Here is a 115,343-nt window from a genome sequence, read left to right as displayed (position 1 = left end):
TGTGGCATCCAGTACCGGCACTTCAATCCTTCGCCTGGCAAGAGTCGTCAGTCCCTTCCAGATGTATTTTACGGAAGTGATCATGGTGATCCCTGCCCGGATCGGATAGGGAAGAAAGATCTTGTTTCCAAAATAGATCACTGTTTTGTTGACCAGCCTGTCCCAGTACTCCCGGTTCATCTGTCTGCCGGAATTCTTAAGATATACCTCCGGCACCTGCGTCCTTTCATAGGTAAATGCTTCCAGCACAGAAAGGATCTCCTCCCGGCTTCCCTGATAGCTGACCGTTACATCTGCAGTACGCTCCTGGATCTTTGCATTTATGACCTGTTCCTTTGCATCCAGATAATACTGCAGGATATCCGCCTGTTCAAAACTCATTCTGCTCTGCAGGATATGGATCCGCATCCTGCCTCTGATTTCATGCTTTATTATAAATCTCATAGCCTTACTTATTCGCCTGCAGCTTCCTCTGACACTTCTTCAGCCTTTGCTTCTGCAGAATACTCTTCATCATATTTAGCAGCTCTGTCTTCATTGATCTGCTGTGCTTCTGCGTAGATATCTTCTGCATTCTCCTGGATATTGGTTGCTGTTTTCATGACGCATTCTTTCGCTCTGAGTACTGCAGCTGTACAGTAGGTATAAACTTTCCTGGCATCCCTGCTGGAAAGAATTTTAATCCCCGCTGTTCCAAAGAGAACACCGGCTGCGAAAATACCGGTCTTTTTTCCATCAATTTTCTTAAGGTTTAATTTCATCTTTTGCACCGTACCTTTCTTTTTTTATAAAAAATTATTATAGCGTCTCCGTGCCAAAGATTCCATTCTTTTTTTGTTATTGAGAAACATAATCAATAAGCATGTTTTCTGTTATTTTTTCCGTGCAGCTACTGATCCTTCAGCGCCTCCTTCAGCGTATGCCATCCAAGAACTGCACATTTGACTCTGGCAGGCATATGAGCAATATCTTTCAGAGCCGATGCTTCTTCAAGCCGGTCGATCTCCTCATCAGAAGCTTCTCCCTTGATCATCTTTAAGAAAAGCTCTCCAAGCTGCAAAGCCTCCTCCTTTGTCTTTCCAATGATCATGCCAAGCATGATATCCGCAGATGCGCTGGAAATGGCACATCCGTCTCCGGTGAAGGCACCATCTGTGATCACTCCGTCCTCTACCTTCAGCTTCAGGAAGATATCATCTCCGCAGTTTGGATTTTTTCCTTCCAGAACAATATTGGCATCCGGCAGCTCATGCTTGAATTCCGGACGCATATTATGCTCTGTCAGTATCTCATTATAAAAATTTCTATTCTCCATAACCCATTCTCCTTCTGATGGATGCTACGCTTTGAATGAGCCTTTCCACTTCTTCCGGGGTATTATAAAACATGAAGCTGGCTCTTGTTGCCACATTATCCCCCAGATAGGCCAGCAGCGGCTGTGCACAGTGATGACCGGCTCTTACATCGATCCCGTCAGAGGAAAGGATCTCACTGACGTCATGCGGATGCACCCCCTCTATGGTAAAGGCTACGATACCGGTATGGTTTTCCGGTCTTTCCGACCCGAGAATCTTCACATGAGGAAGCTTTGCGATTCCTTCCATGGCCTGTCTGGTCAGCGCTTCTTCCTTTTCCATGATCTCAGGAAATCCAATACCCTGAATATATTCGATCGCTGCAGCAAGGCCTGCTGCCCCGGCTGCATTCACCGTACCAGCTTCAAATTTATGAGGCAGCTCCGCAAAGACCGCTCCCTCCCTTGTCACGGACTCGATCATCTCACCGCCGGTCAGGAAGGGCGGCATAGCATCTAACAGCTCCCGCTTTCCGTAAAGGACACCGATTCCCATGGGACCAAGCAGCTTATGCCCGGAAAAAGCCAGAAAATCAGCCTCAAGCTTCTGCACATCGATCGGCATATGGGGTGCGCTCTGTGCGGCATCCACGACAACGACCGCTCCCACCTCATGTGCCCTTTTGCAGATCTCCTCTATGGGATTCTGGCAGCCAAGGACATTGGATACCTGAGCCACAGCTACCAGCTTCGTTCCTTCGTGGATCCCCTTTGTCAGGGTTTCCTCTGTAAGGGTGCCATCCTGTTCACACTCAAGGAAATGGAGCTTTGCCCCTGTCATCCTGGCTGTCATCTGCCATGGCAGGAGATTGCTGTGATGCTCCATAATGGATACGGCGATCTCATCTCCCGGCTTCAGATTGGTAAGGCCATAGCTGTATGCCACAAGGTTCAGGCTCTCTGTTGTATTTCTGGTAAAAATGATCTCTTCTGTGTGGGCTGCGTTCAGGAAATCACGCACGGTTTTTCTCGCCTCTTCATAGCTTTCTGTCGCTGCAAGGCTTAAAGGATAGAACCCTCTCATGGGATTGGCATTCTCTGTTTCGTAGAAGGCTTTTTCCCGCTCGATCACGCAAGCCGGACGCTGGGCTGTTGCCGCATTATCAAGATAGGCTGTCTCATTCTGCATCAGCAGGGGAAAATCTTCTCTGTAATCACGCTTCATCTGCATTTTCCTCCCTTGCTGTCTCAGGCATAAGCTTTTCAAGCTGCTCCATCACAAGCTGCCTGGTTTCCTCATCCGGTATCTCAGGGCAGAGCTTTTCAAGCTTTGCTCTTGCCATCATATTTTCTGCTGTTTTCCTGCCTATGCCTCTTGCTGCAAAGTAAAACAGTGTCTCTTCATCCAGCTCTCCAATAGTTGCCCCATGGTTACCTTCCACATCCTCCTCTGCGCAGAGGATCAGCGGTATGGTCTTATTGACGATATCATCTGAAAGAAGCAGTACCTCCTCTACCTCACTGCCCTTTGCTCCGCAGGCACCCTTTTTGAAGTCAATGGTTCCACGGAAGAGCTTCTGTGCCTTGTCCTTCAGGGTTCCTTCTGCCGTAATATCACAGGTCGTCTTTTCCCCTCTGTGATCAGCGATCAGGTTAATATCCAGTTTCTGCTCTTTCTGCAGGAAATATCCGATCTTTGCTGTCAGATCTGCTTCCCTGCCAAGAAGTCCTGCATTCACTTCACTGTAGGTATTCCCTGTTCCAAGGAAAAGCTGAGTTACAGATACCCTGGCATTCTTTTCTGCCTTTGCCGTAACCTTATTGATCAGTGTCTGTCCTTCTGAGGGCATACATAGCTGGATCAGATGGATATGACTGTTTTCCTGAAGCTCCAGCTCCGTGTGGAATTTCAGCATTCCAGTTTCCTTTTCTTCCGGACTGCCAAGCTGCTCTACGACAGTGATCTCTTTTCCGGCTTCTGCTTTCACAGGAAGGCTGCCTTCCCCTGCTACCACCTTTACTTTTACAAGCTGATCTGTTTCTTCTATTTTGATAGCTGCTTCTTCCATCTTCTCCGGCACCGTAACAACAGCTTCATTCACATGAAGCCAGTGCCAGGTTTTGGAAGGAAGCTGATTGATCTTGATCTCTCTGTTCTGCTCCATTATTATCCTCCCTTATCCGATGCTGCCCTTCATTTCCAGGCGGATCAGATTGTTCATCTCCACTGCGTATTCCAGCGGGAGTTCCTTGGAAACATTGTCGGCAAATCCGCTGACGATACAGGCTCTTGCATCCTCTTCGCTCATGCCTCTGCTCATCAGATAAAATACTGCTTCGTCACTGATACTGCCAATCTTGGCCTCGTGTCCGATATTGGCATCCTTGGTCCTGATATCCATTGCCGGTATGGTATCCGATCTGGAAATGGAATCCAGCATCAGAGACTGGCAGGAAACTGCTGACTTGGCATTTTTTGCTTCCTTTGTCACCACTACGGAAGAACGGAAGGTACTGATCCCTCCATCCTTGGAAATGGATCTGGTATTCATATAGGAGCTGGTATCCGGTGCGCTGTGTACGACCTTGGCACCGGTATCCAGGTTCTGTCCCTTTCCGGCAAAGGTAATACCGGTAAATTCCATTTTGGCACCCTTTCCCTTCAGGATACTCATGGGATACAGATAGGATACGTGGGAACCGAAGGATCCGGAAACCCACTCGATGGTTCCTCCCTCTTCTACCAGTGCTCTCTTGGTATTCAGATTGTACATGTTCTTGGACCAGTTCTCAATCGTGGAGTAACGCAGTCTTGCATTCTTTCCTACGAACAGCTCCACACATCCTGCATGGAGATTGGCTACATTGTACTTCGGTGCAGAACAGCCTTCTATGAAATGCAGATCTGCTCCCTCATCCACAATGATCAGGGTATGCTCAAACTGTCCGGCTCCCGGTGCATTCAGTCTGAAATAGGACTGCAGCGGAATCTCTACGGATACACCCTTTGGTACATAAACAAAGGAACCGCCTGACCATACGGCGCCGTGAAGGGCTGCAAATTTGTGGTCATTTGGCTTGACCAGCTTCATAAAGTGCTTCCTCACCATATCGGCATATTCACCGTTCAGTGCACTTTCCATATCTGTATAAACAACACCCTGCGCTGCTACCTCTTCTCTTACATTATGATAGACCAGCTCAGAATCATACTGGGCACCGACACCTGCCAGGGACTTTCTCTCTGCCTCCGGGATACCGAGACGTTCAAAGGTATTCTTGATATCCTCCGGTACATCAGACCACTTGGCCTGCATTTTGGTATTCGGTCTGACATAGGTCACGATCTGATCCATGTTCAGTCCTTCTATGGACGGTCCCCAGTCTGGAACCGGCATCTGATTATAAATCTGCAGGGACTGCAGACGAAACAGCTCCATCCACGCCGGATCATGCTTTTCTTTGGACAGCTTTTCCACGATCTCAGATGTCAGACCGGCATTGATCCGGTAAGCATCCTTCTCTTCATCCCGGAAATCATAGATGCTTCTGTCTATATCCTCTACATGACTTTTTTCTTTCATAATGTTACCTCTTTGAATCCCTTTTCATTGATCTCATCTACCAGGGATGCATCTCCTGTCTTCACGATCTTTCCTTCTACCATCACATGGGTATCATCCACGGAAAGATACTCCAGGATCCTTGTGCTGTGGGTAATGATCAGAAGACCACCGTCACAGTTCTTCTGATATTCCTCGATTCCCCTTGAAACAGTGCGGACCGCATCCACATCAAGACCGGAATCGGTTTCATCCAGAATGGCAAGGGAAGGCTTCAGCATCAGAAGCTGCAGGATCTCTGCCTTTTTCTTTTCACCACCTGAAAATCCCACATTCAGGTCACGCTCTGCATAGGAAGGATCCATCTGCAGGATTTCCATGGTTCTTGCCAGCTCCTTCTTGAAATCCCAGAGGCGGATCCGCTTGCCGGTCTTCTGCTCCAGGGCGCTTCTGATAAAGGCGCTTAAGGTAACACCCGGTACCTCCAGCGGATTCTGGAAGGAAAGGAAGATACCATCCTTCGCTCTCTCATTCACTGCTTCCTCTGTTATATTCTTTCCCTGAAACCAGATCTCACCCTCTGTGACACTGTATCTCGGATTTCCCATCAGGGCGTAGCCAAGGGTCGACTTGCCGGTTCCGTTCGGCCCCATCAGTACATGAGTCTCCCCTTTATTGATCGTAAGATCCACACCGTGCAGGATCTCTTTATCTTCCACATTTACATGCAGATCCTTCACCGTAAGCAAATGCTTTTCTTCCATAATTACTCCTCCTTCTTGTCAGGAATGTCCTGACTGTTTTCCATATTCTGTGCACTGTCTGCCACATCCTTTAAGGAAATGGAATCCAGATAATTATTGATGACATCGGCAAGTCCCTGCCAGATTGGCAGCGTATAACACAGATCTGCCTGATCACAATGCCCCGCATCCTCCTTCAGACAGGCCACCGGTGCCAGACTTCCCTCTGTCATACGGAGTACCTCTCCTATACTGTACTCCTCCGGTTTCCTTGACAGGTGATAGCCGCCCTTATGACCACTTGCTGCCTCGATCAGATGTCCCTTGGACAGGACTGTCGCAATACTTTCCAGATATTTCTGTGAAATATTTTCCTTCTCGGATATTTCCTTCAGCGGTACATATTCTCCTTCCGGCTTTCCTGCCAGATAGACCATGATCCGCAGTGCATATCTTCCTTTTGAAGAAATTACCATTGTGCGGTGTTCCTCCTTTTTTCATCTATGGAGATAGTATTCCTATTCGCCTACCATGTCAATAGGTAAAGTGTAAAAAAAAGAATCCTGCAAGCAGGATTCTTCGGTCTTTAGGCAATCACTTCTTTGATCGCTGCAAGCAGCTCATCATAGGTTTCAAAGGCGGGATACTGCGGGTACTCCTGTTTGATCGCATCTGTTGTGCGGAACAGGAAGCCTGCCTTGCTGGCCTCGATCATGCCAAGATCATTGTGGCTGTCACCGCTTGCGATCGTATCATAGCCGATAGACTGCAGAGCCTTTACTGTCGTATATTTGGACTTTTCACAGCGCATCTTAAAGTCTGTGATCTCTCCATCCGGTGCCACTACCAGAGAATTACAGAAGATAGTCGGATAGCCGAGCTTCTTCATCAGCGGTCCTGCAAACTGGGAAAACGTATCACTGACAATGATCACCTGAGTCAGGCTGCGGAGCTGATCGAGAAATTCTTTTGCTCCCGGCAGAGGATCGATCTTCTCAATAGTCTCCTGAATCTCCTTCAGTCCAAGTCCATGTTCCTTTAAAATGCCGATCCTGTATTTCATCAGCTTATCATAATCAGGCTCATCTCTGGTTGTTCTCTTTAACTCCGGGATCCCTGTCTCCTCTGCAAAAGCGATCCAGATTTCCGGTACCAGTACACCCTCAAGATCCAAACATACGATTTCCATAATGCCTCCATTCTGCTGTTTTCGCAGCTTCATCTCTTTATCTCTCTGTCTCATTATAGCGAAAAAGTATCTCCACCGCTACCCTTTTTTCTTCAAACCTCTATATAATAAGGACAGATATCCTCATATGTGCCGTCCTTTAACAGAAAGCCTCCCGGAATGATTCCCAGCTGATGGAATCCAATTCTTTCATATAAATGTCTTGCATGGACATTGGAAGCCACAACAGCATTAAACTGCAGAATGCGGAAATCTTCTTCGTGAGCCTGTCTGATGCAGTCCCTGACCAGCTTCTCCCCGATGTGCAGTCCTCTTTTTTCTCTGCTTACCGCATAGCTGGCATTACAGATGTGTCCGCATCTTCCCACATTGTTGGGATGCAGGATATAGAGACCAAGTACTTCTCCTGCCTCACCCTCTGCTACGCCGCAGTATGTCTGCTGTGCGAAAAATTCTCTGCCGCTTTCTTCTGTCAGTACCTTTAACTGGGGAAATGCAATGCCATCCTCTACCACTTCATTCCAGATTTTCACCATGGCAGGAATATCCTTTTCCCAGTATTTTCTGATCTGTATTTCTTTCATTCTATACACTGCCTCTGTTTCATAAGTTTCTGTGTATATTCTGCCGGCAGCAGCCCTTATGCGTTCTGTAACCGGATCTGTTCTTCCTCCAGCATGGGATAGCGGATCAGTTCTGTGCCATCCAGCTTCTCCCTGTGCATGTCAACCGCCGTGATCTGCCGGTTCGTATAAGTCGTGTAGTAATAGATGCCCTTTGTTGCATTACAGCAGGAGGTATAAATGGTAATTTCGTATTTGCCATTCTCCAGTTCGCAGCATCCTCTCGTCTGCTCAACGCTTCCAAGGATATGGAAAAACTGTCCTACACTGTCTGCTTCCCCTTCTCCTGATCTGGCATGGAGCTTTGTAAATGCCACCCGTACAAAACGGGATGCTGATGAAAGATCTCCCGGAAGTCCAAGGGCTCCCATCCCTCTGCTGTAAGTTTCCAAGGAAAGCTGGTCAGAAAACAGATTCTCCGGCTGCCTGCTTGAGAGCTGCATATAATTGTTCAGCTGGAACATCTGCATGGGAAAGGGTGGATTGTTAGTCAGGACACCTGGCGCATTCTCATAGATCTTAAGTCCCTCAGTGCCTGACTCCACAGTAATGGCTTCCTTTTCATCTGCAATGATCCAGTGCAGTCTGCCATTTGGGAGCTGTTCCTTGAATCTGGTATCTGTAATCTGTATTTTTCCTAAGAGTTCTCTTGCCTCTTCTGCATTTTCACATTGTGAAAGAATATATGGAATCAGTTCAAAAACTGCCACATTCTCTTTTCCTTCCCTTACTTCTCCATAAACAGCATTCCCTACGAAATTGAGCCCGGCCATGCCAAGTCCCTTTTCGTTGACTGCATCATAATATAATGGATAATCCTCTTCCACATGAGCCATGCCTATGATTGCATAATGCTTTCTTTTCTCCGGAAGATACCGGAAAGAAAAAGGATAGTTCCTTGGTGTCACTGTTATTTCCTCACCGTAGGAAAATTCATAATCCAGTGTTCTTCCAAAATAAAAATCTTTTGTACGATAAGTTGCCGCCGTACACATAATTCCATCGCCTTTCTGTCAGAGAATAATAATATTCGCACACTTTACATCATTGGCCAGATCATATACCTTGCCGTTCTGCAGGCCAAGTACCTTGGGCCGCAGTACAGCGTAAGACAGATTCTCTACTACCCTTGCCATTTCGCCTGTACTCAGCATGACATCACTGCCAACCGGATACAGGATCACACTTTCCATAAAGCATTTCATTACTTTGATATCCAGTTCTTCCGTCATGGACATGATCATCTCAACTGCCGCCCTTGGAGAAAAGGGTTTCTTATAAGGGCGTTCTGTCACCAGTGCATCATAAATATCAGCTACTGAAATGATCCTGGAAAACAGGTGGATCTTCTCCCCGGTCACCTGCATGGGATATCCCTTTCCATTCATCTTTTCATGATGCTGCAGTACCCCGAGTTTGACCTCCTGCGAGATATCCTTCTTCGGCTCCAGGATATGATAGCCATAAGTGGAGTGCATTTTCATAATGGTAAACTCATCATCTGTCAGTTTACCCGCTTTATTCAGGATTTCATTCGGGATTTTGGATTTTCCAATATCATGCAGAAGTCCGGCGATACCGATCTGATAGACCTGATTATCATTCAGTCCATATTTTCTTGCTACGATCATGGCCATGGTAGCCACATCCACGCTGTGCTTAAAGGTATACTCATCACTGACCTGTAGGGCACCGATATCCACCGCCACTGCATCATTATCCTCAATAGCCTTCAGCAGATCATCTGTGATACTCCTGGACGCATTGGTAAAGTCTGCAGAATTCGTATCCTGATACAGGTATTGTACTCCCTGCGCCACACGTTTCCGCACACTTTCTGAAATTTTAACCCTGGCAGGATCCCTTACTTTAACCTTGTCATAAGTTTTCTGAAGTGCTGCCGGCAGAGACTGTTCTTCTTTTTCTACCTCCTGATCAGGATCTTCTTCCCCCTCACGGATGTAAATGCCGCCAACCCCCATTTTTCTCAGACCCTCAATATGAAAATCCTCAAGTGGTGTTCTCCTTGCGATCAGCACACGACCGGCTCTGTCAATGATCGCCTGATCCAGGATCATTCCCGGGTGTGCTGTTCTAAGCGGAATATATCTTCTCCGTACCAATTAGTTTTCTTCCCTTCTTTTACCCTTATCCTAAAAGCTGACGGATCTCCTCCTTATAAGGCGGGATTGTCTTCTTATCAGAACCTTCCTCACACAGCCATGGTGTTTCCAGGATCTTCGGTATTTCTTCAAATCTCGGATCGTGGACAAGCTTTTTCAGTACCTCTTCCCCAAGGTATCCTTTTCCGATATTAGCATGCCTGTCCTTATGTGTACCACAGGGATTCATGCTGTCATTGATATGAAATACTGCGATCTGTCCAAGTCCAAGCACCTCATCAAAGTGCTGGAATACTCCTTCATAATCATATGAAAGATCATATCCGGCATCATTCACGTGGCAGGTATCAAAGCATACCCTGAGCCGCTCTTTTTTATGAACCCCCTCATAAATCCTGGCAAGCTCCTCAAAGCTTCTGCCGATCTCACTGCCCTTGCCGGCCATGGTTTCCAGTGCGATGAAAACATCGTCCTCATTCTGATCCAGCACCTGATTTAATCCCTTAACGATCTGGGCTGTTCCGGCATCCACACCCGCATCCAGGCAGGAGCCGGGATGCAGCACCAGTATTTTACTTCTCATAGCTGCAGTCCTTATGATTTCCTTTTCCAGGAATTCTACAGCAAGTGTGAAGGTCTCCGGCTTCACAGTATTTGCCAGATTTATAATATACGGCGCATGCACAACGATTTCGTTAATGCCTGCCTGCGCCGCATATTCCCATCCTTTTTCGATATTCAGATCTTTGATTTCTTTTCGTCTTGTATTCTGTGGGGCTCCTGTATAGAGCATCAGGACATTGGCACCATAGCTTTCTGCTTCCTTCACAGAAGCAAGGAACATGTCCTTTCCCGCCATTCCCACATGGGATCCTAATTTGATCATGCCTACTCCTTTGTTGTCTTCTCTTCCACCTTTTCTTCTGCTTTCTCTTCCTTGATCTCCCAGTGGATCAAAAATGTCAGTGCCGCCCGGAGCGCTATGATGCCCGCTACTGTAGCAATCTCTTTAAAATCCCGGACTGTTACTGTTTTCAGGATCTCACTGCAGAGCTTGAACTCCAGTCCAACGGCAAGCCCCTGCGCAAGTGCAAGCTTCATATCCGGTCTGCGGCGGAGATAAAAATAAAAGCCCTTCAGTCCGGAGATGATAATTACGATCACACCGATAAATTCAAACACGAGGATTGCAACCTCTACAATGTGATGCATCAGATTTTCAAAGAATTCCAACACTGTCATCTGCTACTGTACCTTTCTTAGCTTTCTGTCATATTCCTGACATATCTGCACTTTGGGAATCCGGAACACCCATAAAACTGCATTCCTGCTTTGTCTCCCTTTTTTGCAGTTCGAAGTACCAGTTCCCTGCCACATCTGGGGCAGACCCCGGAAACAATATTCTCTGTTTCCTCTGCTTTCATGCTTTCCGCTTTACTGTCATTTGCTTCTGATATGTCTTCTGTCTGTTCTGCCAGTTTTTCATATTTCTCAGCATAATCCTTGCGCTGCTCTTTGTTTCTTCTCAGGATTTTTTCCGCAATCTCCTTCATTTCCTTTTTCGTAGATGGAAGCTCCCTGTTTTCACTGATCAGTTTCTTCATAGTTCCAATTAACTGGTCTGCCCGAATCACCTGATTCTTTACTTCTTTTGTGGCAAATCTGTCATTTACAATCGTTTTGGGATTTGCCAGTACCACCAGTGATTTATTCCAAAGATCAAAATTCTTTCTGATCCATGCTCCCATCAGGAAATTTCTATTCTCTGCCCTGCATTCCTTTAAAACAGCCATATGCCGTTCATTCTGGGTAATAGGTGAATAAATGCCCTCCCTGTGCTTCTTTCCACCATATTCCATAGTCCGGATAAAATTTCCTTTGGAATCGATTTCGATATTTCCAAAAAGATTCTTACATTCAATAATAAAGTTCAACTTTGCTGTTACAACAATGAAATCAATCTGTGCTCCAAGACCATCTCCGGTTTCCAGATAAATATCCTGAAGCACATACATATCCATATTACTGTTTTTCAGTTCAAACAGTATATTCTCTTCTCCCTGGATACCTGCCTTTGTAATTGCAATTTCCTTCTGGATCTGCTCAAGTGCAGTTCCTTCTGCTTTTTTCTGAAGCAATTCCAACTTTTCCAGATATGCCTGTGCATCACTGGTTCCTTTCAGAATCACCACTTCCGGTTTTGTGAAAATCCCCATAATTCCCCACCATCTCTTACGCTCTGCAAATATATAAATATTATACTTATCAACCGTCTGTTCGTCAATTTTCGAAGTATAAAGCTACACCAAAAAGCCGGCGCCAAAATATCACTGTTCCGGCCAGATATCTCCCTCATTCAGACCGTTTTCTGTCAGGAATTTGTCTTCTGCCATAACCTCTTTTGTCAGGCACTCTTCATTCTCCAGCACAACAAGGCATTTCATTTCTTCTCCTGGCATCCTTTCTTCACAGCCATATTCACCATCAAAAATCTGTCTGATCTTCCACATATTTATTCATTCTCAATCTGGATCTGACATACCTTCATGGCATTCAGCGCCTGTGTATGACTTTCCGGTGTAACACCTGCACAGCACTTTGCATCCACAATAATGGGAACCTCCGGGAAAAATGCCTTTATTACCATGGCATTGGAAATAACACAGATATCCGTACAGAGTCCAACCAGTGTTATGCTTTCTATCGGCTCCTGATCTGCCAGCTTCCGTAGTCTCTCCGGCAGTCTGTCACTGCCAAATGTCAGTTTATCAACAGGCTCTTCTGAAACCAGCTCTGCTATTTCCTTTCTGATCTGCCAGCCATTGGTTCCTTTAATACAATGCTTTACCGGCAGATTCTTTCCTTCCTGCGTTTCCAGATAATTTTCAAAATGAGTATCTCTGGTTGACAGAACCATACCATCAAAATTTCTGATCTTATCTGCTACAAAAGGAACGATCGCCTCTGCTTCCTTTGTTCCCAGTGCTCCGTCAATAAAATCATTCTGCATATCCACTACAACTAATACCTTCATCTAAGTTTCCTCCGCTTCAAGACAATACTTTCCTCTATAGAATTTAATAAATGGCGGGGGAATACTCCTCCGCCATTATACTTCTGTCCGGCAATTACGCAGCCTGCCTGTAATCTATTACAGCAATCTCCTGCATTAACTTTTTTGCCATGTTTACAATATACTCCAGTTTTTCCGCTACTTCATCTGTATAATATTTTTCACCACACTGATCACATTCCAGACAAGGAACATTTTTTACCACGATAATGCAGTTCTTGTAATTCACAACATGCGTAGTAGTGCTGTTTATTGTTGAACTGTTCTTACAATACATACACATAATCATCATCCCTTTCTCCTCGTCTTTAAATCTGCTTCAAACTTCTTCGTATCCGGATAATATGCAGTAATAATATATATATTTATAGTATCACATCCAGCCACAATATGCAAAATCCTGTTCCCCATTGTATAGCCAAAAATCAGACAGCTTGGGTTAGGAAAGTCATCCGGATACTCTTCTATGATTTCTCCTGTCAATATACCGTTTTTTACATCATTTCTGCTAATATCTCTTTCCTGCATCCTTTCCAGACAATGCTGCGTCCATATAAGTTTTGACCCGCTGCAAAGTTTCTGATACTCTTCTAAATTCAATATAATCCCCTTTCCCTATTAATTACTATTTCCCCTATTATTTCTGCTCATTCCTGCTTCTTTTTACACATTCCACATAATTCTCCCCCACCTGTTCCCGCAGGTAATTCGGCGAAAGCATTGCTGCAAAGTACAGTGTTTCCAACGCCTCCTCCTGTTTGGCGGTAGGACTGGAAGGCACGACCACCCGCGTCTGCCACACCAGCATGCAGCCTGTATATTCCACCATAAAAAGAAGCGGCTCCATGTTTTTGTCCATTTTTTTATTGATCGAAATCTTATCCTCTCCAGCTATCTGTGCCAGCTTTTCGATGTGGGAGGGTGTCGGCTCCTCCACGCTGCCATCCGGCAGGATCACACATTCGCAGGGATTCTCATCCATTCTGTGGGCATTGATATAGTCCATTATCTGCATCAGCCAATTCCTCCCAGTGCAATGCCAAGAACCAGTACAAGAATACAAACCGGAATATAAATGTATTTACAGATCGGATAAAATACTTTCGTATATTTCCTTTCTCTTCCCCTGTTAACCTGCTCCTCCACGTAACTCTTTCCTAGAACCCAGAAGAACATGATCCCGGCAAGTCCTGCTCCCAGAGGACAGATATAAATGGACAGCACATCCATCCAGTCTGATACGATTCCCTGGATGACCAGGGAAATGATCACACTGATGCCGCCAACCAGCGCACAGGCTGGCACTCTTCCGAGCTTAAGCTTCTCCTGTACTGTGGCGATCGGTGCCTCATACAGATTGATCAGGGATGACATTCCTGCAAAGAATACCGCTACGAAAAATACGATCATGATCACGCTTCCCCCTGCCATGGTATGGATCAGATTGGGAAGATAAATAAACAGAAGACCCGGACCTCCCTGATCCAGCTGTGCCCCTGTCATGGCCATTGCCGGAATGATCACAAGAGCTGCCAGAAGAGCCGCCAGCGTGTCGAAAAACGCTACTCTTCCTGCAGATGCCGGGATATCCTCCTGATCTGGCAGATACGAACCATAGATCAGGGTTCCATTTCCTGCTACTGACAGGGAAAAGAATGCCTGTCCAAGGGCAAATATCCATGTTGCAGGATCCTTTAAGGCTGCCGGATCGATACGGAAAATATACTGATACCCTTCCCTTGCCCCAGGCTGAAAGGCTACATAAACTGCCAGGATCACAAACAGTATAAAGAATGCCGGCATCATTACCTTATTAGCTTTTTCTATTCCGTGCCCCACACCGAGCATCAGGATCACCATACAAAGAATCAGCGCTATGATCTGCCATCCATCATTTCCAAATGCCGATGCCATCTCTCCAAAGGCTGCTGCATATTCCTCTGCACTATCCATGGAAAAACCGGTAAGTGCCTCTGCTGTATACTTCAGAATCCATCCCATGACTACTGTATAGCCGATCGCCATGGCAAGAGAGCCAAGCACGGGGATCATTCCCAGTATTTCTCCTATCTTCCTTTTTCCCTTTTTCTCACAGGCAATACCAAAAGCATCTACCGGACCCGATCTTGCCGCACGTCCGAAACTCATTTCTCCTGTCACACCGGTAAATCCAATAAGGATTACAAAAACAACATATGGGATCAGAAAGGAGCCTCCTCCATAAAGTGATACCCTTGTTGGAAACATCCATATATTTCCCATTCCCACTGCCGAACCAATACAGGCTGCAACAAACCCAAAGCTGCTTTTAAATGAACCTCTTTTTTCTGACATAGCTTATCCTATCTCCCTTATATTACCTTAGTTACATCAATCCACTCTTTACTGCTGGAAAACCTTTCCAGCTCCTCCATATTCAGTTCAATGGCACTGTTACTGCTTCCGCAGGCAGGAAATACCGTAGGAAAGCGCTTCAATGATTCATCCAGATATGTGCTAACACCCTCATTTACTGCAAAGGGACATACTCCTCCAACAGCATGGCCGATCAGCGGTACTACCTCATCCATTGTCAGCATTTTTGCCTTCTTCCCAAATTTAGCTTTATACTTTGCATTGTCGATCTTAACATCTCCTGCCATGACAATAAGAACAGGCTCCTCCCCTACCATAAATGATAAGGTTTTGGCAATTCTGCATGGTTCACAGCCAAGTGCCTGTGCCGCCAGCTCTACCGTCGCACTGGATACCGGAAATTCCAGTATTCTGTCTCCCATTCCATATTGTTTAAAATATTCCCTCACTCTGTCAATTGACATATCATGATCCTTTCTGCCGCAGTATTCTGCCTGTATTTCTTCTGTCTTTTCCCGCATACACTATATCAGAATATTTTACCCCTTTTTTCAATCTAAAAAAAGGGGTAAATGAAAAAACATTTATCATTTCATTTTACTGTGAACATTCCTTCTTACAAAGAAGAAACAGGCAGCCTGCATGATGATAGTCGCCAGCCAGGAAACCGGATAGGAGATAAACAGTACTGCCAAAGAGCGGTGTGCCGGAAAGATCAGATAGATCCAGATAATCCTGGTTCCTACTGTTCCGATAACAGACAGCAGCATTGGCACTGCAGACCGTCCCATTCCACGCAGTGCTCCCGGGATCAGATCCATGATCCCACACAAAAAATACGTGACCGTAGTATAAAGAAGAATTTCCATGCCACAGGCAATTACTGCCTCGTCAGAGGTATAAATATGTAACAGCTCCGGTCCGAAAAGATAGGCACCTCCGCCCATCAGAAGCCCAATCACCACCGTCAGGATCAGGCAGTCCCGAAGCACCAGATCCATCCTCTTTTTCTTCCCTGCGCCATAATTCTGGCTGGTAAAGCTCATACATGCCTGTGAAACAGAGTTTATCGACGTGTACAGAAATCCGAAAATATTGTTGGCTGCAGTATAGCCCGCCATCGCCGTAGAACCGAAGGAATTCACGGAAGACTGCAGCAGCACATTAGAAAAAGTGATCACTGTACTCTGTATTCCTGCCGGGATCCCCACCTGAAAGATCTGCAGAAGATAAGCCGGGCGGATCCGAAGCTTTTTAAGAGAAAGCTGATAACTGCTTTCTGTCCGGATGAGACAGGATAATACCATTACACAGGAAATACACTGGGAGATCACCGTTGCGACTGCTACTCCCGCCACTCCCATGGAAAAGACAATGACCAGGAGCAGGTTCAGAGCCGCATTGGCTGTTCCTGAAATAACCAGAAACAGCAGCGGCCTCTTCGTATCACCTACTGCCCTTAAGATTGCAGCCCCATAATTATAAAGCATGAAAAAGGGCATTCCCATGAAATAGATCTTCATATAAAGAGCTGCCTGACTGATCACATCATCCGGTGTATCCATCAGCTCCAGTGCACCTCTCGAAAAAAACAGTCCTGCAAGAACCATGACACATCCGCTGATCAGGGCAAACAGCATCGCTGTGTGTACTGTTTCTGACATTTCCTTCTGCTTCCCTGCTGCATAATATCTGGCGGCCAGCACATTGGCTCCCAGCGAAACACCGATAAAAAGGTTGATGAACAGATTGATCAGGGCAGTAGTGGATCCCACTGCCGCCAGTGCCTGACTGCCGGTGAAGCGTCCAACCACTACAATATCCACTGCATTAAACAAAAGCTGCAGGATCCCTGACAGCATCAGCGGCAGGGAAAACGAAATCAGCTTATCCATGATCGTTCCGTTGCACATATCAATTTCGTATTTATTTGCCTGCACTTCTTTTGTCATTCCTGTTGCCTCTTCAGTCATGTTTTCTTTCAAAATACTCTCTTGCAAACTCCATGTCCTGTACCAGTTCAAGAGTACCTATATACCGGCCATTCCTGTCTCTGACTGCCATATATTTCACCAGCATGATCCTGCCGTTTTTATTCATCCACACCGGCACCTCATCCAGCGTACCCGCCCGAAACTCTTCAATGATCCGGCGTACCTGCTGCTCCACTTTCGGTGGATGACAGGAAAATACTTCCCGCCCCAGCGCCATGGCAGGACGCTTAAATACCTTATGTCCTTCATTAAAAAACCTGTTTTTATTTTCCACATCTACAAAGGTAATTTCCATCGGGATCGTGTTCAGCATGGCTTCCAGTTCTTCTACTTCCAGATGCCCGCCTGCCATCACGATCTCCCCGTCATCGGATTCTCTCTGACACGCTGTTCTCTCCTGCAGGATCTTCTCTGCCCTCTCCCAGCTCTTTGGTTCAACCGACAGACAGACATCATAATCCTTCGCATCCTGATAGATTCCGATCCACTCTTCTTCTGTAAAATGAACTGCACAGTTAGGAAACAGAATATTGGCTTCCTTGTAGATCATTTCCTCTGCCCGTGTCATGGCACGCTCCATACGCTGTTTCCACGCTTCATCCTGTCCCTTTGCTTTCGCAAGGCCGGATAATTCATCCCGGATCTCGTCATCTGTCGTCCACATCACATCAGACGGACCTGATATTCCATATTTTACTTTCAACAGAGGATATAAAAGATCCCCCTTCTTGGCATAATGGATCGCAAGCTCCCGGATTTCTGATAAAAGTTCCCTGCTGACTGCATTTTCTCCTGTATTTCTACTGCCATTTACTGCTGTTCCAGTGCCTGCTGCCTCTGTCACTTTCCGGTCAAGCTGCTCTCTGATTCTGGCAATAACCTTCTCAAGCGCTTCATTTTCCTGTGTCAGCGTAAAGAGCGGATGCCCCGTTGTCTCCACCAGTTTCCTGGTTTTCTCTGCTCTTTCTTCCCGAAGAGATGTCACATCCACCGGCTGTCTCGCATTCGCAATTTTCTCCTCCAGCGTGGCGCCGTGAAACAGGGCTGAATGAATATCGCAGAGCTTCTGCACCTCTGTAATCGACATCCCCTCTTTGATCATCTGCTGCTCTGCTTCCATGATCTCTACAGCATCTACGTCTTTAAATTCTCTCATAAAATCCGCACGGACACTGTCAAGGATCTCTCCCTCAGATAACCTGCGCAGATATGACTTAAGCTGTTCCATTCTTTTTCCAGATTCTACCATCTCAAAAACCTCCTGTTTCTGATTATTCTGCCATGGTTTGGGTGGAGTATACACGCATCCATAAAATTGTCACAATTATCAGTATCATACAAACCGGTCAGAAACATAAGCATCAAAAAAGCAACCGCCCTCACCACAAGTAGGTTGCTTTTTTGATAAACTTATTAACAGGTGAACCGTTTATACGATAACACTCTATTTTGTAGCTCTATCTTAACACTCCGGCTCTGAATCGTCAATCCGATTTTCAAACGATTTCTCTATTTCTTTTCCTGAAAAAATTCAATTTCTTCCTGAAGGGGTCCTCTGCAGAATGCGATCCTTGCCGGGAATGGCGGCTCTGATGCGATCACGATATCCTTGGGTTCTATAAACACTTCATAGCCCGCTTCCCTGACTACTCTCACGCAAGACTCCACATCCTCCGTTTCCAGTGCGAAATGCCGGATAACGCCCTGTTCCTTAGGATCCTCTCCATTGTTAAAAATCTCGATCAGGCCTTCTCCTGTATCCAGCATGGTGCCTGTCTCCCAGCTTCTTGCCACAGTAAGGCCAAGTACATCCTTATAAAAATGTATGGTTTCCTTATATTCCTCTTCATTTCTGCACTTGAATGCCACATGATGAATTCCACTGATCAAGCTCATTTTTCTTTTCCTCCTCTGCACAGTCCATTACCACATTCTTCTGGTCCGTCTGCGTCTTTTCCTTCCTCTCAGTTGTTTTTTACTGGCCATCTGCTGTGCCGGCAGCTCCACCCGTTTCTGCGGATCCTCTTCTTTTTCCAGTCTTTTCTGGATTTCTCCCTTTCGGTATTCTGCCAGCGTTTCCGCTACAGCATTATAGTCTCTTTCCATCAGAAGCTCACTGATCTGCTGCCTCAGCATCTCTTCATCTATCTTCTCCGGAATCCGTTCCAGAATCTTTTCTGTCACAAAAGACTTGCTTTTCTCCTTATACTTCGGCATGGCATTCCATTCCTGTAACTGGGCCAGCTCCGGCCGCCAGAGAATTTCCAGTTTCCGTTTCCACTTCATCTTCGGGTTCGCCGCAGCTTTTCGGAGAATATAAAAATCAAAGCAGTTCTCTATTACCTCGACGGTAATGATCCCCCAGTAATCCGGAACATGCTCTTCAATATGAAGCGCATGGCTGGATCCCACAACTACTATATTATAATCGTAATAGCTGTCATAATCCTTTACCTGCCTGGCAAGTCTTGCGTAAGTATCAGCATCACTCTTGATTTCGATCCCATACAGGTACTCCGGTGTCACCATAACAATATCTGCTCTGGATTTCCCCATGGTTTTTTCTTCCAGAATCCGGATCCTTCCATAGGTTTCCTCCAGGAATTCGAACAGGGGCTCCCTGATATCCCTGTCATACAATTTTTCCATATTCAGATTTTCTCCGTATGTCTGCAAAGAGGAAAGCCTGTGCAGCCCCAGAATTCCCCATATCTTCCGTTCCGTTTTTTCATGATCTGTCCACATACCGGGCAGATTTTAATTCCTTCCCCGTTCAAGACAACTCCTTCATTTCCAGTCATTCTGGCACCAGTTCCAGCTCTTTCCCTCATTGCATATGGTTTTCCGGCATTTCGCAGTACCTTTCCCAGTTCTTCATAGATCTGCTGGTTCATCCGGCAGTCATTCAGTGCACGATGTGCCCCTTCTGTTGAAAATCCGTAATATTCTGCCAGATCTCCCAGTCTGTAATGAGAAAGTCCCGGAATACAGATCCGTGAAAGCTTCAGGGTATCCACATAATCGTTAGCCAACATCTGTCCAAAGAATCTTTCACAGTCTCTGTAAAGAAATTTCATATCAAAGCCATTGATGTTATGACCGACCAGTACATCATCCCCAGCAAAATCAAGAAATTCCTGTAAGACCTCTGCAAAGTCCGGTGATCCGGCCACCATATCATCTGTGATATGATTGACGCTGCTTGCTGCATAGGGAATCGGTCGCCCCGGATTCACCAGAGATGAAAACTCTTCGTCCACGCTGCCATTTCTGACCCGGATAGCAGATATTTCAATCACTTCATCATAATTGCAGGAAATCCCCGTGGTCTCCAGATCGTACAGCACATAATCCGGTACATATTTGTTCAGAAGTCTTCCCTTTGTATTTCCAAGCATCTCTGATCTGCCTTTCTTCCTATTGTGGGTTCTTCACCTGATCGCCCACAAACCAGTACTCGCACATATCACAGCCATCTGCCAGTGTCTTATCCCGGATCAGCCTGGCATGACGCAGCTTTGCTGTACAGTAATCAAGATCGCAGCATACTGGAAGCACCTCCATAAAGCCATGCTCCCTTGCATAAGTTTCCATAGGACATCTGGTAAAGTAATAATAAAACCCGTCTTTGTGCTTTGTTTCATCGAAATGGAAATCCCAGGATTTTTCTGCATACTCCGGATGTGCCTTCTGCCAGGCATCCGCAGCGTGAAGCATGTTGCTCATCTTTTCCACATCCTCTTTGCGGTTCATGTCATTTCCGCCCTTTATGATCTTCACAAGGGGACGATCCATCATTTCCTGGGTTACCTTCTTGAAATCCTCCACTTTGATCTCTCCGTCAGCCGCTTTCCAGATTGCCATGAATACATAGCCCATATAGGTATTGCCGGCCATGGGATTGTCAGATCCGATATCATCAGATTCCTCCAGCATTTTTCTGTAGACCGCATTGGACTCCCGGATCCACTTTCTGGTCTTTTCCTTTCCGTACTTACGGTACATTGGCTTTTTCACCAGCCATGTCAGTAAACGAAAATAGCCTCCCTTATACTTCATCATGATTCTTTGTCCTCTCTTATGAAATATTGAAATGTTTCTCCAGAATATCCGCAGCTTCCAGCTCTTCCAGAAGGAGATCGTATTCCTTTTCAAAAGCTCTTATCTACTCCTCTGACTTTCAATGCAGGTTCCTGATCAGATCACAGCTTCTTTAAGTCTGCTGCCTCGATCAGCTTCTGTTTTTCTGACCGGGAAAGCCTCTTGATATGCCACTCCCGGCTCATTGCTTCTTCTTTTGTGTCAAAAGCTTCATAATACACCAGCTCTACCGGCAGCCGTGCTTTCGTATATTTGGCTCCCTTTCCACTGTTATGCATTTCTATTCTCTTTTCCAGGTCATTTGTCCAGCCTGTATAGAAGGTTTTATCACTGCATTTTACAATATATGTATAGTTCATTTTCCCTTATTTCGTGCCAATGGTACCCTTTTGGATACTTGTTGGCCTACTCCCCTTGCAGTATAATCCGTTTGTATAATTATACATAAGTATACTACGCAAAAAGGAGAAAACCAATATGACACACTGTGTTCTGTTAAAATTCAAACCCGGAACTGATCTTGATGCTGTGGAAGCCAGTGTCCGTGAAACCTACGAAAAGCTGGATCAGCTGCTGCCTTTTCTCACAGACCCGGTCGTTTTCAGGAATTGTGTGAACCGGGATTCCAATGCCGATCTCATGGCAGTTGTCCAGCTTGACAGCAGTGAACATCTTTTGATCATAATTAATAATGAGGGAGAAAAACCAATGAAAAAACAATAATCAGATATGTGCTATGCCTTAAATCTTATTTTTCTTGTCTTAAATTCTGATTTTGATTTTTATTTTAAACAAGGAAAAATCCTTATTTTTCGGGTTTTTTACCCCTATCGGTCATTTTTCTTGTTTAAAATCTTGTGTAATTTTTATTTGTCTTGTATAGTTTTATCTACTAAAACCCAAGAAGACTTCTGCTGATTTTTAGAAGTAGTAGTTATAATTCCCTTTTTTCGCATAGACGAGAGTAAATTTCTCACTTTATCCTCTTTTTGCTTATCTTCCATAATTTCTGGAAGCTTATCCCATAATAATGTTCGAATATCCTTTTTCTTTGCACTTCCATATTGCTCTAAATATTTAACTATCAAATCCTTATAATATTGATCGTCAAAAGCTTTGTTCTTCACATATTGGTCTTTTTCTCCAATTGTTTCTGATATTGTCGCAGATAAAAATATATTAGGAACTTTTCCTTCTATTACTTTTAACTTTCTTAAGTATTTCACTGCAGATTTGTCAATTCTAATGCCCTTTTGAACACAATCAATTAAAAATACAGTTTCTAAATCAAAATCTGGATTTTTGAACAATATTTGTGAATAATTTTCATCAAGAATTCGTCCATATATACACACTTTTACTTGCTGTCTATTTGACAAATCATAATCTGGTAATGGGAAATATCTCTCTTTCTGTATTCTAAATACTCTTCTTATTCCTGTTGACTGAGAATCAATCATATTTAATTTAACCATTGTTTCTGCTAATAGCTGATTACGATAAAATGGAGGATTATATCCTGGGTTTAATACTGGTTCTATTTTCCCCGGCAAAAAGGATCCAGGATTTGTCAAAATAATTCTGTCTTCAAATTCATTCAAGTATATTCTACCACCATAAGTATACTCTGAATGTGCAATACAGTTGTTTAATAATTCTCTTAGCAACCACATATCATATTGCTTTGTCTCTGTTGGAAACAATGTAAGCTGATTCGGCATATAGCGATAGGTAAGATTTCTTATTTTTCCAAACAATCGTTCACTCAATGTAATATATGGAATCTTAAATATTTCATAATCACTAACATCATTCTTTGAATCATATACTCTCCATGCTGCCTCTGGAACTGTTTTAAACAAATAATCATAATCTTCGTTGCCCAATAAAAGCATCGCTGCATTAGTAATCTTTCCATCAATAACCAATTTTAGTTTTGTTAAAAATTGTTCATCCGACATATGATCAACTTCTTCACTAATATATGGTTTATTCATTTTTTTCTTATAATTATCTCTCGCGAGATTAATGGCGTTTTTATCAAGATGCTTAATTTCCGCTCCGGGAACTATTTGCTTAGACCAATCCTTCTTTTCCTGTCCTCTTATTCGATCTATTTCATTAACAGACAATGCTCCTAATGATTCTCCATTTCGACCATAAAAATGATCATACCACCCTGTAGGTGTTGCCGTTGTTGCTGCTGGTATTTGAAAAAGGATTACTCTTTTCTTTTCACCATCTACCATCGGATACGCTTCATATATTTCTATAAACGATATTCCACCTGTTGTCCCCATTGAAATTTCTTGTTTGAGTGCATCAAGACCTTTATTATTTCTATAATCTGATCCAACAATTACCCTATCTTTATTTCTAACACCAAAAACTAACCAGCCATGTTGCAACCCTTTAAGGTTGGATTCATTACTAATCGCAGAAAAATATTGACCAATTTTATTCTTATCATAATCTTTTCCCGCTTCTTTAAATTCAACCACTTCAGATTCCCAGCTAGATATTAATTTATCAAGAACTGAGCAAAGTTCAGAATTATTCGGTTTATTTTCTGATAATAAATCCACAGTATTACTCCCTTCTATCATATTAGTTTAAAATATCACTCAAAGTTCCACAGATAGTCCTGCACTGGAAACCACTCCATTTTTTCTTCATAGGGAACATAAAGCGGATGTTTTGGATGACCATATGTTGTCGTTCCTCTAGTAAACCAAGATTCAGTATGTATGGAGTCTACAATTTTCTGGCATTCATCCACCAGATACCCACATTTTTCAATATTGGATCCACATGCCGCATAAACAGAATGAATCCTATACTGTTGCTCTATCCATTTGATCACTTCGATATTTTTCTTTGCTATGGCTTCATCAATCGTAAGCGGCAATTCATAGGGTTTCGGTGTTCTCACCGGATAAAGATTTATCATGATCCAGCCTTCCATATTCTCTCTTTCAGCAATCTTTCTTATTCGTTTTATTGTAGGATCTGGCTTATCCGGTATCGCTGTACTAGGATTCAGACCAATTACAAGTAAATTGTAACTGCCAGGTTCTCCCAAAGCATAACGTACTTTGTCATCTCCTATATAAAGCCATCCTTCCGGTGTATTCGGATTATTCTCAATCATGTGCTCTCCCCTCTTTCGTTTTTCTCAATCAATGATTTATCCAAAAATCGCTCTCTATTTACTTTCCGCAACTTATTAACGACTTACGAGAAGATAATACCACAAAATCAACCGATGCCGACAGTAGGATGACCATTCGCCGTATTGCCTATGGCTTAACAGATTTCATATCATTAACTACAAACATGCCTATAGGCTTGTATTTGAGTATATTGAAACCTTTTATAATACCATTAGGATTCACAGCCACCGCGACTATATGTCTCCTAACGACTTCGAAAAAATGTATGAGAGGGTCTGTTCTCTGTCCGCAGCTTAGTGGCAGAACTTCTCATTTTATTTTGTGCTAAATCTTGACACAGGACCAGATGATTCTATTTTCTCAATTGTAATTGTTCCATCTTCTATTTCATCAAACACTCTGCCTCTGTCTCTGCTCAATTCAGGTCTATCAATTTTTGCATGAAACTAACCTATTTTTCATAGACTAACTGGTCCATAAACCCAGCAAATTCTCATTGCACCAGCGAGTAAGAACACTACTCAAGAAAAACCAGCTAACACACCTTCTGAAACTCCAGTTATAACAGTTTCAGATCGCTCCTTGGAATTTTCTAATTATTTCTTAAATTTATATTTTCCTTTTCCATGACCAGATACTGGTTCAATAATATCTGCCTGTACCAAATTGGAAAGAAGTTTTGAAGCACCTGAACCTTTCAGTTCAAGAATTTCCATAACTGCACTTCTTCCAAACACCTCATCAAAACCAAACTTTTCAAAGAGTCTATGGATATGAACCGTCGTTTTTGCTGAGAAGTCGCTGCCTTTTTCGGAAAGTACACTTTCAATATCCACTTTTGTATCCCCAATGTCCACTTTTTCTTCGTTCAAAAGTCCACTTATATGAAGATTTCGATTATGAAGCTCATTTTTCTCGTTCAAAAGCAGATTTCTGAGAAATGCTTCCAGATACTCTGTTGTTTCGTAAATACCCTTTTGCAGGTTCGTATAGTTTGCACGGACAAGTGCATTTCTGAAATACCACACATTTTCCGCAAAAATATCATTGGTTGTAGAAAACCCAAGTGTCCTCAAATATTTAATGAAGAACACTGCCGTTGTTCTCGTATTACCTTCTCCGAAGATATGGATTTGCCATAACCTTGAAACAAATACCGCAAGATGATGGATAATCTCGTCCATTGAAAGTCCTTTATAACTAAAATCTTTCTCCTGCGAAAAATCATATTCAAGTGTGACTCTCAGTTCAGAAGCACTACCGTACATAACAGTTGCCCCATCAAGCACCCATTCTTTCTTTGTAATGTTGTAATCTCTAATCTTTCCGGCATGTTTATAAATCCCCTGAAAGAGTTTGCGGTGGATAGAGATATACTCATTCGGTGAAAATGAGAACGCTGTTTCAGAAAGAATTTCTGCAATACGAAAAGAAACCTTATCTGCTTCTTCGGTACGTTCATCATCAGACAAATGCACTGGTCTTTCTTCATAGTAGCTGTCAATAAGACTTTGTGCTTCTTTCATCGTGATTTTGCCTTCAATGTTCTGAATGGCGGTATCAATCAAATATTTAGATGGTTTGAGTCCGTCCACTGCCTGAAGTCCGATTGCCGTACTCCAAGCATACCCCTTATGAGCTTTATCCGGTTCAGACTCCCTCAAATATTCCTTAAACGGGTCTTTTTCCATATCCACTACCTCGCTTCATAGTCTTATAAATGGCACTTTTATTATATATAATGATCTTTTCATGGATAATCTTCTTTAAATTCATCTTCATGTTTTTTGAAGAAATTATAAAAATATCGCACATTATCCAAATCACTCCATTTTGCAACATCATAACTATAGTTTCTAACACATAAGAATCATCATATTGTCATCCAGGCTCACCTCCTTTAGATTCCACCCATTTCTGAATAATAACTTTTAAGATCTTCCTGTAATTGATCTCGTATTCTCTCCCAGTCTGAATCTTCCATCTGGCTATACAACACATGATTCATGGAAACAACATTCAGATCCTTTGAGTAATACAAAAATCTCTTTCGTTCAAACTTTTCAAAAGGATTTGTCAGCATATTCCTACAGGTGTAGATGATGTTGCGAATGATACTATTGCGGAATTGGATTTAAACAATCCAATATTACATCTTGGAAATGTAAAAAGAAAAAATATAAGATTCGATATATCTTGCCGTCAAAAAATGAATATGGTGAAAAACTAGAAACCATAAAAAAAATATTGTTCTTGAAAAAGTATAGTCCCTTTCTTTTATATAATATAGTATGTGAATGCTTAACGTCTTCTGCGTTCAATTCCATTCTTTCTATAATACTCTGCTTTATCGGCATACATGCGCTTCTCTGTTTCCTGCAATAATATATCCAGCTCTGTTGTTGCTTCATCCTGCCATATCATACCCACTGCCATATTCACAGTATTCTCTTCCATCAATTTCTTTAAAAGTCTGATGCGCTCTTCTAACACATCCTGCTCAATCTGCGAACAGAGTGCAAGCAATTCGTCTCCCCCTATGCGGAACACACCATAATCGCCAAATGCTTTACTCAGACAGTCGCGTGCCCTCAGAATCAGCTGGTCTCCCGCCTTATGCCCCATGGTGTCATTGACGTGCTTTAATCCGGTAATGTCACAATAGACCACTCCCATACTCTTCTTGTGGTCAATCTGTGAAATATATCTGTTCATGGCAAATCTGTTGCCAAATCCGGTAAGCGCATCCTTATAACTCATATCTTCCAGCTCTCTCATCAGATTCCTTCTTCTGATACATGACACGAGGAAGTGTCCCATAATCTGAAGCATATTAGATGTATATTTCAAAGATAAAGGCGGTGGGTTATCCACTCCATAAAAAGCAATAACTTTACCATCATCATATAACGGTACAACTACAAGGGTATGAATATCCTGTCTCTTGAGATTCTCATATTGTAAAGGATCGCTTTCCCTGATTTCTTCCAGATCGTGAAATACGATATGCTTTCCTTTCTGAAATCTGCGATACCAGTTTGCACAGATCTCAGGCGGAAGGTTCTGCAGATTATCCTTCTCCGGTTTTACTCCCTCTGCAACCCATTCATAGGTGTTATTGTCTCCGCCCTTCTCATTTTTCTCAAATATATAAGTTCTCTCACCATTCAGTGATTTGCCAAGGTACTCCAGAATCGCATAGATAGATTCATCCGGGGTTGCTGCCATGAGCGCAATTCGCAGTCCTTCGTTTACCAGCGCCTCCATACTGTTATATTTCTGGAGTGCTTTATCCTGTATGCGTTCTTCACTGATATCTATCCCGATTTCAAGCCGGTACTTTCTATGCTCCTGTGGATCTTCAACCAATGTATCCTTCAGAATTAGATATTTATCTATAACCGAATTATAATGACGCCATTCTTCAAAGAATCCTTCGCAGATTTTATCATTATTACACATGCCACATGGAATCGATGACTTCTGCAATATTTCATAACATTTTCTGCCTTTTATTTCATCCAGGGATTTTAACCCATAAGCTTCCAATGTCTTGCGATTCATATATATCATCTCATATGTCTCTATATCCGTAACATATACATACTCATTCATATTCTCGAAAAAATGCCAGATATTGTTAATTTCTTTCATCTTTCATCCTCACATTTCCTCTAGTTCGGTTAATTGTATCTATACATATAGATATTATAGCATATAACTATTATTTTTCTACAGTCTCATTTCAAATTGTTGATTTCTATTATATACAAGCCTGCTGTCTTTTACTTCCAGCTGCGCTGCCTGTATGCATACTCTGCCGTCCTCTGCATTGGCAATATACGACTTATCCAGTCGATGTTCATTGGAAAAATTCGGATGCGTAAAGTAGAATATACCCCTGTCTTTCCCAGTGTGTATAGTCCTGTGTTTCATAGACTCCCAGTCCATTCCATTCATCTGTGATCATCCATTTCTTACCGCCCAGTTCAAATACATTAGGCCCTTCATGACTATTATAGTTAATTTCTTTTCCACACACATCCCAATGATAGAGGTCATTACTGATGGCACTGTATGTATAGGAATCATGATTCTCATGTAGCGATTTCCAGAAATTCTGTAATCCCATCAAAAAATATAAGTGTTTTCCTGGGCACGAATTTTTTTGACGGGTCAATCAGTGAAATGTTTTTAATAATGTCGGCGGCCTCATAACCATCGGCAATAATGCTCTTTTTATATAAGCTCCTTATCCAAAAGGAAATCAACCACATTGATATTCAAAATGCCGTTATCATCATACCAACGCTTTCCTATATCTTTCCTTACAACAATTTTAGGGAAAAAATCTCCTGTAAGCGTAAATGGTCTAAGTTCTACTTCTGCTTTTTCATCAGTAGGCATTGCATACGCCGACTGGATATAGGTTCGTTTTCCACCTGAATTTACGACAAAATCTATTTCCCTTGGAGTACGAATTGAATTGCCTTTTTCACTGAGTGTCCTTGCATAAACAACACCAACATCAACGGAAAACTGCCTGATATTCAACTCATTATATATGATGTTCTCCATTATATGAGTCATTTCCTGCTGACGAAAACCTATTCTTGCATTTCTAAGTCCAATATCTTCGCAGTAATATTTACTTGGCGAATCAAAATAGGATTTTCCTTTTACATCATATCGCTTACTTTCTGAAAAAAGGAACGCATCTTCCAAATGTCCGATATATACCCGAATTGTATTAGCAGACACACCGCCCCCTTGTTTCGACTTCAGAGTGTTTGCAATTTTGGTCGGATTTGTTAATAAGCCAACTGATGAGCAAAGCAAATCTAAAATCTGTTCCAGAATATCTTGCCTTTCAATTCTCTTACGTTCAACAATGTCTTTAATATACACTTCCGTGAAAAGTGATTTCAGATAATTCATCTTAGCCGTATCATTAGGTCTTGACAAAATAAACGGCATACCACCATAAAATGCGTATTCATCAAATGCTTCATTTTTATCCCCACCAACAGCAGAGTAATATTCCGCAAAACTAAGTGGGTGTACTCTTATTTCATCGCTTCGTCCTCTAAATTCAGTAAGAATGTCACTGGAAAGCATTTTTGAATTGCTTCCGGTTACATAAACATCTAAATTCGGTAAACCTCTCAAATCATTAAGAGCATCGTAAAAGGTAATTTTCTTACCGTCTGGATTATATGGATTAGCCACCTCATCAGACATTTGAATTTCATCAACGAAAAGATAATATTCTTCCTTGCTCTTTTCCACTTTCTCTCTTACATATGATGAAAGAATAAGCGGATTACGATATTTAATATCTTTCGCAAGGTCAAGTTCAACTGTAATAATCTGTTCTTCTTTTACACCGTTTTCAATCAAGTAATCTCGGTATATATTTTTAAGAAGATAGGATTTACCACAGCTTCTGATACCGGTAATTACTTTCACTAAGCCGTCAAAACGATATGAAATCAACTGCGCAAGGTAACTATCACGCTTAATTTCCATAAATCCCACTCCATTCCATTGAAAATTATAGCCTAAAAGGGCTAAAATATTCAGTGAAAATATTTTTATCTTTGTCCCAATAACTCAAAAAGGTGCTGCATACCTGCAAACACCTCTTTAGTCATACGATATATCAATACCATGATCTGCAAGTGCCTGGTGAAGATCCTCTTCGATTCGTTCTTTGAACTGTTCATAATCCATAGTTTTGCTTTCCTTTGATAGCCGTTTGAAATACTTGTAGAAATTATAATACGGAGCTTGGACGTATCAGCTCAAGTCTGAACCAGATTGCCAAGCGGATAAACAGCATCGGAAACATTTATAAGGAGCACAATCTTTCCGTCATCATTTCGGGTGCCCGGCGTGGCAGAAAATACAAAGAATGGCAGTCCGACCAGAACGGTTCTGCATGGAAAACGCAGATCAGAAAGGACATCAATTTCTGTATCAAGCCGGCTTCCACTTACGAAGAATTTCTGCTTCTGATGAGAGACAAAGGGTATGAAATCAAAGGGGAAACTTTTGAAGAAGGAGCTGCCAAATACATCTCATTCCGCCCTCTGGATAAAGAGCGTTTTGTGCGTGGCAGTGCAAGGTCTTTGGGTAAAGAATACACAAAGGAGCGTATCGGGGAACGCATTGAAAGGAAACGGGAGAGAAAGGCAGTGATTCCGAAAAAAGACTACTCTGCCCGCAGGCTCATTGACACCTCTGACGAGAAATTTCAGAACAGTCCGGAACTGCAAAGGTGGGCTGCCATCGAGAATTTAAAAATCGCCGCACAGAGCTATAATGAAGTCGGCTCCCTTGCAGAACTGGAATACAAAATTGCGGCGAAAACCGAAGCCGGAAAGTCTGCAAAACAGAGCGTGGTGGAACTGGAACACCGCATCAAAGACCTTGCGGAAATCATCAAATATACACAGCAGTACAAAGCCAACCGCTCCTACCATATCGGCTACAAAAAAGCCAAGAATCCTGACGCATATTTCCGCAGATACGAAAGCCAAATCATTCTTTATGGCGGTGCCAGACGTATGCTTGAACAGGCGGGCATAAACTTAAAGGGCTTGAATGTCGATAAGCTGAAAGCAGAGTATCAGGAGCTGATGAAGCAGAAAAGCGAGCTGACTTCCACCTATAAGGATTGTGAAAAGGAAGTGCGTGAGCTGAAACGGAAACAGGAAAATCTCAATCAGTATCTCGGACGGACACAGCCCGATCCGGCACAGGAACAACAAACGAAAAAAGATACTCCGAACCTGTAAATGGGTAAAAAAATAGAGATGTCGAAACACCCCTATTTTCCTAAACCTCTTGCAAAATCCGCAAGTCTGGTTTATAATCAGCTCAGAAACCGAAGGATTTTGGTGTGTCCAACGGTTGCACAATCGGAAACAAATAATCAGTTTAAAAATCAAACGGAAAGGCTATCCCCTATTGGCGTAGAGGATAGCCTTTCCGTTTATTTGCGGTTACGTTTATTGTCTATGTATGTCAAGGCTGCAAATACAACCAGTAAAAGTGTAAGCACTTCTAAAGTATCCATACCGACCTCCTTTCTGTTTCCAGAAAGGACAACCGCAAGACTATCCCTACTGCTCTAATCTGACTGAAAAACATTACAACATGTGGAGTCGAATTTTGCTAGTACCGACTCCCATTCATTCTGCCGCTTCCAAAGAAATTTCTGCAAATTCCTCATCGGTCATGCTCTGGAGCTTACCTAACACCTGCTCTCCAAGCTCCTCCATGTCGCTGTCCTTTATGTGTGGCATTACCTGTCTGATCTGCCCAATCATATCCGTCCTGTGTCTCAAACACACACATGAAATTGATTTCTTCTACTGTGAATTTACTCATCTTCTTACATCTCCCTCTGTGATTTTTTTTCGGTTTCCTTTTCCGGTGAAGTACGCTCCGTCTTATCTCTCTGCTCTATGACCGCCCTTTTCTCCGCCAGCTTCTCCTTTATAGAAATTCTGCCTTTGGTCTGCTCCTGTTCCTTTTTCTCCGCTCCGTTATTTAGAACATTATCAATCATGTTGTAATTCTGTTCGGTAAGTTCCTCCACCTTTGCAAGCGGCTTGTATTCTTCCAGTTTGTCAAGCAGCTCCTTTGCCCTTCTCGCAGTCTGAACCGCTTCGCTGTTATCAATCTCCACACCCTGCCCGAAAATGTCCGTAATTCTCTCTCTGACACCTTCAGAAACGACAGCATTGAGAAAGTCATTCAGATACCCGGTATTTCCGTTTCTGATGTCCTCAGTGATGTTGGCAACCTGTGCTTCCCTGTCCTCAACCGTATCCTGATACTGATAGGTGTCATAATCATAGGAAAACTGGTCTATCTCCGTAGCAAGGATAGCCGCCTGCCACTTCTCCAGTGAACCACGCACCTCAATGTCCGGTAACTTGTCAATCAGCTCCGCTATGACCTCGATTGCTTTCGGATGGTTCGTTCATGAGCCATTGCCACCAGTGACGGTATACTTTATTCAATTTTATCTGCTCCTTTCTGATTTTGGTAAAAAAATAGCGGCAAAACTATAATAGCCTTACCGCCTGTGATATTACTGTATTCGTGACTAATCTCTCAAATACCACGAAAATCCAGTTTCTTCATCCGTATATTTAGAGTCTGTTGCTGCCCACTCCTCTAACGACTTATCGCCAAACCATACCTATGAACCGCTATCTTCTGATGCAGTTTTTTCTCCTTCCCTATTAACGAATTTGTTATTTTAAGTGTTTCATATATATCCTGCACATTGGCATTCTGCCTTGTACCTGCTGGAACAAATTCCTGTACTACCTGTTTCTGTGGGTAAAATTGTCTGGTCTTTCTCTTGTTGTACTTATTCGTTTATACATTGTTCTGATAAAATTTTAGTCCCATTCCATTTACGCTCATTTGTTAAGCCCCCATATATTTTCAAAAATAGCTATACTTTGCCCTAAGAATTCTATGCGACTGATTTAACAATCCTACTACCTTCTTTTGTATATTTAATGCCATTAACGGTAAAATCTTTAGATGCATCAATACCAAAATAACTTAAAACTTTTTCAACATTTTCATTCCATCGAGCAATTCCTGATGAATCTGTTCCCACATGATTCATTTGACCACTTGCATTTCTAAGAAGTGTTGCTAAAGCCCCAGCCATGTCAGAAGCTTCCTGACTTTCTTTCTGATTATCCCAATTTGTTACTCCGGATACTTCGACACCTTTCTCTCGAACAGTCAATGTAAATCCACCCAAAACCTTTATACTCGCACCTAACGCAATATCAATAGAATTATTTTCTCTATTAATTTGTGTACGTCCTGCAAGTTTTATTGGTTGCTTGACTATAGAAGCTATATCATCCACAGGATCCAGCTGCGATGCGTATTTCAACGCCTTCTCTTTATCAATATACATATTGTTTTCGTCACCAACAAGAATATTTGTAATTTCCTCTAAATTATCAATGAACTTCTTATAAAAAGCTTTTTCCTGTTCAATATATTCTCTGGCATTCTCTTCACGCTCACTTATTGGCGTTAAGGGATTCTCCAAATCCTGCAAGATCTCCTTTGCTGCCTGCAGTGCAGATGCCACAGAATTGCCAAATACATTTTGATAATCCTCTACTCCATTTTCTCGATTTATCACCTGACGCACCAAAAGTTGAGAAATGTAATTCATCTTACCGCCTTCAAGATATCCTGTTTCTTTTGCTGCATTCATCCATGCATTCTTTACAATTTGTGGCGCAACTGGAGCTGCTTTATCAAATACTTCTGCATGCGCTGCAAATATGCTATCTGCATCCATGTCACTGCTCAAAAATTCTTCCCAGAAATCTTTAGAGCCGCTAAAAATCAAATTTGCATCTTTTTCAAATCTGCCGATAAAATCCTGTACTTTCTTCGCATCATTAGGATTTGTATATTTTATTTCCCAACTATCTATAATCTTACCATTTTGACATCTGGTACTGACAATTCCATTTTCTCCAAAGGCAGTAATCGTCCAAACCTTTTCTTTATTTTCATCCTCTTCTACAGAAGCACACTCTGTACCTGTATCTGTTTGTGAAACACCCACTGTTGTAGTGCCGGTCAACTGTACTTCCTCAAATCTACTCAAAGCCTTATTCTCCATTTCCTGAGCCTCTTTTGCTGTGCGAAGTACTGTCTGATCATCGGTTTTTAGATTCTTTGTCCAATTCTTTTCGTGTTTCGCACCATCTTCTGTCGGAATTCCCTCTTCTATCTGGCTTTCTGCATCAGTCTCAGATGTACCACTTAAACCATTTGCAGCTGCACTAAGTGCTGCCGCTGAAGCCGCAGTTGCTCTCATACCTGAATCAGCCTCTAAAGCTGCTTTCTGAGCGGCTTCATCTTGTATTTCTTTCAGCTGTCTTAGGCGTTCCTTAAATGCGTCGATATATTCATCTACACCTTCAAGCATTTTATCCCATTCTTCATCTGTCATTTCACGCCAGTCTTTTTCTTCTTTGAGTTCCTGTGCTGACAGCTGATTGTCATCACGAAATTTCTGAACTGCTTCACTAAATAAATCTCTGCTGCTTACCTTTGTGTTCCACTTTTCTAAATATGATAAAAGCTTTCCACATTCCACTGATTGCGAATATGTCTCTGTCATACCTGAAAATGTCTGTTTTGCATTGTCAATAATTGCAAACCAGTCCTGTTTTTTATCCCAGAAAGCCTGTTCATCATAAATGCCAGAGCAAACTCCATCATATTCTGACTGCGATGCATATGCCTTCATCTTCGAATAGGAAGCTATACCATGTTTTTCAATCATACCCACATCTTCCATATAAGACATCAGAGCAAACATTTCTAACTCTGTCGCATTATTTGGATCTACATCATTAACACGAACCTCATAATCACCCACTTTAATTATTGGTTCAGCTGGTGTGGAAGAATCAGCATATTTTGCTAACAATCCTGTATTCCCTGCTGTTGTAACACCAATTGTTTTTCCATTGTTAGACGATGTAGTCTCTTGTGTTGCAGAACCCATTGTTGTAAACTTTGAAGCTGAATCGTTTGAACTGTTCTTACGATAGCCAGCATGATAAAAATCGGTACTGTATCCTACTGCTCCTATACTCATTTTTACTCCTTTCCGCAGTTGCTCTGTCAGTCACAACCGCACCGCTCTCCAGAAAGGTCCGAGCGGAATAATAAAAGGCACTGTACCTCAAATTCAATCCTTTGAAATACAATGCCATCCTTGCACACATTATATCGGCATATTTATCAAAATGCTTTATATATAACAAATTATAACCCAAATCTATCTTATTTTTTTGACATTTTAACAAACCAATACTCATTATCTCCTTTGTTGTCGATCATCGGTTCACATAATTTAATATAAGCACCAGAATTATCATATGTACAGGATAAAATGTATAACAAAGATACTGGAACGGTTTGCTGTGATGTCCTTGTCTTCCACGATATAACCAGATTGGCAGCAATGCAAAAAGAGCTAATCCCTGCTGGCATATTTCAAATTGTATTCCACCTAATTGTACCGGATACATCAGACCGCCTAACATTTCCACATTAATCCAATAAAGCGCAGTGATTTGTCCCAACAGACACCACCATTTTCTTCCACGGAACAAATAGAACACAAAGACTGTCAAAATGCCTGCGCCATAGTAATCTACCATGCTTAATGTTCCAAGTAAGGCTCCCACGACAACAACAAGAACAACCGTGATTACATATAAAAAGACGTTCTGTTTTTTGTGCACGGTTTCCATCAAATGAATTCCTAGAAGTGCCAGCAAAAATGTCCATATGACATTCTGATGAAATGGATAAAACCACGTACCACCATACATCAGGTCAAATGGAATCTCAGAGATTAGGGCAAACGCCAGCAAACGAAGCATATACTTTTTAAAACTATGTGTGTGAAAATATCCTTCTACCGTCATAAACGCAAAGATAGGAAATGCTACACGACCTGCACAAGTCAGCCACTCCTGTGCCGGAAGTAAGGTTGCCCAAAGGTGATCCATTAGCATAAGTGTCATCGCCAGAATATGTAACGTAGCCACACTAAGATCAAACTTCTTGTTAGTTACTGCATTTTGTTTGTTCATTGACGTTTTCTCCTTTGTTGTTATAAAAAAACGGAAACCTTGCTGAACAAGATTTCCGCTATGTATGAGAGCGACAGACGGGACTCGAACCAGCGACTTCCTCCTTGGCAAGGAGGTGCTCTACCAACTGAGCCACTGTCGCATTTATTATGTTGTGTCCTCTCCGTGACGACAAAAATTATTATATATATCCCAACATTGTAACGTTTTGACTGAGACACCCAATAATTCAGCAAAATCTTTTGGTTTGTAATTAGTGATATTAGATGTGTTCATAACAATGCCTTCCATGAGTGTATTTTAACACATTTAATCACTATTAACAATGATTTTGATTACTTAAAGTTTTGTCATTGCCAAGTTTTCGGGTACTTCCATCTTGATGAGATTACGTACCTTCGTCCTCGGTTTCTTCCACTGTTTCCATATACACATACGTATTCTGTGATAGAGCCATCCATTGATGTCATCTATGTTGCTCTTCATACTTGCAATTCTGTAGTAGTTAAGCCATCCTCTTGCATACACCTTGATTTTCTCTAGGCTTGGTTTGATTGACTGACATCGCTTACGGGAAGATAACTCCTTCAGTCTCGTCTTGAACTTCTTATCTAATCTGAACGGACTCTTCCGACAGGCCTGATATCACAGGCAAGAACATAGTGTTTTATTTCACTGCTTTTCCTAATTTTACACCCCAAAACTCATCCTACACTGTAGTTAATCCCTCTAGGTGACAGACCAGAAAATGTGAATCGGTGACAAGCATCCATCCCCGCTGACAAAATCAGTATTTTCAACCTAAAATCCTTATAAATTCTTTTAATCACAAATATACCCCCTTTCATTAGACTATTATTTTGCTAATGAAAGAGGTTACTTCATTTTTAATAATCAATATAGGACTCTAATTTTTTCAAATCTTTATAGTCATTACTTCGCCAAAGGTCCCGGAATAGTAGATACTCCTCTGTGATTTCCATAAAAATCCACATTAAAGATAATATCCGATTCGTCTCTTTCCTCAAAACGCTGTTCCGGCTCAAAAGCTTTACCCAAAATGTCACTTGTTATAATACCATTAGAATAATCTCCGAGTATTTCGTAGATATTTGTTTCCAGCTCATAGAATCCATCTTTTTCCACAAGCTCTACTGTAACTTCCGTATCGGCATCTACAAACTTATCTGTTTCTTTTTTCCATGCTTTAGCACCCATAAGGTATGCATTACCATTTGCCCAGATTGGCAGATGATCAAAATGCGGCACCGCCAGCTTATCCATATCCGGTTTCTCTACATCCATATCAAATCTAGCAATCCATTCATCATATGTCGGGTATTCATCCCACACATGATTGCCTACAACCTGATAATACGGAGATTCCTTTGATTCATTATTATCAACCGGATAATACTGTACAAATATATTGTTATAGAATCTATTATCACCATGAAGAATGGTCATCATCCCAGCAACTTCTGTCCTATGTCTGATGTGATATGGTGTGTAACGACGCTGACTTCTTCCATCCACTTCCCAATCTGTTCCGGCTCCAACCACTGTGGTGGAACCAAGAATAAGATTATGTACAACCGCCACACCTTCTGTTGCAAGACGGAGACCATATCTGGACAACAAAATATTATTATCAATCAAAGTCGGTCCATGACCTACTTCGATAAAGATATCCTGGCTTTCCATACCGCCTTCTAACTTAATAGAACCTTCCGGAACATCATTATCATGTAACAGATTTTGTGTAATTCGAGCTCCCTGCGCTTCCCAGTCAAGCCAAATACCCATGGTGTTATGATGAATATGATTTCTTCTGATCAACACATCAATTGCCGCATGAAGTTTAATCCCTGAGATTTCCGCACCCCCCAGCTCCATCATATTGTTAATATGATGAATATGATTATCTTCGATAGTTGAGAAAACACAGCCCATTCTTCCTACAATTCCGGTCTGCTGACAATCATGAATATTGCATCTTCTTACAGTATGAGAGCCAATCTCTTCCTTCAGCCAACCATGATACTGTCCGCGGCACACAGCATCTCTCTCCATCTGTGTAGGACTTTTTATATGCTTTCTTGTAAAATAATGGTCATTCTCATCATCGTAATATTTTCCAAGAGAAATACCGCAACATTTACTGTTTGTAATTTCACAGTCTTCGATTATCCAGCCATATGACCAGTGTGGGCTTATCATACCATCCTGGAACGCTGCCGGAGGTGCCCATGTAGTAGCTGCCTTTTCTACAAAGAAGCCACTTAAGGTAATGAAATTAACATGCTCTTTCTTTGGCATAAAACATTCTCTTCGCACATTAATCTCTACCTTTTCTTTTCGCGGATCTTTTCCTCTAAAATTAGCGTATATAACGGTTTCATCACCTTCCACATAGGCATACCATTTATAAACGCTCCACTCTTGTTCCCACGACGGCTTATATACTTCCGCTTTTTCACAAGCTTCTATAGAATCCACTTCGTACATTGCCTTGTCATTCAGATAAACACAGCCTGTATGTTTTTCATCCTTGGCAAAATACCAGTCCCCATAAACCGGTGTTGTATATGGGTTATAATCATTAAACACGCCATTATTGATTCTGGTCACCCACACATTACCTTTATAAAGTTTCCAAGCGTCAACTTCTTCCGCACCGGAAATAATTGCTTTTAAGGGTTCCACCGACCTATAAACAATAGGCGCTTCTTTTGTTCCACTGTTTACGGGATTTACATACTCTCTGTAAATACCCGGTTTTACTAAGACTTCATCTCCTGCAACCGCAATCTTTGCCGCTTCATTAATTCTTTTAAAAGGCCTAAATTCGGAACCGTCTCCATCACACCTTGCAGATGCATCTACGTAAATTTTCATCTTCTACCCCCATAGTATTCTGATTATCCCTTGCAATAGCACTAATTAATCGCATCAGATTATCATATTTTACATTTTGTATATTTCAAAATCTATCCACATCTTCCAATAAACAAAAGCAAAATGTGCCAAAGTACTTTTAATCTGTTCATAATCTTATGACCAACCTTTCCAAACCATCGGTTCATATCCCACTGTGGCCTGCTTACCATTTCTGACAATCGGCGTCTTAATTACCTGCTGATTTGCAAGAAGTTTTTCTTCGCGTTCATCCTCTGAAATATATTTTACCAGTGCCAGCGCATCTTTGTCTTTACACTCTTCATTAATCATCGCACCTATACCACCAACTGCCTGACATACGCTACGGAACTCACCTTTACTGATTTCCTTTTCATTCACGTCTATAAGTTGTTGGGTTCTTTACATAGATTAAATATCAATTTATAAATCAAACTCGTCTTCTATCTTTTCCTGTTCGTCTATAATATTCATCCTTATCTGCATACATCAACTTATCAGCCATTGCCTTAATTTCTTCAAAATTAAGTTCTATATGTTCTGAACAAACAACTACTCCCTTAGACACACTAATTTCAGAAATAAGATTTCCCTGGAAGTTTTCAGTTAAATAATCAAATGTCTTAACTGCATCCTGTGCTTCTTCTCTCGTTCCTCTCAGTAATGCAACAAACTCATCGCCACCTACACGATACGTCCTTCCAAGACCTGAGAATGCTTTATCCATACACTTCGAAGCGCCAATAATTAACTCATCCCCTGCTTCATGACCAATATTATCATTAGCTTCTTTTAAACCGTTCAAATCCATCATAATAAGAACGTATTCTATTAAGTTATTATTTTTCTTGATTATTTCACAGTCAACTTCAAACCCTCGTCTATTATATAAGCCTGTAAGCTCGTCCTTTATAGATGCTTCATATCTTCTGTTGTATGCATCCTTTGCCTTCTTCTCTCTCATACTAATAATAACAAATGAAGTTGCCATTATTAATACGCTTGCAATAAAGATTAAAACAATTGGAAGTATAATTTTATTTACATCCAATTTAACAGGATTATTATCTCTTATTACTATATACCAATCAAATTCTTCGAGATACTTGGTCATATAACAGCCATTCTCCGATAACTGATAATAAAAATCATCATCTGATATATTGCCAAAATATGAATTATCCAAGTAGCCTGTTTCTATAGAACTTACATCCGTATCAACCTGTATAAGTCCATCATGATTAACTAAATATACTTTGATATTGTATTCTTCCTCGAACCTGGCAAGTATGTCTACAAGGTCATTCATATCAGCTCCGACACCACATGCTCCCAAAATGTCTCCATTCGTGTCAATAATACCGTAATTAATAAACACCGAAAGACTACAGTTATTATCTTCATCAGTATCAACATTAACTGTATATCTTTTCCCTGAATCCAAGTAATCCTTATACCATATATCATGGCTGTCATTTTCAACATCAAGATACTTACTTATTCCATTATATGTATAATATGCTCTTGTTTTATCCGAAACAACAAATATCATTTTATAATCAAATTCATTACCAATGGATACCAGACGATTAGTTATATCGTCTTTGACACTCTCCGCCTCTTCTCTGGTTTTCCCCTCTATGTAGGTTCTAATATCAATATCACTGCTAATCGTCTGAGAAACAGTAATTGGCTTAATAAATTCATTCTCAATCTTTGCTGAAACCATCTGCGCAATTGTTCTGCTCTGTATTTCAGAGTTTTCCTTAGTTACCTGCTGAATCTCATTCACACATGCTATGATGGAAACACTCATGCTAAGTAGTATTATGATAAACATAATAACAGCATCAAATCTGCTGTCATTAATCATATTCGTATATTCATCCCCATTATGAGACCATTCATACATATATGCAGCAAACATTACGAATAAACCTATTCCCAGTCCTAAATTGGTTATAGAAAATCCATAAATAAAGGACTGTACAACTGTTGCAATTATTGGAATAAACGAAAACAGCATCATTGAAATGAAGCTTCGTTTTTTCAAATACTTTCTATACTTAATCGCCATACCTACTCCTATAAATATGACGACAAGTGATATTAGTGTATATACATACCAGAAATTATTCCTGTGATAATAATTTGCCTCATCGAAATAATACATCCATGGATAAAACAAATTAACCACAACAATGAAAATATTAATGCACGAAAAGATATTGGCAATTTTAACACTATTGCCACTTACTTCAGCACCTTTTTCAACCAAAACAGAACTAACATACCTAACATCGGGGATATAGAAAATAACATAATTATCAACAGGCACAACTCGTGTATTTCGACTCTTCCAGGGCTCTCTTTCATATTGCCGGAACTTCTCCGGATACTCTCCCTAGGAAAGGATTTTTTCTTCGATCCGGTCAAACTGTCCGGCTGCATTCTCAGGCGAAAGAAGATCAAATGCTATATACTCAAAGATACCGCGAAGATAGTTCTCAGCCTGCTCCGTAAAGGTAACATCATATTTCATACATTATAATCCCTTCGGATATCCGCAAAAACCTGAGCTGCAGATTTGATACGCCCTGCCTGCATATCCGCATATCCTTTCTCAAGTTCCATGTCCAAAGTCTCTGCGTTCATTCTCGAAATATCAACAGGTCTCGCAGTTGGAATCTTTACCTCAAACGGAAGCCCCCTATTTAGAATGATCTGCTTATAAAACATATTGATAGCATTAGATGCCGGGATCCCCAAAGTAGCCAGAATTCCCTCAGCCTGTTCTTTAACATCAGGCTCTATTCTTGCATAAAGATTTGCTGATTTAGCTGCCATATCATCACGCCCCTTTCTTTTACCCATATTATAAGTCAATGTATGGACAAAGGCAATACATTTTTCAAATCAGTGCCCTGATCTGCTTCAAAAGAATCTCTCTTACAGACTGATCCTTCACATCTTGCAACAAACCAAGCGCTTCGTCCGCAAATCCATCATTATTATCTGCAAAACCCAGCAGATAATTCGGCGTAGTCTGAAGTACTTTGGCTATCTCTGCCAGACCGCTGGCTCTCATCCCCTTCTTATCATTCTCGTAGTAGGAGATTATAGACTTCTCTACATATAATGCTTCTGCCAGTTCCTCCTGGGTCATTCCAAGTCTGATCCTCTGTGCTCTGATCCTCTGTCCTAATGTTTCTTCCTTAATAAATATGTTCATCTTCTCCTTCTTTCCGGGCGAACCGGAAAAAAGAGATGTACTGTTGTGTCCGTTACAATAAACAAAACGCACGAAAAGACTCCGTTTTACCGGTTATCTTTTCATGCGTCCGCGGTGAGTCATGCCCCCATATCATGAAGCCCTCATTTAGTTGTCATTATGCGTGTCATGCACGCTTGATTTCGTCCTTATTACTAAAGCTTATAAGTAGCACTTTCCGAGAGCATCCGTTCTCTCGACAATCTGCCCCTCTGTAAAATTCTTGAGGGTCAATACTCTGGTACATTTGTGGGTATGGCATTTTATCATGATGCCGTTCATAGCCGGAGCCGTCCTGTCTCCGGTCAGTGCATAGGAGATCCGCATGGACTTCCTGCACTTCTTGCAATAAAAATCAATCGCCTGCAATTGGCTCTTCACCTCCGATTCATTGTTTTGATCTGAAGTCTGAAAAGGAAAGGGAAAGTCACCTTTACAGATTACTGCGAAACGTTGATTAGTCGATCCGCAAAGCGAGCTGACTATAATACCCCGAGGTCCGGGCAGCTCACTAAAAGCCTCTTTATTCAGTTTTTCTTCCGGCGCAGAAAGAAGATAGTTCATATCCTCCTACGCGTGTAAACAATCATAGGCATGTTCATTACTTCCATCCCAAACAAGCAGCGAACCAAGTTCCGACCGCCGAAGGTTAGCGTGGTCCGCAAGCCCCTTCCCCAAAAGTTACTTGTGTATGGGGTATCATTCTGCCGGCCGGCCAGTACGTGTACCCCTTACGAGTATCTAGCATAAAACAAGTCTAATTTGATTTCAGTAGAAACATGTTTCTATTTTCTGATTATATTAGATTTTTCTATTGATTTTATTCGCCCTATGAAGTATATTAGATTCACAGACGTGTGGGCTGTATCCCGCACTTAGAAAGAGGTCACTTATGGACAATATCGGAAACATATTTGCAGCATATCGGAAAAACTTGAAATACTCGCAACAGGATATCTGCGATAAGCTTACCGGAATGGGAATCCCTACCAAACCTGCAGCATACAGCACCTGGGAGACCGGTAACAGCATTCCGAACGCAGTACAGTTTCTTGCGATGTGCAAGATCCTCGGGATCACGGATATCTTCAATCAGTTTATAGGAGGATATAATCCGGACGATCCAATGGCTGAGCTAAATGAGGAAGGCAGGACGATGGCTCTTAATTACATTGACCTGCTGAAGGGCTCCGAAAAATATCAGGCAGCTCCTGTCCGTATCCTGCAACCTGTCAGGGTACTCAATCTGTATGATATGCCTGTATCCGCAGGAACCGGTCAGTTTCTTGACAACGACAGCTATGAAGAAGTTGAAGTCGGACCTGAAGTTCCAGAGACAGCTGATTTTGGAGTGCGCATCAGCGGAGACAGCATGATGCCGAGATACCTGGATAAACAGATCGTGTGGATCCAGAAGACAGATGAACTGAATGATGGAGAGATCGGGATCTTTTTCTACAACGGAAACGCCTACTGTAAGAAGCTTCTATGCAATAAAAAAGGAACGTACCTCATTTCACTGAATGACAAGTACGATCCTATTGAGATTGCCGAAGGAGAAACATTTAAAACTTTTGGCCGGGTTGTGAGTTAGAGTCCGGATTATTGTACATGTTGATTGCTACAATATAATCACTCCCCGTATCAGGTCAACCAAAAAGGAGGGATTATATGGCAGTCAAAAATGATCTTAAGAAGCTGCGCAAGGAACAGCGCTTAAAGCAGGCTGATCTTGCAATAGCTGTCGGTATGTGTGAAAAAAGCATCAGCAACATCGAGCTCGAAAAGAATCCGGCAAGCCTTGAAACAGCTCTTCGACTTGCAGCATATTTTAAAGTCTCTGTGGAAGATATCTTCCATCTGGAGGAAGAACATACCACGAGGAAGTGTGATGATAATACGCCATGAAACAGTTGTCTTTATTCCCGGAAGAAAATACCGATCCAAGATCACCGGAATCAATTGGCTGGAATCTGTGGCACGGATGCACGAAGGCCAGTACAGGGTGCCTGCACTGCTATATGTATCGAAGGGATGAATCCATCGGAAAGGATCCTTCCATCGTACAAAAGACAGAGAACTTCGATCTTCCGGTTAAGATCTTAAGATCCGGCAAATATAAAGGCAGATATAAAGTTCCCTTCGGCTCACACATCTGGACATGCTTTTCATCCGATTTCTTTCATGCCGATGCAGATGAATGGAGAGAAGACGCCTGGGATATGATGCATGAACGCTCCGACTGTTCCTTCTTCATGATCACCAAGAGACCGGAACGGATCGTAGACCATCTTCCAAATAGCTGGGGTAAAGGCTGGGAGCATGTTACAATAGCCGTTACCTGTGAGAACCAGGCGATGGCTGATAAAAGGCTCCCGATATATTTATCTCTCCCTCTCTTCCACCACTCCGTGATGATCGAACCGATGCTGACCGCCGTGGATCTGCAGCCATATATCGATGGATACCGCTCATCTGATGGAACCCCTGTCATCAAGCACGTATCCGTCGGCGGTGAATCCGGGCCCGGAGCCAGGATCTGTGATTATTCCTGGGTAGAGGCCATTCATGCACAGTGCATCAAAAACGGGATAAGCTTCAACTACCATCAGACCGGAGCAAAGTTAATAAAAGACGGAAAACTATACGACATACCCAGAAAACTGCAGCACACTCAGGCACATAAAGCAGGGCTTGATACATAGCCCAAAGAAAGGAGGCCCGTCATGAGTACAACAGCATATCAGATCATCGCCGTAGACTTTGACGGAACCCTCTGCTACAGCAACTGGCCTGAGCTCGGCGAACCAAACAGACCACTGATCGAATACCTGATCGATCAGAAAAAATCCGGCAACAAGCTCATCCTCTGGACATGCCGCGCCGGTGAAGCCCTGGAAAAAGCAGTCTCCTGGTGCCGTGAGCATCAGTTGGAATTTGATGCCATAAATGACAATCTCCCGGAGATTATCGAAATGTACGGCAACAATTCCCGGAAGATCACCTGCGATTATTATATTGATGATAAGGCTGTACTACCAGAGATGCTTTAAACTATTTACTATATCAACAACTGATAATTATTTAGGGATCTACGTTTCAATTGGCAAAAGCATAAACAATGTTTTCTAATAGCAATTGCATTCTTTTCCATTCTTCCAACTTGAACTCTGTTTTCCCAGCCTCAATTGATCTTTTCAAATCAATAAGCCGACTTTTTACAGTATCTTTTTCAGAGATTACGCCTTGATACAAATACTTACTAGGCCTATTGTCCTGTTTGATTTGCTTTCTCGCCTCCCATTCAATCGGGAGGTATTCGCCATCATCACTAATAACGGAATCGGGCAAATATAATTCAATTGAGCAAGCTTTATGATTAATGTCATCCTCTAGTATCTTACCGTTTGGCGCAAGTGTTGGATATTTTTTGAATTCATCAATTGGAGGATAACACATTATTCTAAAGTTATCTGGCCAGACTTTTACTTTGTTCATTAATTCTAAACTACTGCTATATCCCGCAGCATCATTATCGAATAAAGCTATGAATTTATTCTTGATTCTAGAATAATAAAATGTTTCCATGCACTTAGAGATCTCCGAAACACCGCTATTGCTTCTTTCACTTTTGATCCTCCATTCGATGTTCTTAACGAATGATATGCCAAGCATCCATCGTCTATTTCATGGCACTGACCACAATGCAAACAATTTATTATCTCTAATCCGTTTTTAAACGAAATACAACCAAAGCGGCAATTGGTTTCGCGAACACGACATTCTAAGCAATATGCAGCTTTATGAAATACCTGTTTGAATTTTTTTATTTCTGTTGGTATCTGTTTTGCCAGCTTTGCATCAAACGATACTCTGTAACCATTATCCAATTCTTCAAAATAATAGTTAAACGGAATATCACCTAATGTTTTGATCCATTGCCTCCAATCCGTCTTAGGTTTCGTAACTGTAATTACACATTTCCCATCAATAATCTCATCCTTATAATGTTGTTCATGGTTTCCATCAGCATACGAACCATAGCATTATCCAGCTTTGATAAATCCATAAGCGTAGTTGGAAGCTCCAGTATCTTTACACGGATGTCATTATCCCTGTAACGCTGCAATTCTTTTAATGTCTCATGGTTATTTCTACCAAGTCTGTCTACGTCAGTAATAATTAACTCGTCACCCGCTCTTAATACATCCTCTTTCAATACCTGATATCTTGGACGATTAAAATTTTTTCCTGTCTGCTGGTCAGTGAATATCTTTTCCAGCTCCAGATTGTTCTGCTCACAGTATGCTGTAATCTCCTTAATACCTCTGTCTAAATGCTGTTCTCTTGTACTTGTTCTGTGATAACCATATCTCTTCATGATTAACGCTCCTTTCCTTAGTCTTGAAATGTGTACTTTTTGAAACTACAAAAAAAGGACTGCTAAACAGTCCCGAAATGTATGGACATCCTTTTACGGAACGTCCCAGTATTTATGTATGCTTTTTGAAACCATCTCCTTAAAAATGGATATAAAAAAAGAAGGTGTATTTCAACCTTCCATTAAATCAATAATATTATTTTATATAACCCCGAGTAATCGGGATGGGATTGAGCTACAAAGAAACTGTTCCAACAAGAAACCACAAAATGCAATTACTGTAATGTACTTATTCATCATAGACATCCCTCCTCGAATACTAGCCAACGTTAATTGTCCCCATTCTGCGATTGGCATTTCACGAGTTTCCCCGTTCCAGGGCAGGACATAATTATAATACTACAATTTCAAATATGATTCAATAAAATTCATATATGATGCTACTGTATAAAAAAATCTTTTATCTTTTCTTCCTACCAAAGCATTCAGTGCCCTTCCTGTACCTTCTCCATATTTTTCCAATAAAATCAACATCATCCACATATTTATTTTCGTTGGACTAACATGAAGGACATGATATTTGTATATTTTATTAATCTGCCCCAATCTAAACAGAGCAACTTCGCAATTACTATCAAACTGTACATTTTTAGGATATGTATTTAAAATACGAACTTTTTCTTTATCAACTCCCTTAGCAACCTCAGTATTAGTCATAATGAAATAAACATTATGAAATTTTGCACCTGTAAAATCTGCACCTTTCAAATTACAATTCATAAAAATAACATTCTCAAAACTCGCACCTATAAAAGTTGAATTTTTTAAATTACAATTACAAAAGTCAATTCCCTTAAATAAAGCATTTTTATAATTACAATTCGTAATATTTGATGACTGAAACTTGATATTATGAAATTTTGCATCTTTATATATCAGTTTGTGTATGTTTGTTTGATAGCAATACTTATTACTAAATCCTGAATATTTCTTACTTGAATTTTGTAAATCAAATCTAACTAACTTTCCCCTTTTTGCCTTTTCTATTCTTTTTTGCTTTTGCTTATATTTTCGTCGTTGCTTGCCTCTTCCCATATCAGACACCTCCACACATAACACTTTGAAATACAACTCATATATACAATAAAACCCCATCAGACAGATTTCTCTATCCAATGGGGCTTCTATGTCATATCGTCTGATTCCACATCATTATATTGTTTTCTTACATCAAACTCTGCATCGTTTGGCGTAAAATTGGCGTATTTTTGTAATTTTACGAATTTCCACCAATAAGGTACATCTCGTTTTTAGTACAGCTTTGCACCTGCTGGAATGTGGTTATCGACCATAAGAAGATGAAGTTCTTCATCCTCTGAATCCTTAAGATTGTTTACTGCTGAAAGTAACATACCACAAGATTCAATTCCCATCATCTTTCTAGGTGGAAGATTTGTGATGGCAATAAGTGTCTTTCCAACAAGCTCTTCTGGCTCATAATAAGCGTGGATTCCGCTTAAAATAGTGCGGTCTGTGCCTGTTCCGTCATCTAAAGTAAACTGTAATAATTTCTTTGACTTAGGAACTGCTACACACTCTTTTACCTTAACAGCTCTGAAATCTGACTTGCTGAATGTATCGAAGTCTACTTCTTCCTCAAATAAAGGTTCAATCTTTACATTAGAGAAATCAATCTTTTCCGGCTCAGCTTTTACCTCTTCTGAAGGCTTAGAACTTACGCCATTTTCAGCCTTTACGCCACCGATGCTCTTCATTGTCGGGAACAACAATACATCGCGGATCGCCTGACTGTCTGTAAGCAGCATTACCAGCCGGTCAATACCATAGCCAATACCACCTGTCGGAGGCATACCGATGCTCAGTGCATTCAGGAAGTCCTCATCGGTATGGTTTGCTTCCTCATCACCGGCTTCAAATGCAGCATCCTGAGCAGCGAAACGCTCTCTCTGGTCGATAGGATCGTTCAGCTCGGAATACGCATTACACATTTCCCATGTATTAATAAATAACTCGAAACGTTCTACCTTATTCGGGTCATCCGGTCTCTTCTTGGTCAGAGGAGAAATAGCAAGCGGATGGTCAGTCACAAAGGTAGGCTGGATCAGATTCTTTTCACAGTATTCTTCGAAGAACAGGTTTACGATATCGCCCTTGGTATGACGATCCTCAAATTCAATGTGGTGCTCTCTGGCAAGTGCCTTGGCCTCTTCGTCTGTTGCTACCGCATCAAAGTCAACACCTGCATATTTCTTAATGCAGTCTGTCATGGTGATACGTTCAAACGGCTTGCCGAAATCCAGCTCAATACCATTATATTCAAACTTTGTTGTCCCAAGGACTGCCTCAGCCAGATAACGGAACATGGACTCGGTAAGCTCCATCATTCCTTCGTAATCTGTATATGCCTGATACAATTCCATTAATGTAAATTCCGGATTGTGTCTGGTATCAACACCCTCGTTACGGAAAACACGGCCGATTTCATATACTCTCTCAAGACCGCCAACGATCAGTCTCTTCAGATATAATTCCAGTGAGATACGAAGTTTTACATCCTCATCCAGTGCATTGTAATGGGTATCAAACGGTCTTGCAGCCGCACCACCGGCATTGGATACCAGCATCGGAGTTTCCACTTCCATGAAGTTTCTGCCATCCAGAAATTTACGGATCTCCTTGATGATCCTGGAGCGCTTGATGAATACCTCCTTACTGTCGGCATTCATGATCAGATCCACATATCTCTGACGATAACGGGTGTCGGTATCAGTCAGACCGTGGAACTTCTCCGGCAGGATCTGCAGGCTCTTGCTGAGCATGGTCATTTCCACAGCATGAATGGAGATCTCGCCGGTCTTCGTACGGAAAACATATCCCTTAATACCATAAATATCACCAATGTCAGATTTCTTGAAATCTGCATAGGATTCTTCGCCGATGGCATCCTTTGCCACATAAACCTGGATTGTTCCCTTCAGATCCTGGATATTGCAGAAAGAGGCCTTACCCATAACACGCTTGAACATCATACGTCCCGCAATGGATACCATGATGGGCTCTGCATCCATGATGGCTCTTCTCTCATTATAATCTGCATTCAGGACTTCCCTGGCCTGTGCTTCATCCATGCCCTCTACGCTGGGAGTCACATGGCCTGCCAGAAGCTTTTCCTCATGCGCTGTATATAATTCCTTCGCTTCATCAGTATGATGCGTCTGGTCAAATTTGGTGATCTTAAACGGATCCTTGCCTGCCTCCTGCAAAGCTGCAAGCTTCTCTCTACGAACCTTCAGAAGCTGATTTACGTCCTGCTCCTGCTGTGGTTGATTATTCTGCTGTGTAGCCACAATAACTTCCTCCTTAGTTGGAACGCTGGATCTCAAGTACCTTGTACTTCAGGATACCTGCCTGCGTTTCTACCTCTACAATATCTCCGGTCTTTCTGCCAAGCAGTGCCTTGCCGACAGGAGACTCATTGGAGATCTTACCCTTTAAGCTGTTTGCCTCTGTGGAACCAACGATCTTGTAATCCAGCTCCTCATTATATTCCATATCCAGAATCTTAACACGGCAGCCGATGCTGATCTTGTCGAGGTCAACCTCATCTTCAACAACGACTTCTGCGTTCTTTAAGATTTTTTCCAGTTCTTCGATTCTTGCTTCAATATCTCTCTGCTCATCCTTTGCAGCATCATATTCAGCATTTTCAGAAAGGTCACCCTGCTCTCTTGCTTCCTTGATCTTCTGCGCTACTTCTTTTCTCTTAATGACCTTCAGATCATGGAGCTCGTCTTCATATTTGCGAAGTCCTTCATAAGTAAGTATGTTCTTCTTCTCTTCCATTCCTATTCGCCCTTCCATCCATACAGAAAGCCTGCCCCCGGCAGCTCATCCTGCATACTTTGTTATAAAAATAAAGACAAAACGTCTTAATCAACTTTCGTATTATAACCACTTTTCACCGTAGTGTCAAGAAAATTCAGCATTTGCGCATCATTTGAAAGCTTCAGATAAAAGCTCCCCGCCTCCGGTTCCTCCGCCTGTCCTGAGAGGATCCCATACTCCCCATAAAAGTAATCTGCCAGTTCATCCACCATCCCAGTTCCCATCCCCGGAATGATTGCTTCTTCTGCCACGGACCGGCGCTTAATAAAGGTGATCCGGTTAATGCGTTTCAGATAGGGCTGCAGCAGAAAGAGTACCTTTTCTCTCATCAGAAACCCGTATTCCCCCGGCAGCTCCAGACTGAAATAGGGAGCTGTCCTTCCCTTCAGCTTCTGAAAAAGCCACGCGGCATACAGTTCGTCAGACACACTCTGCTCTCTGTTAAAAATCCTGCACAGATTGTCCGAAAAAAGGATTTCCACACTTTCATCCGTCAGCTCCAAGGCCCGTTCCATCGCTTCCAGCAGCTGTTGCTCCCGTTTCTTTCTTTTCCTTTTCTTTTTGAATTCTTCTTCCAGACCGTCTGGAAGAGTGCTGAAAAAAATATGGATCTCACCACCCGGATAAGGCAGTGTCCTGTCACAGTGATAAACAGGAAGGCTTTTCCGCTCTGAAATCGTTTCTTTGCCTGTTGTTACATAATAAACTGTTCTGCTTTCCTTTTCCATAAGAAAGCATATGTGCCTGTCTGGTTCTTTATGCATTTCCCTGGCAGGAATCTTTTCATCTGTCCCTGTCAAAAACCCGGATTACCTCTTCCTGCAGCTCCTGATAGTCCTCAATCTCATTAACCCTTCTGCGCAGCATGGAAGAATCCGGGTAGCCTGCCGTATACCAGGCGATATGCTTCCGCATCTCCCTGACTGCCGTATACTCTCCCTTCACAGAAAGTGCCAGCTCCATATGTCTCAGGATCATATCGCAGACCTCTTTTCCAGATGGTCTGTCAGGCATTTCTCCTGTTTTCAGGTATTCTTCGATCTCTCCAAAGATCCACGGGTTTCCTCTGGCACCACGGCCGATCATGATACCGTCACATCCGGTTTCTTCTACAAGCCTTTTTGCGGAAGGTCCATCCACTACATCCCCGTTTCCGATCACAGGGATAGACACTGCCTCCTTCACCTGACGGATGATATCCCAGTCTGCACTGCCGGAATAATACTGCTCCCTTGTCCTGCCATGAACCGCAATTGCCGCCACACCGCAGTCCTCTGCAATCCTCGCCATCTCCACAGCATTCACATGTGCTTCATCAAAGCCCTTTCTGATCTTCACCGTTACCGGCTTCTGCACTGCCTTTACCAGGGAAGAAAGGATCTCTGCTGCCAGAACCGGATTTTTCATCAGTGCTGACCCTTCCCCGTTGTTCACGACCTTTGGAACCGGACAGCCCATGTTGAAATCCAGAATGGCAAATGGTCTGTCTTCGATCCTCCTCGCCATCTCACTGATGATCTTCGGATCAGATCCAAAAAGCTGTAGGGATGCCGGTCTTTCCTTTTCGTGGATCTTCAGAAGATCCTCTGTATTTTTATTATGATAATAAATGGCCTTGGCACTGACCATTTCCATGCAGACAAGTCCTGCTCCCTTTTCCCGGCACAGTAAACGAAAAGGCAGGTCTGTCACACCTGCCATCGGAGCGAGTATCAAAGGATTTTCGAGAGTTACCTGTCCGATCTTCAGCCCGCTGAGTTCCATCTTATGATTTCCTTCCTGTATTTTTTTCGTAAATGATACGAAGTCCTTCCAGTGTCAGATTTCTGTCATAGATCTGGATCATGTCAGTTGCATCCGCAATGATCCTTCCAAGGCCACCGGTTGCCACAACCTTCAGATTTTCATAGCCTGTTTCCTTCATCACCTGTCTGATGATATATTCTGTCTGGCCGATCTGTCCATAAACAAGACCAGCCTGCATACTGGTGATCGTTTCCTTTGCCAGAATGGAATCCGGCTTTTTGATCTCGATCTCCGGAAGCTTAGCAGTATCCTCCCACAGTGCCTTGGCTGAGATCCTGATGCCGGGTGCTGTAATACCAACCCCGAAGCATCCATCCTCTGTTACAAGATCGTATGTGGTTGCCGTACCAAAATCAAGAACCAGCACCGGTCCCCCATACAGCTCATAGGCTGCTACCACATCCACGATACGGTCAGGTCCGATCTCTCTTGGATTATCAGAGGTGATCCTGATTCCTGTCTTCACACCAGGTCCCACAATGACAGGTGTTGTCCCGATATATCTGACAAGTGCACCTGTCAGGGAATGCATCACGCCCGGCACCACGCTGGCAATGATCGTTCCTTCGATATCCTTCTTTTCAATATGATTCAGACGGAGCAGCTCCCGAAGGCTGATGCCATACTCATCTGAGGTTCTTGGCTGTTTGCTCATCATCCTGAATGTTGTCACAAGCTCTTTCTTATCATACACACCAAAGGTGATATTAGTATTCCCTACATCAACTACTAACAGCATTTTTTATTCCTCCGTAAACAGCTCTCCCATATCCTCATGCAGGATAAACACCCGGTAATACAGGCTTAAGGATTCAAAAAGCTCTGTCCTCTTCCTCCGGATCTCACCCACCAGAAGTCCGCTGGCGATCTCATCATACAGAAAATCCTCATCGCTGTACTCTGTCCGCATGGATACGCTTCCATCCTCCTCAAATTCTATGGTAAAAATGCCGCCCACCTCTTCCGTGAACAGTACGCAGATAATGTGCAGCTCATTCTTGATGGATTCCGGAATCCCGTTAAATTTTTCATTGAAATAATATTTCTTATCGTATGCATTGGCGCCACAGAGCACCATTCTTCCTTCTTCAGACATAGCCATAAATCCCTCTGACTGATACTTCTCCTGCGTAGACATTTTCCACGCTGCCATCTTCCTTCTCTACGATCAGCTCTCCCTTTTCATTGATACCATGGGCAATGCCCTCATACTCTCCTCTAGGATCCAGCACCCTGACTGTCACTTCCTTATTCACAAGAAGGGTATTGTAGGCCCCTATCAGTCCCGTCATATCATCTGTCCTGCAGAAAATTTCATAATTTTCATCAAAATGCTCCATGGACTTCTGCACCAGAAGCGCCCGGTTCACCTTCTGTCCCTTTTCCAGATACAGGGAACTTGCTGTAGCACTGATCTCCTCCGGGAAAGAGGTCTGATTCACATTGATTCCCACACCGCTGACCATATACTGGACATAATCTGCTTCCATCGTCAGCTCTGTCAGAATCCCCACGACCTTCTTTTTATTCACTACAATATCATTGGGCCACTTGATCCTGACAGGCAGCTTTGAAACCTCTTCGATCGCCTGTGCAACGCTCAGTGCCATCACAAGCGTTACCATAGATACACAGTCAGCTGAATAGGAGGGTCTGAGCAGCAGCGTCATGAAAATATTGGCACCTGCCGGAGATTCCCAGCTTCTGCCTCTTCTTCCCCTGCCGGCCACCTGCTTGTCAGCCACGATCAGAAGTCCCTCAGGTGCACCCTCCTCAGCCCGCCTTTTCGCCTCCAGATTAGTGGAATCAATAACGTCAAAATAAAGCAGTTCCTTTCCCGCCATTCTGGTTTTGACCCTGCTTTGTAATTCTGCAAGAGACAACACATCAGGGGTACCGTTTAAGCGATACCCCTTATTCTGTCCTGCTTCTATTTCATATCCCTCTTCCTTAAGCTGGTTCATGATCTTCCATACTGCAGTTCTGGAAATACCAAGTGTCTCACAGATCTGCTGTCCGGAAACATAATCCCCGCTGTTGCGAAGAAGCTGTAATACCTCTGTTTTTCTTGAGGATGTCATCTGTTTTCCCTGTCCTTACAGTGTTGCTGCCATAACAGCCTTGATCGTATGCATGCGGTTCTCCGCCTCATCAAATACCACTGACTGTCCTGACTCAAATACTTCGTCTGTTACTTCCATTTCGGTAATGCCGAACTTCTCTCCCATTTCCTTACCGATCTTCGTCTTCAGATCATGGAATGCCGGGAGACAGTGCATGAAGATTGCCTGGCTTCCTGCATTCTCCATCACCCCTTTATTAACCTGATAAGGAGTAAGCTCCCTGATCCTCTCTGTCCAGACAGCATCAGGCTCACCCATGGATACCCATACATCCGTATAAATAACATCAGCGCCCTTTGTGCCTGCTTCCACATCCTCTGTCAGGGTAATGGAACCGCTGCTCTCCTTTGCCAGTGCTTCACAGGTCTTTACAAGCTCTGCATCCGGAAAATATTTCTTCGTGGTACATGCAGTGAAATGCATGCCAAGCTTTGCGCAGACAACCATCAGGGAATTTCCCATATTGTAACGGGCATCTCCCATATAGGTCAGCTTCACGCCTTTGATCCTGCCAAGCTTCTCACAGATGGTCAGCACATCTGCAAGCATCTGGGTCGGATGAAATTCATTGGTCAGACCGTTCCATACAGGAACCCCTGCATACTTTGCCAGCTCCTCTACAATATCCTGTCCGTAGCCACGGTACTCGATACCATCATACATTCTGCCAAGGACTCTTGCTGTATCTGCAATGCTCTCCTTTTTCCCGATCTGGGAGCCTGACGGATCCAGATATGTGGTCCCCATTCCAAGATCATGGGCTGCCACTTCAAAGGAGCATCTGGTTCTGGTACTGGTCTTCTCAAAGATCAGTGCTACGTTCTTGCCACGGTGCATATCCTGTGTCAGCACACCATCCTTCTTTTTCTTCTTCAGATCTGCTGCCAGATCGATGAGATACAGGATCTCTTCCTGTGTAAAATCAAGCAGCTTCAAAAAATTTCTTCCCTTTAAATCTACGTTTGCCATACTGCTGTCCTCTGTTCTTTCGTTCTGTCTGCTTTTATTTGTCAGAAACAAGCTCTTTCACGGATGCTGCAAGTCCTGCAATTCCCTGGATCTCAGAGGGGATAATGATCTTGGTCGCCTTACCGTCTGCAGCCCTTTCAAACGCTTCCAGACTCTTAATGCGGAGTACTGCTTCATCCGCACCGGCTTCACGGATCATACGGATACCATCTGCCGTTGCCTGCTGTACCTTCAGGATCGCTTCCGCTTCACCCTCTGCCTCACGGATCATCTTTTCCTTCTGTGCCTCTGCACGGAGGATTGCTGACTGCTTCTCTGCCTGCGCTTCCAGAATCGCTGCTTCCTTCTTACCCTCTGCTACAGTAACGCTTGCTTTCTTTTCACCCTCTGCACGTGTTACTGCTTCTCTTCGCTCACGTTCTGCCTTCATCTGTCTTTCCATGGCGTTCTGGATCTCTGCCGGCGGAATGATATTCTTAAGTTCTACACGGTTCACCTTGATGCCCCATGGATCTGTGGCCTCATCAAGGCTTGCCCTCATCTTGGTATTAATAGTCTCTCTTGATGTCAGTGTCTGATCCAGCTCCAGATCTCCGATGATATTACGAAGGGTTGTTGCTGTCAGGTTCTCGATCGCCATGATCGGGTTCTCCACTCCATAGGCAAACAGCTTCGGATCCGTAATCTGGAAAAATACAACAGTATCAATCCTCATGGTTACATTATCCTTGGTAATAACAGGCTGCGGTGCAAAATCCACTACCTGTTCCTTCAGATTGATCTTCTTCGCCACTCTGTCGATCAATGGCATTTTAATATGAAGACCAACAGACCAGGTTCCCTGATAAGCGCCCAGTCTCTCTACTACATAAGCATATGCCTGCGGTACGATCTTTACGCAGGATGCCAGGATCAGTACGATAAGTATCAATAATACAAGCACTACAACTCCCATAAAAAAACCTCTTCTTTCTCTGTCAGAACTATCTGACGCCCTATTTACTGTTTATTCTCCGCTGAGAGATCCTTCTCCTCCACGATCAGCTTCACACCGCTCACGGACCGGACAACCACAACACTCCCTACAGGCAGCTGTACATCATCCTTCACACTCCTTGCGCTCCATTCCTGACCACCCACAGTAACCTGTCCGATCCCCTGCAGATTATCAATCTCGCTGATCACAATGGCCTGTCTGCCGATCAGGCTCTCAACATTGGTCTTTACTCTGTCCTTATTAAAATACTTCACTGCAACAGGTCTTGTCAAATAAAGCAGGATCAATGATACCACAAAGAATGCCACGATCTGAAGCCATAGCGGTGCATTCAGAGCCGCCAGTATGGCACTCACAAGTGCTCCCCCTGCAAACCATATAGTCGTCAGCCCCATGGTTGCAATCTCAATTCCCACACATACAACAAGAACTGCAAGCCAGATTGTTACCTCACTCATAGGCTCCTCCTTCTCTACCAGAAAACATGATCTCCGATCACATAACCCTCACGCTTGCCCGCCCGGCGGAAATGCGTTGCATCCCCGATAGTCGTTTCCCCGTTAATAGCAGCCTGGGCTGCCTGAAGACATGACTCCGGTACATTTCCTTCATAGGCTCTCGCCACCTTGCCTGTCATGGCAGGTGTAAACTGACCAGACGCATAAATAACGGCATGAATGGTATTGGGATAGGCACCGCTTCTGACACGGTTCATAACAACCGCACCTACGCCAAGCTTTCCTTCATAAGGCTGATTTCCTGCCTCACAGTAGATCAATGCCCCAAGAAGCCGGACCTCATCCGCATCTGCCGATACAGCACCACGGTTTGCCTTACGCTTCCGCTCTGCTTCCTCCTGCTCCCTGACCTTGATGACCTCCATGGTTTCTCCTTCATCAATATGGAATTTCACATTGATAAAATCGGTATTGACGTATCCCACTTCATCATTATAATCTACACTGATCCAGCTGTTATTCACTTCGTCAATAAATTCCACAGAATCATCATAGGCAAGCAGACCGTAGATCTCAGCATCCATGCTTGGCTCCTTGCGGACTCTTACCGCCGAAACATCCAGGGTAACGATCCAGTTTCCAACATCCTCAGCCATAGCCTTGGCCTCTTCCCCAAACAGAAGATATTCGTCCTTGGCCCAGCCGATCACATTGCCTGATTTGATCCTGGTCCATCCATCCTTTCTTTCAAGGATAGTACCGCCACAGTCCTTATAAAGGTAACCTACCTTCTCGGACTTTTCGTCAGCCTCTGCACGGATGTTCAGGGCATTCTGGACATTTGCCATAGCCAGCTCCTTCTCCATTCGTGCCTTTTCATTTTCAAACTTCTGGTTTATGTTCAGTTCTTTCTCTTCCTCTACAGGTGCATCATTGCTAAGTGCACTGGGATCCAGCACCTCTGCCACACCTGATACGGGAAACTCATACTCCTCCTTCTTCTCCGCCGCTTGTGATCTCATGGATACAAGGAAAAAGCAGGTCAGGAAAAGCACTACTGCCGCACACAAAAAATACAGCTGTTTTCTCTGTATCATTAGGATACCTCCGTGATACGATCGATACTGATTGTTCTTCCATCGTCTATTTGGTAATTTATTACATTTTTATTACGATAAATATGCGAACAATCATAGCAAATTGACCTAATCTTGTCAAGTTTCCCGAGAAAACACAGATTTTTTAGTCGACAAAATTACCGTTTTTTAGTAATTTTGTTACATAAAAATTACATATTTTCAGATTTTTCAACAGATGCTTTTACGGCATCGATCACTGCACCGCGAAAGCCCTTCTCCTCCAGAACCCGGACGCCTTCAATGGTCGTTCCGGCAGGGGAGGTTACCATATCCTTCAGTTCGCCCGGGTGCTTTCCGGTCTCCAGCATCAGCTTTGCACTGCCAAGAACCGCCTGCGCAGCAAAGGTATATGCCTGCTTTCTTGGCATACCTGCAAGCACTGCTCCGTCTGCCAGTGCCTCAAGGAACTGGAATACATATGCAGGTGAGCATCCACTGACTCCGGCCACTGCATTGATCAGCCGCTCCGGCACTTCTTCAGCTACTCCGAAGCTTCTAAGCAGCTTCATGCAGACTTCCATCTCTTCATCGCTGACATGCCCGTTCCGGCAGGCGCCGGTACAGCCTTCTCCGACAAGAGCCGGGGTATTTGGCATACAGCGTACCAGCTTGATATCCGCAGACAGCAGTCCTTCGATATCTGCAATGGTCTTGCCCGCTGCAATGCTGACGATCAGAGCCTCCTTCCGAAGGACTCCCCTGATCTCAGGAAGCACCTCCCCGAAAAACTGCGGCTTGATGGCAAGGAAAAGGATATCCGCTTCTTTTGCTACAAGCTGATTATCTGATGTTGTCATGATTCCATACATCTGGTTCACCTGATCCAGTGTATGCTCCGTTTTTGCTGATCCGATGATATCCTCTTTTCTGACGATCTCTTTGGAAAGCATACCACCGATCATGGCCTTTGCCATATTACCAAGTCCAATAAATCCAATTTTCACCCAAGTTCCTCCTTTTTATCATTTTCAGTGCCATGCACTGTCTGCTCCTCCATACCGGCTCTGATACATCAGAAGTCCTGCTGCCATAGCCGCATTTAATGACTCCAGCTTCCCCTCCATGGGGATCTTCAGATAGGTATCCGCCAGATCCGCTGTTTCCTCCCGCAGTCCATTTCCCTCATTTCCAATCAGGAAGGCACTGCCTCCATGGTAATCTACTTCATGGAAAAATTTCTCGCCCTTCAGGTGGGCTGCATAGGTAGTGATCTTCTCCCTTTTCAGAAGAGCTGTCACCTCCAGAAGAGATGCTCCGCATACAAAGGGCATCCGGTACAGTGATCCCATTGTTGAACGGATGGTTTTGGGATTATATACATCCACGCACCCTTCTGTCATAAAAATCCCGTCTGCCCCGGCTCCTTCTGCTGTACGGATCATCGTTCCAAGGTTCCCTGGATCCTGCACATCCTCAAGAAGCAGGAACAAAGGATCCCTTCCTTCTTGTTCCCTTCTCTTTACTGCCTCCCGGATCAGCTCTTCCGGCTGATAAGCAAACATCTCTGCCACCACCAGTACTCCCTGTGGTGACATGGTATCCGCCATCTTTTTCATGACCTCACTGCTGACTGTTTCGACGAAAATACCTGCCTGTCTGCAGGCTTCGATTTTTTCAGAAAAATCTTCTGTCTGCGGCCGTTCTGCCAGTGTTTCTTCCATATATAATTCCCTGATCCTGCTGACTGGTGTTTCCTGAAACATTCTGATACCCTCTGCCAGAAAAACACCTTCCTTTTTTCGCTCTCTGCCCTTTTCACGAAGCTGTACTACATGCTTCACCCGGCTGTTTGCTGTACTGGAAATCATATAATCCTCCTGTAGAAAAAGGCGGAGTAAAAACTCCGCCTCATTGCGTTGTGTCAGATTATCTACTATATCCGTCTTACAGGGACAGGATCCTGCTGACCTGATACTGATATTCCGGGATCGTCTTCTGCATAGCCAGCGCATCCTCAATATCAAAATCAACAAACTCACCATGCTGATAGCCAACTACACGATTGCTCTTTCCCTCGCAGATAATATCAGCTGCATACGCTCCCATAATAGAGGCATAGAAACGATCCTTACAGGTAGGACTTCCTCCACGCTGCATATAGCCAAGAATCGTAGCTCTTGTCTCGATTCCTGTTGCTGCTTCAATCCTTCTCGCCATGGATGTAGAATGTCCGATACCCTCCGCATTGATGATAATGTGATGGGTCTTCCCACGCTTTCTGTTATTGATAATATTATTAATGATATTCTGTTCGTTAAAGTCATATTTCTCAGGAAGCAGAATATCCTCCGCTCCATTGGCAACACCGCACCACAATGCAATATATCCTGCATTTCTGCCCATTACTTCAATAATACTGCATCTTTCATGGGAGGAAGAGGTGTCCCTGATCTTATCGATTGCCTGCATGGCCGTGTTGATCGCTGTATCAAATCCGATCGTATATTCTGTACAGGCAATATCCAGGTCGATAGTTCCCGGAAGTCCGATAGTATTGATCCCATGTCTTGCCAGTGCCTGTGCTCCTCTGTAAGAACCATCACCGCCAATGACAACCAGACCGTCAATTCCATGCTTCTGGCAGATCTCTGCTGCCTTCAGCTGGGTTTCCTCTGTCTTGAACTCCGGACATCTTGCTGTTCCAAGGATCGTTCCACCACGCTCAATGGTATCGGAAACATCCTTCTTTTCCATATCAATGATCTCTTCATTTAACAGGCCCTTATAGCCCTTCTTGATTCCCTTAACCTTAACACCGTTTGCAATTGCTTTTCTGACAACTGCACGGATTGCCGCATTCATACCCGGGGCATCACCGCCGCTGGTCAGAACACCAATGGTCTTAATTTCCTTTGCCATATGCTCCCAATCCTTTCCGTATCTTCAGATTCCTCTCTGATTTGAGGTTATTTTAACCCTTTTTTCTGCCTATTTCAATCTTTTTTCACGTCCCATGCTATTTTTATGTTATCTTTTCCATACTTTTTACATAAGGCATCATAAAGAGCCTCATCTGCATTTACGTTTCTTCCCGGAGGCAGTTTTTTCATCTGCTTTTTATCTTCTATATAAAGAACAACACTGTCATTCCCTTCTGACTCCGAGATATCCCTTAAAAGATCCTCGATCCCTGCTTCATATGCCTCCATAGTGGGGAATCGGATCCATAGCTTCTTTGGGATTTCATCAAAGGAAGTGATCCTTTCACAGATCAGCTTGCCATCCCGGTCCTCCTCAAGAGATACACGGCCTTTAATAAAGACCTTACCATCTTCTACAAGCCTGCTGTTGTATTTTTCATAGTCTCTTGGAAAAACAATGACCTCCACGCTGCCAAGCAGATCCTCGATCTGCAGAAATGCCATGATCTTGTCATTCTTTGTATACTTGATCTTTCTATCTGCGATCAGGCCGCCGATCGTGGCACTGGCGCCATCCTTCACTATCGGAATACCCGTTTCCTCATTCAGTACAAAGTCTGCTGTGGTATTGGTGATCCCTTTTTTCCAGAGCTCCTCCTGTTCTTCAAGCGGATGCCCGCTGACATAGACACCAAGCACCTCCTTTTCAAAGGCAAGGAGCATCTCCTTTGGATACTCCCCAACATCAGGAAGGCGGATATCAAACTCCTCCTTTTCTTCTGTGGAAACCAGGTCAAAAAGACTCATCTGTCCTGCCATATTGTTCTTACGGTCCTTCACGATATGATCCATGATCTTCCCGTAAGCTACCATAAATTGTTTTCTGGTACCGGGCAGACTGTCAAAAGCCCCGGCCTTGATAAAGTTCTCAATCGCCTTTTTGTTGATCTCCTTATCGGACATACGGCTGATAAAATCCTTCAGATTCAGGAATTCACCGTGCTCATTCCGCTCCTTCACAACAGCTTCGATCACAGGCCGTCCCACGCTCTTGATTGCTGTCAGTGCATAGCGGATGGATCTGTCCTTTACAGAAAAGCCGCTTTCTCCCTGATTGATGTCAGGCGGCAGGATGCTGATCCCCATACTGCGGCACACCATAATATATTCTGCCACCTTTCCGGGATTATCAATCACAGAAGTCATAAGCGCCGCCATAAATTCTACCGGATAGTAATATTTCAGGTAAGCTGTCTGATAGGCAACCACCGCATAACAGGCCGCATGGGACTTATTAAATGCATATTTGGCGAAATCCATCATGTCATCATAGATTCCGGAAGCTACCTGCTCTGAAATACCCTTTGCCACACAGCCGGGCACACCCTCCTCTTCATTTCCGTAAATGAAGTTAGCACGCTCCTTTTCCATGACCGCCTGTTTCTTCTTACTCATGGCACGCCGCACCAAATCGCTTCGTCCAAGGGTATAGCCCCCAAGATCCCTCACGATCTGCATAACCTGCTCCTGATATACGATACAGCCATAGGTCGGTGCCAGGATCGGCTTAAGCTGCGGACAGCTGTACACGATAGATCCTTCACTGTTTTTACCTTTGATGTACTTTGGAATAAAGTCCATGGGACCCGGACGGTACAGGGAAATTCCTGCGATCACATCCTCCAGGTTCTCCGGTTTCAGCTCCTTCATGAAGTTTTTCATGCCCCCGCTTTCCAGCTGGAACACACCGTCCGTCTTTCCCGTGGAAAGGGATGCAAACACCTTTTTATCATCATAATCGATCTGATCGATATTAACAGAAACGCCCTTACTCTTCTTCACAAGGGCTACCGCATCCCGGATCACAGTCAGGGTACGGAGTCCCAGAAAATCCATTTTCAGAAGCCCCAGCTCTTCAATGGTCGTCATGGTAAACTGGGTCGTGATCGAACCATCGGCACCTCTCGAAAGCGGTACCAGCTCCTCTGCGGGTCTGGAACAGATCACGACACCGGCTGCATGCATGGATGTGTGCCTTGGCAGACCCTCAAGACGTTTGCTCATATCGATCAGTTCCTTCACCTTGGGATCACTCTCATACAGTCCCCGCAGCTCCGGATTCATCTGCAGCGCCTTATCAATGGTGATATTCAGCTCCTGCGGGATCATCTTGGCAAGACTGTCTACATAATTATAAGGAAGATCCATCACTCTTCCCACATCACGGATCACACCCTTTGCCGCCAGTGTACCGAAGGTTACGATCTGGACCACCTTTTCCTTGCCATATTTTCGGCTGACATAGTCAATAACCTCCTGTCTTCTTTCGAAGCAGAAATCAATATCAATATCGGGCATGGACACACGCTCCGGGTTCAGGAAGCGTTCAAACAGCAGATTATACTTGATCGGGTCAATATCCGTGATCTTCAGCGTATAGGAAACAATACTTCCCGCCGCAGAACCACGCCCCGGTCCCACCATGATCTGATTGGACTTGGCATAATTGATAAAATCCCACACGATCAGGAAATAATCCACGTACCCCATAGTCTTGATAACAGAAAGCTCATAATCAAGGCGTTCTCTTAAGGTCTGTCCCGTTTTCCCGGCTGGTGCATTCTCATCCCCATAACGCTCCTTCAGTCCGTCTGTACAGAGCTTGTTTAGATAAGTCCAGGAATCATATCCCTCCGGCACTTCAAAATGAGGCAGCTTGGTCACGCCAAACTCGATCTCCACGTTACATCTGTCCGCAACCCTCTGGGTATTCTCCACGGCTTCCCATGCATAAGGGAAAAGAGCCTTCATCTCCTCTTCACTCTTCACATAGTACTGACCGCCCACGTAACGCATTCTGTCTTCATCTGCCAGCTTCTTGCCGGTCTGGAGGCAAAGCAGGATATCGTGTGGCTTTACATCCTCCTTATAGGTATAATGCACATCATTGGTCGCTACCAGCGGAATATCCAGCTCCTTACTCATCTGCAGCAGCGCCGTATTGACCATCTTCTGCTCCGGCAGTCCGTGATCCTGCAGCTCCAGAAAATAATTGCCCTTGCCAAAGCATGCCTGATACTTCAGTGCCGTCTTCTTTGCCTCATCATAAAGCCCTTTGGTGATATAGCGCTGTACCTCTCCTGCCAGACAGGCAGAAAGGGCTATAATGCCCTCATGGAATTCCTGTAGCAGCTCCATATCTACCCTGGGCTTATAGTAATACCCCTCGGTAAATCCACGGCTTACGATCCTGGTCAGATTATTATAGCCGGTATTGTTTTCTGCAAGGAGCACCAGATGATAATATCTGTCATCCCCTCCAGTCAGCTCCTTATCAAAACGGGAATTGGGTGCCACATAGACCTCACAGCCAAGGATCGGCCTGATCCCCTCTGCCCTGCATGCTTTATAAAAATCGATCACCCCATACATAACGCCATGGTCTGTGATCGCTGCACTGTCCATGCCAAGCTCCTTAACACGCCTGACATATTCCTTTATTTTGTTGGAACCGTCCAGAAGACTGTATTCTGTATGTACATGAAGATGCGTAAATGCCATATCTGTTTCCTTTTATTTTCATTCGTTGAAAAAGAGTACCATGATCACTATGATCATGATACTCTTTTATTCTAGCAAAAAAAGATATTCTTTTAAAGTATCTGTTCCGGTTTAAAGCAGAATTGCAAGAAGCCAGTTTATCAGGGCAATAACAACACCGATGACACTGAGCACCTTTCCGATATTGGCCTGCTTTGCCATGCTTGAACCTGAACCAAGTCTGGCACGGTTCACGCCAAGACATCCAAACAGAATGCCGGCAAGCGGAATCAGAAGTGCTGTCACAATACTGAGAATACCAAACACAAGTGCAATTTTGGCTGCTCCGGCATTATCTACCGTATTGACTGCTACTGTTACAGAACCATCTGCACCTTCTGCACCCTCAGGAATCTCAACATCCTGCTCTAACAGGGTATAGAGCTGCTCAAGGCTCTCCTTATAAGGCTTCTTCTGCAGACAGCCAACGAATCCGTCAAGACCCATTTCTTTTCCCATGCTCTTCATCCATGCTTCTATATGGAAATTTCCGTCCTCAAATGACCATTTCAGATATTTGAAGCCCTCCAGCATGGCATCTCCGGCACGGTATACCTGCTCTCCCTTATAATCAAAGAGTGTGAACCTGTTCTTTGCCAGATAATCGTTCATCATAAAGCTGACAAATTTAGGATCCTTGTTTAACGGCATATCTTTTACATATCGTGACATTCTCTTCCCTTTCCGGCTGCATGACAGCCTTTCCCTCATTTTTTCGTGTTGGTGCCGGTTTTTATAAATATTTCTTCAGAGCATCTGCCTTGTCAAGCTTCTCCCAGGGAAGATCAAGGTCGTTACGTCCAAAGTGACCATAAGCTGCTGTCTGCTTATAGATCGGACGGCGCAGGTCAAGCATCCTGATGATCCCTGCAGGACGAAGATCGAAGTTCTCTCTTACGATCTCAACCAGCTTCTCATCAGAAACCTTGCCAGTTCCGAAGGTATCTACTCTGACAGAGGTGGGCTGTGCAACGCCAATCGCATAGGAAAGCTGGATCTCACACTGATCAGCCAGTCCTGCTGCTACGATATTCTTTGCTACATAACGTGCTGCATAAGCTGCAGAACGGTCTACCTTGGTGCAGTCCTTACCAGAGAAAGCACCGCCGCCGTGACGTGCATATCCGCCATAGGTATCTACGATGATCTTACGTCCTGTAAGACCTGCATCTCCGTGAGGTCCGCCGATTACGAAACGTCCTGTCGGGTTGATGAAGTATTTGGTATTCTCATCCAGAAGCTCCTTGGGAAGGATGGGATCAAATACATACTTCTTGATATCTTCATGGATCTGCTCCTGTGTAACATCAGGATCATGCTGTGTGGAAAGGACAACTGCTTCCAGACGGATCGGCTTGCCATTCTCATCGTATTCTACAGAAACCTGGCTCTTTCCATCGGGACGCAGATAAGGCAGGGTTCCATTCTTACGGACATCTGTGAGCTGCTTTGCAAGCTTGTGTGCAAGGGCGATGGAATAAGGCATATACTCCTCTGTTTCGTTGGTTGCATAACCAAACATCATACCCTGATCGCCGGCGCCGATTGCCTCGATCTCCTCATCAGACATCTTGTTCTCCTTGGCCTCCAGTGCCTTGTCAACGCCCATGGCGATATCTGAGGACTGCTCATCAATTGCCACAAGAACCGCACAGGTGTTGCCATCAAAGCCATATTCTGACTTGGTGTAGCCGATTTCCTTCACGGTATCACGTACTACCTTCTGAATATCCACATATGCATTGGTGGTAATCTCTCCTGTTACCAGCACAAAGCCAGTACAGGTAGCTGTCTCACAGGCTACGCGGCTCATGGGATCCTTGGCCATGCAGGCATCCAGGATCGCATCGGAAATGGCATCGCAGACTTTGTCGGGATGGCCTTCTGTTACGGATTCGGAAGTAAATAATCTTTTCTCCATTTGTGTTCTCCTTTTCTAAAAATATGACCAGTTACTGTACTATGCATGACAAAAGAAAATCCGCTTATTTACGGGAAATAAGCGGATCGACGTTCGATTATCAAATCCTCTTATTGTTCGATGATACTCGCTCAGGTTGGCACCTTCCATCTCGGGGTTGCCGCAGCTTCTCAGGTCCTATGTACCTCCACTGCTCTGAATAAGAGATTTCACAATATTGAATTCTTCACTCGAATGCCGTCTTCTGACTGACATCTGTCTATAGGCTACACCATGCCTGTTTATTTGTCAATGGAATAGATCCCATTTATAGCTTGTTTATAGCTTAGCTACAATCTGCTTTGCATACCAGTTCAAACCTTTATGTGCCAACGCTTCATTAGATGAATCCCAATTAGCTGCTGCAGTTCTCGCTCTATCCTCTGCCTCTTCTACCGTCAATTTCCCAAAGGAAAATCTTAACAGTGCATTGGTAAGTTCACTTTCAATTGTATATCGTTTTTCTTTTACCATATTCAATTTTCCTCCTTTTTATTAAATTCTACCAGATTAGAAATATGAAGCATATTACAAATTGCCTGATTACCTATATATAATTGTTTCATACTTTGTGGTTTTTGTAAAGCTTTGATCGCATTTTCATAAGTAATTTCATTATTCAGATACGACATAATAATTTCAGGTGGAATACTATCACTCATTACTCCCCAGATAATATCATATCCATGTGGATTCTCATTGTACACATTTTTCAGTCTGTTTTCAAATACAAATTTTGCAAATTTTTCATCATGCACAGGAAAGTTACAATATTTATACTGATTTTCTGTTTCAAACAGTAATTTAAATGGATTAAATTCAAATTCTATGACACACCATTCTTTTCTTTCTACTAATTTACCTGATATATCTAATTCCGGCAATCGATCCATATACCGACTTGCTGCATCAAGACTTTCCGTCAGATAAAAACCAGTTCCAAAATCCAACTGTGTACCTATATTATACGAATACAAAACACCCTGCATACATATATTTTTATAAGATTCTAACGTTGTTCCATGATACCATTTATCACGATTGAGTCTATTCAGCTGTTTTATAGCTATTCCGGTTTCCCTCGACAGCTGTTCTATGTTGGTCAATATTTTTCATAACCTCACTTTCTCTTTTGGAAACAACAAGAGAAAGTCAATTCCGATCATTCCCTTATCATCTTAGCTGTTGTGATTTTAATATCTATATATTTATATTACATCACAACTATTGACCAACGCAACTGCTATTCATTAATGTTTCCCAAGATAAGTAAAACCATAAAGCTGCAGTGCCTTTTCTGCCTCATCACTGCTCTTTATATATTCGATCTCATGGATATCAAACAGAATACAGCCGCAGTGTCCAGGGAAGGTTGGGAAGCAGATCACCTTCAGATAGGTATCAATCTCCGGACTGTAATCGGTAAGCTCCAGTGTCTCCCCATACAGCGTAGCTCTCTCATAGCCGTTCAGCCATTTCACATCCATGTTGCTGAACAGGCTGCCAAAGGAGCTGCCGATCAGTTCATCAAGAGGCATCTTTTCGATCCTTGCCAGTGCTTCATTTCCATAACAGAAAATCCAGTCAACCGCATGCTTCTTCTCATCAAAGATCATCTCAATATCTGTGAAGGCAAAGGGCATATGGTCAAAGCTCCTATAACAGCTGTTGTAGGCTTCCCTGCTGGCAGGCGTTTTTCCGTCACTAAAGGAGCGGATCATATCCTTCTGCAGCCGGTGAAACTGCTGTATGATCTCCTTTTTCCTGCGCTCTGTAAATTCCAGTGTCTCCCCGTTATTCAGATATACTCTGTCTGTAATATCATGGATGACCCTCACAGCCACAAGGCATCCTCTGTGTATCCTGATAAAACCCTCCGTAAGCTGCCCTGCAAGCTCCGTGATGGAAACTCTTGTTTCGTACACCTTATCTCCCAGAACACGAATCTCCGCATTCCTTCCATTCACCAGAACATACAGAATCCCGGGAGGAAAGCCCGGGATCCTGCTGTGTAAAATAAACACTGATATAATAAGGGGAATTAAGATGTTGTCAAATTTATGATTTCTTCTTTCTTGTTGCTGTTACTACGTTGATGATCATAATTCCAATCAGTACAAGTCCCCAGATCAGGTTCTTGTAATAATCGGAAATGGACGGGAACATGGCAAATCCTGAAGAAAGAGACTGCAGGATAATAACTGCCAGTACAATTCCACTGACCTTACCCACACCGCCGTTAGGATTCACGCCTGCCAGTACACAGATCAGAATCGCCGGTGTCAGATAGGACTTTCCAAAGTCAGAACGGGCTGAATTGAAATGCCCGCACATCAGAAGACCGGATACTGCTGATAGCATGCCGCTGATCATATAGGTAAGCGTCAGGATCTTCTTGTTATCACTTCCGGAATATTCGGAAGCTGTCGCATTGGATCCGATCATATAGATCTTGAATCCGGTTGCGGTCTTATTCAGAAGAAATGCTACCAGTGCAGCACAGATAATAAATACGATCGTTGTACCCGGGATCAGCCCGAACAATTCAAAATTGACTACCCTGTATAAAATAGACGGCAGCTCCTTAATGGAGGATCCATTCGTAATACCTACTGCAATTCCAAGGATAATATCTGATGCGCCGAGGGTTGCCACCATGGCAGGAACACCAACTCTTGCGATCAGGGTTCCGGTAAACAATCCGCAGACCGCCCCGATCAGAAGGGCAAAGGCCAGTGTCACAAGCAGTACCAGGATCTGAACCGGCATAGAAGCATCTGCCGGCATGATCGCCTTCATCAAAAGACAGCTCAGTATCCCGGCAAGATCGGCTACTGCAATAACTGTCAGGTCAATACCTCCACTGACCATGGCGAGCATCATGCCAAGGGCAAGCACACCCATTTCAGGAAACAGATAAGCAATCAGCTGAAACTGACCGATCTTAGCAAAGCTGCCGCCTGTGGCGATCGACAATACAATGATAACCAATATAAGCATTCCTAACAGTTTTTTATTGTTGGAACTGATCTTCAGAAGGCTCTTTACGTCAAAAGTCTTTTTCTTTTCCATGGTTATGCCTCCTCCTTATGTCCGTTTTCCAGTATATTGGATGCAATCCTGCGTTTTGCAAGCACACTCTTATAGGCTGACATACTTACACCTGCGATGATGAGGATACCTGTCATAAACTTGCTCCAGTTAGTCGGGATTCCAAGCAGGATCAGGTTATTTGAGATCATCTTCATCAGGAGCACACCGAGGAACGTTCCGATCACCGAGCCGGAACCACCCGCAATATTGGCACCGCCAAGCACTACCGCTGCGATAATAGTCATTTCATAGCCATCAAAGAAATTGATCTGGCACATTCCTGAAACGGTAACCTGCGTGATACCTGTGATCCCGCCGATGGCACCCATAAAGGTAAATACAAAAATACGGATAAAGCTTACGTTGAATCCTGCTCTTTCTGCTGCCACAGGATCACCGCCAACTGCATAAATACCACGTCCAAGCATCGTATATTTCATAATAAACCCGACTATCAGATAAATCGCAACAAGAAACAGAATGCTGACTGGCATGGAGCTTCCAAGTCCTGTCTCTCCGTTTACTACACTGAACAGATTTGTTGTTACCATCTTTGCCATGGGTACCGGCAGCACAGAGATAACACTACTCTGCAGAACACCCTGGGTAATGCCAAGGAAGATCGTACAGGTACCAAGCGTGATGATCAGGGTCGGAAGCTTTAACCATGCAGCAAGCACGCCGTTCAGGAGTCCAAGAACCATACCGATCACTCCTGCGATCAGAAACGCCAGGAATACCGGTCCCTGATAATCAATAACAGAAAACCATTTTGTTACCGCAAACATGCAGAGCATTGCTGTATACGGGAAAGAAACATCGATGTTTCCGGATACGATGACCATAAACAGACCTGCTGCCATCATCCCCGGTACGATCATGCTCCGCAGCAGATCCACCAGGTTGTTGGAAGTAAAAAACTGTCCACTGATCACCTGAATGATACAGGCCAGCACAATAATAATGACCGTTATATAAAACTCATTTTTCTTCAGTAGATTTCTGCCTTTCATGCTGTTTCCTCCTTACCGCCTGTAACCAGCTCCTGCAGTTTGTGCGGATCCAGTTCTGTATTGACATGCTCACTGACGATCCGTCCATTCTTGATGATCAGGATCCTGTTGCAGTTATTGAGCACTTCTGATATATCATCAGAGATCAGAAGAATAGCAAGGTTCATTTTTTCTGCAAGTGTTCTTAAATAAGCATGTATATCAAATTTGGCTGCAATATCCACACCAACGGTCGGTCCGTTCAGGATCAGTACACGGGGCTCTGTCTCCAGCCATTTACCAAGGACAACCTTCTGCTGGTTTCCTCCGGAAAGCGTCTGGATCCCGTCACTCAGCTCGTTCAGCTTGATTCCAAGGTTCTTCACCCAGGAAAGACTGTCCTGATGCCCCTTCTCATAATCCACCATTTTCTTTGCAGTCCTGAGCCTGTCAATATTGGATACGATCATATTATTCTCGATCGACTGTGTCAGGAAAAGCCCTTCCGTCAGACGGTCTTCCGGTACATAGGCAATTTTATGCCGGATTGCATCCATTGGTGTTTTGATCCGTACCTCTGTACCATCAATATAAATATGGCCTTCCGTAGCACTGTAAAGTCCAAACAGTGTCTTGGCAAGCTCTGTACGCCCGGATCCGAGAAGTCCTGTAATGCCAAGGATCTCACCCGGATGGATCTCAAAGCTGATCTTTTCAAAGCCATTAGTCAGACCCAGGTTTTCCACCTTCAGGATTGCTCTGTCATGGTCGATCTTCTCCGGTGTGAAGGCTGCTTCCTCCAGCTTTCTTCCGGTCATATAATAAACAAACTGTTCATCATTGATATTCTTTGCCGAATCAGCTACCACAAGCTTTCCATTTCTGAAAACAGTAAACTGATCTGCAATTTCAAATACTTCATCCAGTTTATGACTGACAAACAGTGTGGAAATTCCTTCTTTCTGCAGCTGTCTGATTACCTTGAACAGCTTGTCAACTTCCTTTCTTGTCAATGCAGAGGTAGGTTCATCCATAATGATCAGCTTGGAATTGTTCAGGATCGCTCTGGCGATGGCGATCAGCTGCTTATCCGCCACAGAAAGCTCACCAACAACAGCCTGCAGCGGCAGTTCAATACCAATATGATCCAGTGCCTCTTTCGCAATGCTCTTTACCGATTTCCAATTCACAAGTTTCCTGTGATTGTAAAGCTCATTGTTGATCGCAATATTTTCTGCAACCGTCAGATTCGGGAAAATGGACATATCCTGATAAATTACCTGGATTCCCAGTCCGATCGACTCTGCAATGGAAAGTCTCTCATATTCCTTTCCTTCAAATGTAATACTTCCCCCATCCGGCCTGTAAAATCCGGAAATAATCTTGATCAGCGTTGATTTACCACATCCGTTTTCTCCCATCAAGCAATGGATTTCTCCCTTTTTTATGGTCAGATCCACCTTGTCAAGAGCAGTCACTCCGCCGAAATGCTTCGAAATCTGTTTCGCCTGTAATAAGATTTCACTCATTTGCGTACCATACCTTTCTCTCAGAGATATAATGCTTGCGTATCCCGCCTTTGGAATATGCAAGCATTATATGTTTCTCTCTTACTGTCTTCTTTAGAACTTGTATTCAGACATGTTATCCTTATTAATAACAAGGATCGCATTACCGCTGATATCTGTGCCATTTACATTGACACTGTTATAACCATCGATACCAAGATCAAGGCCGGTCTGAATCTTATCCTTCTCTCCATTAAGCACCATTACTGCCAGCTGGCACATAGCCTTTCCTGAAAGAGCAGGATCCCAGCAAAGAACACAGGGATTGGATCCGGATTCCAGATAAGGACCTGATACAGATGCCACACCGGTTCCTACTGCAAAGATCTGACCTGTCATGCCAAGCTCGTCAATTGCCTTTGCTGCTCCGGGCGGATCATAGCTGGAAGCCCCAAGGAAGCCCTTGATATCCGGGTACTTCTTTATGATTTCCTTGGCCTTCTCGTAAGCCATGTTCATGTTATCTTCGCATTCCAGTCTTTCTTCAGGAATCAGCTCCATATTGGGATATGCTTCCTTCTGATGTGCTACTGCTGCATCCATCCAGTCATTGTGGGATACAGAGGAAAGGAACGCAACCATGGTCACATATTTTCCTTCATAATTCATAGCCTTGGCAAGCTCATCCATCATGGCTTCGCCATATTCCTTATTATTGAAAGCTTCCAGATCATAATCACATGCCTCAAAGCCTTCTGCTTCATGGGTGATCACTACAATACCCTTATCTCTTGCCTTCTGCAGTACAGGTGTACATGCTTCCGGATCAATCGGGACAACGCACAGGGCATCAATATCCTGAGAGATCAGCTGCTCGATCACCTGGATCTGTTCTGCCGAATCTGTCTTTGCAGGTCCCTTTGCATAACAGTTATTTCCTGTTTCTGCCGCATATTCCTTTACACCCTCTTCATGACGCAGAGCCCATGGATCTGACATATCCTTTACAACTGTGGCGATCGTATAACCACCTCCAGAGGCCGTTGTCTCATCCGCATTTTCTGTCGCCGCATTTTCTGTTGATGCTGTTTCTGTGCTGCTTCCTCCGCAGCCCATAACCACTGAAGTCAGCATGGCAAGTGTAAGTGACAGTGCTACCAGTTTCTTTTTCATAAGCATTCCTCCTTTGCTCTCATTTCCGGAGATTCTTCATAAAAGAATCATCCTTGCCAAACATATCATATAGTTTCTTATAAGCTTCATAGACCTTTGCATAAGCCTTCGTCTTTTCTGCATCCGGTCTATAAACCTGTCTGTCCTTCGGGATCATGACCTCTGTCGCTTCCTTAAAGGTAGCAAAGCCCTCTCCCTTTCCTTCTTTTCCAAGGGCTACTGCCCCGCATACCGCCGCCCCGTGAGCCGGTACATTATCAACAAGCGGCACGATCACTTCTTTTCCAAAAGCATCCGCACACATCTGCATGATCCAGGGGCTCTTTCTGGCGATCCCACCTACCGCATAGATATAGGAAATCGGAACACCATTCTCTTCGTAATTATCCAGGATTCTTTTGGAACCAAATATATTGGCCTCTACCAGTGTACGGTAGATTTCTTCTGTTCTGGTATCCAGTGTAAGACCTACGATAAGTCCGGACAGATTATAATTGGAAAGGATACTTCTGTTTCCATTGAACCAGTCCAGTGCTACCAACCCCGTTGTACCCGGTTCTATCTTAGCAGCAAGCTCACCTAAGTACTGTAAAATACTTTGCTTTTTCTCTTCTGCTTCCCGGTAATATCTTTCCGGTACCCCCGTATCTGCAAACCACTGAAAAATATCTCCTGTGGCAGGCTGTCCTGACTCATATCCATAGAGCCCAGGCACCATACCATCTGCAGCGATCGAGCACAGCCCTTCAAATGCATGGTAGTCCTTGTACATCATCTGATGACAGGTACTGGTTCCCATTACCAGTATCATACTTCCGCTTTCTGTTACACCAGCGCCGCATCCTGCCACTGCTCCGTCACTGTGTCCTGCTGCTACTACTGCCTCTGTGGTGAGCCCCATCCGTGCAGCCATATCCTCTGTAAGATGTCCGGCAGGATCTCCTACGGTAAGGATCTCCCCTGCCAGCTTTGTTTCTGTAACATCTGTAAGACCGGGATCAATAGCCTTAAGGAACTCCGGATCAGGATATCCCTGCCCCTTTACCCAGAAGCAGTTAACCCCCAGTGCTGCACTGCACCTTGTTACCCTTCCGGTCAGAGCCATTACGATATAATCCACAGCTTCCATAAAATAATCTGCTGCATCATATATTTCCGGATTCTCCCTGAGCACCTGCAGAAGCTTTGGAAATACCCATTCTGAGGAAACCGCTCCGCCGAAATAATCCTTCAGCCAGGTAGTATGCTCCTTTGCATACGCTTCAATTTCCTCTGCATATTTCTGTGCCCCATGATGCTTCCAGAGCTTAGGCCAGGCATTTGGCTTATCCCGGAACTCTGCCAGCTCACACAAAGGCGTTCCATCCTTTTTTACAGGAAGCAGCGTACAGCTCGTAAAATCTGTACCTATGCTTTTTACCTCTTCCGGTCTGATATTACCATCCTTCAGCATCCTTTTTGAGATCTGGCAGATACAGAACAGCCAGTCCATGGGATCCTGCAGATTCCAGTCCTTCTGCAGAGGAATATCTGCATGATACATTTTCCCATTGATCACACCATGTGCATATTTTTCTTCTGCTGTCGCTGCCACCTGTCCGGTTTCCAGATCAATGGCAATCCCTCTGCAGGACAGCGTTCCAAAATCAAAACCAAATGCGTAACTTCCCATACTTTTATGCCTACTTCGTCAGTTCATACAGATCCTTATCAACAATCACTGTTGCATCCTCACAGATATGAAGGATGCTGCAGGGAAGCTGCGGATCCACATGATCACTTTCCAACAGTTTCTTGATCGCCGGGGCTTTTGCTGCTCCGGTTGCCACCAGTATTACCTTCGCTGCGGTAGCAATTCCATACATACCCATGGTAATGGCACTTCTTGGCACGTCTGATTCCTTTTCAAAGAACCTTGCATTTGCCTTGATCGTTTCCTCTGCCAGTTCTACCTTGTGTGCAGATGCCGTAAAATAGCTGTCCGGCTCATTAAATCCAATATGTCCATTATTGCCGATTCCCAGTATCTGAATATCGATCTTATTATCCTTCAGAAAATCATTGAATCTTTTTTCCTGTTTCGCTGCATCCGCCGCACCATCTACCAGAAAGATATTTTCTTCCTTCAGGTTCACTTTTGAAAAAAAGTGCTGATCCATGAAATAACCAAAGCTCTGGTCATGGTCTCTTGCCAGTCCTTCATATTCATCCAGGTTTACGGTTCTGATCTCTGAAAAATCAATCAGTCCCCTTTTATAGTCATCGACCAGACATTCATACATTCCAATCGGCGTACTTCCTGTTGCGAGCCCTATCAGCGCATTTCTTTTATGCTCAATGACATTTTTGTAAAGATCTGCTGCCACACGGCTGCTTTCTTCATAGCTTTCCGTAACGATCAGTTTCATGCCTCTGCCTCCGCAGCCAGCATAGCTCCGACACCGCCAGCAGGATGAACTACCTTGAAGTAATCCTTGTCAATACCGTTATACAGCATACAGCCAATGGAAATCGCATCAAACAGTGCAAATACAGCTGTAACTGATGTGGTGGAAAGACACTGGTAAGGACATGCCTCCGGTCCTGTATGAAGGATCAGATTCAGGTCGCTTTCTTTAGCGATCGGAGAATCCGGATTTTCTGTTACTGTAATGATCTTCGCCCCGCGAAGCTTTGCAACGGGGATCAGATTGATCATTTCTGTTGTCTTACCGCCTTTGGAAATAATAATAATGATATCTCCTTCACGGATCATACCATAATCACCATGGGGTGCATCTGCAGGATTTAAAAACTGGGAAGCCCTGTCCACACAGTTAAATACCTGGGATACCTTCTTTGCACAGGCACCTGATGTACCGCATCCGGTTGTGATGATCCTGCCCTTGCATTCTGCGATCATCTGTACTGCCTTAATATAGTTGTCCTTATCTACTGTATTTGCCAGCTCCGCTACGGCATGTGCTTCATTGGCAAAGGTATGTAATGCACTCTTGTAAATTTCTTCTCCTGAAATCATGTATTTCTCCTTCCACTTCTGTCTTACTAGCTTCTCGTCTTTTTAACCACATCCATAAATGCCTTGACACGTGTACGGTCCACCTGATTCTCGAACTTACCATCATATTTAAACGTTGTTCCAACCACTGCACCATCTGCAATCTGAAGAAGCTTTTCGATAGTATCGATCCTGCAGCCAGTATTAGCAAGCACTACCGTATCCGGAACCGTCTTCTTTACCTCATCCAGAATTCCCGCATCCGTTGCGCTTCCTGCAGTCAGTCCTGATACGCAGAGGGCATCCGGTCTGCAGTTAAATACTGTTGATTTGGCAATCTGCTTAATATCACGTGCTGCAAGATAGGCTGCTGCCTCCGGTACGATATTGAATAACAGCTTTACATTTTCTGCACCGATAGCTCTCTGATGTCTGACGGTCTCACCACAATTGGTATCCCAGATTCCAAAATCACTGGCATAAACACCGGTAAAGATCTCTCTGATGAATTTCGCATCTGTTGCGGCTGCCAGATCCAGGGATGCTTTCGGATCCCATAACACATTGACTCCATAAGGAATCCTGATCTCCGGCTGAAGCTCACCAATGACTCTCGCCATGGCTGCTACTGTTTCCTTCTTAACATCTGTCAGGTAAGGAAGACTGTATTCGTTACTAAACATAATGGCATCTACGCCACCCTCCTGCAGGGCATCCAGATCCTCCCTTGCCTTTTCAATTACCCATTTCATTCCTTTCGCTTTATCAAAATAAGGATCTCCGGGCATGGGCTGCATATGCAGCATGGCAATAATTGCCTTTTCTGTTCCGATGACTTCTTTTAACCAGCTCATAACCTTCCTTTCTTATACCACGATCAGCCGTGGTATCTTTTCTTCCAATACTTTTCGTTTTTCCTCCCCGATGCCTTCGTCTGTGATAATACAGTCAAAATCTTCGATGTCACAAACCTTCGCAAGTGCTTTCTTCGAAAATTTACTGCAGTCAGAGATCATGACCCTCTTCTTTCCACAGTTCAGAATACTCTTTTTGATTCCGATCTCCAGAAAGTTTGAGTTGAATACTCCTTTCTCTACATTGACTGCATCGGCTCCCAGAAAGGCAATGTCCACGTACAGCTTTTTGATGAATTCTTCTCCTATATCTCCGACCAGCACATTGTAGCCATCCCGTCTGAAACCACCGGTTACGATCATCGTGGAACTCGGATCCATTTTTGCAGCATATGCAATGTCCAGATTGTTCGTTACGATAGTCAGACGTTTCACTGTTGACAACTGCTCTGCCAGCACACAAGCGGTTGTTCCGGAATCAAGGAAGATACTGTCTCCATCCCTTACCAGCTCAGCAGCTGCTTTGGCTATTTTCTTCTTTTCCGGTATCATGACGGTCTGTTTCTCGGAGTGGATCGCCTCAAAGCCGGTTCCCCGGTGAAGAATCGCTCCTCCATGGGTTCTCTCTACAAGATCTGTGAGTGCCATATCATCCAGGTCTCTTCTTGCTGTCGCCTCTGACACATTGCAGAGCTCTGCTGCCTCCTTGATAGAGATGCTGTCATTTACAGATAAGAAATCCATGATCCTCTGCTGACGTCCTGCTGGTATTGAATTGTTTGTTTGTACCATGTTTTGTTTTCCTTTCTTGAGTTTAATTTATCACACATTGCAATCTTTTGCAATATTTTATTTTAAATACTTTCAAATTCTTTCAAACTATTGCAATATCCAGCATGATTGTTTATGATAGTATATGATAGATTTTAACTCAAATATTGCAAAATTCATAGTAAACGGAGGTATTTATGCAATTTTCTTTTATTTTTGACATGGATGGACTGATTTTGGATACAGAAACTATTGCAAGAAAGGTCTGGCCGATTGTCTATAATTTCATAAGCGAGCAGGAAGCTGATGACGATTATCTGCACGTTGTCGGAAAATCCAACGCTGCGATCATCTCGTATCTCTCTGCCAAATATCCTGATCAGCCAATCAAGGAGATCAACAGCCATATTGATGAAGAGATCGTAAGGTATGTTTCTGCCCATGGTGCAGGCATTAAAGGAGGTGTCCTTACGCTTCTGGATTTTCTGGATGACCACCATATCAAAAAGGCAGTTGCAACCTCCAGCCACAGAGAAGTTGCATCTGCCCTTTTGTCAAAGGAAAATCTGCTGCACCGCTTTGATACGATCGTGTGCGGCAACGAAGTAGAAAGATCCAAGCCATACCCGGATATCTTTTTAGAGGCTTCCAGAAGGCTTAACACACCGCCTTCCCACTGTTATGTCTGTGAGGACTCCTACAACGGGATCCGGGCTGCCCATAATGGAGACTTTATTCCGATTATGGTTCCGGATCAGATTGCCCCCGATAAAGAAATGCAGGAAAAAGCATTCCGCATTTATTCCTGCATCTCAGATATTATTCCCTATTTAAAAGAAACCTACCACCTGGTATGATGGTTTGTTTTATTTTGACATACTCTGTCAGAAATCGTCTGCAGGGAGGCTTCACGAAGGCCGCTTCACAAACTGAAGCAGCACCCGCAGGGTACGGAGCACGTCGATCACGAAAGCAAACCGGAGACCGTTCTCCTTCAGTGCCTGGTGTCCCTCCTTCAGGGATGCCAGATAGCTGCCCGTACTGGAGGTGCTGGTTCCCCCGTAGTACATGCGGATAATATTCTCCGGAAGATAAGCAAGACGGTTCCGGCCATCCTTCAGAAAGCGGATCATGAATTCATAGTCTGCAGCGATCCTGTATTCGGTCTTATAAAGACCATAGTTCTCATAGACCTCCCTTTTCAGGAAGAGCGTAGGATGACCTGGCATCCAGCCGGCATACAGGCTCTTCTGCGGCCCCATCTTCCAGTATCTGACGATTTTTTCTCCGTCAGCATAAATAAGGTCTGCATGTGCTCCGACGCAGCCGGTATCTCCTTCGATCAGAGCCGCCATTTTGGATACAGCATCATGACATAAAAAAAAATCATTAAAGAATACAATAATATCACCACTAGAAAGAGCATAGCCCTGATTCATGGCATCATAAATGCCCTCATCAGATCTGGATACCCAGTTCACCAGGTATCTGCTCCTCTCTTTGTATTCTTTAATCATTTTTATAGTGTCATCTGTCGAACCGCCGTCCTTGATATTTACCTCTATATCAGGATAATCCTGCTTCTCGATGCTCTCCAGGGTTGAAGCAAGATTTTTCCCACTGTTATAGGTAGTAAGGATCAAAGATACTGTTTTCAAAATGGTTCCTCCGGATATAGAATTCACCCGATCTTCAGGCGGAATTTCTGCAGCTCTCTCTCTGTTACAACCTTTTCGATCTGTGCGCCAAGGCTCTGCAGCTTTTCAGGGAAATCCTCATATCCTCTTTCAATAAATTTAATATCATCAATCGTAGAAACACCCTCTGCTGCAAGTGCCGCCGTCACAAGTGCTGCACCTGCACGGAGATCTGGTGCAGTAAGGCTTGCACCGGTGTACTTCTGTACGCCATCAATGATCGCTGTGTTGCTCTCTACCTTAATATTGGCTCCCATCCGGGTCAGCTCATCCACATATTTGAAACGGTTTTCAAAAATACTCTCTGTTACAATGCTGGTGCCTTTGGATAATCCAAGTGCCATGGTGATCTGCGGCTGCATATCTGTTGGAAATCCGGGATAGGGAAGTGTCTTGACATGAGTATGGGTCAGTGGCTTGCTTGCAACTACTCTGACCGCATCATCAGATTCCTCCACTTCACAGCCGATCTCTATCAGCTTTGCACTGATGGACTCCAGGTGCTTGGGAATGACATTCTTTACAGTAACATCTCCTCTTGTCACTGCAGCTGCAAACATAAAGGTTCCGGCCTCGATCTGATCCGGAATAATTGCGTATTCCGTACCATGAAGCGCCTTTACTCCCTTGATCCTGATCACATCTGTACCTGCTCCTTTAATAGAAGCTCCCATACTGTTCAGGAAATTGGCCACATCTACTACATGAGGTTCTTTGGCTGCATTTTCAATGATCGTCTGACCTTCTGCCATCGCTGCCGCCATCATGATATTAATGGTAGCGCCTACAGTAACTACATCCAGATAAATATGGCTTCCCACAAGTCTGTCTGCTTCAGTGATGACAAGTCCTCTCTCGATCCTTACATCAGCACCAAGTGCACGGAATCCCTTGATATGCTGGTCAATGGGCCTGAGCCCGATATTGCATCCGCCGGGAAGTGCCACCTCCGCCTTCTTGAACTTACCAAGAAGTGCCCCCAAAAAATAATAAGAGGCCCTGATCTTCTTAATACTGTCGTCCTCAACGACCAGACTTTCAATCATGCCTGCATTAATCTTTACTGTATGTCTGTCCAGCTTCTCTATTCTGATGCCTATGCTTTCCATGGCTTCCAGCATTGCCGCTGTGTCACGGAGATCCGGCACATTTTCTATCACTACGGTTTCTTCCGTCATGGCTGCTGCCGCAAGGATCGCAAGTGCCGCATTCTTCGCACCGCCGATCTCTACCTCGCCAACCAGAGGATTGCCGCCCTTGATTGCATACTGTTCCATCGTATTCCCTCTATCTATATCAAAATCAAACGAAAAATCTCATTGTCAGAGCCCGGAGATACCCTCTGGGCTCATTGCACGCTTGTTCTAAGTATAACATATTTCCGCATTTTGTAAATCTCAAACATCCGTTCTGACATCTGGTCATAGTTTCCTGTCAGTTAAGATACTTCAACGGATTCACCTGACTGCCACCGATCAGGATCTCAAAGTGAAGGTGTGGTCCCGTACTGATACCGGTATTACCGCTCAGTGCGATCTTCTGTCCCTGGGACACCGTCTGTCCTGCCGATACCAGAACCTTACTCAGATGTCCATATCTGGTCTGTCTGCCATCTGGATGATTGATGTATACCACGTATCCATAACCGCTTCCCCATCCGGCCTTGGCAACCGTACCACCAGAGGATGCCACTACTGCAGTTCCTGTCGGTGTTGCCCAGTCAACGCCCTTATGGTAGGTGCTCGCTCCACGCTTTGGCGCACTTCTTCTTCCGAAATTGGAGCTTAACCGTCCACCGGAAATGGGCTTAATATAAGTAGGCGGTATCTTGGTCCCGCGCTCCACGATCTTCGGTACAGCCTGATACGTGATCTCTTCCTTGATGATCTCTGTACCGACCTTCTGATCGTTTTCAAAAGAAACTATGGCCACCACCTTCCTGTGTCCGGCAGAAGGCTCCTGTAATGTCTTCTTCTCGGTCGTATACCATTCATCATTATCTATATAGATAATGTCTGCTTCATAATCCTCTTCGTAGTAAAGCTCCTCCTGCCTGGTTACAGTAAGCTCAGGCCTTGGCACCATGATCACCAGCTCTTCCCCGGCACGGATCATGGAATTTTCATCTTCCAGTGAAGCATTCATTTCCACCAGCTTGTCCAGTGGAATGTCTGTTTTCAGCGAAATGCCGGAAAGCGTATCTCCGGACTGTACCTCGTAGACCTCGTTTTTCTCCTGATCCTTGGTTACCATCTCAATAGCATCATTTACATCCGTCAGTTCCTCAGCTAAAAGATAAGCCTCCGCCACCTCTACGGTATCTCCAAAATCCATGGAGATCAGCCCGAGATCATAATCTTCAAAATCCTTTTCCACCTTCGGCTGTACTGCTTCAAATACAGCATCCAGCTCCGCATCCATACCGGCGCTTAAGCTGACTGCCTCCTTGATTTCTTCCTGTTCCTTTGCTTCTTCCTCAGATACTACTCTGGCTGTCAGTACCGGCAGCTCTCTCGCAGGATCCAGCAAAAGCTCAGCCTTATAGCTTCCAGTTTCTGCCGTATCATATTTGTCAAGTGCTGCCTGAAGAACCTGCGTCACTTCTTCCTTGCTGGCCAGATTGATCATAAAATCATTGATCTTGACAACATAGGAACGGTTCATGGTCTCACGGACATTATCTGCCAGTACCATCGCCATCCTGGATACGATCTCATCAGGATCATCTGTCCTTCCAAAAAGAACTTCCTGTCCCTGCAGTTCAATATTACTCTCCACCAGAACCAGCTCACTGCTGTCGCTGGCAATCTGTCTGCGTGCTTCTCTGGCATATTCTTCCGCCTCTTCAGGCGAAGCAACTGTTCCTACTGAAACGCCATCCAGAAGTACTCTAAACATATTATCCCCGCTTCTTTCAAATTTAACAAACACGGGCAGAAAAAACATGCTGACAATTACTGCCAGCACTGCAATTTTAATTCTTCTAACATGTAATCTTTTATAATAACTTGAATAATGCTTCATAAACCTTTATTTCTTTCTTACACTGTATCCAAATGTTCCCAGCTCTTTGCCAAGACCATAGTATGTTCCATGAGAATACACCATTGGATTTGCTTTGGCAAGGGAAAATTTTTCCTTTTCATCCATATAGGCTTCGTCCGCATGGACTGCCACTACCTCTGCCAGAAACATATCGTGGGTTCCAAGGGGAATTCTCCTTGTTACTCTGCACTCCAGATTTACAGGGCTCTCTGCCACAAGCGGTGCCTGTACCTTATCTGCCTTAACAGGAGTCAGCTTTACCTCTTTCCATTTATCTACATCTCTGCCGCTTCTCACACCGCAATAATCCGTGGCATAGGTCAATTCCTCTGTTGTCAGATTAATGACAAACTCTCCTGTCTCCACGATCATGGAATAGGAATAGCGTTCCGGACGGACAGAAATCGAAACCATCGGCGGATCACTGCAGATTGTCCCTGTCCACGCTACTGTAAAAAGATTCGTGCCTCCCTTTTTGTCTGCTGTACTGACAAGCACTGCAGGCAGTGGATATAACATATTTCCCGGCTTCCAGCTTTGTTTTGCCATAGGGGATCTCCTTTATAATCAGAATAAACCAAGGATCTGTGCTACCAGGATCCCTGTATTTGCCAGTGTCAGAATCATGGAAATAATAACGAAGGGAAGCAATACCTTACTGCCTCTTGCAGTCTTTTCCTGTACTTCCTTCAGTTCATTTGTCTGCTTCTCCAGTTCTTCGATCACAGCCGCCTGTACATTACGATATACCTTCACATTGTCAGTATGGAGGAAATCTTCCAGGGACTTAAATGCCTCATCCTGCATATTCTTCAGCCCGGAAACGGTCTCTGTCATCTTCTCCAGATTGTCCTTTCCGGAATTATCCTGGATCTCCGCAATCTTGGCAAGACTCTCCGCTACGGTCTGGTTGATACCTGCTATAGAAAGATCCGAGGTCTGTTTGATGCGGCTTACAGAAGCACTCTCCACTTCCCCGGCTGTCTTCTCAAGGCTCTCTCCTGCCTGTCTGGTCAGATCCTTCACTTCCTTGGCGCTTTCAATATTTCTCAGATTCAGCTGTCTCATTTCCTGCAGACAGTCATCATATTTCTCTATCTGTTCCTTAAAAACGGTTACCTGATTTTCCAGATTTTCAAGCTCTGCTGCATCGGCTGCCGCATTGGCTCTGATCATATCCTGCGAATTCAGCTTCTGCGTGATCTTATCCATAAAATTGTCCATCGTTTTCTTCCTCCCGGGCGCGAAAAACATTATAACGTTTTTATTGTAGCATTTTTGATGCCATTTGACAATACGAGCTCATTTTGTGCAATATGCATAATTTTTGACATCATCTTTTTATATCATTGTTATAATTAACCGTATTTTCACAATGCGTTCATAATTTATTCATAATTATGCTGTATAGTATAAGTAAATCAAGAGCAAGACTAATGTAGATAAATTTTTTCATAATAGCCCGGGTGCAGCAATGTATCCGGGCACTCCTCATTTTATGGACTGCACATACGGATGATCTCCCTGGAACACCTACGAAAGGGGCTGCACCTCCTGGCACAGCCCCTTTTTTATTTCAGTTCTCATTCCTGATACTTTCATCACAAAGCCTTTTGCCTCTGACTTCAGACTATTGCTTCTTCTGTCTGGCTGCCCTGGTGGATCATCTGGATCTCCTCATTCAGGGAAAGCATCCTTTCATCCAGTTCAGCTACCATCCTGGCACACTCTACCAGCTCATTCCGGATATGATCCGGTGCATTTCCTTCAAACTTGTAATTAATCTTATGCTCCAAGCTTGCCCAGAAATCCATGGCAACTGTCCTGATCTGGATCTCGACCTTGGTATCTACGATCCGGTCTGACAGATACACCGGTATGGTGACCAGCATATGATAGCTTTTATAGCCGCTTTTCTTAGGATTCACAATATAATCCTTGATCGAGATCACCTTGATATCACTCTGGTTCCTGATCATCTCTGCAATCTGGTAAATATCTGAAGTAAAGGAACATATTACTCTGATCCCTGCGATATCATTGACATATTCGACCATATTCTGGATCGTTGATTCATAGCCGTGCTTCTTTAATTTCTTGACGATGCTCTCCGGTGTTTTCACCCTTGATTTGATGTGCTCAATAGGATTATACCTGTGCACATGCTGAAACTCGTCATTCAATATTTCCAGCTTGGTAGAGATCTGCTTCAGTGCTGAACTGTAGATCAGCATGACCTCTTTCCAGTTGTCAATATCGCTGTCTCTCTGTACTACTAATTCCATTCTGTTTTCATCCGCCCCTATACATTTTTAACGGGATTTCCCGTCCTGCTTCTGCCCCCTGCATTCCTTCTGTTTTCTGTCAGGTTTCTGCAGCCCCCTGCTGTCACCCGGCAATTCTATTTTAACACAGTTTGTCAGCAATGTACATTCCGTTAATTCCCGCACTTTTATATATATGAGCAAAATAGATTTTTATTCCTGTTAATCTTCTTCTATCATCTGGATCTCCAGATAATCAAAATCAATCTGTTCGATAAAGCTGTCCTGCGTAAACCTTGCCCTGGAGTGCTTTCTGAAATCTGCCACACAGGAATCCAGCCAGATCGGTTTGCCAAGATCAAAAGCATAACAGATCTCATCCAGTGCTTCAAACACCTTATGTGTCCTGGTGTCTTCCTTATTATTTTCAATGACAATATCCCTCAGAAGATGATTGTCCTTCCATATTTTTCCCCACATCCGGAACATACTGCCACCTCCGTTTTCAATGAATTTCAGTATATCGGATTTTCCAAGGCAAGTAAAGAATAATTCTGTTGACATATCTCATAATATGTTGTAGTATTCATGTATATCATATGTAGTTTTGATTACTACTTATTGTGTCAAGGAGGTATCAATTATGCAGATAACTATTCGTGAACCAGGAAGTGCCATTACCCACTTTATCGCAATGATGCTGACTGTTTTCGCAGCAGCACCTCTTCTCGTGAAATCCGCTTTATCCGATACAGCCAATATGCTGCCGGCCATGACAATATTCATACTCAGCATGGTTCTTCTTTACGGTGCCAGCGCCACCTATCACTCTCTGAATATCGGAGGCCGGGCGCTCCGTATTTTCCGGAAGGTAGACCATATGATGATCTTTGTGCTGATCGCCGGATCCTACACACCGGTCTGTCTGATTGTCCTTGGCGGAAGGATGGGCTACACACTTTTTGCCGTAGTATGGGGGATTGCCATTGTGGGCATGCTGTTAAAAGCCTGCTGGGTCACCTGTCCCAAATGGTTTTCTTCTATTATATATATTGCCATGGGCTGGGTCTGTGTTTTCGTGTTTGGTCCTTTATGGAACACATTGCCCCACAATGCTTTTCTCTGGCTTCTGGCAGGCGGGATCATTTATACAATAGGCGGTGTGATCTACGCGCTGAAGCTCCCACTGTTTAACAGCAGACACACCTTCTTCGGATCCCATGAGATCTTCCATCTTTTTGTCATGGGCGGGAGTCTCTGTCACTTTATCTTTATGTACCATTATGTAGCGTAAATGACGCAAGGAGGCAGATGCCATACGCATCTGCCTCCTTTTATGCTTATATTACTTTAATCGTCATATCCGTTTGGATTGTTCTTCTGCCATCTCCAGGAATCTGCACACATATCCTTAATCCCATATTCTGCTTCCCAGCCAAGCTCTCTCTTCGCCTTGCTTGCATCAGAATAGCAGGTAGCAATATCGCCGGCACGGCGGGGTTTGATCACATAAGGGATCTTAACACCGGTAGCCTCTTCAAAATTCTTCACAATATCCAGAACACTGTAGCCCACACCAGTTCCCAGGTTGTAGATCTCAAGTCCTGTTTTCTCTTCGATCTTCTTCAGCGCTTTTACATGTCCTTTTGCCAGATCTACTACATGGATATAGTCACGAACCCCTGTCCCATCCGGGGTATCATAGTCATTGCCAAATACTCCAAGCTCTTTCAGCTTGCCTACAGCAACCTGCGTAATATAAGGCATCAGATTATTGGGAATACCGTTCGGATTTTCTCCCATGGTACCGCTCTTATGTGCACCGATCGGGTTGAAATAACGAAGCAGGATCACATTCCATTCCGGATCTGCCTTCTGGATATCTGTCAGGATCTGCTCCAGCATGGACTTGGTCCAGCCATAGGGGTTGGTGCACTGTCCCTTGGGGCATTCCTCTGTGATCGGAATCACTGCCGGATTACCATATACCGTTGCAGAGGAGGAAAAGATAATGTTCTTCACACCATGCTTTCTCATCACATCTACCAGTGTAAGAGTACCGGAAATATTATTTTCATAATACTCCCACGGCTTCTGTACGGATTCTCCAACTGCCTTAAGTCCCGCAAAATGAATACAGCAGTCTATCTTCTCTTTATCAAAAATCTCATTCATAGCCTCTCTGTCAAGGATATCTGCTTTATAAAAAGGAACCTTCTTTCCTGTGATGGCTTCCACTCTCTGAAGGCTCTTCTCACTGGAATTTGCCAGATTGTCCACTACTACCACATCATATCCTGCATTCTGAAGCTCTACTACTGTATGGCTGCCAATATATCCGGCACCACCTGTAACTAAAATGGTCATATTCGTTACTTCCTTTCTTCCGGCGGAAAATTCCCGCTGTATTTTCAGGTATGAAAGATTCCTGATCACTCTCTGTTTCAAAGAAAGTGTACTTCAATTTCTTAAAAGCTGGCAAGTCAGTAATGTTATTCAAACCTGTCAAAATGTTAACTAGAGTTTAATACCGTTTTCTTTACACAGCTCTCTCGCGGTCTCTACGGAATCTACGCCTGTCTTATTTTTAATCGGTGCAAATTCCTTCCTTCTGTCTACCTCAAAGGGAAGACAGCTGTCAAGCTCATGGATCATATCCAGTACAAGTTGCTCATATTTATAGCCGTTTGGCTTCTCCGGCTTCACCTGTTCCCCATTTTCATCCAGACAGGTGATCTTCTTTTCTACTACATGAAGCGGAAGCTTCTTTTCCCGGATGGTTTCAAGATCTGACACACGGAACAGATAATTCAGGATAACGCCAAAATAATATGCAGGATCCCCATTTTCATCCTTCGCTGCTGCCAGCTCCTCTGTCAGCTCATAATACTCTATGATAGATGGTCTGCCATCTTCCAGACACATAACCCCAACCTTTTCATCTGGTGCACACTTCTTAACTACCTTGGCTCCTACACTGCACCCGGCGGTAAGGACAGCACCGATAAAGCATGGATCCGCGATTCTCTGCAGGACATTGTCCACAGAAAAAACATTCAGCCATTCCACACCGTCTGCGATCGCCTTCTGTGCAATTCCCCACTTGTACATGGAAGAATACCATCCGCCATTTCCATTGGGAGAGGTGGCGATCCTGCCCTTTTCTTCCATATAAACCTTACCGTTATAATCGGAAGCAGGTGCCATCTCCTGTTTAAAAAATGTCACATAGTCACTGTTATAGCCAAAATAATTATGATCATAAAGGAACTGGCAGGTTGCTTCATGATTCTTCTCACTTGTCATGATATACAACGGAATCCAGCTTTCCGCCACCCTGACCACATCCATCAGGTTCTCGATCAGCCTCTGGAAAATATATACCTTTTTCGTGATACCAATATCGTACATTCCCTTGGGATCATCAGAGCCAAGCCTGGTTCCCATGCCACCCGCAAGAAGCACCGCTCCGACCTTTCCTTCCCTGATCACCTGAAGACCACAGGCTCTGAACTCTTCTTTCTTTGCTTCGATCTCCGGCAGCTGCATGGCTGTCAAAGGGGTGATCACTCCCTTTTTATTCTCGGTTGCTGCTTCCCTTCCACTGACCAGAATAGAAAAGTCAGTCTCGTCAATCTGAGTAAGAAGCGCCTCCTGCTGCTCTTTCGTCAGTTCGTTATAATACATAAGGACATGCTCCTGTCCATAGCTTTTCAGTTTTGCAAGGGCTTCCTGATAATTCATTCCGTACCTCCTGTATTTTACACATTTTGTTATATACCAACAGTATACTGACTATCCACCCATTATGCAACCATTAACCACTCTGTCATTATTTTCCATCATTTTCTGGCAGGAACTGGAATCCCTTCCTGTGTAAAGATTCCGTTAATAACCCGTTAAACTGTCGTTAAGAATAGCCTGCCTCTCTTTTATCTGGAGATTCTTTCCTGCTAGAATGTCAATGTGTAAAAGGTGATCTATAAAAAAACAGAGAGGTATAAGCTATGAACATTGGAATTTTATTAATCATGATCATCGGTGGTGTTGCCGGCATTTTTTCAACTCTTTATCTGACAGTTTCCATTCCTGTTGTACTTGGATGGAAGATCTACAGACGTTTCGCGAAAGGTATTCCGCTGACCAAATAACTGCGTTTTTCAGGACAGTCTTCACTGTCCTGTTTCAGGAAGTATTTTCAAAAAATAATTCAGGAGATTCTCTCCCATGATCTTTCTGACCGTCTCTTGTGAAATCCCCTGCTGCAGCAGCGCTGCGGTCAGAAGGACAGCATCACCGTGATCCTTCAGGCAATCCTCTGCTTCAGAGCTTTGCTTTCCCTGCTGTCTGCAGGATGCGGTGGTGTAGGAGTCACAAAGATCGAATCCATAGCCGATATGCTCCTCTCCCATGATCTCCAGCTCCTTCTGTACATGCCTGCACAGCATTTCCAGATGGTTACCGGAAAGGGAACCAGTGATATATTTACAGGCATTCAGTCCGGCGATCCCTCCCTGCCCTGCCAGCTTCCGCAGCTGCTCATCAGTCAGATTCCGGTAGCTGTCATAAACACTTCTGCTGTTTGAATGGGTGGCGATGAAGGGTCTTTCCGTGATCGCCTGAATATCTTCAAAGCCTTTGTCATTCAGGTGGCTGACATCCAGAAACAGGGAAAGCTCCTCCATCTTCCTGACAGCATTCCTGCCATGTGTAGTCAATCCACCTCTTACCTGCCGGTGTTCTGTGGCTCTGCAGCATCCATTTGCAAATGCCCCTTTCCTGCTCCATACAAGAGAGGCTCCCGAGATCCCCTGCTTTTTCAATTCCGTCAGAAGCTCAGGATCCTCACCGATCACCTCCAGTCCTTCCATATAAAGTAGAATGGCGATCTTTTTTTCTGCAATCGCTTTCTTTAAGCTTTCTGCACAGCTGACAAGCCGGACTTCTGTCAGGTCTGCCAGATCCTTTTTCAGGGCATCGATCTGCTGCAGCGCATTCTCAAAGCCATTTGAAAGATTCCTGTTCTCCACGAATACAGAAGAAACAATCAGGGAAAAGCCGCCCCGTTTCCAGTCATCCAGATAATGGTGTCTCACAATATCTCTTTCCCCGAGCTGCCTTCTGATCAGCACCTCTCCAGCCAGATCCAGGTGTGCATCCACTGCCGGATTTTCACGGTGCAGTTTTTCAGCCTGTCTTCTGTATTTTTCTTCTATCTGAATATCCTTCATATGCAATGTAATCCTTTTCACTTTTCTTCTGTTTCATCTTATTTCCGGATACCGGCTTTTATGCAGTCCGACGCAGGGCACTACGATTCTCCTCATTAAAGTACGAAGCCAGGCGCACAGCCTAAAAAACAGCCTTCCCCAAAAGGGAAAGACTGTCTCATCTTCTGTCTGCTGTTCAGATCCCGTTTATTTCTCCAGATCTACGGTCTTTAACAGCTCTCTGATCTGCTCTACACTGAGCCATTCACTGTTATTGCCTGAGCTGTAGGAGAAGCCATCTGGCACCTTTTTGCCGCTCATATTGATCTTCTGCTTATCATTCCAGGTTACCTGGGGATATACGATAAAATGCTTGTCATATTCATAGGTTGTTGCTGAATCTTCTACCGTTACCATGATCTCATGGAGCTTTTCACCGGGTCTGATACCAACCTCCGGCATTTCACAGTCAGGCAGCATGGCCTTTGCAAGATCTGTGATCTTAAAGGAAGGGATCTTACTGATAAAGGTCTCCCCACCGGTAGCCTCCTCAAGTGCCTTGATCACCAGCTCAACGCCCTGTGTCAGGCTGATCCAGAAACGCGTCATACGATAGTCAGTGATGGGAAGCTCCCTGCCGCCGTTCTTGATGATGCTGTTAAAGAACGGAATAATGGAGCCACGGCTTCCGGCTACGTTGCCATAACGGACGATAGAGAAATTGATGTCCTTTTTGCCTGCATAGGCATTGGCTGCGATAAACAGCTTATCAGATACCAGCTTGGTCCCGCCGTAGAGGTTTACCGGGTTTACCGCCTTATCCGTAGAAAGGGCAACTACCTTCTTTACATTGCTGTCAAGGGCTGCGTCAATGACATTCTGTGCACCATGGATGTTGGTCTTGATCGCTTCGTTTGGATTGTATTCACAGGCCGGCACCTGCTTTAAGGCAGCCGCATGGATCACATAATCCACATCCTCAAAAGCTCTCTGGAGACGTTCCTTGTCTCTCACATCCCCGATAAAGAAACGAAGCTTATCTGCATACTCCTTCATCTCATTCTGCATCAGAAACTGTTTGAACTCATCTCTGGAATAAATGATGATCTTCTTCGGATTGTAATGCGTCAGCACATATTTGGTAAAGCACTTACCAAAGGAACCGGTTCCTCCGGTAATCAGTATTGTCTTGTCATCTAATAACATAATTTCCTCCTGTGGAAGCAATTTCCATTCTTCCGGCATTTTCAGCCATTACTTTTTTCAGTTTATCATAAATCCGTCTTATCAGCAACTGCAATCATCGCAGCTCATACAGCTTCCACAGTCCCTTTTCTGCGATCAGTCGGTACTCTGTCAGCTTCGCATTGCTCTCAAGGAGCCTGTCAAGACAGGCCGTTCCGCTTTCGTGGTCAGCCACATAGGCAAGCACCCTGTCACTGGTATTCAGCGTTTCATCTGTCAGCTCATCCATATTATCTTCGCTTGCCAGATAAATCTCCGGATACTCCATCAGTTCATCCGAAAGCCTCCAGACATTACTCTCCGAAGCGCTGTTATAAAATACAATTACCGGCACATCCTTATTTTCCCTTACAAATGCCATCGCAGCCCGTTCTTCTTCATAAAGGAAAAATACCCGTCCTGCTTTCAGGGAAATCCCGTTCATCAGAAGTACTCCTGCACAAAGCACACAAAACAGGATCCAGCCTGTCTTTTTTCCTTCCGGAAGAAATCCGCTCAAAGGTTCTGTCAGAAAATACAGGAGCAGAAACAGAAGCAGTCCATAAATCGGCAGCATATACCGGTTTGAGGTTTCTCCAAGCAGAAGAGCTGTCTTTGCCACAATAAAGAAATATCCGGCACAGGCAGATACTAACAGCCAGATCTCTACAGGCAGTCTGCCGGATACCCTCCTGCCTGCCGGATGATCCACCAGCTTTTCCCTTCTTCCAAGGCAGCTTCTCGTCACCCAGAGAAGGCAGATAACCAGCAGGATCACGGCAAGACAGCCTGCCACCTCATATTTGTCAAACAGCTCTGTAAAGAACTGCAGCCTTTCCAGTGTATTTCCGGTATCGGCGAACTCATCCATGGCCTCTGTTCCCCGGTAGCCCCGGAAAATATGGGACATACTTGCCGGATAATACAGCACAGCAAGTCCGAAGGCCAGGACACAGGCTGCACAATAGGATAACAGCACCCGGATCTTTTTTCGTGAAAGCAGGTATACACAAAATGCAGCACCCAGGAAAAAATGAAATACCATATAGAAATACTGGGTCAGAAATCCCAGAAATACCGTGACCCCAACAGGGATCAGAAAGGGCAGTCCGAATTTCTGTTTCCTCACTGCCCTGACATGAAGCCATGCACACAGCAGTACAAACAGTGTCATCCACTGGTACATCCGGATAAACATTACCCCTGAGATCACAGCAGCACTGCCGCCCCATAAAAGGCAGGTCAGAAAGGCAAGCCTGACTCCCTTTTCTCCCTTTCCTGCTATTTCATATACAATCCCTGCCAGTAGGAAAAAGCATGGTACAAAGGCAGTCAGATTGACTGCTATTCCAAGCCATTTACTGAACACCCCCGGGAACAGGGAGCATACCGTATGGAGGATATAATAGTACAGCGGTGGATGCACATCCCATGACTGCATCTGCTTCACGATGCCATACCGGAACTGCTCCCCCGGCAGCACCACAAACTCGTTACGGTAGCTGTCCTTATCAATCCACTCCCTGTCATTCACGAACAGGCCAGCCGTCTTATTGGTGGAATAATAGGAATAAAACTCATCCTCATGGAATCCGGATTTCCGGCTTCCATAATATATTAATAAAAGAAGCTGCAGAAGCAGCAGAAGGAGAAATGCTCCTCCCCACAAAAGCCTTTTTCTTTTTTCTGCATCCTTCAAAATATTCTGTTTCTCCATAAATCTCCTGTATCAGTGAAATCCCCTGATCCCTGCATGCACCTTTCTCACAAGCGCCGGTGCTGCTGCAAGCAGAAGAAGATACTGCCTGTTCTTCTTTGTCAGATAGGGATTTGTTTTTATTTCTTTTCTGTGGCTTTTCAGGTAGCCGCATACCTGCATATAAAATGTATTATCCCTTTTCATCTGCGAGATCGGGATATGCAGCATATAATCAAGCCTCTGGATCAGGGCAAACCGCTCCGCTTCCACGGTAAGTCCCGGGTATTGTTCCTTTACCAGTGCTTCCACACGATCTGCATTATTGACAATATCCGTAAATACCCTCGGGAATTCTTCCTTATCCCTTGTCCTTGTATTACTGCCATAACGGTAAAAGACATGATACTCCTGCTCCGGCAGAATGCCAATCGCCGGGATTTCCGGAAGCAGCTCTACAAGGAGCCTGAAATCCTCATTCAGCTCCCCTTCCGGAAAATGATGCTGCTTCAGGAGTGAAGCCTCTATCAGCTTGGTGCAGAAGGAGCAGTCTCCCCGGTGCATCAGAAGCTCACGCAGAAAATCTTCACTCTCTACCAGCACCTGAGCTTCCGGAGGCGTACACACATCCGGCATCCTGTTTCCCTGCTCGTCAATTTCATCCCGCGAGCACTGTGCCACCAGAAGATTTTCCTCCAGCAGCATGGCAAGAAGCCTTTCATACATTTCCGGTTCTATATAATCGTCACTGTCCACGAATCCGATAAAATCACCCGTGGCTTTTTCGATCCCCAGATTTCTGGCTGAAGAAGAACCTCCGTTTTCCTTATGGAAAACCCGGATCCTTTTATCCTCCAGTGCGAACTTCTCACAGAGCGCCCCACTGTTATCCGTGGAACCATCATCCACAAGGAGGATCTCCAGATTGCGGTACGTCTGCTTCCTGATAGAGTCCACACATCTTGTCAGATACGCCATCACATTATAAACAGGTACGATCACACTGATCTTTATTGGCACATCCATGAATACATCCTCCTTTCTGAAATCACAGGCGCCGGGCTTAAAGGTCCATCATCTGCCCCTTCCGGATCTCCTGTCAGAAGCTCTTCTGAAAAACGGAGAAGCTCCCCGGCTGCATGCTCCGCATTCCACGCTCCCGTGATCGTCTCCATGGCTTTTCTGCCCATCTCCTTCCGCTTCCCGTCATTACAGGCAAGTGAAAGGACTGCCTGCGCCATCTGCATAAAATCATCCTCCGGATAAGCAATTCCATTCACACCCTGACGGATCAGATAAGGCACCGCCCCGGCAGCTGCACTTGCCACCTCTGCGCAGCCACTGTTCATGGCTTCATTTACCACAGCCCCCCAGCCTTCCAGCCGGTTACTGGTAAATACATGGATCTGGCATCTTTCCATGATATGCCGGATCTCCTCAGGCGGCAGAAATCCATGAAATATCATCCTGTCCGCTACGCCAAGCTCTTCCGTCTCACGCTTAAGGCTTTCTTCCATCTCCCCGCTTCCTGCCATATGGATCTCAAAATCTGTATAGATGCCCTCTTTCCGGATCTCCTCCAGATGCTCCCTTAAAAAGGCAGCCAGCCTTGGCATCATCTCCGCATGCTTCAAGGGAATGAAACGTCCTGCCCAGACGATCCGCAGGATCCCGTCTGCAGGCTTTAGCTGCTCCCACTCTTCTTCTGTATAATGCACTGTCTCCGGAAAATAACCCCAACGGAACATCTTGTCCGGATAAGCCCCGATCAGATGGAAGTCCGAAGGAACATAGGCTCCTGCGCAGAGCAGGTATGCCTTTCCCTTCCGGTATCTGGTATGTTCTTTATATTTATGGATCAGTCCCCTTGGGGAAACAACCTTCCACTGCCCCTCCCGGTACAACCGTTCACTGATCCGGATCACAGGCTTTCCGCCCCCAAGTCTCTCCTGTACCAGATCCTCCCGGTCTGACCATCCTGCCAGCAGTACATCACAGGAAAGGATCCTTTCCCTGCATTCTGCCTCCTCTTCATACAGACATTTCACAAAAGGGAGACTGTCCGCTTCATTATGCCATCCCATGGCAAGACGCTCCTGCTCCATGGGCTGCGCCTGCACAAAGCAGAAATCCTCCTTCAGTCTGTCATAGCAGGCATTACAGAAGGGGATCTGATGATGATTGATATAATTGGATAAAAAAGTCAGCTTCATGATTCGCAGATATCCTTATAAATTTCCAGCAGTCTTTCGTAGTTCAATACCCCATTGTGCGCCATTCTGGCTCTTCTTTTCTCCGCTTCAGAGATCTTTGCACAGAACGCTTCATCACCAAAGATACGAAGAACTGCCTCAGCCAGCTTTTCCGGATCCCCCTTGGTAAAAAGAAGTCCTTCCTGCCCATCTGTGATCATATCCGGGATACCCCCCGCCCATGATGCAGCCACCGGTACCCCAAGAAGCATGGCCTCTCCTACGGTGTTTGGCGAATTTTCAAGCACAGAAGCGCACACAAATACATGGCTTTTCAGAAACCGTTCTTTCATTTCCTGTTCCGGCAGATTTCCTGTAAAGATCACTTTATCCTCCAGATGATACCTTCGGATCAGGGTAAGCAGATACTTTCCGTAAGCTGGCAGCTTGATTTTTTCTTTTAATGTATGATGTGCTGTGATCCTGTTTCCTGCCACATACAGCCTGGTATCCGGATACATGGCAAGGATCTTTGGCATCGCCTCTAACAGAAAATGCAGCCCCTTTAAGGGATAATCTCCCTGTCCCAGGAAAATACTGTGCTCCTCACACGCATTTCTGTCCCATTCCCCTTCATAAAAGCTGTCACGCATGGTTTCATTCATACGATAATAGATCGCTCTTTCATTGACATAGGACGTTCCCCGCCTGTCAAAGGCTGTACGCCCCGTAATATAGCCTGTCTTTTCAATCGCTTCGATCTCATATTCCCCGCGCTTTATAAATTTTTCCTGCTGCTGTTTCAGTGAATCCCTCCGCAGAAAATCCCGGAGCGTTACCATGTTCTGTACTTTTTCCGGCAGATCTGCCATGTAAACCCTGGCAATCTCATGGCAGAGCCCCTGGATGCCGATCAGCGTTCTTTTCGGGTTGTCAAAAGCCCTGACCGCTGCCAGTGTATGGGGAAATTCCGTCCCGAAAATATGGATCATATCCGGCTTATCTGCTGCAAAGATCTGGCAGAAACGTTCTTCCAGACTGTTGTCATAGGTTTCCGGATGAGCCAGATCCTCCAGAAAGCCGAAGCACCGGATCCCATGTACATTGACACCGTCTGAAAGCACTTCTGCCGGAAGCGCTTCCTTCTGCTCCTCCGTCACCGGAAAGCAGACAGAAAGGGTAAAAGGAGCTTCGCCCTCCTTCACACGTTCAAAAATACCGGACAGCCAGCCCTCCCTGTTGCTGTAGGACAGGGAAAACTCTCTGGCAATGACCGGAAGCATAATATTACAGATCCACAATACTTTTCTCATATATTCTGTCCTCTTTCCGGTTATCTGTAGATTCGTTTCTTGATAGCATTGTAAATTCCTGCTGTCTTTTCGTTATGGGAAATCCATGTCCGGAGAGGCGCCAGCGTAACAGCCAGGAGAAAGCGGTACTTCCTGATCTGTCCTTTTGACATATACCGCTCTGCGGCAATTCTGTGCTCTCTCTCAGAACGTTTCCGGTTTTCCCTGGTTTCTGAAAATCCACCGCCCTCATAGTTACAGACCAGAATCTCTCCATAGGTAAATGTTACCTTTTCTCCCCGGTATCCTGCAAAGAAGCAGGCAAGAAACTGTTCATAATCCGCCCGCACAGTAAGCCCTGAGTCAAAGGGATGTTCAAGGAGCAGCTCCCTCTGATAAAAGCATGCCTGATGGCAGGGTACATTCCGGTAGCACCCAAATGCATCCATGGAAGGATTGGACGGGACGCACTGCCCTGTCAGCCGTTCAAAGATATTTCCATAATAAATACCATGCTTTGCCGGTTTTTCCAGGATCAGGCTGTGTATTTTCGAAAGCACATCCCTTTCTGCAAAAAAATCTCCGCAGTTCAGGAAATACACATACCTGCCTCTTGCTGCCTCTGCCGCCTGATTCATGGCATCATAAATGCCGCTGTCCTTCTGCTGCAGGATCCGCAGCTGCCCTTTCAGGAAATCTAACGATCCATCCGTGGATCCTCCGTCCTTCACAATAATCTCATAATCTGTAAAATCCTGTGCCTGAATGCTTGTTATTGTCTGCTCCAGCTTGCTGCCTGCATTCAGACAGACAACCAATATCGAAAAAAATGGAGTCATCTGCTCCTCCTTGTAATATCATTTCTGACAGCTGACCGGCCAGCTATCTAGTTAACATCCGACAGGATCGGCACCATTTCATGGAAGAAAAAGGTCTGGTAAGGCAGGATCCTGAATCCCGGATCTGCCGCCCGCATCATGAGCAGGGCAAAGTACAATATCCCTGCTGCCACAGCTCCCGCTGTCAGCAGCTTTCTCCACTTTTCATTTTCAATCTGCCTGATCAGTGCCGGCAGGAAGAAAATATGGGTGATCGTCAGGTAATAGCCGATTCTCGATATGATCGGCAGAAAAGAACAGCACACATACATGACAAGTGCTCCCAGATTGCAGTTGAACCAGAAATTCATCACCCGGTTCCCCTTCACTGCCTTCTTATACAGGATCAGTGACAGGATCAGGATACCAAAGCATCTTGCAATATTCACATAACTGGTTCCCCCTGACAGATACTCCGTCTCCTCATACGTCGGGTACAGAAATACCACAACCCGCAGATAAAAGTCCTGCAGAAAGAAAAAGCTGAGACAGAATACACCAGCCAGTGCAAGCTGCCATTTTTTCCAGCACCTTACCGCCAGAGGGTACAGTACCAGCACCACCAGCACCGACTTATGGAATGCAGCACCGATCAGGATCAGCACCAGAAACCTTCCATATTCCTTTTCCAGAAGATAAGGTATGGCGATCAGGGCAACCGCCAGTGCCAGGTAATACCGCACTGTACTGAAGCTCTGAAAATAATACCCAAATGCCATGAACAGGAAAAAGGAAAAGCCAAAGCTTTCCGCCTGCCTGTAAATAGCCTGTAAAAACAGAAGCACCGTAAAGAATGCAAAAATGGCAAAGACCAGCAGATAGTTTTCAAATCCGCTGATCCCGTAAATTGCTTTAGTAAGCAAATTAAAGCCAACCTCTGTGGGCACATAGGCATTGCAGTAGGTCAGATGCATGAACTCAACATATTTGGCATAATCATTTCCCACATTTAACCGGCTGGCAGCTACCGCAAACAGGATGAGGAACATAAAAAACAGACTGACAGCATTCAGAGCCTGCTGCCTCGTGATCCCACTGTTTCTTCCGTTTTCTGCCTTTTGTACTGTCAGCCCAAGAAGGACAGTCAGCACTGCCACCAGAATATATAATATCATCTTCGCTGTTTTCCTTCCGAAATTCCCTTTTTCATAAGCCTGTATGCTTCCGGCAGGGGAATCTGCCTGCACATTTCCTGTCTGTGTGCCAGAAGAAAGCGCAGGGCAAATACCCTCGCCAGCTTTCCATATAAAAAGGGATAAAGCACTCCTCTGTCCACAAAGAATTTCTCATTATAACCCTTGAACCAGGTCGATTCCCTGTATTCTTCCTCTCCAAGCTCTTCTGCTGATGTATATAAATGCAGTCTCTTCTTCAGACAGTCATGAAGAAACAGACTATCCTCCCCATTGCTGTATCTGGCACCACCACCAAACAGGAGGGAAAAGCTTACATTGCTTTTACGCAGGGCAGACAGCCTTGCTGCCACGCTGTAGGTCGGATATCTGCCATAGTTATACCAGCGGATCCGCCGCTCTCCTGCATTATGATATGTTGCCCTTCTCTCATCCACCCGGAAATTAAAGGTGATCACATCCGCATCCGGATTCTTCAGAAAGGCCTCCAGTACCTTCTTCTCATAGCCTTCGTCAAACCTGATATCTTCGTCTGAAAAAAGGACAATATCCTCCTCTGCAAACAGCAGAGCTGTATTTCTGCTGAGACCAACACCCCTCTCCTCCATGGAAAAACACCGGATCTCTCTTCCGTTTTCTTTCCATGCAGTATAGCCATGATGATCACATTGGTTCACAATCACCGCATCGGATGCTATTTTCATGGCCTCTGCCAGACTGCGGGGATCCTTTTCCACCGCTGATACCAGTAATTCCAGCTTCATTTTGGTTCTCTTTCCTTCTATCGATAATACCGGTTTACGAAATCCTCATCTGCACCAGAGATCACCATGCCAAACACAGGGCAGTCCTGATTGGAAAGGAGTGTCAGTACACGGCTTGTCCTGCGGCTCACATCCTTGCCAAAAGGGATCAGTAATACAGCCCCGCCAAGCTCCCGGATCCTCGCAAGCTCTTTTTCAGAAAGCATGCCTTCGTCAAATGCTTCTGCATGCCAAACATCCTGTGCCTGTTCCTCTTCACTCTTTGGCAGTGTCCAGGTCAGACCGCCTGCCTCTCCGTCTCCACCTACAAATTCACCCGGAACAGCATTCAGTACCAGCTCCAGATCTTCTTTTCCTTCTATGCAGTGATCATCCATGTCGATCAGACCAAAGCATTTATGCTCTGCCAGGATATAAGAAAAATCAGCCTGCAGCTCTCTGGCATAGGGCTGCAGTCCCTTCTGTTTCTTCAACAAAATGCCAAGCGGCTTACAGGAATATTTCTTCTCAATGTCCTCCTGTACATAAACCGCATCATCAAGCAGATAGAGAAATGCTGCTATCAGACAGGAGATCACAGCAAAGACCACACCGCCGATCACAGCCGCTGTCACAGTTTTGTCATCCCAGTAAACACGCACAGGATCCTCCGTACGGATCACATCGATCCTCTTCAGCTCTGCACTGTCCCTTGCATAGTCCACAAGACCCTCTTCTACAGCACTCTGGATCTCCCTGACAAATTTTTCTGTGCCGCCCTCTACCGTAATGGTCAGAAGACGGATATCAGAAAGGATCTCTGCTGTAGTAGCTTCCTGTACCTCTTTCCTGCTGTAGCCTTCCGGCACATATTCCATGATCCTGTCAAGCACCGGATCCGTATCAAGCAGATCATTCCATGTATATCCATTATAATACTGATACACCTCGCCGCTTTCGTCTATGCCAAAGCTGATATACAGCTTGGACTCTGCCGCGTAGGTGATCGGCATCCTGGTCGCTTTTATGACCTGATAACTCACACCACCGATAACTGCTCCCAGGATCGTTAACAGTAAAAGCAGCCATAGCTTTCCCTGTGAGCAAAGATAAAGTCTTTTCAGGTCCACTTCTCTTCTTCTGTAATCCTCACTCATCTTTTCCATGCTTCTCCTCCACATTCTCCTCCTGCTTCATCGCTGTTACCTGAGTGCTGTCCACTCCTTCTGTACTCTCTGCTTTGACCAGGATCTTTAGTGTCAGAAGCATCAGCTTGATATCCAGCCAGACACTGTAATTCTCTATATAAGAAAGATCCAGTTTCAGTTTATCATATGGTGTTGTATTGTATTTGCCATAAACCTGCGCATAACCGGCAAGTCCGGCTTTTACCTTCATCCTGTATACAAATTCCGGCATATCCTCCACGTACTGGCGGATGATCTCCGGCCGCTCCGGTCTTGGTCCGATAAAGGACATATCCCCTGCCAGAATGTTAAAGAGCTGTGGCAGCTCATCAATGCGGACCGCACGGATAAATTTGCCAACCGGAGTGATCCTGCTGTCATTCCTGGCTGCCAGTCTTGCCACACCATCCTTCTCGGCATCCACCCTCATACTGCGGAACTTCGTGATCTTAAACTCCCTGCCGCCAATGGTACAGCGCACCTGCCTGTACAGCACAGGACCACCATCATAGCATTTGATACAGATTGCCGTGATCAGCATGACCGGTGAAGTGATCACCACAAGGATCAGCGCACAGATAACGTCGATCAGACGCTTGGCCAGTCTCTGCTCTACCGTAAGAGCGTACTCCCTGATTAAAAGGATCGGTGTATCAAAGAGATGCAGCTGATCAGAGCCCTTTACCAGTACATCAGGGATCTTTGGCATCATGTAAACACGGATCGACTGACCATAACAGAACTTAAGCAGCCTGTTTCTGTCTTCTGTAGCAATATCCCACAGGACAACTGCCCCGTAGCCTTTTACTGCCTCTTTTTCTACTGCCTTCATGCCTTCCCGGATATTAATACATTTTGCAATATGATATTTGTCCTTTCTGGACGCAAACTTCTGCAGGATATCCTCGATCGACCGTTCTCCATAAACAAGCAGCATCTCCCGCGGTGGGAACACCCTGCGGTAAAACCAGTTGCAGATCAGGTTAAAGACAAGGGCAATCAGGAGCTGCACAAGGGTTGCTGCCAGGAAATACTTCGGTTCCAGCCACCAGCCATTCATCAGGGAGATCTGCAGATAGGTGATCACATTGACAAACAGCAGCGAAAACAGCTGGGACATAAATACATCCATGGGTTTCAGATAACCGATCTTCAGTCCGCCATAGGTACTGTCAAAGAAAAAGAGCAGCACGAAATAAATGGCAAACATAGCCAGATGTCCGTTCTGATTGAACTTCAGCCTCAGTGTAAACTTACTGATGATGGGATAATAATACTCCATCCATATATAAGCATATATGCCAGTCTGCAGCAAAAGTCCTGCAAACGAAAGCCATAATACGATAATCTTCTTTAATGATTCTAAGCGTTTCACTACATTCTTCTCCTTGCGGCACGGTATGCCCACAGCATAAAGCAGACACAGCTCTTTACAAGCGGAAGCTTCTCTTCTTTCCGGTACAGATACCAGATCCTGCGGATGGCTTCCAGTTTGTTGGATGACAGCGACTTTGCCGGTCTTCTGTAAATAACCAGTACCTCATCCAGTCCGTAGGCGGTAAATCCGTTTTTCAGAAGCTTCCACCAGAGTGCCGTATCCTCACTCTTTACAAGCGGCATGTAAACAAGTCCCTTGCCAGTCTTTTCTGTATCGATCAGCACAGTGGACGTAAAGATCACTGTTCTTGACAGTGCCTTCTCATAAGTAAGGAATTCCGGGGCATGTACGATCTTCCCCGTACCCCTTGCCTGTTCATCCCCGAATTCATACGAGGTAAATACAAATGCTGCCTGCTTTTTCTGCAGGAATTCCACTTCCCTTGTCAGCTTGTCCGGCATCCAGATATCATCTGCATCCAGGAACGCAATATATCTTCCCTGTGCTTCTGCTATCCCGGTATTTCTTGTCCTTGCAGCACCGCCGTTCTCTGTACGCCGGATCAGACGGATCTCCTTTTTCTTCTGTTCTTCAAAAGACAGCTTCTGCCCTCGTTCCCTTATATAAGCTTCGATCACTGCCCGGCTGTTGTCAACAGAACAGTCATCGATCAGCAGAAGTTCCCAGTCCTGATAGGTCTGTGCTTCTACCATGCGTATGGTTTCTTCGATATAATTTCCGGCATTATAAACCGGTACGATAATACTGACCAGATTCTGCTGCATACGCTATCGTTCCTCTTTTACAAGATAGATTGGACGATTTTTTACCTCCATATACGTCTTGGCAAGATACTCGCCGACAATTCCAAGGCAGAACAGCTGTACACCGCTGATCAGTGAAATAATACATACGAGTGATGGCCATCCGGAGGTCGGATCTCCAAAAATTACTTTCCTTATGATCGTAAAGATGATCAGCCCAAACGAAACCAGGCAGAAAGCAACTCCCATAAAAGCTGCGAATGCCAGCGGCGCAGTCGTAAAGGAGGTGATCCCTTCCAGGGAATATATAAAGAGCTTCCAGAAGGACCACTTTGTTTCTCCCTTCTTACGCTCCACATTTTCAAACTCGATCCACTTTGTCTTAAAGCCCACAAAGCCGTAAATCCCCTTGGTAAAGCGGTTGTACTCCTTCATGGAAAGGATGGCATCTGCCACCTGTCTTGTCATCAGCCTGAAGTCTCTGGCTCCATCCACGATCTCCGTCTCTGAAAAACAGTTCATCAGCCTGTAGAACAATCTGGCAAACAGTGATCTGATCGGGGGTTCTCCCTTTCTTGTCACACGTCTTGTTGCCACAGTATCATAGCCTGCTGCAATATCTTCAAACATCTGCGGCAGAAGTGACGGCGGATCCTGCAGATCTGCATCCATACATGCCACATAATCCCCCTGTGCCTTTTCAAATCCGGCATAGAGCGCTGCTTCTTTACCAAAATTCCTTGAAAAGGATACATAGTGTATCCGCGGATCCTTTTCCTGCAGCTTCCTGATCTCAGAAAGGGTTCCATCTCTGGAACCGTCATCTATATACCACAGCTCAAAGCCGATCTCATGAGCCTCAAAGTATGGTTCGTTTTTGATAAATTCCTCATAGAAATAAGGAACATTCTCTTCTTCGTTGTAACAGGGCACAATCGCACTGAGCAGCTTCAATTGTCTACCTCCTGCATTTTGATAGTTAGATTTACTATATCACACATTGAAAAATAGCACAAGAAAAGCAGCCATATGGGGCTTCTCCACATGACTGCTCTAATCGTTTTCTTTCTGTGCACTTTTTACACCGGTACGATAAATATAATCTATGTTTTTCAGGACATCCGGCATGATCTTCAGTTCGCTGTCCGGCATGACCTCAAGCAGCAATGCCACCTCATCCTGATAGATCTGCCTGCTCTGTTTCTTCAGGCTTCCGCAGACCAGCTCATCCAGTGAACAGTCCAGCGCATTGGCAATCTCTATCACTGTTTCCAGGCTTGCCTTGGTTTTGGCATTTTCCACATTACTCATATGCTGCACCGATACCTGGATCATTTCAGCAAGAGCCGCCTGTGATATATGATTTTCAGACCGTTTCCTTCTGATCCGTTTTCCCAGATCCTCATAGTTGACTGTCACTGTTTCACCACCGTTCAGCATTGTAATACAGTCACTATTCTATCCAAACCGTCCCTTCTTTAAAATCAACCATGCAAATAGTTTATTTCTATAATTTAATCCCTTGGGAAGTTTTTGTCGAGCCAGATCCTTACCTCCAGCAGGTCTTTGCAGATCTTATAGGCAAGCTCCTTCATCTCCTCTGTCACCGGCATCATATCCGGCACCATTACAGGCGTTGCCCCGGCACGGCTGGCTGCCCGGATCCCATTATGGGAATCTTCTATGATAATGGCTTCCTGCGGCTTCACAGCAAGCTTTTCACATGCCATCAGGAAAATATCCGGCTCTGGCTTGCTTTTCTTAAGCATATCCCCACAGGTCAGGTTATCAAAATACGGCATCAGTCCCGCATCCCGGATCTCCTGCGTCACAGTAGCCTCCTTGGTCGAAGAAGCCAGTCCCACGATCCATCCCTTTTCCTTCAGATAAGGAAGCAGCTCTGTCACACCCTTCTTCATCGGCAGCCTGCCTCCATCATACCTTGAATGAAAGAGTCTTGAATTTTCTGCCCGGCATTCCTCATAGGTCAGGCCATTTTCCCCATAAAGGCTGTAAAAGATCTTAGCTGACCCTGCTTCATTGACACCCCTTGACAGATCACAGTATCTTTCAATGCCTGTCAGTCCGAATTTCTTCGCTGTCTCCTCCCAGCAGGCCAGACTCAGCCGCTCTGAATCAAAAATCACTCCATCCATGTCAAAAATCACTGCTTTGTATTTCATATACATTTCCTCAAACATTTCCTCAAATTCTTTTATTGAACATCTGCTCTGTTTTCGCTACTATAGAATAAGAGATTACCCGTATCTTCGCAAGTGGCAAGTTCAATTTTCTTGTCAAAAGTCATAGAAAAGAAAGGATATCCTATGTACGAATGCCCAAACTGTGGCGGTAATCTGAAATTCAGCATTGAAGATCAGCTGATGAAATGTGATTACTGCCAGACAACCTTTGATCCGTATTCCCTGAAAAAGGAAAATGACGCAGAAGAACTCTTTGCCTTTGAAGCAACTATTTTCACCTGTCCGCAGTGCGGCGGAGAGATCCTGAGTACCGATAATTCTGCAGCAGAATTCTGCAGCTTCTGTGGCGCTTCTACCATTTTGTCCGGCCGGCTTTCCAATGAAAAGCGGCCTGTACGCATCATTCCCTTTAAAATTACGGAGGATTCCTGTAAAAAGGCTTATCTTGGCCGGATGCGCCGTGCCCTTTTCGCTCCAAAGGAGCTGAAGCAGGAAAAAGCGCTGAACCAGTTCCGCGGCATATACATTCCCTATTACTGCTATCATGTAGTACAGAAGGGAGCTGCGCAGCTCAAAGGAAAAAAACAATATCGCAAGGGCAGCTATGATTACACCGATCATTACCGTCTCACAGGCGATATCGATGCCTCCTACAGCCATCTTTCCTTTGATGCCTCAGCTACTCTTGACGATACTATCAGCAGACAGATCGCTCCTTATCAGCCCTGTGACGAAAAGCAGTTTACCCCCGCCTTTTTAAGCGGTTTCTATGCAGATATTTCTGATATCAGGGAAACTGTTTATATCGAAGACGCCAAGCAGATCGCCAACACTGCCAGCATGAAGCGGATCAGGGAGATGAAGCCCTTCAAAGGCCTTCACCCGGATCCCGGCATTACACTCTCCAGTCAGAATACCTCTCTCTGCACGAAAACAAAACGCCCGGAAGCTCTTATGTATCCTGTCTGGTTCATGTCCTACCGGCATAAAGACCGTGTGGCCTATGCCACCGTCAACGGACAGACCGGGAAGATCTCAGCAGATATTCCGATTGATCCGGTGAAATACCTGATCAGCACACTGCTTCTTGCAGTTCTGCTTTTCCTCCTGTTAAATCCAGTACTTATCCTGACACCGACCGGGCTTCTGATACTGTCTGCCCTTCTGTCTGTGGTCACCTTTATCCTGTTCTGGCTGGAAACCCGTAAGATCTACCGCCGTGAAACAAGGCTTGACGATAAAGGCTACCAGGAGCTTGCCGCCAGACAGATGAAAAAAAAGTCAAGGAAAAAAACAAAGAAAGCAACCTTTACCATGACCTTCGGGGAATTCTGGACTTACAGTAAAGCTCCTGTTTTCGGCACGCAGCTTCCCGGGTTCCTTGGTTCCCTGTTTGCCCTTGTGATCGCCATTATCGTTCTTATGATAGATCCGGTATCCGATATCTGGTACTATGGCGGCTGCTTCCTTACTTTCCTGTGCACACTGTTTACCATGGCAGCCATTCTGCTGAAATATAATACACTGGCTACAAGGCCTCTTCCGCAATTTGCCCGAAAGGGGGATGACGCATGAAATACCTGATCTGCTATATTGAAAATATCACAAAACACGTTTCCCAAAAGCTCCTGAAAGCTGTAACAATGGCGGTTCTTTTATCTCTACTGGCTGCCGGTCTTCTGCCTGCCGGCACTGTATCGGCAGAAGAATCTGCATCCTTCTCCTGGTATAATCCGGAAACCGGCTACGACATCCTGATCGAGGATGACGCAGCTCTTCTGACTACAGAAGAAAAGAATCTTCTCGCCGATACCATGGAGCGTGTCAGCTATTATGGCAATGTGGCCTTCAAAAGCATTGACTATAATCCACAGTCAACCTCCTCCTACGCCCGTTCCTATTTCCACGAAACATTTGGCAGCGGCGTGGTGAATGGTACCCTGTTTCTGATCGATATGGATAACCGCGAGCTGTACATATTCAGTGATGGTGATGTTTACAGGACAGTTACGACCTCTTATGCCAACGTTATAACCGATAATATATACACCTACGCTTCAGATGGAGACTACTTCACCTGCGCAGACAATGCCTTCGACCAGATCGCATCTCTGCTTGAGGGACAGAAAATTGCCATGCCCATGAAATATATCAGCAATGCCCTGCTGGCTCTTCTTCTTTCTGCCCTGCTGAATTACTTCCTGGTAAGCTTTCTTTCCCGCAGCCGAAAATGCTCTGATGAAGAGCTTCTTTCTGCCGGTCAGGCCTCCTTTGCCTTCCGCAATGCAGCTGCCAAAAAAACAACCACTACCAAGGTTTATAACCCTTCCAGCAGCGGCAGCGGTGGAGGAAGCTCAGGTGGCGGTGGCGGAGGAGGAAGCTCAGGCGGCGGTGGCGGACACAGCTTCTGATCCTCCTGTTCTCCTATACGGTATCAATCAGGCTGCTGCTTATTTAATTTTCTTAAAAAAATTTCGTCAAGCCTCTTGCATAACCTTCAGTCTTGTGTTAGTATCATATTGTACTTATTAAAGATTATTAAATAAGTTTAAATAGAGGAGGTATCAAGACTATGAAAATTGCAGTTATCGGCGGAGGAAGCAGCTACACACCTGAATTAATGGAAGGCATCATCAATCACAAGGATTCCCTTCCTGTCACAGAGGTCGTCCTGATCGATATTCCTGAAGGCCAGGAAAAGGTTTCCATTAACACAGCCTTTGCAAAGCGTATGGCAGAGAAGGCCGGACTTCCCATTTCTGTCCGTTACACACTCGACAGGAGAGAGGGTCTTAAGGACGCTTCCTTTGTTATCGCGCAGATCCGTGTAGGTGGTCTGGATGCCAGGGAAAAGGATGAGCGGATCCCGCTTAAATATGATGTGATCGGTCAGGAGACAACCGGCCCCGGTGGGTTCTTCAAAGCACTCCGTACCATTCCCGTCATGCTCTCCATCTGCCGCGATATGGAAGAGGTCTGTAAGGATGCATGGCTTATCAACTTCACCAATCCATCCGGTATCATTACAGAAGCGATTCTGAAGAATACCAAGGTAAAATGTATCGGACTTTGCAACGTATCCATCAATATGCGTTATGACGCAGCAGAACGTCTTTCCGTTTCCCCTGACGAGCTTGACTGCCGCTTCATCGGCCTGAACCACTTAAGCGTCATGAACCACGCTTATTATCAGGGCAAAGACAGGATCCTGGATGCTGTCAGCGTTGAAAACACAGAAAGTGTTGTAAAGAATATTCAGAAGGATGCGGAAATGGATGCTGTAGCTAAGGAGCTTGGCTGCCTTCTTTCTCCTTATATGCAGTATTTTTACACCGAAAAGGAAGCTCTCCAGCATGAAAAAATGGAAGCGATCGGTCTTACCGGCACAAGGGCAGCTCAGGTAAAGGAGGTGGAAAAGAACCTCTTTGAATGCTATAAGGATATAAACCTCAGGGAAAAGCCTGCCGCACTGGCAAAGCGTGGCGGCGCAAGGTATTCCATGGCTGCCATCTGCCTGATCGACAGTATCTACAATGATACAAACGATGTCCAGGTTGTGGATGTTTTCAACAATGGAATTATCCCCCAGCTGCCTGACGATGTCGTTATCGAGGTAAACTGCCGCATCGGCAGAAACGGTGCCGCTCCCCTTGCTTCTGACGTTCCTGCTTCCGTACTTGGTCTGATCGGTCAGGTCAAGGCTTATGAAGAGTATACTATTGAAGCTGCCATAACCGGAGACAGGAACAAGGCACTCATTGCCCTGTTAAACAATCCCCTTATCCATGATGTCAGAGATGCCAAAGGTATCCTGAATGAGCTGTTAGAAGCGCACAGGGCTTACCTGCCCGCCTTCTTTCAGTAATCCGGTGAGAAAGGAGCCCTGTCATGTATGTACTTGGTATCGATGCCGGTGGAACTAAAACCCACTGTGTGATCGCAGATGAAAACGAAAACATTCTTGCCGAAGGCCTTGCCGGGGCTTCCCAGCACCAGCTGTTTGGAATCAGGCAGACAGAGGAGAACCTGCAGCTTGCGGTCTCTGCCGCCCTTAAGGAGGCAGACCTTACTCTTCAGGATCTCTCCTACGCTGTGCTTGGTATGTCAGGTGCTGATGGTGAAGATGATCTTGCCCTGTTAAATCCGGCTGCCGAAAAAGTACTGCCCGGCGTTCCCTTCCGGGTAGTGCATGATGCCTGGATCGGCATGTACTCTGCCTTAAAGGAGCCCTTTGGTGTTGTTTCCATCTGTGGAACCGGCGCCGGACATGCCGGTTGCAACAGACAGGGTGATGAGCTGACGCTCCGTAACCTGGATTACCGCCTTGGCAACTATGGCGGCGGTGGTGATCTGGTAGAAAAAGCACTGCATTATGCCTTCCGGTCTGACGAAGGGACCTATGAGAAATCAGCTCTTGAAGCAGCAGTCCCTCCCATTTTCGGTGTTTCCACGATGGAAGATGTATGCCGGCTCTTAAAGCAGAACCCTCTTTCCGACAAGGAACGCTATCAGCTTCCTATCACTGTCTTTCAGCTTGCCAACAGCGGTGACTCTGTCTGCCGTATGCTGATCCAGGATCTAGGCCATGAGGAAGGGCTCTATGCTGCTGCAGTAATCCGGAGACTTCATATGGAAAATGAACAGGTACCTGTCGTTCTGATCGGCAGTCTGTTCCACTCAGATGATCCTCTGCTTCTTGATCCCTTTATGGAAGCTGTACGCACCGCTGCCCCTGCAGCTTATCCTGTGCTCCCTACCCGGAAGCCTGTGACCGGTGCTGTCAGAATGGCTCTGTTCATCCTGCAGGACATAAAAGAAAGGAAATAAAAGCTTTGACAAGAAAAAAAGAACTGACCGGTAAACCAGCGGTCATGAAAGAAATAAATATCAGTCTGATCGTAGATGCGCTTCAGACACTCGGCTCTGCAAGCCGTGTAGAACTGTGTAATTATACAAAGATCAGCCAGCCGACCGTAAATCAGCTCATCCGTGAGCTGATGACCGACAACACCGTTCTTTCTCTTGGCAGCGCTGATTCCACCGGTGGCAGAAAGGCTGAGGTTTTTACACTGAACAGCAAGCGGTCTGCGATTGCCTGCATTACAGTGACCATGAACGGCTTCACCTGCTGTATAACAGATATGAACCTGACAGAAGAGTGTTCCTTTACCTGTAAGCATCAGGATGGTGCCTCCTACACAGAAGAGCTCTGTACAGTAATCGAAAAGCTCCTGGAAGAAGCTCCTGATACCGGTGCCATATCCATCGGCCTGCCTGGCGCTGTTTCAGAAAAAGGCACTGTATATGCCATCTCCCAGATCCCCGAATGGGAAGATCAGGACATAGGAGCTATACTGCGAAAAAGGTTTCCGCTTCCGGTTTCCGTCATCAATGACATCAACGCTACAGCTCTTGGCTATCTCAAGATAGATGAATCTGACTGTCAGAACCTGATCTATCTGCAGATAAATGGCACCGGTCTCGGTGCCGGTATTATCATCGGGCGCAGGTTATACCACGGCTTTGCAAGCTTTGCCGGAGAAGCCGGTTATATGCAGATCGGTAACAGGCAGAGCGTGGAAAGCCAGCTGCTCTGTGCTGAGGCTGATGAAAGAGCCAGTCTTCTATCCCAGATCGTGATCAATATAATCTGTCTTCTCAACCCGGATAAAATAGTTATTGGCGGTGCAGAGATCACAGATCAGTTTATGTCCATTATTGAGGCAGCCTGTAAAAAGGCTCTTCCCCCTTCTGTACTTCCAGTCCTTTCCGGAACCTCTTCTTCTACAGAATGTTACCAGAAGGGACTGGCTGACAGAGGATTTTCCCTGCTTGACAAGGGTGTCCATCTTCTGAAATAAGCAGGACACCAATCGGTGCTATGAGCAGCCGGCAGAAAATTCCTGTAATCTGGTTCTGTTATTTAACAGTTACAGATGTGATGTGAGGATTTACACCCTCATACCAGTAAAGAAAGCCTTCCATATCCACAGTATCACCAACCTTCAGGTTCTTTACGGTCTGATATACTTCCGTTGTATTATCGCAAAGATAGGATTCTATGGTAAAGGTATAGGTCTGTCCATTGTAGGATACCTGGAAATAAAGATCATCCCCATCACTGCCTGAGCCATCCCAGCTGTACAGGAAAGCTGCGCCATCACCGGAATCCTCTACTGTCATTCCCTTGAAGGCTACAAACTCATTCTGATGACCAATCAGTTCATCTGTGCCAAGCAGAGAAGTTACATCTTCTGCCTCTGCTACATAGCTGCCATCCTCGATCTCAAATACAGCATCAGTCACCTCTACTTCACCGGACCACTCAGATTTGTAACCGGTCACCTTGATCTTGGTTCCGGGAACCAGCTTTTCATAATCCTCCTCGGAGCATGCCATATTGTAAAGGAAGTAAGCGCCATCCTTATCCTGAGAATAAACAGTTGCCTGATCATCCCACCAGGACTGCTTTGCCTGCACATAGGTTTCAATTACCACTTCACTGTCAAGCGGTGCTGCCATGTACTCTTCATAGGTCATAACACCTTCTGACTTCTCATCTGTTCCTGCATCCTTGCTGCCACAGCCTGCCAGCGCAAATACCATAGCTGCTGCAAGAAGCACTGCCAAATACTTTTTCATATTTTCCTCCATTCTGAAGCCTCATAAGAAATTTTATCATCAGCGGGCTTCAATCCTCTGTCATTGTAATGAAATTTTAACTATAAATCAATCTTTTTTGTGATTTTCCCTGTATTTTTTAATTATTTGCAGACTGAAGATAAGCAGCAGAATCACCCATACTGTGATCAGGCTTCCCAGAAGAAGCTTCGCTGTCACAGGAAGCGGACCAAGCTCCTCCTTCTCACCGGTCGCTGTACTTCCCCTCTTCAGCCTGTACAGGGAGGTCACATCACTGTACAGCTTACTGATATAGGCATCATCCACCGTTTCTCCCCTTCTTACCGACTTTACCGTACTCTCTATAAGCTGGCCTGCCCCGTCACGCAGGGAAGCCGATCCGTTGAATACCGGTGTCACAAAGGTATCATCAAGATGTGCCATCAGCAGCTCTGACGCTTTGATCTTTACTTCATAATGGACATTATTGTCCTCTCCGATCCTGGCAAGATAATCCTGATATTCTTCCGACTGCTGTGCCCTAGTAGTTACCGGAAGATACCCTTCCGTTTCTGCATAGGCTGTCTGCACCTCATCTGACAGAAGATACTGGGTAAACAGCCAGGAAGCCAGCACCTCCTGCGGATCTGCCTTGTTAAAAATACAGACAGACGGTCCCTGGGAGATCATCTTAGGGTTCCCGGGATCAAACTGGGGCACCATCATTACCTCTGTTTCAAAAGAAACCAGCTTATCCTCACTGATATCGCAAAGCGGTGCATCCGTTCCCATCCAGGTTGCCCCTGCTGTGGAGTCCACAGCGAAAATACACTGTCCGGCATTCAGGAAATTGGCGGGATAGCTGGAAATCTTAAAGGTAGAAAATGCCTTGGTTTCAGCATGCCCTGCAATTGTCTTCAGCAGCTCTGCCGTAGTATCATTGAATATCTCAATATTCCCTGCTTCATCCGAATAGCCTGCACCCTTCTGATACAGCATCTGGATCATCATATTGTCTGTGGACTTATACAGGAACGGGATCATGACATTCTGTCCATTTACCTTGAAATTTCCGTCTGCATCCTTTTCCATGGCCGCTTCGGAAACCTCCCATATAAAATCCCAGGTCAATGTTTCCGGCAGCGTGTAGCCCAGCTTTTCCACATAGGTTTTATTCACATAGCAGGCTTCTGTGGAGCGCATGTAAGGAAGTGCATAATAATGATCATCAAAGCTGCATTCCTTCAGGAACTGTGGAACGATCTCCTCTTCCTTCACAGAATCAAACCTTACCTGATCTCCCCCAAGTCCATAGGAAGCATCTGCAAACAGATCATCTAACGGTACCACCACATTTGTACCTGTCAGATAGGTGGCGATATGATCCGGATAGGTGATGCAGACATTCGGTGTGGTTCCTGTGGAAATATTCGTAATCACATCATTATAAATATCACCGTAATTCGTATAAAGCCGTAAGTTTACCCGGATATTCGGATATATCCCTTCAAAGTCCGTAATGGCCTTCTGATAAATGGCTGTCTGGGTTTTATTGGTATCATTTTTAGCCCAGAAGGTGATCTCATAGTTCCTTGCTTCATCAAAGCTTTCCGGAACAGCAAAGGCTGAAAGCCCCTTTGATCCATGGCAGCCTGTCAGAAAAAGTACTGCACAGGCCACTCCGGCAGACACTGCTGCCAGTTTTCTTTTTCGGTCTTCCCGGCCTCTCTGCAGCCGGTTCTTCCATGCTCTCATCCCTTGGTTCCTCCCTGGGATACCCCACTCATGATCTTTTCCCGGAAAATCAGAAACAGTACGATCAATGGCAATGATATGATCACTACTGCTGCCATCATGGCCGGTATATTTTCTCTTCCAAAGCCGTTCTCACGGATCTCCTGAATACCATTTGACACCAGATAATACCTTTCATTGTCTGTGATCAGCCTTGGCCATACATAGGAGTTCCAGCATTCGATCACCTTCAGGATCCCTACTGTGACCAGCGTTGGTCTGCAGATGGGGATCATGACCCTCCACAGATATTTCAGGTCAGAGGTTCCGTCCACCTTGGCCGCATAATAAAGAGAATCCGGTACCTGCGCAAAATTTTCCTTCAACAAATATATGTAGAACACACTGGTTACCGACGGCAGGATCAGACCTGCAAAGGTATTTCTCAGATTTAAGCTTGTGACCGTAGCAAAGTTCGTGATGATCACCAGCTCATTCGGGATCATCATCAGAGAAAGAAACAGTGTAAAGATCAGATTCTTTCCCTTAAATTCCAGTCTGGCAAAGGCGTAGGCTGCCAGCGTAATAACCACCAGCATCAGCGCTGTCGTGATCACTGTAAAGATCAGCGTATTCAGCAGATATCTGCCAAGCGGCACACTGGTAAAGGCATCCGCATAATTCTTCAGCGTAGGTGACAGGGTAAAAAACCTTGGGATATATTCGGAATTATATTCTCCGTACCCTTTTACGGAGGTCAGCAGCATCCAGTAAAAAGGAAAGCATACCAGTACTGCCCATATCGTCAGCAGGATATACAGGATCGTTTGTGACAGCCGTTTCCTGTTCCTTGCCCTTTTTTCAATTACTTCATAATCTGTATTAGGTTCCATGCTCTTTTTCCTTAATAATATACGTGCTTTTTGCTTACCATGAGATTAATGCAGGTGATCGTAAGGATAATGACAAACAGCAGGATCGCCGCTGCCGATGCATAGGACGGATATCCACCGCTGTCCCCATACAGCATGTCATACACGTAGCCTACAATGGTATTCATCTCCGCTGCATTCAGGTCAGTCCCAAACAGTGCCACCGCATCACTGTATTCCTTGAAGGCTCCGATAAAGCCTGTGATGATCAGATAAAAGCAGGTGGGTGAGATCATGGGAAGTGTGATCTTATAAAAGATCCGGAAAGAAGACGTCCCATCTACTCTTGCGGCATTGTAATAATTCCGGTCTACAGATGCCAGCGCACTTGTCAGCAGCAGGATCTTGAACGGCATGACTACCCAGATGATATAAAAGCACAGCACAAACATCTTCGCCCAGTAAGGCCCGTCAATGAAATCCACCACAGAAGCACCAAACCATTTCAGGATCAGGTTCACAAGTCCATCTGTATAGGCTGTCTTTTTAAACAAAATCATGAATACCAGACCAACTGCCAGTGTATTCGTCACATACGGCAGGAAATAGATAGTCTGGAACAGCTTCTGCAGCGGTCCGATAGAGCTGAGCGCCAGTGAGATCAGCAGAGCGATCCCTGTAGAAATGGGTACCGTGATCACAACCATCAGAAGGGTATTCTTCACTGCCTGCAGAAAATAGGGATCGTGAAGTACATAGGAAAAATTATAGGTTCCAATAGAAAAATAGGTCTGGGAGGCAAAATTGTATCCCTCCTCCATAGAATACACAAATACATCGATCAGCGGATATACCATAAAGCAGCCAAGGAACAGAATCGCCGGCAGCAGATATAGAAACGCTTTTCCATTTTTATTTTCCATCACTCAGCTTCCTCCGGATAGATCCTCTCTTCTGTTTCCTTATGGAACAGCAGCACCTTTGAAGGACGAAGGGCGAAGCACACCTTCTTTTCCTTCACCTGCAGCCGCATTTCTGCATCAATAATAGATCGCACCGTGGGATTTATGGACACCGCACTTGTAGAGACCACACTGATATCTCTTCCCATCACCTCTACACGTACAAGGTCAAGTGACAAGGGACCATCCTCCCTCAGGAGAAAGCCTTCCGGACGGATTCCCACAGTAACCGGCTGATCCTCCACCCCTCTGACAGAAAGCACAGCTTCCTCTCCGATCAGAAGCTGTCCCTTCTCCACGCGGCCTTCAAACAGATTGATCTGTGGTGTTCCAAGGAACCTTGCCACAAACAGATTCACCGGGTTCTCATAGACCTCCTGAGGCCTTCCTGTCTGCTGGATCACTCCCTCTTTCATAACAACGATCCTGTCCGAAATGCTCATAGCCTCTTCCTGATCGTGAGTGACAAACACTGTGGTAATTCCTGTTTCCTTCTGGATTCTGCGGATCTCCTCCCTTGTCTGCAGGCGGAGTCTTGCATCCAGATTGGACAGCGGCT

120 protein-coding genes, 1 tRNA gene, 4 pseudogenes and 1 riboswitch (2 of these 126 cut by a window edge) are annotated in these 115,343 nt (G+C 44.5%); of the genes and pseudogenes, 15 read left to right on the top strand and 110 right to left on the bottom strand.

Annotated elements, in window-relative coordinates:
* The 29 genes from OCV77_RS10335 to OCV77_RS10195 all read right to left on the bottom strand — a co-directional run.
* On the bottom strand, nucleotides 1-444 hold the 5' portion of the coding sequence (locus tag OCV77_RS10335; protein WP_262575000.1) for a heavy metal translocating P-type ATPase. It extends 1,692 nt beyond the left edge of the window; only the first 444 of its 2,136 coding nucleotides appear in the window; it begins with the start codon at nucleotides 442-444; its stop codon lies off the left edge, out of view.
* A gap of 8 nt (nucleotides 445-452) precedes the next feature.
* A complete protein-coding gene (locus OCV77_RS10330; RefSeq protein WP_262574999.1) occupies nucleotides 453-761 on the bottom strand; it encodes a DUF6110 family protein in 309 nt (102 codons plus the stop codon).
* 128 nt (nucleotides 762-889) lie between these two features.
* The gene (gene sufU, locus OCV77_RS10325) at nucleotides 890-1,315 is read right to left on the bottom strand and encodes a Fe-S cluster assembly sulfur transfer protein SufU (RefSeq protein WP_262574998.1); all 426 of its coding nucleotides are present in this window, start codon (nucleotides 1,313-1,315) and stop codon (nucleotides 890-892) included.
* The gene (locus OCV77_RS10320) at nucleotides 1,305-2,525 is read right to left on the bottom strand and encodes an aminotransferase class V-fold PLP-dependent enzyme (RefSeq protein WP_262574997.1); all 1,221 of its coding nucleotides are present in this window, start codon (nucleotides 2,523-2,525) and stop codon (nucleotides 1,305-1,307) included. Before OCV77_RS10320 ends, sufU begins: the two co-directional genes overlap by 11 nt.
* Nucleotides 2,509-3,459 carry a SufB/SufD family protein gene (locus OCV77_RS10315; RefSeq protein ID WP_262574996.1) on the bottom strand — a complete coding sequence of 317 codons (951 nt, stop codon included), beginning with the start codon at nucleotides 3,457-3,459 and terminating at the stop codon, nucleotides 2,509-2,511. The genes OCV77_RS10320 and OCV77_RS10315 overlap by 17 nt, the downstream gene beginning before the upstream one ends.
* A gap of 12 nt (nucleotides 3,460-3,471) precedes the next feature.
* Nucleotides 3,472-4,878 carry a Fe-S cluster assembly protein SufB gene (gene sufB / locus OCV77_RS10310; RefSeq protein ID WP_262574995.1) on the bottom strand — a complete coding sequence of 469 codons (1,407 nt, stop codon included), beginning with the start codon at nucleotides 4,876-4,878 and terminating at the stop codon, nucleotides 3,472-3,474.
* Nucleotides 4,875-5,621, bottom strand: coding sequence for a Fe-S cluster assembly ATPase SufC (sufC, locus tag OCV77_RS10305; protein ID WP_118798092.1), 747 nt, complete (start codon nucleotides 5,619-5,621; stop codon nucleotides 4,875-4,877). The genes sufB and sufC overlap by 4 nt, the downstream gene beginning before the upstream one ends.
* Nucleotides 5,622-5,623: 2 nt before the next feature.
* Nucleotides 5,624-6,076 carry an RrF2 family transcriptional regulator gene (locus tag OCV77_RS10300; RefSeq protein ID WP_118798091.1) on the bottom strand — a complete coding sequence of 151 codons (453 nt, stop codon included), beginning with the start codon at nucleotides 6,074-6,076 and terminating at the stop codon, nucleotides 5,624-5,626.
* A gap of 110 nt (nucleotides 6,077-6,186) precedes the next feature.
* Nucleotides 6,187-6,789: a bifunctional phosphoserine phosphatase/homoserine phosphotransferase ThrH gene (gene thrH, locus OCV77_RS10295; RefSeq protein WP_118798122.1), complete on the bottom strand. Its 603-nt coding sequence runs from the start codon at nucleotides 6,787-6,789 to the stop codon at nucleotides 6,187-6,189.
* A 92-nt stretch (nucleotides 6,790-6,881) separates the two neighbouring features.
* The gene (locus OCV77_RS10290; protein WP_262574994.1) at nucleotides 6,882-7,373 is read right to left on the bottom strand and encodes a GNAT family N-acetyltransferase; all 492 of its coding nucleotides are present in this window, start codon (nucleotides 7,371-7,373) and stop codon (nucleotides 6,882-6,884) included.
* Between the two features lie 56 nt (nucleotides 7,374-7,429).
* Nucleotides 7,430-8,407: a choloylglycine hydrolase gene (gene bsh / locus OCV77_RS10285; RefSeq protein ID WP_262574993.1), complete on the bottom strand. Its 978-nt coding sequence runs from the start codon at nucleotides 8,405-8,407 to the stop codon at nucleotides 7,430-7,432.
* Nucleotides 8,408-8,425: 18 nt separating this feature from the next.
* Nucleotides 8,426-9,535, bottom strand: coding sequence for an HD-GYP domain-containing protein (locus OCV77_RS10280; protein ID WP_262574992.1), 1,110 nt, complete (start codon nucleotides 9,533-9,535; stop codon nucleotides 8,426-8,428).
* A 25-nt stretch (nucleotides 9,536-9,560) separates the two neighbouring features.
* Nucleotides 9,561-10,421, bottom strand: a complete 861-nt coding sequence (locus tag OCV77_RS10275; protein WP_262574991.1) for a deoxyribonuclease IV — start codon at nucleotides 10,419-10,421, stop codon at nucleotides 9,561-9,563.
* A gap of 2 nt (nucleotides 10,422-10,423) precedes the next feature.
* On the bottom strand, nucleotides 10,424-10,768 hold the full coding sequence (locus OCV77_RS10270; RefSeq protein WP_416910495.1) for a DUF1622 domain-containing protein: 345 nt from the start codon (nucleotides 10,766-10,768) through the stop codon (nucleotides 10,424-10,426).
* Between the two features lie 26 nt (nucleotides 10,769-10,794).
* Nucleotides 10,795-11,751 (bottom strand): NERD domain-containing protein, encoded by a 957-nt coding sequence (locus tag OCV77_RS10265; protein ID WP_262574990.1) that lies wholly within the window; start codon nucleotides 11,749-11,751, stop codon nucleotides 10,795-10,797.
* Between the two features lie 111 nt (nucleotides 11,752-11,862).
* Nucleotides 11,863-12,045 (bottom strand): hypothetical protein, encoded by a 183-nt coding sequence (locus OCV77_RS10260; RefSeq protein WP_118798085.1) that lies wholly within the window; start codon nucleotides 12,043-12,045, stop codon nucleotides 11,863-11,865.
* Between the two features lie 2 nt (nucleotides 12,046-12,047).
* Nucleotides 12,048-12,569, bottom strand: coding sequence for a cysteine hydrolase family protein (locus OCV77_RS10255; RefSeq protein ID WP_262574988.1), 522 nt, complete (start codon nucleotides 12,567-12,569; stop codon nucleotides 12,048-12,050).
* 94 nt (nucleotides 12,570-12,663) lie between these two features.
* Entirely contained in the window at nucleotides 12,664-12,891 is a 228-nt protein-coding gene (locus OCV77_RS10250; RefSeq protein ID WP_118798120.1) for a type II toxin-antitoxin system MqsA family antitoxin, read from the bottom strand.
* Between the two features lie 5 nt (nucleotides 12,892-12,896).
* Nucleotides 12,897-13,208 carry a DUF4258 domain-containing protein gene (locus OCV77_RS10245; protein ID WP_262574987.1) on the bottom strand — a complete coding sequence of 104 codons (312 nt, stop codon included), beginning with the start codon at nucleotides 13,206-13,208 and terminating at the stop codon, nucleotides 12,897-12,899.
* Between the two features lie 37 nt (nucleotides 13,209-13,245).
* Nucleotides 13,246-13,623, bottom strand: a complete 378-nt coding sequence (locus OCV77_RS10240; RefSeq protein ID WP_118798083.1) for a hypothetical protein — start codon at nucleotides 13,621-13,623, stop codon at nucleotides 13,246-13,248.
* A complete protein-coding gene (locus OCV77_RS10235) occupies nucleotides 13,623-14,942 on the bottom strand; it encodes a sodium-dependent transporter (RefSeq protein WP_262574986.1) in 1,320 nt (439 codons plus the stop codon). Before OCV77_RS10235 ends, OCV77_RS10240 begins: the two co-directional genes overlap by 1 nt.
* A gap of 17 nt (nucleotides 14,943-14,959) precedes the next feature.
* Nucleotides 14,960-15,427 (bottom strand): YbaK/EbsC family protein, encoded by a 468-nt coding sequence (locus OCV77_RS10230; protein WP_262575014.1) that lies wholly within the window; start codon nucleotides 15,425-15,427, stop codon nucleotides 14,960-14,962.
* 123 nt (nucleotides 15,428-15,550) lie between these two features.
* On the bottom strand, nucleotides 15,551-16,915 hold the full coding sequence (locus OCV77_RS10225) for an MATE family efflux transporter (RefSeq protein ID WP_262574985.1): 1,365 nt from the start codon (nucleotides 16,913-16,915) through the stop codon (nucleotides 15,551-15,553).
* Between the two features lie 13 nt (nucleotides 16,916-16,928).
* Complete coding sequence (locus OCV77_RS10220; protein ID WP_262574984.1) at nucleotides 16,929-18,206, bottom strand: DUF438 domain-containing protein; 1,278 nt, start codon at nucleotides 18,204-18,206, stop codon at nucleotides 16,929-16,931.
* Between the two features lie 260 nt (nucleotides 18,207-18,466).
* On the bottom strand, nucleotides 18,467-18,853 hold the full coding sequence (locus OCV77_RS10215) for a VOC family protein (RefSeq protein ID WP_262574982.1): 387 nt from the start codon (nucleotides 18,851-18,853) through the stop codon (nucleotides 18,467-18,469).
* Between the two features lie 27 nt (nucleotides 18,854-18,880).
* On the bottom strand, nucleotides 18,881-19,606 hold the full coding sequence (locus tag OCV77_RS10210) for a sce7726 family protein (protein WP_317246630.1): 726 nt from the start codon (nucleotides 19,604-19,606) through the stop codon (nucleotides 18,881-18,883).
* Between the two features lie 2 nt (nucleotides 19,607-19,608).
* Nucleotides 19,609-20,355 carry a 3'-5' exonuclease gene (locus tag OCV77_RS10205; RefSeq protein ID WP_262574981.1) on the bottom strand — a complete coding sequence of 249 codons (747 nt, stop codon included), beginning with the start codon at nucleotides 20,353-20,355 and terminating at the stop codon, nucleotides 19,609-19,611.
* Nucleotides 20,356-20,374: 19 nt separating this feature from the next.
* The gene (locus OCV77_RS10200) at nucleotides 20,375-21,019 is read right to left on the bottom strand and encodes an L-2-amino-thiazoline-4-carboxylic acid hydrolase (RefSeq protein ID WP_262574980.1); all 645 of its coding nucleotides are present in this window, start codon (nucleotides 21,017-21,019) and stop codon (nucleotides 20,375-20,377) included.
* 140 nt (nucleotides 21,020-21,159) lie between these two features.
* Nucleotides 21,160-21,417, bottom strand: coding sequence for a GIY-YIG nuclease family protein (locus OCV77_RS10195; RefSeq protein ID WP_118798077.1), 258 nt, complete (start codon nucleotides 21,415-21,417; stop codon nucleotides 21,160-21,162).
* Between the two features lie 118 nt (nucleotides 21,418-21,535).
* Between OCV77_RS10195 and OCV77_RS10190 the strand changes: the two genes are divergently transcribed.
* The gene (locus tag OCV77_RS10190; protein ID WP_262574979.1) at nucleotides 21,536-21,781 is read left to right on the top strand and encodes an antibiotic biosynthesis monooxygenase family protein; all 246 of its coding nucleotides are present in this window, start codon (nucleotides 21,536-21,538) and stop codon (nucleotides 21,779-21,781) included.
* 143 nt (nucleotides 21,782-21,924) lie between these two features.
* Here OCV77_RS10190 and OCV77_RS10185 read toward each other — a convergent pair whose 3' ends face one another.
* Complete coding sequence (locus OCV77_RS10185) at nucleotides 21,925-23,643, bottom strand: RNA-binding domain-containing protein (protein WP_262574978.1); 1,719 nt, start codon at nucleotides 23,641-23,643, stop codon at nucleotides 21,925-21,927.
* A gap of 35 nt (nucleotides 23,644-23,678) precedes the next feature.
* Complete coding sequence (locus OCV77_RS10180) at nucleotides 23,679-24,209, bottom strand: DUF1643 domain-containing protein (protein WP_262574976.1); 531 nt, start codon at nucleotides 24,207-24,209, stop codon at nucleotides 23,679-23,681.
* A gap of 169 nt (nucleotides 24,210-24,378) precedes the next feature.
* Here OCV77_RS10180 and OCV77_RS10175 point away from each other — a divergent pair, with 169 nt between their 5' ends.
* The gene (locus OCV77_RS10175) at nucleotides 24,379-24,528 is read left to right on the top strand and encodes an IS3 family transposase (protein WP_331488845.1); all 150 of its coding nucleotides are present in this window, start codon (nucleotides 24,379-24,381) and stop codon (nucleotides 24,526-24,528) included.
* Between the two features lie 299 nt (nucleotides 24,529-24,827).
* On the opposite strand, the gene OCV77_RS10170 is transcribed toward OCV77_RS10175, so the two are convergent.
* From OCV77_RS10170 to OCV77_RS10155, 4 genes are all read right to left on the bottom strand, one after another.
* On the bottom strand, nucleotides 24,828-25,922 hold the full coding sequence (locus OCV77_RS10170; protein WP_262574975.1) for a Fic family protein: 1,095 nt from the start codon (nucleotides 25,920-25,922) through the stop codon (nucleotides 24,828-24,830).
* A 610-nt stretch (nucleotides 25,923-26,532) separates the two neighbouring features.
* Nucleotides 26,533-27,885, bottom strand: a complete 1,353-nt coding sequence (locus tag OCV77_RS10165; RefSeq protein WP_262574973.1) for a sensor domain-containing diguanylate cyclase — start codon at nucleotides 27,883-27,885, stop codon at nucleotides 26,533-26,535.
* 208 nt (nucleotides 27,886-28,093) lie between these two features.
* Nucleotides 28,094-28,366 (bottom strand): glycoside hydrolase family protein, encoded by a 273-nt coding sequence (locus OCV77_RS10160; protein WP_262574971.1) that lies wholly within the window; start codon nucleotides 28,364-28,366, stop codon nucleotides 28,094-28,096.
* Between the two features lie 104 nt (nucleotides 28,367-28,470).
* On the bottom strand, nucleotides 28,471-29,760 hold the full coding sequence (locus OCV77_RS10155) for an ATP-binding protein (protein ID WP_262574969.1): 1,290 nt from the start codon (nucleotides 29,758-29,760) through the stop codon (nucleotides 28,471-28,473).
* 488 nt (nucleotides 29,761-30,248) lie between these two features.
* On the opposite strand from OCV77_RS10155, the gene OCV77_RS10150 reads away from it, so the two are divergent.
* Complete coding sequence (locus tag OCV77_RS10150) at nucleotides 30,249-31,031, top strand: hypothetical protein (protein WP_416910486.1); 783 nt, start codon at nucleotides 30,249-30,251, stop codon at nucleotides 31,029-31,031.
* Nucleotides 31,032-31,427: 396 nt separating this feature from the next.
* Here the strand turns inward: OCV77_RS10150 and OCV77_RS10145 are convergent.
* The 14 genes and pseudogenes from OCV77_RS10145 to OCV77_RS10085 form a co-directional block, all read right to left on the bottom strand.
* Nucleotides 31,428-31,626 (bottom strand): annotated as a pseudogene (locus tag OCV77_RS10145) (transposon-transfer assisting family protein).
* Nucleotides 31,627-31,630: 4 nt separating this feature from the next.
* Nucleotides 31,631-32,161, bottom strand: coding sequence for a DUF4316 domain-containing protein (locus OCV77_RS10140; protein ID WP_262574968.1), 531 nt, complete (start codon nucleotides 32,159-32,161; stop codon nucleotides 31,631-31,633).
* A 567-nt stretch (nucleotides 32,162-32,728) separates the two neighbouring features.
* Nucleotides 32,729-34,903, bottom strand: a complete 2,175-nt coding sequence (locus OCV77_RS10135; RefSeq protein WP_262574967.1) for a hypothetical protein — start codon at nucleotides 34,901-34,903, stop codon at nucleotides 32,729-32,731.
* Between the two features lie 241 nt (nucleotides 34,904-35,144).
* Complete coding sequence (locus OCV77_RS10130) at nucleotides 35,145-35,909, bottom strand: conjugal transfer protein TraX (RefSeq protein ID WP_262574966.1); 765 nt, start codon at nucleotides 35,907-35,909, stop codon at nucleotides 35,145-35,147.
* Nucleotides 35,910-35,978: 69 nt separating this feature from the next.
* A tRNA-Gly gene (locus tag OCV77_RS10125) sits at nucleotides 35,979-36,051 on the bottom strand.
* Nucleotides 36,052-36,098: 47 nt separating this feature from the next.
* A pseudogene (locus OCV77_RS16815) lies at nucleotides 36,099-36,185 on the bottom strand (MerR family transcriptional regulator); the annotation flags it as partial.
* Nucleotides 36,186-36,257: 72 nt separating this feature from the next.
* Nucleotides 36,258-36,518: pseudogene (locus tag OCV77_RS16675) on the bottom strand (group II intron maturase-specific domain-containing protein); the annotation flags it as partial.
* A 324-nt stretch (nucleotides 36,519-36,842) separates the two neighbouring features.
* Nucleotides 36,843-38,807, bottom strand: coding sequence for a right-handed parallel beta-helix repeat-containing protein (locus OCV77_RS10115; RefSeq protein WP_262574964.1), 1,965 nt, complete (start codon nucleotides 38,805-38,807; stop codon nucleotides 36,843-36,845).
* 156 nt (nucleotides 38,808-38,963) lie between these two features.
* Nucleotides 38,964-39,221: pseudogene (locus tag OCV77_RS10110) on the bottom strand (arsenate reductase family protein); the annotation flags it as partial.
* Between the two features lie 37 nt (nucleotides 39,222-39,258).
* Nucleotides 39,259-40,905 carry a sensor domain-containing diguanylate cyclase gene (locus OCV77_RS10105; RefSeq protein ID WP_262574962.1) on the bottom strand — a complete coding sequence of 549 codons (1,647 nt, stop codon included), beginning with the start codon at nucleotides 40,903-40,905 and terminating at the stop codon, nucleotides 39,259-39,261.
* A gap of 327 nt (nucleotides 40,906-41,232) precedes the next feature.
* Nucleotides 41,233-41,370: a hypothetical protein gene (locus tag OCV77_RS10100; protein ID WP_262574960.1), complete on the bottom strand. Its 138-nt coding sequence runs from the start codon at nucleotides 41,368-41,370 to the stop codon at nucleotides 41,233-41,235.
* A complete protein-coding gene (locus OCV77_RS10095) occupies nucleotides 41,367-41,675 on the bottom strand; it encodes a type II toxin-antitoxin system RelB/DinJ family antitoxin (RefSeq protein ID WP_262574959.1) in 309 nt (102 codons plus the stop codon). The genes OCV77_RS10100 and OCV77_RS10095 overlap by 4 nt, the downstream gene beginning before the upstream one ends.
* 64 nt (nucleotides 41,676-41,739) lie before the next feature.
* Entirely contained in the window at nucleotides 41,740-42,060 is a 321-nt protein-coding gene (locus OCV77_RS10090) for a helix-turn-helix domain-containing protein (protein ID WP_262574958.1), read from the bottom strand.
* 201 nt (nucleotides 42,061-42,261) lie between these two features.
* Nucleotides 42,262-42,468, bottom strand: a complete 207-nt coding sequence (locus tag OCV77_RS10085; RefSeq protein WP_262574956.1) for a hypothetical protein — start codon at nucleotides 42,466-42,468, stop codon at nucleotides 42,262-42,264.
* Between the two features lie 523 nt (nucleotides 42,469-42,991).
* Here OCV77_RS10085 and OCV77_RS10080 point away from each other — a divergent pair.
* From OCV77_RS10080 to OCV77_RS10065, 4 genes are all read left to right on the top strand, one after another.
* The gene (locus OCV77_RS10080; RefSeq protein ID WP_262574955.1) at nucleotides 42,992-43,693 is read left to right on the top strand and encodes an XRE family transcriptional regulator; all 702 of its coding nucleotides are present in this window, start codon (nucleotides 42,992-42,994) and stop codon (nucleotides 43,691-43,693) included.
* 77 nt (nucleotides 43,694-43,770) lie between these two features.
* Entirely contained in the window at nucleotides 43,771-44,007 is a 237-nt protein-coding gene (locus OCV77_RS10075) for a helix-turn-helix transcriptional regulator (protein WP_262574954.1), read from the top strand.
* The gene (locus OCV77_RS10070; RefSeq protein ID WP_262574953.1) at nucleotides 44,004-44,804 is read left to right on the top strand and encodes a phage Gp37/Gp68 family protein; all 801 of its coding nucleotides are present in this window, start codon (nucleotides 44,004-44,006) and stop codon (nucleotides 44,802-44,804) included. The genes OCV77_RS10075 and OCV77_RS10070 overlap by 4 nt, the downstream gene beginning before the upstream one ends.
* 21 nt (nucleotides 44,805-44,825) lie before the next feature.
* Nucleotides 44,826-45,152 (top strand): hypothetical protein, encoded by a 327-nt coding sequence (locus tag OCV77_RS10065; RefSeq protein ID WP_262574952.1) that lies wholly within the window; start codon nucleotides 44,826-44,828, stop codon nucleotides 45,150-45,152.
* 46 nt (nucleotides 45,153-45,198) lie between these two features.
* Here the strand turns inward: OCV77_RS10065 and OCV77_RS10060 are convergent, their stop codons facing one another.
* The 32 genes from OCV77_RS10060 to OCV77_RS09905 all read right to left on the bottom strand — a co-directional run bounded on the left by OCV77_RS10060 (nucleotide 45,199) and on the right by OCV77_RS09905 (nucleotide 77,709).
* Nucleotides 45,199-45,687 carry a hypothetical protein gene (locus OCV77_RS10060; RefSeq protein ID WP_262574951.1) on the bottom strand — a complete coding sequence of 163 codons (489 nt, stop codon included), beginning with the start codon at nucleotides 45,685-45,687 and terminating at the stop codon, nucleotides 45,199-45,201.
* Between the two features lie 385 nt (nucleotides 45,688-46,072).
* The gene (locus OCV77_RS10055; protein WP_262574950.1) at nucleotides 46,073-46,480 is read right to left on the bottom strand and encodes a recombinase family protein; all 408 of its coding nucleotides are present in this window, start codon (nucleotides 46,478-46,480) and stop codon (nucleotides 46,073-46,075) included.
* A 399-nt stretch (nucleotides 46,481-46,879) separates the two neighbouring features.
* On the bottom strand, nucleotides 46,880-47,575 hold the full coding sequence (locus OCV77_RS10050) for a pentapeptide repeat-containing protein (RefSeq protein ID WP_262574949.1): 696 nt from the start codon (nucleotides 47,573-47,575) through the stop codon (nucleotides 46,880-46,882).
* Between the two features lie 215 nt (nucleotides 47,576-47,790).
* Nucleotides 47,791-49,848 carry a lysine--tRNA ligase gene (gene lysS / locus OCV77_RS10045; protein WP_331488834.1) on the bottom strand — a complete coding sequence of 686 codons (2,058 nt, stop codon included), beginning with the start codon at nucleotides 49,846-49,848 and terminating at the stop codon, nucleotides 47,791-47,793.
* A 13-nt stretch (nucleotides 49,849-49,861) separates the two neighbouring features.
* Nucleotides 49,862-50,344 carry a transcription elongation factor GreA gene (greA, locus tag OCV77_RS10040; protein ID WP_262574948.1) on the bottom strand — a complete coding sequence of 161 codons (483 nt, stop codon included), beginning with the start codon at nucleotides 50,342-50,344 and terminating at the stop codon, nucleotides 49,862-49,864.
* 86 nt (nucleotides 50,345-50,430) lie between these two features.
* Nucleotides 50,431-51,186: a hypothetical protein gene (locus OCV77_RS10035; RefSeq protein ID WP_262574946.1), complete on the bottom strand. Its 756-nt coding sequence runs from the start codon at nucleotides 51,184-51,186 to the stop codon at nucleotides 50,431-50,433.
* On the bottom strand, nucleotides 51,170-52,150 hold the full coding sequence (gene dusB, locus OCV77_RS10030; RefSeq protein ID WP_262574945.1) for a tRNA dihydrouridine synthase DusB: 981 nt from the start codon (nucleotides 52,148-52,150) through the stop codon (nucleotides 51,170-51,172). The genes OCV77_RS10035 and dusB overlap by 17 nt, the downstream gene beginning before the upstream one ends.
* A gap of 1 nt (nucleotide 52,151) precedes the next feature.
* On the bottom strand, nucleotides 52,152-52,931 hold the full coding sequence (locus OCV77_RS10025; protein ID WP_262574944.1) for a type III pantothenate kinase: 780 nt from the start codon (nucleotides 52,929-52,931) through the stop codon (nucleotides 52,152-52,154).
* A 3-nt stretch (nucleotides 52,932-52,934) separates the two neighbouring features.
* Complete coding sequence (locus OCV77_RS10020; protein ID WP_331488833.1) at nucleotides 52,935-53,294, bottom strand: DUF6145 family protein; 360 nt, start codon at nucleotides 53,292-53,294, stop codon at nucleotides 52,935-52,937.
* On the bottom strand, nucleotides 53,281-54,273 hold the full coding sequence (locus OCV77_RS10015) for a biotin--[acetyl-CoA-carboxylase] ligase (RefSeq protein WP_262574943.1): 993 nt from the start codon (nucleotides 54,271-54,273) through the stop codon (nucleotides 53,281-53,283). The genes OCV77_RS10020 and OCV77_RS10015 overlap by 14 nt, the downstream gene beginning before the upstream one ends.
* 15 nt (nucleotides 54,274-54,288) lie before the next feature.
* A complete protein-coding gene (gene argF / locus OCV77_RS10010) occupies nucleotides 54,289-55,284 on the bottom strand; it encodes an ornithine carbamoyltransferase (RefSeq protein ID WP_262574942.1) in 996 nt (331 codons plus the stop codon).
* 34 nt (nucleotides 55,285-55,318) lie between these two features.
* Nucleotides 55,319-56,239, bottom strand: coding sequence for an SPFH domain-containing protein (locus tag OCV77_RS10005; RefSeq protein WP_118798052.1), 921 nt, complete (start codon nucleotides 56,237-56,239; stop codon nucleotides 55,319-55,321).
* Between the two features lie 44 nt (nucleotides 56,240-56,283).
* Nucleotides 56,284-56,739: an NfeD family protein gene (locus OCV77_RS10000; protein WP_262574941.1), complete on the bottom strand. Its 456-nt coding sequence runs from the start codon at nucleotides 56,737-56,739 to the stop codon at nucleotides 56,284-56,286.
* A 14-nt stretch (nucleotides 56,740-56,753) separates the two neighbouring features.
* Nucleotides 56,754-57,836 carry a cell wall hydrolase gene (locus OCV77_RS09995; protein WP_262574940.1) on the bottom strand — a complete coding sequence of 361 codons (1,083 nt, stop codon included), beginning with the start codon at nucleotides 57,834-57,836 and terminating at the stop codon, nucleotides 56,754-56,756.
* A 191-nt stretch (nucleotides 57,837-58,027) separates the two neighbouring features.
* Nucleotides 58,028-58,822, bottom strand: coding sequence for a pyrroline-5-carboxylate reductase (gene proC, locus OCV77_RS09990; protein ID WP_262574938.1), 795 nt, complete (start codon nucleotides 58,820-58,822; stop codon nucleotides 58,028-58,030).
* A 24-nt stretch (nucleotides 58,823-58,846) separates the two neighbouring features.
* Nucleotides 58,847-59,686 carry a TrmH family RNA methyltransferase gene (locus OCV77_RS09985; RefSeq protein WP_262574937.1) on the bottom strand — a complete coding sequence of 280 codons (840 nt, stop codon included), beginning with the start codon at nucleotides 59,684-59,686 and terminating at the stop codon, nucleotides 58,847-58,849.
* Nucleotides 59,687-59,762: 76 nt separating this feature from the next.
* Nucleotides 59,763-60,737, bottom strand: a complete 975-nt coding sequence (pfkA, locus tag OCV77_RS09980; protein ID WP_262574935.1) for a 6-phosphofructokinase — start codon at nucleotides 60,735-60,737, stop codon at nucleotides 59,763-59,765.
* Between the two features lie 74 nt (nucleotides 60,738-60,811).
* On the bottom strand, nucleotides 60,812-64,300 hold the full coding sequence (locus tag OCV77_RS09975; protein ID WP_262574934.1) for a DNA polymerase III subunit alpha: 3,489 nt from the start codon (nucleotides 64,298-64,300) through the stop codon (nucleotides 60,812-60,814).
* Between the two features lie 111 nt (nucleotides 64,301-64,411).
* A complete protein-coding gene (locus tag OCV77_RS09970) occupies nucleotides 64,412-65,011 on the bottom strand; it encodes a DUF4190 domain-containing protein (protein ID WP_262574932.1) in 600 nt (199 codons plus the stop codon).
* Nucleotides 65,012-65,072: 61 nt separating this feature from the next.
* A complete protein-coding gene (gene metK / locus OCV77_RS09965) occupies nucleotides 65,073-66,260 on the bottom strand; it encodes a methionine adenosyltransferase (protein WP_118798044.1) in 1,188 nt (395 codons plus the stop codon).
* 107 nt (nucleotides 66,261-66,367) lie between these two features.
* Nucleotides 66,368-66,466: riboswitch (SAM riboswitch) on the bottom strand.
* A gap of 112 nt (nucleotides 66,467-66,578) precedes the next feature.
* The gene (locus OCV77_RS09960) at nucleotides 66,579-66,773 is read right to left on the bottom strand and encodes a hypothetical protein (RefSeq protein WP_262574930.1); all 195 of its coding nucleotides are present in this window, start codon (nucleotides 66,771-66,773) and stop codon (nucleotides 66,579-66,581) included.
* Nucleotides 66,774-66,775: 2 nt separating this feature from the next.
* Nucleotides 66,776-67,405 carry a DUF3990 domain-containing protein gene (locus OCV77_RS09955; protein WP_262574928.1) on the bottom strand — a complete coding sequence of 210 codons (630 nt, stop codon included), beginning with the start codon at nucleotides 67,403-67,405 and terminating at the stop codon, nucleotides 66,776-66,778.
* 144 nt (nucleotides 67,406-67,549) lie between these two features.
* The gene (locus OCV77_RS09950) at nucleotides 67,550-68,323 is read right to left on the bottom strand and encodes a LytTR family DNA-binding domain-containing protein (protein WP_262574927.1); all 774 of its coding nucleotides are present in this window, start codon (nucleotides 68,321-68,323) and stop codon (nucleotides 67,550-67,552) included.
* Between the two features lie 34 nt (nucleotides 68,324-68,357).
* Nucleotides 68,358-69,371: an ABC transporter permease gene (locus tag OCV77_RS09945; protein WP_262574926.1), complete on the bottom strand. Its 1,014-nt coding sequence runs from the start codon at nucleotides 69,369-69,371 to the stop codon at nucleotides 68,358-68,360.
* A gap of 2 nt (nucleotides 69,372-69,373) precedes the next feature.
* Nucleotides 69,374-70,405, bottom strand: coding sequence for an ABC transporter permease (locus tag OCV77_RS09940; protein ID WP_118798042.1), 1,032 nt, complete (start codon nucleotides 70,403-70,405; stop codon nucleotides 69,374-69,376).
* On the bottom strand, nucleotides 70,402-71,913 hold the full coding sequence (locus tag OCV77_RS09935) for a sugar ABC transporter ATP-binding protein (RefSeq protein ID WP_262574925.1): 1,512 nt from the start codon (nucleotides 71,911-71,913) through the stop codon (nucleotides 70,402-70,404). The genes OCV77_RS09940 and OCV77_RS09935 overlap by 4 nt, the downstream gene beginning before the upstream one ends.
* 93 nt (nucleotides 71,914-72,006) lie before the next feature.
* Nucleotides 72,007-73,065, bottom strand: coding sequence for an autoinducer 2 ABC transporter substrate-binding protein (locus OCV77_RS09930; protein WP_118798040.1), 1,059 nt, complete (start codon nucleotides 73,063-73,065; stop codon nucleotides 72,007-72,009).
* Nucleotides 73,066-73,084: 19 nt separating this feature from the next.
* The gene (locus tag OCV77_RS09925; protein ID WP_262574924.1) at nucleotides 73,085-74,737 is read right to left on the bottom strand and encodes a ribulokinase; all 1,653 of its coding nucleotides are present in this window, start codon (nucleotides 74,735-74,737) and stop codon (nucleotides 73,085-73,087) included.
* A gap of 10 nt (nucleotides 74,738-74,747) precedes the next feature.
* Nucleotides 74,748-75,473, bottom strand: a complete 726-nt coding sequence (locus OCV77_RS09920; protein ID WP_118798038.1) for a glucosamine-6-phosphate deaminase — start codon at nucleotides 75,471-75,473, stop codon at nucleotides 74,748-74,750.
* Complete coding sequence (locus OCV77_RS09915) at nucleotides 75,470-76,084, bottom strand: KpsF/GutQ family sugar-phosphate isomerase (RefSeq protein ID WP_262574923.1); 615 nt, start codon at nucleotides 76,082-76,084, stop codon at nucleotides 75,470-75,472. Before OCV77_RS09915 ends, OCV77_RS09920 begins: the two co-directional genes overlap by 4 nt.
* 26 nt (nucleotides 76,085-76,110) lie before the next feature.
* Nucleotides 76,111-76,917 (bottom strand): BtpA/SgcQ family protein, encoded by an 807-nt coding sequence (locus tag OCV77_RS09910; RefSeq protein WP_118798036.1) that lies wholly within the window; start codon nucleotides 76,915-76,917, stop codon nucleotides 76,111-76,113.
* Nucleotides 76,918-76,929: 12 nt separating this feature from the next.
* Nucleotides 76,930-77,709, bottom strand: coding sequence for a DeoR/GlpR family DNA-binding transcription regulator (locus OCV77_RS09905; protein ID WP_262574922.1), 780 nt, complete (start codon nucleotides 77,707-77,709; stop codon nucleotides 76,930-76,932).
* 176 nt (nucleotides 77,710-77,885) lie between these two features.
* Here OCV77_RS09905 and OCV77_RS09900 point away from each other — a divergent pair, with 176 nt between their 5' ends.
* Nucleotides 77,886-78,545: an HAD family hydrolase gene (locus OCV77_RS09900; protein WP_262574920.1), complete on the top strand. Its 660-nt coding sequence runs from the start codon at nucleotides 77,886-77,888 to the stop codon at nucleotides 78,543-78,545.
* A gap of 51 nt (nucleotides 78,546-78,596) precedes the next feature.
* On the opposite strand, the gene OCV77_RS09895 is transcribed toward OCV77_RS09900, so the two are convergent.
* The 7 genes from OCV77_RS09895 to OCV77_RS09865 all read right to left on the bottom strand — a co-directional run bounded on the left by OCV77_RS09895 (nucleotide 78,597) and on the right by OCV77_RS09865 (nucleotide 85,183).
* A complete protein-coding gene (locus OCV77_RS09895; protein WP_262574919.1) occupies nucleotides 78,597-79,346 on the bottom strand; it encodes a glycosyltransferase family 2 protein in 750 nt (249 codons plus the stop codon).
* Nucleotides 79,347-79,369: 23 nt separating this feature from the next.
* Nucleotides 79,370-80,662 carry a UDP-N-acetylglucosamine 1-carboxyvinyltransferase gene (locus OCV77_RS09890; protein ID WP_262574918.1) on the bottom strand — a complete coding sequence of 431 codons (1,293 nt, stop codon included), beginning with the start codon at nucleotides 80,660-80,662 and terminating at the stop codon, nucleotides 79,370-79,372.
* A gap of 157 nt (nucleotides 80,663-80,819) precedes the next feature.
* Entirely contained in the window at nucleotides 80,820-82,283 is a 1,464-nt protein-coding gene (locus tag OCV77_RS09885; RefSeq protein ID WP_262574917.1) for a M23 family metallopeptidase, read from the bottom strand.
* Between the two features lie 132 nt (nucleotides 82,284-82,415).
* The gene (locus OCV77_RS09880) at nucleotides 82,416-82,979 is read right to left on the bottom strand and encodes a flavin reductase family protein (RefSeq protein WP_262574916.1); all 564 of its coding nucleotides are present in this window, start codon (nucleotides 82,977-82,979) and stop codon (nucleotides 82,416-82,418) included.
* Between the two features lie 18 nt (nucleotides 82,980-82,997).
* Nucleotides 82,998-83,654: a hypothetical protein gene (locus OCV77_RS09875; RefSeq protein WP_118798029.1), complete on the bottom strand. Its 657-nt coding sequence runs from the start codon at nucleotides 83,652-83,654 to the stop codon at nucleotides 82,998-83,000.
* A gap of 401 nt (nucleotides 83,655-84,055) precedes the next feature.
* Nucleotides 84,056-84,715 carry a GTP pyrophosphokinase gene (locus OCV77_RS09870; protein ID WP_118798028.1) on the bottom strand — a complete coding sequence of 220 codons (660 nt, stop codon included), beginning with the start codon at nucleotides 84,713-84,715 and terminating at the stop codon, nucleotides 84,056-84,058.
* A gap of 201 nt (nucleotides 84,716-84,916) precedes the next feature.
* Nucleotides 84,917-85,183 (bottom strand): hypothetical protein, encoded by a 267-nt coding sequence (locus OCV77_RS09865; RefSeq protein ID WP_262575011.1) that lies wholly within the window; start codon nucleotides 85,181-85,183, stop codon nucleotides 84,917-84,919.
* A gap of 154 nt (nucleotides 85,184-85,337) precedes the next feature.
* Here OCV77_RS09865 and trhA point away from each other — a divergent pair, with 154 nt between their 5' ends.
* The gene (gene trhA, locus OCV77_RS09860; protein ID WP_118798026.1) at nucleotides 85,338-85,988 is read left to right on the top strand and encodes a PAQR family membrane homeostasis protein TrhA; all 651 of its coding nucleotides are present in this window, start codon (nucleotides 85,338-85,340) and stop codon (nucleotides 85,986-85,988) included.
* A 56-nt stretch (nucleotides 85,989-86,044) separates the two neighbouring features.
* Here trhA and galE read toward each other — a convergent pair whose 3' ends face one another.
* Nucleotides 86,045-87,061: a UDP-glucose 4-epimerase GalE gene (galE, locus tag OCV77_RS09855; RefSeq protein ID WP_118798111.1), complete on the bottom strand. Its 1,017-nt coding sequence runs from the start codon at nucleotides 87,059-87,061 to the stop codon at nucleotides 86,045-86,047.
* Between the two features lie 150 nt (nucleotides 87,062-87,211).
* Nucleotides 87,212-88,438: a UDPGP type 1 family protein gene (locus OCV77_RS09850; protein ID WP_262574915.1), complete on the bottom strand. Its 1,227-nt coding sequence runs from the start codon at nucleotides 88,436-88,438 to the stop codon at nucleotides 87,212-87,214.
* A gap of 263 nt (nucleotides 88,439-88,701) precedes the next feature.
* Here OCV77_RS09850 and OCV77_RS09845 point away from each other — a divergent pair, with 263 nt between their 5' ends.
* The gene (locus OCV77_RS09845) at nucleotides 88,702-88,845 is read left to right on the top strand and encodes a hypothetical protein (protein ID WP_262574914.1); all 144 of its coding nucleotides are present in this window, start codon (nucleotides 88,702-88,704) and stop codon (nucleotides 88,843-88,845) included.
* 21 nt (nucleotides 88,846-88,866) lie between these two features.
* Here OCV77_RS09845 and OCV77_RS09840 read toward each other — a convergent pair whose 3' ends face one another.
* The 15 genes from OCV77_RS09840 to OCV77_RS09770 form a co-directional block, all read right to left on the bottom strand.
* On the bottom strand, nucleotides 88,867-89,925 hold the full coding sequence (locus OCV77_RS09840; RefSeq protein ID WP_262574913.1) for a dipeptidase: 1,059 nt from the start codon (nucleotides 89,923-89,925) through the stop codon (nucleotides 88,867-88,869).
* Nucleotides 89,926-90,111: 186 nt separating this feature from the next.
* A complete protein-coding gene (gene pseB, locus OCV77_RS09835; RefSeq protein WP_262574912.1) occupies nucleotides 90,112-91,110 on the bottom strand; it encodes a UDP-N-acetylglucosamine 4,6-dehydratase (inverting) in 999 nt (332 codons plus the stop codon).
* Between the two features lie 94 nt (nucleotides 91,111-91,204).
* Nucleotides 91,205-92,845: a glycosyltransferase family 39 protein gene (locus tag OCV77_RS09830; RefSeq protein ID WP_262574911.1), complete on the bottom strand. Its 1,641-nt coding sequence runs from the start codon at nucleotides 92,843-92,845 to the stop codon at nucleotides 91,205-91,207.
* A 12-nt stretch (nucleotides 92,846-92,857) separates the two neighbouring features.
* A complete protein-coding gene (locus OCV77_RS09825; protein ID WP_262574910.1) occupies nucleotides 92,858-93,850 on the bottom strand; it encodes a glycosyltransferase family 2 protein in 993 nt (330 codons plus the stop codon).
* The gene (locus OCV77_RS09820) at nucleotides 93,835-95,037 is read right to left on the bottom strand and encodes a glycosyltransferase family 4 protein (RefSeq protein ID WP_262574909.1); all 1,203 of its coding nucleotides are present in this window, start codon (nucleotides 95,035-95,037) and stop codon (nucleotides 93,835-93,837) included. The genes OCV77_RS09825 and OCV77_RS09820 overlap by 16 nt, the downstream gene beginning before the upstream one ends.
* Nucleotides 95,034-96,329, bottom strand: a complete 1,296-nt coding sequence (locus OCV77_RS09815) for a glycosyltransferase family 4 protein (RefSeq protein WP_262574908.1) — start codon at nucleotides 96,327-96,329, stop codon at nucleotides 95,034-95,036. Before OCV77_RS09815 ends, OCV77_RS09820 begins: the two co-directional genes overlap by 4 nt.
* Nucleotides 96,330-96,349: 20 nt before the next feature.
* Nucleotides 96,350-97,147 (bottom strand): glycosyltransferase, encoded by a 798-nt coding sequence (locus OCV77_RS09810; protein WP_262574907.1) that lies wholly within the window; start codon nucleotides 97,145-97,147, stop codon nucleotides 96,350-96,352.
* A 47-nt stretch (nucleotides 97,148-97,194) separates the two neighbouring features.
* On the bottom strand, nucleotides 97,195-98,301 hold the full coding sequence (locus OCV77_RS09805) for an EpsG family protein (protein WP_262574906.1): 1,107 nt from the start codon (nucleotides 98,299-98,301) through the stop codon (nucleotides 97,195-97,197).
* On the bottom strand, nucleotides 98,298-99,083 hold the full coding sequence (locus OCV77_RS09800) for a glycosyltransferase family A protein (protein WP_262574905.1): 786 nt from the start codon (nucleotides 99,081-99,083) through the stop codon (nucleotides 98,298-98,300). The genes OCV77_RS09805 and OCV77_RS09800 overlap by 4 nt, the downstream gene beginning before the upstream one ends.
* A gap of 17 nt (nucleotides 99,084-99,100) precedes the next feature.
* The gene (locus OCV77_RS09795) at nucleotides 99,101-100,228 is read right to left on the bottom strand and encodes a YveK family protein (RefSeq protein WP_262574904.1); all 1,128 of its coding nucleotides are present in this window, start codon (nucleotides 100,226-100,228) and stop codon (nucleotides 99,101-99,103) included.
* Nucleotides 100,212-101,624: a sugar transferase gene (locus tag OCV77_RS09790; protein ID WP_262574902.1), complete on the bottom strand. Its 1,413-nt coding sequence runs from the start codon at nucleotides 101,622-101,624 to the stop codon at nucleotides 100,212-100,214. The genes OCV77_RS09795 and OCV77_RS09790 overlap by 17 nt, the downstream gene beginning before the upstream one ends.
* Nucleotides 101,624-102,412 (bottom strand): glycosyltransferase family 2 protein, encoded by a 789-nt coding sequence (locus tag OCV77_RS09785; RefSeq protein WP_262574901.1) that lies wholly within the window; start codon nucleotides 102,410-102,412, stop codon nucleotides 101,624-101,626. The genes OCV77_RS09790 and OCV77_RS09785 overlap by 1 nt, the downstream gene beginning before the upstream one ends.
* 3 nt (nucleotides 102,413-102,415) lie before the next feature.
* Nucleotides 102,416-103,345 carry a glycosyltransferase family 2 protein gene (locus OCV77_RS09780; RefSeq protein WP_262574899.1) on the bottom strand — a complete coding sequence of 310 codons (930 nt, stop codon included), beginning with the start codon at nucleotides 103,343-103,345 and terminating at the stop codon, nucleotides 102,416-102,418.
* A gap of 99 nt (nucleotides 103,346-103,444) precedes the next feature.
* The gene (locus OCV77_RS09775) at nucleotides 103,445-103,831 is read right to left on the bottom strand and encodes a helix-turn-helix domain-containing protein (RefSeq protein ID WP_118798012.1); all 387 of its coding nucleotides are present in this window, start codon (nucleotides 103,829-103,831) and stop codon (nucleotides 103,445-103,447) included.
* Nucleotides 103,832-103,905: 74 nt separating this feature from the next.
* A complete protein-coding gene (locus OCV77_RS09770; protein ID WP_262574897.1) occupies nucleotides 103,906-104,574 on the bottom strand; it encodes an HAD family hydrolase in 669 nt (222 codons plus the stop codon).
* A 144-nt stretch (nucleotides 104,575-104,718) separates the two neighbouring features.
* Here OCV77_RS09770 and OCV77_RS09765 point away from each other — a divergent pair, with 144 nt between their 5' ends.
* The 5 genes from OCV77_RS09765 to OCV77_RS09745 all read left to right on the top strand — a co-directional run bounded on the left by OCV77_RS09765 (nucleotide 104,719) and on the right by OCV77_RS09745 (nucleotide 110,456).
* The gene (locus OCV77_RS09765) at nucleotides 104,719-106,170 is read left to right on the top strand and encodes a TFIIB-type zinc ribbon-containing protein (protein ID WP_262574896.1); all 1,452 of its coding nucleotides are present in this window, start codon (nucleotides 104,719-104,721) and stop codon (nucleotides 106,168-106,170) included.
* A complete protein-coding gene (locus OCV77_RS09760; RefSeq protein ID WP_262574894.1) occupies nucleotides 106,167-107,006 on the top strand; it encodes a TPM domain-containing protein in 840 nt (279 codons plus the stop codon). Before OCV77_RS09765 ends, OCV77_RS09760 begins: the two co-directional genes overlap by 4 nt.
* Before the next feature lie 161 nt (nucleotides 107,007-107,167).
* Nucleotides 107,168-108,460 (top strand): 6-phospho-beta-glucosidase, encoded by a 1,293-nt coding sequence (locus OCV77_RS09755; protein WP_317246629.1) that lies wholly within the window; start codon nucleotides 107,168-107,170, stop codon nucleotides 108,458-108,460.
* A gap of 23 nt (nucleotides 108,461-108,483) precedes the next feature.
* On the top strand, nucleotides 108,484-109,422 hold the full coding sequence (locus tag OCV77_RS09750; protein WP_262574893.1) for a BadF/BadG/BcrA/BcrD ATPase family protein: 939 nt from the start codon (nucleotides 108,484-108,486) through the stop codon (nucleotides 109,420-109,422).
* A gap of 5 nt (nucleotides 109,423-109,427) precedes the next feature.
* Nucleotides 109,428-110,456 (top strand): ROK family protein, encoded by a 1,029-nt coding sequence (locus OCV77_RS09745; protein WP_262574892.1) that lies wholly within the window; start codon nucleotides 109,428-109,430, stop codon nucleotides 110,454-110,456.
* A gap of 58 nt (nucleotides 110,457-110,514) precedes the next feature.
* Here the strand turns inward: OCV77_RS09745 and OCV77_RS09740 are convergent, their stop codons facing one another.
* From OCV77_RS09740 to OCV77_RS09720, 5 genes are all read right to left on the bottom strand, one after another.
* Nucleotides 110,515-111,237, bottom strand: a complete 723-nt coding sequence (locus tag OCV77_RS09740) for a YgdI/YgdR family lipoprotein (protein ID WP_262574891.1) — start codon at nucleotides 111,235-111,237, stop codon at nucleotides 110,515-110,517.
* An 87-nt stretch (nucleotides 111,238-111,324) separates the two neighbouring features.
* Nucleotides 111,325-112,971: an ABC transporter substrate-binding protein gene (locus OCV77_RS09735; protein WP_262574890.1), complete on the bottom strand. Its 1,647-nt coding sequence runs from the start codon at nucleotides 112,969-112,971 to the stop codon at nucleotides 111,325-111,327.
* Nucleotides 112,968-113,843 (bottom strand): carbohydrate ABC transporter permease, encoded by an 876-nt coding sequence (locus OCV77_RS09730; protein ID WP_262574889.1) that lies wholly within the window; start codon nucleotides 113,841-113,843, stop codon nucleotides 112,968-112,970. The genes OCV77_RS09735 and OCV77_RS09730 overlap by 4 nt, the downstream gene beginning before the upstream one ends.
* A gap of 11 nt (nucleotides 113,844-113,854) precedes the next feature.
* Nucleotides 113,855-114,745: a carbohydrate ABC transporter permease gene (locus tag OCV77_RS09725; RefSeq protein ID WP_262574888.1), complete on the bottom strand. Its 891-nt coding sequence runs from the start codon at nucleotides 114,743-114,745 to the stop codon at nucleotides 113,855-113,857.
* Nucleotides 114,745-115,343, bottom strand: the 3' portion of a protein-coding gene (locus tag OCV77_RS09720) for an ABC transporter ATP-binding protein (protein WP_262574887.1). 508 nt of this gene lie beyond the right edge of the window; only the last 599 of its 1,107 coding nucleotides appear in the window; its start codon lies off the right edge, out of view; its stop codon occupies nucleotides 114,745-114,747. The genes OCV77_RS09725 and OCV77_RS09720 overlap by 1 nt, the downstream gene beginning before the upstream one ends.

It is taken from the genome of Suilimivivens aceti, assembly GCF_025567405.1.
Lineage (GTDB): Bacteria > Bacillota > Clostridia > Lachnospirales > Lachnospiraceae > Suilimivivens > Suilimivivens aceti.
This window is presented reverse-complemented; position numbering and strand designations above follow the sequence as displayed.

Bases quoted from the DNA above. Each gene is read 5' to 3' on its own strand.
- OCV77_RS09985 (WP_262574937.1), bottom strand. From the start codon at position 59,686: ATGATTTCCAGTACAGCAAACAGCCGGGTGAAGCATGTAGTACAGCTT.
- OCV77_RS09795 (WP_262574904.1), bottom strand. From the start codon at position 100,228: ATGGAAAAGATGAGTGAGGATTACAGAAGAAGAGAAGTGGACCTGAAA.
- sufC (WP_118798092.1), bottom strand. From the start codon at position 5,621: ATGGAAGAAAAGCATTTGCTTACGGTGAAGGATCTGCATGTAAATGTG.
- OCV77_RS09935 (WP_262574925.1), bottom strand. From the start codon at position 71,913: ATGAGTGAAATCTTATTACAGGCGAAACAGATTTCGAAGCATTTCGGC.
- OCV77_RS10260 (WP_118798085.1), bottom strand. From the start codon at position 12,045: ATGTGGAAGATCAGACAGATTTTTGATGGTGAATATGGCTGTGAAGAA.
- galE (WP_118798111.1), bottom strand. From the start codon at position 87,061: ATGACCATTTTAGTTACAGGTGGTGCCGGATATATTGGCAGCCATACA.
- OCV77_RS10240 (WP_118798083.1), bottom strand. From the start codon at position 13,623: ATGCAGATAATGGACTATATCAATGCCCACAGAATGGATGAGAATCCC.
- OCV77_RS10230 (WP_262575014.1), bottom strand. From the start codon at position 15,427: ATGTCAATTGACAGAGTGAGGGAATATTTTAAACAATATGGAATGGGA.
- OCV77_RS09825 (WP_262574910.1), bottom strand. From the start codon at position 93,850: ATGGATGTGCCAATAAAGATCAGTGTGATCGTACCTGTTTATAATGTG.
- OCV77_RS10135 (WP_262574967.1), bottom strand. From the start codon at position 34,903: ATGAGTATAGGAGCAGTAGGATACAGTACCGATTTTTATCATGCTGGC.
- OCV77_RS10265 (WP_262574990.1), bottom strand. From the start codon at position 11,751: ATGGGGATTTTCACAAAACCGGAAGTGGTGATTCTGAAAGGAACCAGT.
- OCV77_RS09770 (WP_262574897.1), bottom strand. From the start codon at position 104,574: ATGAAATACAAAGCAGTGATTTTTGACATGGATGGAGTGATTTTTGAT.
- OCV77_RS09995 (WP_262574940.1), bottom strand. From the start codon at position 57,836: ATGATACAGAGAAAACAGCTGTATTTTTTGTGTGCGGCAGTAGTGCTT.
- OCV77_RS10315 (WP_262574996.1), bottom strand. From the start codon at position 3,459: ATGGAGCAGAACAGAGAGATCAAGATCAATCAGCTTCCTTCCAAAACC.
- OCV77_RS09920 (WP_118798038.1), bottom strand. From the start codon at position 75,473: ATGAAACTGATCGTTACGGAAAGCTATGAAGAAAGCAGCCGTGTGGCA.
- OCV77_RS10195 (WP_118798077.1), bottom strand. From the start codon at position 21,417: ATGAACTATACATATATTGTAAAATGCAGTGATAAAACCTTCTATACA.
- OCV77_RS09805 (WP_262574906.1), bottom strand. From the start codon at position 98,301: ATGATATTATATATTCTGGTGGCAGTGCTGACTGTCCTTCTTGGGCTG.
- OCV77_RS10275 (WP_262574991.1), bottom strand. From the start codon at position 10,421: ATGATCAAATTAGGATCCCATGTGGGAATGGCGGGAAAGGACATGTTC.
- OCV77_RS09940 (WP_118798042.1), bottom strand. From the start codon at position 70,405: ATGAAAGGCAGAAATCTACTGAAGAAAAATGAGTTTTATATAACGGTC.
- OCV77_RS10100 (WP_262574960.1), bottom strand. From the start codon at position 41,370: ATGAAATATGATGTTACCTTTACGGAGCAGGCTGAGAACTATCTTCGC.
- OCV77_RS09815 (WP_262574908.1), bottom strand. From the start codon at position 96,329: ATGAGAAAAGTATTGTGGATCTGTAATATTATGCTTCCGGTCATTGCC.
- OCV77_RS09755 (WP_317246629.1), top strand. From the start codon at position 107,168: ATGAAAATTGCAGTTATCGGCGGAGGAAGCAGCTACACACCTGAATTA.
- sufU (WP_262574998.1), bottom strand. From the start codon at position 1,315: ATGGAGAATAGAAATTTTTATAATGAGATACTGACAGAGCATAATATG.
- OCV77_RS09750 (WP_262574893.1), top strand. From the start codon at position 108,484: ATGTATGTACTTGGTATCGATGCCGGTGGAACTAAAACCCACTGTGTG.
- OCV77_RS09865 (WP_262575011.1), bottom strand. From the start codon at position 85,183: ATGTTCCGGATGTGGGGAAAAATATGGAAGGACAATCATCTTCTGAGG.
- OCV77_RS09800 (WP_262574905.1), bottom strand. From the start codon at position 99,083: ATGAAGCTGGAATTACTGGTATCAGCGGTGGAAAAGGATCCCCGCAGT.
- OCV77_RS10005 (WP_118798052.1), bottom strand. From the start codon at position 56,239: ATGGGAGTTGTAGTGCTTGTATTATTGATACTTATCGTACTGATCCTG.
- OCV77_RS09725 (WP_262574888.1), bottom strand. From the start codon at position 114,745: ATGGAAAATAAAAATGGAAAAGCGTTTCTATATCTGCTGCCGGCGATT.
- OCV77_RS10130 (WP_262574966.1), bottom strand. From the start codon at position 35,909: ATGAACAAACAAAATGCAGTAACTAACAAGAAGTTTGATCTTAGTGTG.
- OCV77_RS10015 (WP_262574943.1), bottom strand. From the start codon at position 54,273: ATGACATCCTCAAGAAAAACAGAGGTATTACAGCTTCTTCGCAACAGC.
- OCV77_RS09840 (WP_262574913.1), bottom strand. From the start codon at position 89,925: ATGAAGGATATTCAGATAGAAGAAAAATACAGAAGACAGGCTGAAAAA.
- OCV77_RS10330 (WP_262574999.1), bottom strand. From the start codon at position 761: ATGAAATTAAACCTTAAGAAAATTGATGGAAAAAAGACCGGTATTTTC.
- argF (WP_262574942.1), bottom strand. From the start codon at position 55,284: ATGGCAAACGTAGATTTAAAGGGAAGAAATTTTTTGAAGCTGCTTGAT.
- OCV77_RS09910 (WP_118798036.1), bottom strand. From the start codon at position 76,917: ATGAGCTGGTTAAAAGAAGTCATCGGAACAGAAAAGGCAATTATTGCC.
- OCV77_RS09850 (WP_262574915.1), bottom strand. From the start codon at position 88,438: ATGAATTATCAGGAAGCCCTTGCAAAACTGAAAAGCTATGGACAGGAG.
- OCV77_RS10300 (WP_118798091.1), bottom strand. From the start codon at position 6,076: ATGGTAATTTCTTCAAAAGGAAGATATGCACTGCGGATCATGGTCTAT.
- OCV77_RS10210 (WP_317246630.1), bottom strand. From the start codon at position 19,606: ATGGAAAAATTGTATGACAGGGATATCAGGGAGCCCCTGTTCGAATTC.
- OCV77_RS10115 (WP_262574964.1), bottom strand. From the start codon at position 38,807: ATGAAAATTTACGTAGATGCATCTGCAAGGTGTGATGGAGACGGTTCC.
- OCV77_RS10050 (WP_262574949.1), bottom strand. From the start codon at position 47,575: ATGGGAAGAGGCAAGCAACGACGAAAATATAAGCAAAAGCAAAAAAGA.
- OCV77_RS10155 (WP_262574969.1), bottom strand. From the start codon at position 29,760: ATGGAAATTAAGCGTGATAGTTACCTTGCGCAGTTGATTTCATATCGT.
- thrH (WP_118798122.1), bottom strand. From the start codon at position 6,789: ATGGAAATCGTATGTTTGGATCTTGAGGGTGTACTGGTACCGGAAATC.
- OCV77_RS10190 (WP_262574979.1), top strand. From the start codon at position 21,536: ATGACACACTGTGTTCTGTTAAAATTCAAACCCGGAACTGATCTTGAT.
- OCV77_RS09970 (WP_262574932.1), bottom strand. From the start codon at position 65,011: ATGTCACGATATGTAAAAGATATGCCGTTAAACAAGGATCCTAAATTT.
- OCV77_RS09735 (WP_262574890.1), bottom strand. From the start codon at position 112,971: ATGAGAGCATGGAAGAACCGGCTGCAGAGAGGCCGGGAAGACCGAAAA.
- OCV77_RS10165 (WP_262574973.1), bottom strand. From the start codon at position 27,885: ATGAAAGAAATTAACAATATCTGGCATTTTTTCGAGAATATGAATGAG.
- OCV77_RS10290 (WP_262574994.1), bottom strand. From the start codon at position 7,373: ATGAAAGAAATACAGATCAGAAAATACTGGGAAAAGGATATTCCTGCC.
- bsh (WP_262574993.1), bottom strand. From the start codon at position 8,407: ATGTGTACGGCGGCAACTTATCGTACAAAAGATTTTTATTTTGGAAGA.
- OCV77_RS10235 (WP_262574986.1), bottom strand. From the start codon at position 14,942: ATGTCAGAAAAAAGAGGTTCATTTAAAAGCAGCTTTGGGTTTGTTGCA.
- OCV77_RS10200 (WP_262574980.1), bottom strand. From the start codon at position 21,019: ATGATGAAGTATAAGGGAGGCTATTTTCGTTTACTGACATGGCTGGTG.
- OCV77_RS09810 (WP_262574907.1), bottom strand. From the start codon at position 97,147: ATGACTCCATTTTTTTCGATATTGGTTGTCTGTCTGAATGCAGGCAGC.
- OCV77_RS10320 (WP_262574997.1), bottom strand. From the start codon at position 2,525: ATGCAGATGAAGCGTGATTACAGAGAAGATTTTCCCCTGCTGATGCAG.
- OCV77_RS09730 (WP_262574889.1), bottom strand. From the start codon at position 113,843: ATGGAACCTAATACAGATTATGAAGTAATTGAAAAAAGGGCAAGGAAC.
- OCV77_RS10205 (WP_262574981.1), bottom strand. From the start codon at position 20,355: ATGCTTGGAAATACAAAGGGAAGACTTCTGAACAAATATGTACCGGAT.
- OCV77_RS09975 (WP_262574934.1), bottom strand. From the start codon at position 64,300: ATGGCATTTACGCATCTTCATGTACATACAGAATACAGTCTTCTGGAC.
- pfkA (WP_262574935.1), bottom strand. From the start codon at position 60,737: ATGGCAAAGGAAATTAAGACCATTGGTGTTCTGACCAGCGGCGGTGAT.
- OCV77_RS09945 (WP_262574926.1), bottom strand. From the start codon at position 69,371: ATGGAAAAGAAAAAGACTTTTGACGTAAAGAGCCTTCTGAAGATCAGT.
- OCV77_RS10090 (WP_262574958.1), bottom strand. From the start codon at position 42,060: ATGAACATATTTATTAAGGAAGAAACATTAGGACAGAGGATCAGAGCA.
- OCV77_RS10105 (WP_262574962.1), bottom strand. From the start codon at position 40,905: ATGGCGATTAAGTATAGAAAGTATTTGAAAAAACGAAGCTTCATTTCA.
- OCV77_RS10000 (WP_262574941.1), bottom strand. From the start codon at position 56,739: ATGAGTGAGGTAACAATCTGGCTTGCAGTTCTTGTTGTATGTGTGGGA.
- sufB (WP_262574995.1), bottom strand. From the start codon at position 4,878: ATGAAAGAAAAAAGTCATGTAGAGGATATAGACAGAAGCATCTATGAT.
- OCV77_RS09765 (WP_262574896.1), top strand. From the start codon at position 104,719: ATGTACGAATGCCCAAACTGTGGCGGTAATCTGAAATTCAGCATTGAA.
- OCV77_RS10055 (WP_262574950.1), bottom strand. From the start codon at position 46,480: ATGAAGAGATATGGTTATCACAGAACAAGTACAAGAGAACAGCATTTA.
- OCV77_RS09915 (WP_262574923.1), bottom strand. From the start codon at position 76,084: ATGATTTCAGGAGAAGAAATTTACAAGAGTGCATTACATACCTTTGCC.
- dusB (WP_262574945.1), bottom strand. From the start codon at position 52,150: ATGGAACTCAGCGGGCTGAAGATCGGACAGGTAACTCTCGAAAATCCT.
- greA (WP_262574948.1), bottom strand. From the start codon at position 50,344: ATGGAAGAGAAGAAGAACATACTTACTTATGAAGGACTTCGCAAATAT.
- OCV77_RS09960 (WP_262574930.1), bottom strand. From the start codon at position 66,773: ATGGTAAAAGAAAAACGATATACAATTGAAAGTGAACTTACCAATGCA.
- OCV77_RS10075 (WP_262574954.1), top strand. From the start codon at position 43,771: ATGGCAGTCAAAAATGATCTTAAGAAGCTGCGCAAGGAACAGCGCTTA.
- OCV77_RS09930 (WP_118798040.1), bottom strand. From the start codon at position 73,065: ATGAAAAAGAAACTGGTAGCACTGTCACTTACACTTGCCATGCTGACT.
- OCV77_RS09925 (WP_262574924.1), bottom strand. From the start codon at position 74,737: ATGGGAAGTTACGCATTTGGTTTTGATTTTGGAACGCTGTCCTGCAGA.
- OCV77_RS10095 (WP_262574959.1), bottom strand. From the start codon at position 41,675: ATGGCAGCTAAATCAGCAAATCTTTATGCAAGAATAGAGCCTGATGTT.
- OCV77_RS09830 (WP_262574911.1), bottom strand. From the start codon at position 92,845: ATGGAGAAACAGAATATTTTGAAGGATGCAGAAAAAAGAAAAAGGCTT.
- OCV77_RS10250 (WP_118798120.1), bottom strand. From the start codon at position 12,891: ATGTGTATGTATTGTAAGAACAGTTCAACAATAAACAGCACTACTACG.
- trhA (WP_118798026.1), top strand. From the start codon at position 85,338: ATGCAGATAACTATTCGTGAACCAGGAAGTGCCATTACCCACTTTATC.
- OCV77_RS10070 (WP_262574953.1), top strand. From the start codon at position 44,004: ATGAAACAGTTGTCTTTATTCCCGGAAGAAAATACCGATCCAAGATCA.
- OCV77_RS09775 (WP_118798012.1), bottom strand. From the start codon at position 103,831: ATGCTGAACGGTGGTGAAACAGTGACAGTCAACTATGAGGATCTGGGA.
- OCV77_RS09900 (WP_262574920.1), top strand. From the start codon at position 77,886: ATGCAATTTTCTTTTATTTTTGACATGGATGGACTGATTTTGGATACA.
- OCV77_RS10020 (WP_331488833.1), bottom strand. From the start codon at position 53,294: ATGGCTATGTCTGAAGAAGGAAGAATGGTGCTCTGTGGCGCCAATGCA.
- OCV77_RS10180 (WP_262574976.1), bottom strand. From the start codon at position 24,209: ATGATTGAGAATAATCCGAATACACCGGAAGGATGGCTTTATATAGGA.
- OCV77_RS10150 (WP_416910486.1), top strand. From the start codon at position 30,249: ATGAGAGACAAAGGGTATGAAATCAAAGGGGAAACTTTTGAAGAAGGA.
- OCV77_RS10225 (WP_262574985.1), bottom strand. From the start codon at position 16,915: ATGACAAAAGAAGTGCAGGCAAATAAATACGAAATTGATATGTGCAAC.
- pseB (WP_262574912.1), bottom strand. From the start codon at position 91,110: ATGTTATTAGATGACAAGACAATACTGATTACCGGAGGAACCGGTTCC.
- OCV77_RS09885 (WP_262574917.1), bottom strand. From the start codon at position 82,283: ATGTTTAGAGTACTTCTGGATGGCGTTTCAGTAGGAACAGTTGCTTCG.
- OCV77_RS09820 (WP_262574909.1), bottom strand. From the start codon at position 95,037: ATGAAGCTGACTTTTTTATCCAATTATATCAATCATCATCAGATCCCC.
- OCV77_RS09845 (WP_262574914.1), top strand. From the start codon at position 88,702: ATGAACATTGGAATTTTATTAATCATGATCATCGGTGGTGTTGCCGGC.
- OCV77_RS09875 (WP_118798029.1), bottom strand. From the start codon at position 83,654: ATGGACAATTTTATGGATAAGATCACGCAGAAGCTGAATTCGCAGGAT.
- metK (WP_118798044.1), bottom strand. From the start codon at position 66,260: ATGGAGAAAAGATTATTTACTTCCGAATCCGTAACAGAAGGCCATCCC.
- OCV77_RS10215 (WP_262574982.1), bottom strand. From the start codon at position 18,853: ATGAGCTTGATCAGTGGAATTCATCATGTGGCATTCAAGTGCAGAAAT.
- OCV77_RS09785 (WP_262574901.1), bottom strand. From the start codon at position 102,412: ATGCAGCAGAATCTGGTCAGTATTATCGTACCGGTTTATAATGCCGGA.
- OCV77_RS10065 (WP_262574952.1), top strand. From the start codon at position 44,826: ATGAGTACAACAGCATATCAGATCATCGCCGTAGACTTTGACGGAACC.
- OCV77_RS10220 (WP_262574984.1), bottom strand. From the start codon at position 18,206: ATGGTAGAATCTGGAAAAAGAATGGAACAGCTTAAGTCATATCTGCGC.
- OCV77_RS09760 (WP_262574894.1), top strand. From the start codon at position 106,167: ATGAAATACCTGATCTGCTATATTGAAAATATCACAAAACACGTTTCC.
- OCV77_RS09880 (WP_262574916.1), bottom strand. From the start codon at position 82,979: ATGGCAAAACAAAGCTGGAAGCCGGGAAATATGTTATATCCACTGCCT.
- OCV77_RS10170 (WP_262574975.1), bottom strand. From the start codon at position 25,922: ATGGAAAAAGACCCGTTTAAGGAATATTTGAGGGAGTCTGAACCGGAT.
- OCV77_RS09740 (WP_262574891.1), bottom strand. From the start codon at position 111,237: ATGAAAAAGTATTTGGCAGTGCTTCTTGCAGCAGCTATGGTATTTGCG.
- OCV77_RS09870 (WP_118798028.1), bottom strand. From the start codon at position 84,715: ATGGAATTAGTAGTACAGAGAGACAGCGATATTGACAACTGGAAAGAG.
- OCV77_RS09890 (WP_262574918.1), bottom strand. From the start codon at position 80,662: ATGGAACAGTATGCAATCAAGGGCGGCAATCCTCTGGTTGGCGAGGTA.
- OCV77_RS09905 (WP_262574922.1), bottom strand. From the start codon at position 77,709: ATGGTACAAACAAACAATTCAATACCAGCAGGACGTCAGCAGAGGATC.
- OCV77_RS10080 (WP_262574955.1), top strand. From the start codon at position 42,992: ATGGACAATATCGGAAACATATTTGCAGCATATCGGAAAAACTTGAAA.
- OCV77_RS10060 (WP_262574951.1), bottom strand. From the start codon at position 45,687: ATGGAAACATTTTATTATTCTAGAATCAAGAATAAATTCATAGCTTTA.
- OCV77_RS10255 (WP_262574988.1), bottom strand. From the start codon at position 12,569: ATGAAGGTATTAGTTGTAGTGGATATGCAGAATGATTTTATTGACGGA.
- OCV77_RS10025 (WP_262574944.1), bottom strand. From the start codon at position 52,931: ATGCTGTTAGTAGTTGATGTAGGGAATACTAATATCACCTTTGGTGTG.